The organism is Paenibacillus sp. IHB B 3415, from assembly GCF_000802655.2.
In the GTDB taxonomy this organism is placed as follows: domain Bacteria; phylum Bacillota; class Bacilli; order Paenibacillales; family Paenibacillaceae; genus Paenibacillus_AQ; species Paenibacillus_AQ phytohabitans.
Genome location: NZ_JUEI01000006.1, coordinates 115,343 through 197,204, shown reverse-complemented (window position 1 = coordinate 197,204; position 81,862 = coordinate 115,343). Strand labels below are relative to the sequence as shown.

The window sequence follows — 81,862 nt, the reverse complement described above, 5'->3', positions numbered from 1 at the left end:
AGAAACCCCGCGGAGTACTCCGCGGGGATCACACAAGCAATTTTTTTTTGAGAAGAGGACTGAATATGCAAGAATTAAACACTCATGATTTTGTTATTGAAGAACCCCCATTAATCTAATGTGGTGGGCCTCTTATCATTGTGGTATTGCGTTAGTAAATGTTAAAAAAGGTTTTTGGTCACTTTTTGAGTTAAATGTTCTATTTTCGGCATCAACACTTCATCATCAATTGCTGTCAGCTTTTCGGGCTTAAACAACTGAATCCTCTTTAATTGAAAATAATCATATAAAACTTGTTGAACCGTGAATTGATTGGTCATCAGATATTTAACATCGAACATCCCTCTTAGAATTTCATCCTGCTTTATTAATAGCCTGCCGTTAAGTTGATTGAAAATCCCTTTTTGTTTACCTTCCTCAAAGAAAGCCAGTATCTTCTCTTCTCGCTCCTTCATAGCTTCATTAAAGCGATCAAATAAATCCGGGTAACTGGTTTCGAGGTCCTGAAGGATAATATCCGAGAAATAAACGACTAGAGATATGGTTTGTTCAAATATTTGCAAAAAACGAGTACCGAAACTTTGAACCGAATCCAAAGGGTTGTGAGTCAGTTCCTTCATGTATTCAATAAAACCATCTACGATGAACTCGACAATTTCTTCCTTGGTTGAGAAATACTTATATAAAGTCGCTCGGCTTATCTCCATTACTCTAGAAATTTCGTCCATCCGAACGGACTGAAGGCCATTTTTTCGTAAATAAGGAAGCAGCTTATTCATAAGCTTAACTCGTGTTTCGTTTTTTTTATCTGATATCTGGTTATTCACATAAAGCCCCCCTTACTTTTATTATAACCGGAATTTCGCTTTCGGCACAAACATATTTTGCAGATTATACAGAAATGATCAAAAGTGTTTACTTTGTAAATGTTTTTATGCTAAGATGTAACTCGAAGCTAAAACATATAAAAAGCGAGGTAACTAATATGAAAACGCAAAAGCTCGGTCACAGCGATATCGTCGTTTCTTCTATTGGATTGGGTATGATGGGCATGTCCCCCGGCATGTATGGCACCATTGATGATGAGGAGTCTATTAAAACCATTCATCGGGCGCTTGATCTCGGGGTAACTTTGCTTGATACTGCTGATACATATGGCAACGGCCATAATGAGGAGCTATTAGGAAAAGCGTTGAAGGGACGAAGAGAACAGGCAATTGTCGCTACCAAGTTTTCGTATGGTCCAAATTGGGAATTCATCGGAGGACACCCGGACTATGTAAAGAAAGCTATTGATGAAAGCCTTCGACGTCTTGGTCTCGATTATATCGACCTGTATTATCAACATGCGGTAGACCCTAATGTTCCCATTGAGGAGACAGTTGGTGCTATGGCTGACTTAGTTAAAGCAGGTAAAGTTCGTTATCTTGGTCTTTCTAATGGCCTAAATGGATCAGTTATTAGTGCATCTACACTTCGTAAAGCGCATGAAGTACACCCTATTTCCGCAGTCCAATCGGAATACTCCATTTGGAGCCGGGAAATTGAAGAAGAAGCTCTACCTACCGTAAAAGAATTAGGAATCACCCTTGTAGCTTACAGTCCTCTAAGCAGAGGCTTTATTACGGGGGAACGTCATATGAATGAGAACTTCCAAGCTGATGATATGCGCAATCTTTTTACACGTTACAAAGGTGAGAACTTCCAAAAGAATATTAAAATCGTTGATAAACTAGCGGAAATCGCCAAAGAAAAGAACTGTACGGTACCTCAACTAGCAATTGCATGGACAGTAGAAAGAGGCACATTGCCGATTCCTGGTACGAAACGCCGTAAATATTTGGAGGATAATATCAAGGCACTTGATATTCATCTTACGTCTGATGATTTTGCCCGTATTGATGCTGTTAGTCCAAATGCGTTTGGTGGTCGTTATTAATGTAAGCTCAAACAGCCCTCATCTTGGTGTCAAGGTGTGGGCTGTTTGACGCTTACCGCGTTTACGTCAAGGAGACTACGAGACTTCTCTCAGTTATCTGCACCTTCTATTCCATCCATCCTGACCTTAATCACGTCGATGAGCCCTACAGGTAAGTTCCCTTTGGTAAACCCGCCCACCAATTAAGAATTTCTTTCAAGTGTCGCCAGGGAGACCATTACCCAGGGAGAAAACTTATTGGACAATGCGCCCTTAGGATTGTGTATCCTTAAAAGAAAAGCTTCCCCCGCCTGATTCTTCCATACCATGTAATCTACTATTCCTTTATCACCAGTAGCCTGCAAATACAATTCTGCAAACCCGAGCGGATGTTCAACCAATTCCCCACTATAATCTTTAGCACTACCTGTAGCGGAAAGCTCAGTTTCACCTTGTTGCTTCAGAGCAGTGAGATCGTATTCAGAAGCCAAACTTTCAATTTCCGCATAGTAGGTCAGGTCCTCCGTAAGTGATAAACGGTTAGTCTGTGCATTCAATGTGAAATCCCCAGTGATATATAGGGAGTATCCATCACCTTGCTCCAGTGTAGCCGTTTGCCCGCTAACCCCTCCCTCCTGTTCACTGAATTCCCGGGTCTCTGGCCGTTCAGAGGTCTGAGGATCAGTAGGGTCAGGAGCGGCGGACGCCGCCTCCGTGGCTGAGGGAGTGGCCGAAGGTACAGGAGTGGCTGTAGCTTCAACAACAGGCATAGTCGCTGCACTTGTAGCTGTTGGCTCTGTCTCATTTGTAACTTCATTGTTGCTGCACGCGCCTAAAACTGAGGCGGATATAATAATAGTGGCAGCTGCCGTAAATAATTGTTTGTTCATTGTATACCTCCTCCATCTGTATAATAGTTATTACCCAAAATCTACAATCCCTCCCCCAGAGCCCGCATCCGTCTGCATTCCAAGGATTCCAATTTGCATTTGATCCCCATAGTTGTTTGTTCTCATTAAAAATGCTATATACTGTTGTGAATCTATTTATAGGACATTGCGCCGGAAGGAAAGGGGTGGCATTCATGTATAGAGTAGCGATATGCGATGATGAGGAGAAGCAGCGGGAGCTTGTTAAGAGAACTCTGATTGGCTTATCCATCAAGACAACTATAGAATTCGAGATGGAGTTGTTTCACTCGGGGGAGCAGCTGGCCGCTCATTATGAGCGTGGCGAAGCGCCCTTCCATATTCTAATTCTTGACGTGGAGATGGGTGGAATGAATGGGATTCAGACGGCACGGAGAATCCGGGAGCTGAAGCACTTTGATGAACAGATTATTTTCCTTACCAGCTACCCACAATATATGGTGGAGAGCTTCGATGTCATCACATTCCAGTATTTAATCAAACCCGTAGCGCCTCTCCTCCTGGAAGAGAAGATCACCAAACTGTGCCAATACTTTCAGGCCCAAGATAAGAAATTCATGGTCATTAAATCCGGTTATGATGAAGTTGTATTAAGATATGATGATATCATTGCGATTGAGGTTGCCAAAAGCCTAACGATAAAAAGCAAGCTGCATGTGATCACCAAAGCCCAAATCTATGAGAGCAAGGGTATTATTGCAGATTATGCAACAGCTCTAAAAGACAGTAACTTCCTGCACATCCACCGTTCGATTATTATCAACCTGCTGCATGTGAAGAAGTTCGCCAGCGGCTCCGTTCTCATGTCGAATGGGATGGAGCTTCCTATAGGCCGGTCCAAGATCAAAGAGGTTAAAGATTACTACACCAAATTCATGATCATGAAGGGTAATTCGTATGATTCTATATAACCTGCCTATAGTCCTCTGTGTGCTGCTGGTGATGTGCTTTCAAACCAACTTTTTCTTCACTTCCGTCTTTGACAAGTCCGCCAGGAAGACTAACCGGATCGTTTACTTCATCCTTTACGGATTGCTTTGTTTTATATATTTAGTCATTCCGATGAATTCCTATGCAGCCTCTTGTGTCGCATTGCTGATGATCTTTGGTTTGGCGCAATCCTATGATGTGGAGATCAAGACCAAGGTCATTTTTTCTATCCTGTATGCGGTTTTGATGACGATGGTTAGTTTTATCTCGCTTTATATTTTCTCAACCTTGGATTCCATAGATTTTACTACCCTGGATTCAGGTAACGGGCAGGACCGGCTGACCTTTACGAAGGCATTAATCCTTAGCTGTGTGATTATGTTTGCTGTTATTCAGGTGATCAGATTCATCTCCAAACGCAGAAGCTTCTCTTTGCCTTACCGTTACTATATTTTCTTCTTGATCGTGCCCCTGATCAGTATCTATCAGATCAATGTACTTACTGTCACCAGTGAGAAAAACATCTATTATTTCATGGCGATTATCGGATTCCTGTTCCTGAATGTGATGGTCGTCTATATTTTCGATACGATTATTGATAAATTTCAATTCATGCATGAGAATGCACAGTTGCAGCACCAGATGAATTATCAGGATGCGAACTATGAGAAAACAGTGCACAGCTTCAAATCCATTAAGCGGATTATTCACGACACCCACCAGCAGTTTCTCTACATTGAAGAGTGTATTAAACGAAATGATTCAGCGGCGGCACTGGAGCATATCAGGGTTACCTTAAATAAAGTCGAGGACGCCTATCAGCGGGTAAACACCGGACATCTCGTTATAGATGCGCTTGTCACGAATACCCTTAATATTGGACAGGCCAACGGGATCAGAATGGATACCAGGCTTCAGCTCTATTCGCTGGAAGTGAATATTGACCGTTATGACCTATGTGTCGTTCTTGGCAATATGCTGGATAATGCGATAGAAGCCTCTAAGAAGGTTAAGGTGGCAGAGGACCGGTACATGCTCATCCAGATTCATTCGAATGAATCTGCGCTGTTCATCCACATCCTTAACCACATGGACAAAGAGACTGCCCCCTTGCACAGCCAGAAACCGGACCCGGAGTATCATGGCATCGGCTTAACCAATATAGCCAGAATATGCGATAAGTACGGCGGCAACATGACCATCGAGTCCGGACATAAAGTCTTTAACAATATGGTCGTCCTCCCCTTTCACACGGACAATCCTTAGACAATACTATTGTTTAGGGATTGTTTTTTTCGTTTCAGGGTACTTCGGATCTTCTCCCTCCTTCTTGCTTGTATGATGAATCCAGGATTACATTTCGAGCAGCAACAGGAGGAGGAAATAAGGATGAAGAAATTGATTGCAGCCGTATTGGCTTCGGTGTTAGTGATCCCCATGGCTCAGGCCTCGGCACAGGAGAAGGGGACAACCGTAGAAGAAAAGGCCCGCGCGCTGGCTTCTGAGATCATCTCCAATTATGGGGTAAGCGGACTACAGTATGCCATCAGGGATAAAGGTGCTATCACCCTGTCCGGAGGTGCCGGTGTGTACGATAAAGCCACTCAGGCACCGGTAACGAAGGATACGATGTTTGGGATTGGCTCGGTTAGCAAAATGCATGTCTCTGCCGGGGCGATGATCCTGGCGGATTCCAAGGCCATTGATATCGACAAACCCCTCACTACGTATTTACCGCAGTTTAAAATGGCCGATGCCAGATATAAGGACATTACACCGCGGATGTTAATGAATCATTCGTCAGGTCTTTACGGCAGCCACTATGGCAACAGCATGCTGCTGGATGACAACGATACACAGAATCATGATGAATTACTGTCAAGGCTGGAGTCCGAACATCTGAAATCCAATCCCGGAGAATATTCCGTCTATTGCAACGATGGCTTTCAGCTGCTCGAGCTCATGATTGAGCAGGTGAGCGGATTAAGCTATTCCGAATTCCTGGACCGGTACCTGAGCAGTCCGCTGCAGTTAAGCTCGACCCAAACGCCGCTCGATACGTTTGACAGACAGCAGTTGGCCAAGACCTATTTCCCGGCGCTGGAGCAGGCTCTCCCCGTTGAGAACGCCAACGTAATTGGAGCGGGTGGAATCTATTCCACGGCAGAAGAATTGACCGAGTTTGCTGAAGTGCTGATCGGAAACCGTACGGATATTTTATCCGAAGCCTCCGTCAAGGCTATGCAGGAGCCTGAATATAAGAATGGAATCTGGGTACCGGATGAACGAAACACCTTCAGCTATGGTCTGGGCTGGGATGCTGTGAGCCTGGCCCCGTTCAGCGATTACGGAATCACCGCACTAACCAAAGGCGGGGATACCCTTATGTATCATGCTGCGCTAACTGCAATACCCGAATCCGATATTTCGATTGCTGTGCTCTCCTCGGGCGGGAGCTCGATCTTCAATACGATTTTCGCCTCGAATGTCCTGCTGGAGTACTTGAAGGATACCGGAAAGATTGACAAGCTCCTGCCGGCAAAAACCTTCGAACCCCCGGTAAAAGTGTCCATGCCCGCTGAGTTGAAATCCTATTCGGGATTATACGGCACAGTAGGCGCTACAACAGATATAACGGTTAAGGACGGGGAGCTTGACCTGCCTGCCCTGGAAGGCGGACTGATCCCCGCACAGAAATATATCTATACAGGCAACGGTCAATTTAAGAGCAGCGATGGCCGTTCCGCCGTAAGCTTCGATCCGCAGAAGAACGGCAAAACCTACCTAAAGCTTAATGCCGAGTTGGATTTCCCCGGAGCCGGCCAGATGGTGATGGTAACCTACGAATATCAGAAGCTGGAGTCCAATCCTCTAACCCCCATCACGAAGCAGGCCTGGGAAAAGAGAAACGGGAAAAATTACTATGCTTTGGATGAGAAGATCAATTCATTATTTTATCTGTCCCCTGCGATCCTAATGAAGAATATCGCTGTGGATCAGGGATATGCCTCGGGCACCCGGATTGTGGATGAGCACCAAGCCGTCAATGCGGCTGAAATACCGGTCATGAACGGAAGAGATGCATTTGATTTGAACTTCTATACGAAGAATGAAGCGGAGTATTTAAGCATCGATGGCAATGCTTATATCAGCGAAGATGCGGTTCAGCCTATCTATGGAGGCCGGTCATCAATCAGTACGGTACCGGCTAATGGTCAAGGGATATGGTTCAAGATCGGTGAGAAATCAGCTGGGAAAACAATGACTGTGACTGCTCCGGCAAGCGGCGGCTTCGCTGTCTATGATGCAGACGGGATGATCATAAACTTCTCTGTGGTGACCAAAGACCCTTCGGCAGTCTTGCCGCAAGGCGGTATGGTTGTGTTTGGCGGTCAAGCCGGAGATGTATTTAAGATTAATATCAAATAACAGAACAGTCGCAGGGCACCGGCATGATGACGGTACTCTGCGACTGTTTCATTGTTATCTATTCTTTTCGGCAATCGGAGTATTGTTCATGACTAAGGATTCATAAAGACAACCTCGTAATCGGGAAAGGCTTCCGTCCATTTGGCAATCGTCTTCGGCAATTCCGTTGTATTCGGCACGTTGGTGTAGAACCGGACAATGGCAATATCGAATTGCTCCAGGCTGTTCTCCTCATCCGTGTCGAGTACCGCTGCCCAATAGTGGCCCTGTTTGTCATGCATAATAATCGCTTCTGTCAGTGTAAACAGTCCGCGCACGCCGCCTGAGATTACGCTTGCACCCAGACCATCCAGATCCTTCGGCTTATCCAGCAGCTGCATGCTGTACAGGAACAGATCGTAATCATCGCCTACAACTGTGCGGAAGGCCTTGTCTTCCGCCGCTGTCTTGAATACACCTGTATCCTTCAGCGTGTAGATAGCCTCTTTGTACGGACCTCTGGCATATTCGCCGGTGTAGGTTACATTCGCTCCCGCAGAGTATACTGGCGAAGGGCTGGTTACATACAGCTGGCCGTTCAGCAGGTAGAAAAAGACAACCGAACCGTCCTCTTCCTTGTATACAGCCATCCGTTTGCGGACCACAGCCGACTCCTCATACAGCTGGCCGGAATGGCCGCCATCGAATGCATCGATGGAAAAGGTCAGCTTATCGCTCTTGACGTTGCTGAATTCTACATATCCCCCATAGAAAGGCGATTTGCTCGCCATATACCATTCGCCGTTCCACTCGGCAGCTGCCGGAACCTTGACACTCTTGGCGGCTGTTGCCGTCAACGCCTCTACCGGCAGCTGGCGGGTACCGTCCGGATTGCTCCATACCCCGGCAAAGCCGGTGCCGGCAATCCACCAACCCTCGAAGCGGCCCGTTTCCTTGCCCTTGGCATCATATTCATACATATGGACTATTTTTCCGCTGACATTACCTGTGAGTTTGATCGTCTTTTTGTATTTGTCGTAATAATAACTGCCGGTCAGTTTCCCGCTGCCCTCAATCTTGACCGACATATGAATCGGCAGATTCCCGTTAATTGCGCCGGTCAGCGGCACCAGTCCGTTCGTGGCCGGACTCTGGGTTGTCGCCGCTGCGACCTGAACCGGAGCAGCCTTGTCTTGTACCGGAGCGGCAGCCGCCGCCGGGATAATGAAGAGTGCGGGCAGCAGCAGCGCGGCAGCCAGCAGTGTACCTATTTTACGTATCATAATGAACCCTCCCTTTCACGCCATCTACAACAGATATATTACACTGTATGCCATGAATTACCCTATTGTTGTCAGATAGACCCTCAGATTAACAAGACCCAGGAGGAAATTATCAGCAGGAGGGTACTATAGACTATAGGATATGCCAGGAAAGGGTTTGGGTAATGACAACTAAAGACAAGGAGATGATTAGGGATGCCAGAATCTCATCATGACAGACCGAAGCAGTATGATTCTATAGAAACTTTCGCCTTCAAGGCCGACAAGCTGCTGCCGAATAACCCGGAGCTTCCGGCCGTTCTGTATAGACATGCACTGCAGGACCATCCGGAAAGCGCAGAGCAGATCTTCAATGATAACGGCTGGCGGAACAGCTGGGTGAACGGGGTATTCAGCTATCACCATTACCACAGCAATGCGCATGAGGTGCTCGGTGTGATGTCCGGCAGCGCCAGCCTGCAGCTCGGCGGCGATACCGGCCGCAAGGTTGAAGTGTCGGCCGGAGACGTACTGGTGCTGCCTGCCGGTACAGCCCATAAGCGGCTCGCTTCCTCGCATGACTTCCGCATCGCCGGCGCTTATCCCGGCGGAGCAGCTTACAACACCCGCCGGGCCACGCCGGACGACTTCGCAGCGGCGCTCCCTGAAATCGGCCAAGTGCCGCTGCCGGATAGTGATCCTGTTTATGGTAAGGATGGGCTGTTGTTAAGGGTGTGGGAGGGCATATAAAATATGCTATAGGTACAAATGATTCGAAAGCTATACACCTAATCCTCATAATAATAATCCCGATATTCCTGAGGAGTGACGTCGTTAGCTTTCTTAAATATATATGTGAAGTACGCAGCAGTCTGATACCCTACCTGTTCCGCTACCTCATAAACCTTTATATTAGGGTCCTTCAGCAGCTCCTTCGCTCTTTCCAAACGCTTCTCTAATATAAAATCGGATATCGTTCTTCCCATTTCCTTCTTGAACAAAACGCTTAAATAGCTTGCGTTCAATTGAAAGTGTTCGGCCAATTGTTTGACGGTCAGTTGTGTCTGAAGGCCTTTTTCCAAATAAGCTTCAACGTTACGAATAAGATGATGCTGCTGCGTAGCCTGTTCCTTGCGCTCAAGTTGTGCGAACCTCGTCATGTACTCCAAGACAACCTCACGAACTTCCAACGTACGGACGCATTCAAGCAAGTCATGCCAGACCATCATATAGTGAGTGTTGTCATGGTCGTTCAAACGATTAAACCTTCGCACCAATTCGCTGATCAAACCCATGGCAAAGGCCTTTACATAGGTAATAGAAATGTCATCTTGCATCAACAGCATATCAAAAGCATGATTAAATTGCGCAACAGCCCGCTCCTCTTCGCCTGCTTCTAGAAGCCTGACGATTTCCGGAATTTCCTCATCCCGTAACTGAAATTCGCGGTATTCGGTCGCTTGGATTTGATCGAAATAATGAATTTGTTCACTTCCGGTAGACTTCAATTGAGTGAGCATATGTTTCAATTCCTTATAAAGTCTTGGAACCTCCCCTATACCGATGACTTCTCTACTCACACCTATCGTGATCGTAGCATCGTGTTGCTCACGGATGACTTCCTGCACGAAAGCGAACTGCTTTTCCAACTGGGCCCGTTCACCTGGAGAGGCGTTCAATTGCAAGACAGCCACTTCGTCGGTAGCTGTTCTTCCGATATAAATTTGACCATACCCCGAGATTCCCACTCGAACGGTACGAACTAACGAGTCACTTAGAAGAATTCGCTGCTCGGCATCCTGCATGGGCAATCCGTGTAAATTGTCGTAAGTAAACAGGAACAATCGATTCTCCCGGTCTCCGGGAGGCAAATCAAGAAGATGCCTCCATGAGTTGGCTTGCTCCCCGTTTTGAATTCTTCCTTCTAGCAGTTCATTAACGAATCGATCATGGAGAACGTCAATGCTTCCAATGACTCTCTCCTTCAATGCTGTAGTTTCATTTTCGATCATCCGTTTCTTTTCGATAACTGTTCGGAACGAAATCAACTTTGCTACCAGTTCCTCGATCTTGATCGGTTTCAGCACATATCCCTTTGCGCCTAGATTAATCGCTTCTTGGACGAATTCGAACTCATTGTACCCGCTGATTATCAATGTCTGCATGGATGATAATCTCGGATAATTTGCCGTGATCGTAGCAAGCAGTTCGATCCCTGTCATTCCAGGCATTGATACATCCGTAATCAGAACGTCTACAGGGGTTTCAGCCAAGGTCGCCAAGGCCGCTTCAGCCGATTCTGCAGTTAGCGGCCGCTCATAACCGATATCGTTCCAATCAATATACTTTGTCAATCCTTCGATATGCAGCGGTTCGTCATCCACGATTAACGCTTGAATCATAACCCTCACCTCTCATAATTTGGGGCTTATTCGTGCAGACGGGAATGCGAATGGAGATGCATGTCCACTCGTTTTCGATGCTGTCTATAGCAAAATGTCCTTGCAAACCGAAATACAAACGCAGCCGCTCTCTTATATTGTTAAGCCCAAACCCGTTTCGGGTGCCTTCATATTTCTCCATGCGAACCAGTTCCAATACCTCTGGACGTAAGCCTTTGCCATTATCAAATATTTCAAAGTGGACTTCTCCATCCAATCGAATAATGGATATACGGATCTGCGCACGGATGACCTGCGTAATTCCACTATGTAAATAGCAATTTTCCACTATCGGCTGAAGCAAAAGTTTGATCGTATACAAGTCCAAAACCTCAGGATCTATGTCCCAATCCACCGAAACCCGATCCGGGTAACGCAACTGTTGAATTTCAAGATAGGCCTTTACATGCTCTAGCTCGTCGCGAATTGCGGTCACATTTTCCCGGTTATTCAGAGCAATTCGATAGAAGCTCGTTAACGCATCAATGATTCTAATCTGCTTTTCATCATGCAGATCCAGCGCGCGCCAGCGTAGCAGCCCTAAGGAGTTATAGATGAAATGCGGATTGATTTGGGCCTGTAATGCCTTAAACGATTGTTCTTTCTCCTTTATTCCGACTTGCGCATTCTCTTCGACAAGCTTGCCTAAGCGACCTGTCATATGATTGAACAGCAATTCTAGTTCACCAAGCTCGTCTTGCACCCTGTTTTTTACGCTTACCTCGAAATCACCACGGGAAATGTCATTCATTCGTTTCCCCAGTTTGTGAATCCGCCACACGAAGTTGTTTAAAAAGGCATACAGCAAGAAAATGGATAACATCAAGAAGAAAACGATGCCTGCTCCAACAGAGATGAAAATGAGCCGAGATTGTTCTTCCATTCGGTCCAAATGTACCAGCGCGGCAACGGTCCAACCAGAATCCAGCTTGCTGGTCACAAACAGCTTGCCGTTCATTACGGCATTCATTTCAAATGAATCATTCCAGTACGGCTGTATCGAAGATTCGCTCAACCGGATTCCGATTTGTTCTTGACTCGAGGAAGCGAGGATGTTTCCTCTTTCATCCACGATATACAAATCGCCGGCTCCATCGAATGGACGATGGAGGAATTCCGCAAAGACCTCGTTATAATCCAGTCGCATATAAATAATTCCGTAATACCCGCCGTTATGGTTTGAAATCTTATGAGAGACCACCAACTCGCGTTCGTTATCAACGCCATTGGACCATTTAAGCGCTCCCGGAGTCTCAATTGTTCGCTCAAACCATGCTTCCTCTCTTTCACCGGATATCATCCGGTTCTCCGGTCTCCAAAGGAACCCCCCATCCTGAACGAGCGTACTGTTCGAATGGTAAATACGAAACGACTTAATTCCCGGTAAATACTGATCTGTATATTGAAAAGACCGGTCCACATACAGCACGGTGTCCAGTTGCTCGTAAATATCTTTGTATTCACGGGAAAGTCTGGAGATCAGTTCTCCATCGGTGGCGGCACGGGTAACGATTAAATCGTAACTTTGCTTTTTGAATGCGATGCTTTGGGCATTTTGGCGAACGGCTTCCTGTATCGTAATCAAATAATTCTCACGAACCAGGTGAAGAACAACGTAACCCGCCCCCACTGCAAGCAACGCAGTCGGAATAAATACGATGAACGCGTATAAAATGATGACCTTTTTTCTAATATTCATCGATTGGGTTATTCTGATAACGAAATTTTCAACTCGACGCGGTAGACTCAACAGGACCCCCCATTTCCGACTCCCCGGGCCTTAGCAACAAGAAGGGGAGCACCCCTTGTTCAAGAATGCTCCTTCATTATACTAAAACTCACCATTCACTTGAACTTCAGCCTGATAGGTTTCATGCCATTCGGCTTTCATTTCGTTCCACTGCCCTCGCTTTTCAAGCGCCCCTCGGAACTCATTCCAAACCTTCTCGAAAGCTCCATCGTCCTGTGCCATCAATAACTTTGCCCGGTATTCTTTACGAAGATTCTCAACGGTCGGTGCACTTTTCTCCCAAACTCCGCCTGTCTTCATCTTCACCATATCATAAGAGTGCACGGAGCGCACCGCACCCATTTTGCCGACAGCTTCCGTAAACTCAGTTGTCTTCTTATAACCCACATGCGGATGATTGCCGACATTCCACCACGGGTACCATTCATTACTAAAGGAAGACGTCATGTACAATTCAGGCGTAACTTTGGATTTCAGAGCCACATCCCCCGAGTTACGAGCCTTGTCATATTCCGGATCGGTGAAATTCCATTTGCCGAGTGGTTGGTCAACCCAGTCCCAATACAGTCCGGCTGGTCCTTCATTAACAACATGCTGCTGCTCGGGATTCGGTTGCAAGGTGTAATCGAAGAATTTTAAGACGGCATCCAGATTCTTAGTATCTTTATTGACAAAGACATCATAACCTGGATAAGGATTCACGACTTGATTGATACCGACCTGATCCACATCTGGAACCTTAGGGATCGGAATAACCTGATAATACCACCCGGGAGCCGTAGGTCCATCTAGAGCCTCCCAAGCTGAAGACGGAATATTAAAGAACGATCCAACATTCATCGCTACGCGTCCGGATTGGTTTCTTTCCTGATATTGTTCTTTCTTGCTTGTGACGACTTCGGGATCGATTAACTTTTCCCGGTACATCTTATTCATCCATTGATATGCTTTCTTATAATTTGGGTTGTCATAGGCGAATATAAATTCTTCACCCTTTTTCTCAATACCTGCTCCGCCTGTAGACACGCCAAAGGCATTAAGTACGGCATTCTCGTCGCTATAACCTAAATTATCATTCTGATCCATCAGGAACGAAAGCGGGAGTAAGGGTTTGCCAGAATCATCCTTGATCTTGGCTGCTTCGCGAAGAAACTCCTCCACACCTTCGATTGTGCTTAAATCGTCTAGGGTCATTCCCGCCTTTTCAACAACATCCGTCCGAACCACCCATGAGTTTGAAGACCAGCCTGGCCATGGGTTATCGGGATTTTGGTCGAACCAGGTAGGAATGGACCAAATATGACCATCCTTATCTTTCAACCGGTCAATGTACACCTTGGGAATGGAAGCCAATCCCGGATATTTGTCAGGCATATCGAAATATTGTTCAAGAGGCATCACCATTCCGGACCGGGTCATTGCAGTTAACACCGTATCATTGTGGCTGAAAATGGCTGCGTCTTTAAACCCGCCCGCATTCAGTTTCAAATTGAGCGCAGTCATCGCATCCCCTTGGGTTGCTTCCAACTTCACCGCGACCCCTGGTTCTTTATCCCTCCAATATTGTTGAACCAGACTGTCGTTATTGATCGTTGCCGCCCAACCTAGCCAAAGATCGAACGCGGACGATCCACTATCAGACGTTGATGTCCCGGAATTGGCTGCGCTTTCAGGATTTCCAGAGCTGTTTTTCTCCTTTCCCGTGCTTGAACAGCCGACGAGAGTGACGAGCAGTACTGCCATCACTAAAGCAATCAAACGTCGGTTCCTTTTGTTAATGACCATGAGATGACCCTCCCTATAATTATTAAATATTGTAATTCATTTATCCTTTGACAGAACCAATGAGTACGCCCTTCACGAAATACTTCTGCAGAAAAGGATAGACACATAGAATCGGAAGCGCACTGACCATAACGACAGTCATCTTGATAGACATAAGCGTCGTGCTCTGCGTCATGGAGTTTCTTGCTATTGCCTCTTGATTGATGTTCGAGCCAAAGATGGCAGACAAATCAGAAGCGGATAGTAACTGCTGCAAGAAGGTCTGCACCGGGATGAGCGATTGGTCGGTTACGTAAAAAGCGCCAGAGAACCAATCATTCCAGTGACCTACAGCCGTAAACAAACCAAGGGCAGCAAGCATCGGCTTTGAGAGAGGAATGATGATTTGCAATAGGGTACGTAGCGGACCGGCTCCGTCCAGCTCTGCCGATTCAATGAGTGCTTCGGGTATACCCTGTATAAATTTGAGCATAACGAACATATTCCAGACCGAGAACATACCCGGTAAAATATAGACCCAAAATGTGTTCACCAGCCCCAAATTGTTCAATTGGATATAGAAGGGGACCAGCCCCCCGCTAAACAACATCGTAATTAAAATGTAAGTCATAATGATACGCCTCATCGGAAGTCCTTTATAAGATAAACCGAAGGCAACTAACAACGTTACAATGAGACCGGTTATCGTACCAATGACTGTTCGAGCGATGGTAATCAAATACGAATGGCGGATGACCTCGTTGCCAAGTACGATTTCGTAATTAATTAGTGTAAAAGAGCGCGGGAATAAATATACACCCCCTTTGGCCGCATCCGATCCTTCGTTAAGCGATATAGCCATCATGTATAGAAACGGATAAATAACGGAGACACACAACAAGGCTAGCATTACAACGATGATGATTTGGCCGATTTTTTCGGATTTGGATAATCTCATCTTCACCACAACCCTTCGCCGTTAATTTTTCGCGAAAATTGATTCGATGAGATAACCAGTAACAAACTAATCACCGAAGATAGCAGGCCGACGGCAGTTGCCATTCCAAAGTACCCTTGTTGCAGGCCGCTTCGCAATACATAAGTATCCAACACATCCGCGACTCCCATATTTGCGGAATTCATCAATGGATAAATCTGATCCATGCCTATTGTGATTAATCCGGGTATGCTCAAAATCAAAATAATTGTTATGGTCGGAATCATGCCCGGCAGCGTGATGTGCCGAATTTGCGCCAGTCTGCCTGCCCCCTCTACCTTCGCCGCCTCGTAGAGCTGAGGATCGATCGTGGTAATCGCGGCTAAAAAGAGAATTGTGTTCCACCCCGTCTCTTTCCATAGACCGCTTACGATAACCATAGGTCTAAACCAATCATCCGACCCCAGGAAGAAGATCGGCTCTCCTCCGGTCCGCGTGATGAACTGGTTGATGAGTCCGTCATCCAGCGATAAGAACGAATGAAGAATGTAAGCGACTACAATCCAAGAGAAGAAATGGGGTAAATAACTGACGGATTGCACAAATCGTTTGAACCTTGAACTTCTAATTTCATTAATGAGAAGAGCGAGTAAGATCGGAGCCGGAAAACCAAATATAAATTTCAGAACAGAAATAAAGAGTGTATTTTCTACAATGGTTAAAAACTGCGGATCCTGCAAGAACTCAAAATTACTAAATCCAACCCATGGGCTATTCCATATTGAGCCGCCAATCCGGAAGTCACGAAAAGCAACCTGGATACCCGCCATAGGAATGTAATTAAAAACAAATAATAACACTAAGCCCGGCAAAATCATGAGATACTGCCAACGATACTTATGAAATTTTGAGTACATAAACATCCTCCTCGTAAAGTTATTATAGAACGGCTTGTAAGCAAAGACGAGATAACAACGATTGGATTTCTATCACTTTAATTGGATGTATATTATTTCCATATTTACATTTTTAGGATTTATTGCATCTTTTTTATATCTATAAATATCTAAACCTTTTTAAATTATTTTATGTTCGACGACAAAATAAGCCTTACTTAGACACCGCGTTCGGACTAATATTAGCTTAAGAAACAAAGGAGATTTTCCATACTGTAAAGTATTTATCAGATGAGGAGGGATACGCGAGAGCTAATAAAGTACAGAGTAAATAAAAAACTGCATCTGCCCAGCAGAATGTAAGCGGTTAATTAAATGGCAACCAAAAGGAGATTTGATCAATATGCAGCTGATCCACAAAATGAGGAGCCATAAAATTATTATTCTGACTATTGTATTCGCTTTATTGGCGGTGATCGTAGGCAGCAGCAGTATTTTCGGGGCAGCAGGTTCATCCACTACCTCTAACACCACAAGGGTATCTGTGCATGATCCTTCGATTTCCTATGATGCTTCTACGAATAAGTATTATATATTGGGTTCACACCTGGCGCAGGCATCAAGCACAGATCTTAGGAACTGGTCCTACATGGGGACACAGGGCTACACGAACACCAGCCTGTACGCCCCTTCAACTTTTGAAGGCTATTATTATATTAAGAACAAGAACAGCGGATTATATCTGGACGTAGTGAACGGCTCGGCGACTGACGGCACCAATATTCAGCAATGGTCGTATAATGGCTCGGATGCGCAAAAGTTCAGAATTATGTATTACGGAAGCGGGGATTATTACATCCTTACAGGCAATACCGCTTATGCAAGCGGTATTGACGTCTTCGAAGGATCTTCCGCCGACGGTGCCAACATTGATCAATGGACGTACTGGGGCGGCACTATGCAGCTATTTAGAATCCAGCAAAATGCCGACGGAACGGTCGCGTTCTTAACCAAGGCATCCAACTATACTGCCGCAATGGATGTGGCGGACGGCAGCACAGCGAATGGTGCGAACATCCAGCAATGGAATTACTGGGGCGGCGATATGCAGAAATGGGAGCTGGTCAAGGCAGGGGGAACCGGCAACTCCGCCAGAAGCGCCGGAGCAGCATTAAATTCTGCGCTCGCGGTGCCTTTTGCCTGGGCCGGGTATAATGATCAGGACAGTTCAGGCGGACAATCCGTATGGGCGCCGGGACCGGTATATAATTCTTCATACGAGTGGGCAGACGGATCGACGGGAGCTTATATGCTCTACTATTGCACCTCCTCGACTTATATCCGTTCAGCTATCGCCTACAGTGTATCCAAGTCGGTCTCCGGACCTTATGAATATGTCGATACCATTATCTATTCCGGCTTCACTAGTGGCAGCAACCCGATTACAACAACCTCGTCGTTAGGGACCAAAACGGTGGATATATGGTACAAGAACACCAATATCCCCGAGCTGATCGACAACGGCACCTTATCTGGAACCAGAAGCGGCTGGTTTAACAACAGTGGCGGATTCAACAACAGCAATTTCCCGAATGCGATAGATCCGGCGCTGGTGTATGACAACAGCGGCAAGCTGTGGATGAGTTACGGCTCCTGGTCTGGAGGGATTTATATTCTGCAGATTAACCCAGCCACCGGCAAGCCGTACTACCCAGGCTCCGACAATGGCAATGTCGACCGTTATTTTGGCAAGCGGATTGCCGGAGGGTACGGTAAGACGGGCGAAGCTCCTTACATCGTGTATGATTCCTCATCAGGCTATTACTACCTTTACGTCACTTATGGCGGTTTGGCCAATGCGGGAGGGTATCATATCCGTCTGTACCGCTCGACCACCATCGACGGAACCTACACCGATGCCGCCGGCAATTCGGCTGTCTATTCCTCCGCTTCCGTAGACCAGTCGGGTTACGGCATCAAGCTATTTGGGAATTATAACTTATCGGGAGCTAGTCAGGGGTATAAATCGGGTGGCCACAATTCTGCACTGATCGATACGGACGGCAGGAGATATCTGGTGTACCACACCCGGTTCAATAACGGCACCGAGGCGCATGAGGTTCGCGTGCATCAGCAATTTATGAATCAGGACAAGTGGCCGGTAACTGCGGTGTATGAATTTCTGGGCAGCAGTATCGCCTCCACCGGGTATAGTTCCAGTGAAATGGCGGGGACCTATCAATTCATCAACATGGGATTGGATGCTTCTACGGCTAATGTTGGCATGCTGACCACCCAGAGTGTGACCCTGAACAGCAATGGAACCATTACCGGTTCTGCGACAGGTACATGGTCCAATACGTCAGGAACTTACTACTGTACGATGGTCATTGACGGTATAACTTATAAAGGAGTGTTCTTTAAGCAGCGCAATGAACTGTCCAGCCACAATGAAGTGATGACCTTCTCCTTGATCGGTACCAACAACAAGTCGATTTGGGGTTCGAAGTAAAATGTAACCGGAAGTTTGAAAGAACACAGAAAGCAGGGCCTGAAATCTCATGATTTCAAGCCCTGCTTGTTATTTAATGCAAATACACACGCAGTAACGGAACACCGTGCTTAATTTCCGAAATATCAAACTCTAGAAGCAACTATCCCCTTTTGATTTTGCCGCCTGTCTTAACGCGAGGAGTAAACCCCCGTCCTGAATTTCTATAGTATGTTAGATGAAGATCGTATATATGCTACGACTTCTGGTAGCTGCGGCGGAAGGCGCCGGGTGTGAGCCGTTCCAGCTTCTTGAAGATTGCGCCATAATAGCTGGCAGATTCAAAGCCGACTTGATGAGCAATATCCTGCATCCCGCACTGCACATTGTCGAGCAGCAGTTCCTTGCTCTTATTGATCCTTACCTGATTGATATAACTGATGGGACGAATGCCTGTCGTCTTCTTGAACAAATGGCAGAAGTATTCCGGCGTGACGCACATCAGACCGGCGAGCGTCTGCAAAGTAATCTCTTCAGCATAATGCTGGTCAATGTAGTCCATGACCGGCTTTAACCGCTCATACTGCTGACCGACGGTATCACTGCCCTCGACAGAGACGCGCTGAATAATCTCTGTCAATAAAGTATAGAGGATGGCGGAGCAGGCATAATTGTTTAACGTTTGTGCTTGCGGCGTAAGAGCAGCTTGCAGCAGCTCCCGCAATCGGGATAAAAGATATTCAGGTGATGCGAGCGTGAATACGCATGTGTCTACAATGCCGACTGTTTCAAACAAGCCCGCTGACCCGCTGCCATCGAAGATGATCCAGTCGACTTCCCAGCTCCCTGATAAAGCATAATATTCGTGCTTCTGGCCGGGGAACAACAGCATGCCCATGCCTTGCTTGACGATATGCTCCGTTTCACTCAGCTTGAGCTTGCCCTCGCCACTGCGGCATTGAATCCACTGATAGTCCTGAATGCCCGGGTCTCGGCGTATATGCTCCTGTTCATGATGCAGACCAATACCAAGCAAATAAAAAGGGAGCAGCTTGTCCCGGGCGGATAGTACGGGAAAAGCGCGATTGGGATGAGGCATGCCTCCAACTCTCCTAAATCTTAATATTATTATATCGCATTAATTATTTAAGATATTCACTCCAATTAATATAGCATATAATCGCAATATATTGATGAACAAAGGAGATTACAGGATGACGATTAAGATCGGAATTGATTATTATCCAGAGCAATGGACTCCTGAGCTATGGGAGAAGGATGCAGCGCTTATGCAAGAGACGGGGGTTGCTGTTGTACGCATGGCGGAGTTCGCCTGGAGCCGAATGGAACCGACCGAGGGTGATTATCGCTTTGAATGGTTGGATTCGGCTATAGAAGTATTCGCCGCGCGCGGCATGGAGATTGTGTTATGCACCCCTACCAATACCCCGCCGAATTGGATGACAACCCGTTATCCGGATGTGCTGCCAATGGATGAGCAACGTCAAATCATCCGGCCGGGTGTGCGTGGACATCGTTGCAACAACAGCTATTCCTTGAGAATACTGGGCTCCAAATTTGTGGAAGCGATGTCACAGCGCTATGCGAAGCATCCCGCCGTCATTGGCTGGCAAATCGATAACGAGATGCACTACCAGGAATGCCATTGCGATACGTGCAATCGTGCATTTGTCGCTTGGCTGCAAAAGCGTTATTCCAGTCTGGAAGAGCTGAACCGGGAGTGGGGCACGGTCGTCTGGAGCGGGGAGTACAGCAGCTGGGCCGAGGTAACGACGCCACTTGGTACCAGCAAGCCGATGAATCCTTCCTACCTTCTGGAGTACAAGCGGTTCTGCTCGGACAGCGTAGGCTATCTGCTGGGATGGCAGCTTGAAATTCTACGCAGCAACTGTCCAGGCCAATTCGTGACGCATAACATGTGGCAATACCCGAATAGCCTGGACTATTATGATCTCTACAAAGAGCTGGACTTCGCCTCGGTCGATTATTATCCGAATGAGCTGTATCGTGATTATGGCGACCGGTTTCCGAGGAACGGAGCGCTATCGCTAGACTTGGTTCGCGGCATCAAGCGCCGCAATTTCTGGGTCATGGAGCAGCTGAGCGGAGCGCAGGGCGCCTGGATGCCAATTCAGCGCACCCCTTATCCCGGACTGATCCGCGCCCGATCCTGGCAGACAATCGCCCGCGGCGCCGACATGGTCGTTCATTTCCGCTGGCGGAATGCTGCTGCCGGAGCCGAACAGTTCTGGCATGGGCTTATCGACCATAGCAATGTTCCTGGACGGAGGTTCAGGGAGTTCGCAGAGCTTACTCGTGAGGTGAACCAGCTGGGAGAACTGCTGGCCGGCTCAACAATCGTTACCCAGGTTGCGATTCTGCATTCGCATGATCAGCATACGGCGCTTTCCCTCCAGGCGCAAGCGGAGGGGGGAATGCATTATATGGACAACTTATCCTCTATGCACAATGCATTTTTGAAAATGGGCGTCGGTACGGACGTTATCAACTGGACCGAGGAGCTCGATGGCTACAAGCTGGTCATTGTCCCTTCCCTCTTTCTGTTAAATGAAGCAATAGTGCAGCGGCTGGAGCGCTTCGCAGCCGGGGGCGGCACGGTGGTCCTCACCAATCGGACAGGTGTGAAGAACATGAGGAATGTATGTGAGATGCTGCCTCTCCCGGGGCTGCTGGCGGACGCAGCGGGGGTTGTCGTTAGTGAGTATGATGCGATTGGCAACAGCGAGCATCGGATTCGGAACGCGGAGGGCCAGACATTCGCTGCGAAGCAATGGTGCGATCTGCTGGAACTGCGAGGAGCAGAACCGATTGCCTGGTATGACAACGACTTTTACGAGGGGATACCGGCAGTTACTGTCAATAAGCTTGGTGAAGGTGAAGTGTATTATGTCGGCACTTGGCCGGAGCCATCGTATTTCTATCAGCTGTTCGAAGGAATATTGAAGGAAAAGGACCTTGCGCCCAAGCTCCAGCTGCCGGAAGGTGTCGAGCTGTCGATTCGATCGAAGGGTAAGGATAGCTTCCTGTTCCTGATCAATTTGACGAATGAGCAACGAGAGGTTACGCTTGACGTTCCCTATCGCAGCTTGTTGACGAGCAAGAGATCGGAGCAGAAGGTGATGCTGCCAGCTATGGGAGTAGATATTCTAACTTTATAGGAAACAGCAGCTTACTTCATTGCAAAGAGCTGTCTCACTTTCTATTTTAGAATCTCATCAAGCCTTCCAACGGCCATTACTGGAATATCCAGAGTGATTCATCTTTAGATTTTTTTCAATGCATCATCAATTGGGTCGTTACCAGAAATTATATCAAATGTCCTTCTATAGGTGTTCTTCTCACTTAAAGCCTTCACAATAGCAAGTGCTACATCGTCACGAGGGATACTACCATAGACGATGTTCTCTGCTGCAGCCACTTTGCCAGTACCGGATTCATTCAAAAGAATGCCGGGTCTTATGATTGTGTAGTTCAAACTGCTGCTTTCCAATACTCTATCTGCATAATGCTTCGCTGCATAATAGGGCAGGATATTCTTATGCCAGTTTTTCCGATTATTTGCCTGTATTGCACTTACCATAATAAATCGGTCAATGCCTGCTTGTTCAGCTGCTTCAATTGCTTTTCCGGCTCCATCAAGATCTATTAACAGCGTTTTATCATCTCCCGTTTTACCACCAGAACCGGCAGCAAATACGATAACATCGCATTCCTTTGCGGCATCTGCAATGGAATCTACACTCCCTTCTAAGTCTGCAAGAGCCGTTTCTATGCCTTGTTTTTCATAAGCATCCGCTTGCTCTTGTTTCCGAACCATTGCACGGACTGTGTGCTCACTGCTTTCTTTCAAAAGTCTGATGAGTCTCTGGCCAATTTGACCATTCGAACCTACAACCAAAACCTTCATCTAATCACTCCTCAATCAATTTTTTTCAATTAACTTAATATCACAGCATGTAGCCTGCGCGATTCATTAAGGTATCCACACGAACCAAATGATATACAGTGAATTCCGCCAAAGATTAAATTTTTAACCTAAAAGATGTTTTCTGTCCAGATGTTTCTATGGGTTCAACAAGCTGCTGTTGAAGAAGTACATTTGAATACAAAGAAAGAGCACATCCTTTAGAATGTGCTCTTCTTTGAGTAAAGATTATTTACCCGCTTCGCCGGATTTCTCCGCCAGTCCAGCCACGATCTGATCCATCGGCTTCGTGAACAGGGCATACAGAATGGCAGCATTCTCCTGTTTACTTAGGGCTTCTCTGGACTTGAAGTCAACAGCGCCTTTGGCATCCGCCTTGATGTCCGGTCCGTATAAGCCCAGAGCTACGGCCATCTTTACTGCCGGAGCTGCCCATTTATCCGTATTACCGGCCAGCTTCACATCCTGGAACAGCTTATCCGGGTACTGTGCACTGAGCAGTCTCCATACCATGACCGCCGCCTCCTGGCGGGAGATGACCCGGTCAGGCTGGAATTCTCCGCCCGCTGTTCCCTCCACCATTCCGAGTTCTACAGCCATTTGTATATAGCCGGCATCCGGATGTCCCTGCAGATCAGGGAACGCCAGCTTCGTGGTCTTGCTCTCTTTGACACTGCTGCTCTCCAGCATCAGCCGCACATACTGGGCACGCGTAATTCCCGCCGCAGGCTCGAAGCGGAGCGTCACATCATTCGGCAGATAGCCCAGCGACTGCAGCATCATAACCGGAATCGCATAAGGATGGCTCGCAGAGACATCCGCATAACCAACGCCATCCGGCCCTTTCTGCGCATAGCTGTAAGGATTAAGGTACGGCTCTTTCAGATAAGCTCCTTGTCCGCCCGGCGTCAATTCAAAACCGGTAAATTTCTTGGTAAGCTCATCAATGAACAGATTATCGTCTACCTGGCGCAGCTGGCGGGTGCCCAGCAAGGCATCGCTAATGGTAAGCGCACTCTCATGCACAGCAACTGTAGAGACCAGGCTCTTGAGACGGAGATCCGCATAGTATCCGGTGAACGCATCCAGAGCTTCTGCACTCAACGGCTGGAAGGTGTCCAGCTTCGCCGGTGCGGCGTATTGCGGGAAGAACGCCTGGATGAACGCCGGATAGAACATTTCCCGCAGTGCGCTCTGCTGATTATAGGCAATGAACACCCCGGTGTTCTGCTCCGGGATCAGGAACATATAAGTGCTGAAGCCGATTAAATCGCCTGCTTTGGTGATAATCTTGGGGCTGCTGCCTGCACCGGGAAGCTGAATCGGTGCTTCGAAGCCGTAGGTGGTGTTCGGCAGTAACGGATGGATGGAGGAACGGTATTCTTCCATGGCATCTACGGTACTTGCAGCCAGAATGCGGTTATTCCCGGAAGCGCCCCCATTCAGAAAAGCCGTCATGAACTTGCCGATATCATCCGCAGTAGAGAGCATACCTCCATGCGGCATAACAGTCGGAGTTACTGTATACAGATCAAGCGCCTTGCCGGTGGCATCATAGGCGGTAGCAAGCTCTTCTTTCAGCTTGCCTTCCAGCAGGAAGCCGCTTGAATTCATATTCAGCGGGGCAAACACATGCTTCTCCATGTAATCCTCATAAGGCTCGCCGCTGGCTTTCTCCACCACCAGACCGAGCAGCAATGAAGCGAAGTTGTCATACATGTAGGAAGTCCCCGGCTCACGGACAACCGGCGGCATATTCCGCAGCACATAATCTTCAATCGATACCTTGGTTTCGAAATCATCGTTGATATCTTCCGGCTTCGGGTCCTGAATCCGGAAGCCGGTGGTGTGGGTCAGCAGATCCTCCACCGTTACCGGAACGCCAAAGGGATTGTCGAAGACAATCGGTCCGGTATAGGTCTGAAAATCCGCTTTCAAATCGATTTTGCCTTGCTCTACCAGCTGCATGGCGGCAGCGGCAGTAAAGGTTTTGGATACCGAGGCCATGCGGAAGACCGTTTCATCCGGGTCTACCGCTGTTTTGGCCGCCTTGTCAGCGTAGCCAAAGCCCTCTTCAATCACCGTCTTGCCATCCTTAACCACAATGACAACCGCACCGGCAAGCTGCGCTTTCACATCATCCGAGCTGAAGAATTGCTTGAGGAATGCTGCGGCATTCTCCGTCGTTAGCGGTTTGGCTTGTCCGGTTACAGACGCCGGTGGTGCAGATGCCGGAGGAGCGGCAGACGCTTGTACTGCCGGGGCCGCCAGCGTCAGAATCAGGGCAGCAGCAAGCACTGTCCTCGTCCAAAAGGCAGAACGGTTACGCAATAATGACAACTTCATTCACTTCACTCCATTCCATGAAATAGTAGATATAGTTGTTTCTACGGCATTTCATGGAAATGGGTTCAATTAATTCCGCAGCACCTCTTCCATTTTCTTCAGCTTCCTGTAAATAACCGACCGGTCCACACTTAATTTCTTGGCCGCTTCTGTACCGATATTCCGCAAATTGCATTTTTGCAACAGCGGATTGTTGCGGAAGTACTCCAAATCCAGCCGGGTAAATTTATAATCTGACCTTCTATCTCCAAAAAAAAGAGCGAGACCGGGCGCTTCAAGCGCGCTTGTCTCACTCTTTCCTTTATTCAAGGTTCGTAGCATACGCCTCATTTTAAAAACGTTTCAATGCTAAGCTCTATTCCTCAAGCCTCCGGAAAGCTGCCCCCGGATGTGTATCCGCCAGGCGCATTGCTCCCTTTCCAAACAGCCGCTCACGGAGCGTCGTTTCCTCGTACCGCTCACGGAATATCCCCCGCTGCTGCAGCACAGGCACAACCTGCTCAATGAAGTCGCGGTGTCCTCCGGGCAGCACGTAACGTTCTAAGTTGAAGCCGTCCACTCCCGTCTCCTCCACCCAATACTGCATTTGGTCTGCAATCTCTTCTGCTGTGCCCGCCACAGTAATCCCCCGGAATTCCTTGGCCGAAAAGTTGTCAATGACGTCCTGCACCGTAGGAATGAAGCCGCTGTGCTTCGTGTATCTTTCCGTATGGGTGCGGCCTTGCTCCGTCTGCAAATTGGTGAACAGCGCGTCCGGGTCAAGGGCTGTAAGGTCAATGCCCGTTGAGGTCTCATAGGTGAGCAGTGCCGCTTCCTTGCTGGCATAACTCCGGTAGGATTCCAGCTTCCGCTGCGCTTCCTCCTTCGTCCGTCCGACGACGGCGGACAAGCCGGTGAAGATCTTGATCTGATCCGGGCCTCTCCCATAGGCTGCCGCCCGCCGGCGGATATCCTGCACTTGTGCGCGCAGTGCCTCGACGGTAGGGGCTTTGAGGAAGACGCCTTCCGCATGTTTGGCTGCGAAATCGCGTCCACGGTCCGAGCTCCCCGCCTGGAAGAGAACCGGTGTCCGCTGAACCGACGGTTCGCTTGAGTGGGCTGCGGTCATCTGGAAGTAACGCCCTTCATGCTTGACGATATGCACCTTGGAAGAATCGGCATAGCGGCGGCTGAGCTTGTCAACTGTAACCGCATCGTCTTCCCAGCTGCCTTCCAGCAGCTTGTAGCTGACTTCCATGAACTCCTCCGCCTGCTCATAGCGCTCGTCGTGCGGCAGAATGCCGCTTCGGCCAAAGGCCTCCGCCCCGCTGATCCCTCCTGTGGCAACCACGTTCCAGCCGATCCGGCCATTGGTGAGGTGATCCAGTGTCGAGAACCGGCGGGCGTTCGGGAAAGGCAGCTCATACACGGGAGATGCCGTAGTCACGAAGGCCAGATGTTTAGTCGCCGCAGCCAGCGCGGGGATCAGGAGCATCGGGTCATTGGTTGGCGCATACACCGCCTCCCGGTAGGTGAGCTCCCTCTTATGATTGGGATAGCCGTACGAATCGGCAAAGAACATGAAGTCGAACAACCCCCGCTCCAGAAGCTGGGCCAGCTCAATCCAGAAATTCAGCTCCTTATACCGGTAGGACTGATTATCCGGATGTGCCCACAAGCCCTGAGTCATCTGATTCAGCGTGTTGATATCGAAGATGCCTAGATGGATTTTTTTCACCTGAGAACTCATTCCTTCCTGCTCTATGATTCGTTTGTTAACAGAATATGAATATCTTTAAGTACAGAGGATATCCGATGCCAAGGCGAATGTACAATAGAAAGAAGTGAATCCGGCAATTAGAAATAGTAAAGTCCGCCCCTTTTCGCACAAAAGCCCCCGGCGAATGCAATGATTGCACCCGCCCGGGGCAAAGCTGTTTCAGGCATACATCCGTTTGATCTCCTCTACCAGCCCTTGGCTGATCCGGCTCATGGAAGCCTGATTACGGCGGGTCAGAATTCCAAGGGAAGGCCCCTCCATCAGATCGGCTACATCCTTCACCACTGTACCCGGGATCGGCGGCATTACCGCCACTTCCGGCGCAAGCGCAATGCCCAGCTTCGATTGGACAAAGTATTTGATCACGGTAATGCCCGCTACTTCTATACTGCTCTGGCGAAGCTTGCCTATATGCTTGGTAATCATCTCTTCAATCCGGATGCGGAAAGCGCAGGAGCCGGGGGTGAACAGGAATTTCTCATCCTTCAGGTCTTTAAGATGAAGATCCTCCCGCCCGGCCAGCGGATGATCATCAGGTACGATCAGCTTGAAGGTCTCCTTGAGCAGGGGGTAGAACTCCAGCTCCAGGTGCGGATCGGGCTGGTTGCACAATACCAGGTCAAGCCTGTCCTCCAGCAGCATGCCGGCAAGCTCTTTCGTTGTACCGATCGTCACCTTGGTCTGCACCTTCGTCTTCTGCCGGGTGAAGGATGCCAGGATGTCAGGCAGGCGTTTGCTGGCTGACGGCTCAGAAGCGCCGACACGGATAAGGCCGGTCTCCCCCTGAATGAAATCAACCAGCGCGACGTTCAGATCATCGTATTCCTGCAGCAGCGACCCTGCTCTCTCATGGAACAGGCGGCCCGCCGTCGTCAGTGTAATGGTCTTGCCCCGCTCAAACAGCTTGACACCAAGCTCTTCCTCCAGTTTTTTGATCTGAATCGTAATGGTGGGCTGTGAGTACTGCAGCGCCTCCGCCGCCCGTTGAAAATTGCCAAGCTTCACGATGGTTTGAAAGGTTTTGATAAGTCGAATTTCCAAGCGCGTCACACCTCCCAATCACAACGATTTACTATTTATAAACCGAAGCTTTATATATTTCAATTATACAACTCGTTGCTTTTCCCCTATTATAGCAGACAAGCCATTAAATAATCCAAGCGGATTACAATGAATTAAAAAATACCATAAAAAGTGAGGCTCTATTATGAATAATCCAAGCAGCGCAGTTCCGGAAAGCAACAACAGCCTGTATACCCGCCACACCCCGAGTTTCTCCGCCAAGCTGTTCGCATACTCTCCCGAAGGCTTCAAGGCATTCGGCGAATTCAACAAGCAGGCTCTTGCAGCCGGAGTGCTGACTGTGAAGACTAAGGAGCTGATTGCAGTTGCCGTATCGCATATCACCGGATGCCCTTACTGCATCGAAGCCCACATCGGCAAGTCCAAGTCCGAGCAAACCACCTTCGAGGAAATCTTCGAATCGGTGACTGTTGCCGCTGCCGTCAAAGCCCACTCCGCCTTCTTCAACGCTTCGAATGCGCTGAAGGCGTTCCAAGGCAGCACGGATGCCGATCTCTTCCCGCTCTCCAATATCGAACTCGCTGACAAGCTTGAGGACGTGAACGGGGACCTTTACAACGGATTCCACGAATTCCTGCAGATTTCACTGAGCGGCGGAAGTATCCCGGAAAAAGAGAAGCTGCTGATTGCGGTCGGAGCCGCGCTCGTCGAAGGCAGCGCGTATTCCATCGAAATCTTCACCCGCCGCGCCAAGGAGGCAGGCATTACCCTAGAAGAGCTGGCCGAGACAACCCTTGTGGCCACGGTGCTCAAAGCCGGTTCCGCAATGGCCCACCGCGTAAACGCCCTGCAGGCCTATGAGAGAGAATAGGCAGTATACGCATCAGACAGAGAGGGGTGATTCCTATGACAGGGCAAACGAATAATCGGGAAGACTGGCCGGAGGGTCTGGCGGAGCAGCTCGTTGCCTGGCGGCGGCATCTCCACCGCCATCCCGAGCTCTCCTTCCAGGAGGAGAACACCGCCCGCTTCGTTACTGATACGCTCGCAAGCTTCGGCGGACTTGAGCTCAGCCACCCGACGCCGACCAGCGTTGTCGCACAGCTGACCGGCGCGAAGCCGGGCAAGATTCTTGCTCTGCGTGCAGATATGGACGCCCTGCCGATTCTGGAGGAGAACGAATTCGAGTTCGCTTCGAGCAAACCGGGCGTCATGCACGCGTGTGGCCATGATGGCCATACAGCCATGCTGCTGGCTGCGGCCCGGCTGCTTACAGAGCGGCGGGACAAGCTGCACGGCGAGATCCGCTTCATCTTCCAGCATGCCGAGGAGCTGCCGCCGGGCGGTGCCATTGAGCTGGTCGGGGCGGGGGTGATGGACGGCGTGGATTGGGTCTTCGGCGAACACCTGGCCTCCCAGCTGCCGGTCGGGCAGATTGGTATAGCCTACGGCGACATGGCCGCTTCACCGGACAATTTCACCATTGTAATCAAAGGCTACGGCGGCCATGCCGGCTTCCCCCACCGGGCTGTCGACACCATCGCGGTCGGCGCCCAGATCGTGGCGAACGTGCAGCATATTGTCTCCCGCTACACGAATCCCCTGGACCGGTTAGTTGTCTCTGTGACTCAGTTCACTGCCGGGGCATCCCACAATGTTATACCGGACACAGCTATTCTCAAAGGCACTGTCCGCAGCTTTGGGGAGCAGGTCCGCCGGGATGCGCATGAACAATTACTGCGCATTGTGCAGGGCATTACGGCGGCGCATGGCGCTGAGTTCGAATTCGATTACGTCCTCGGCTATGAGCCCGTCGTTAACGATGAAGCGCTCACCCGTATCCTTGAAGAAGCTGCGGGTGAGCTGGTCGGGCAGAATGCCGTCATCCATACACCTCCAGGCATGAGCGGTGAGGATTTCTCCGCCTATCAGCAGAAGGTGCCCGGTACGTTCGTCAACATCGGCGCCGGCAATCCGGATAAAGGCATTGTATACCCCCATCATCATCCGAAATTCACTTTCGATGAATCCGCACTGGAAACCGGTGTCCGGTTGTTCGTACGGGCGGCGGACAAGCTGCTGGACTGGGATTCCTAGCCGTAATCCTCTCAGACTTTAGTTTTATTGATCGCATCCATTAAAAGGATTCAATATACATCTTTAAAAAAATCATATATATTTAATTTTAATATATTAAATCCGATTATACTAATTGGATTAATAAAGTTTAGACGACAAACTAAGGGGAGAAACCAGATGAATAAGCTATACCGCCATTCCATTTTCGTACTGCTGCTTGTCTCGCTGCTCGCCGTATACGGCTGCTCTTCGGGCAACGGTAATAACAATGCAGCCTCAGGCGCGGATACCAGCGCTCCCGGAACGGCTGAGCCGGCCCCGGAGAACCTGGCGTCAGAGCTGCGCTTCCCGCTCGCCCAGCAGGTGCCGACGCTGGACCCGCACTTGTCGCTTAATACCAATGTGTATGTAACGCTGAATATTTTTGAAGGGCTGTTCGCCTTCGATGCCAACTTCAATCCGGTTCCGATGCTGGCTGAATCCTACGACCTGAGCGAGGACGGCAAGACGTATACCTTCCATCTGCGTCAGGGTGTCAAGTTCCACAACGGCAAAGAGCTGAAGGCGGAGGATGTCACTGCTTCCCTCAACCGCTGGAAGTCACTGACCGGCCGTGCGCAAGCCTCGCTGGGAGAATCTGAGTTTACGATAAAAGATGATTACACCGTCGAGCTTGCGCTGAGCGAGCCGCGCAACGACATTATCTCTCAATTAAGCCATGTGCTTAACAATGCCGCGATCTTGCCCAATGAAGTCGTAGAGGCAGCCGGTCCGGACGGCGTGAAGGAATACATCGGTACCGGCCCGTTCAAGCTCATCGAATGGAAGCAGGACCAGTACGTACATGTTGCAAAGTTCGATGACTATCAATCCGTCGACACCCCCGCTTCCGGTCTCTCCGGCAAGAAGGAGGCCTATCTCCAGGATATCTATTTCGATATCGTCACAGACAGCGCGACACGTTTCTCTTCGTTCCTCGCGGGCACTTACGATTACGTTGATGTCACCCTGGACAATCTGCCGCAGGTTGAAGGCCTTGCAGGTGTGACGGTGAACAAGAACCTCGGATCGGATATCAACCTTGTGTTCAATAAGAAGTCTCCGCTGTTCTCGAACGTCAAATACCGCGAAGCGGTAGCCGCCGTGCTGGACGCCGACGAGATTCTGCTTGGAACAGTGAATTCTCCGGACTTGTACCGCCTCAACCCGAGCTACATGTATCCGGAGAATACGACCTGGTACAGCGAAGCCGGCAAGGAGAACTATAATCAGAAGAATCCGGATAAGGCGAAGCAGCTGCTTCAAGAAGCCGGCTACAGCGGCCAGGAAGTAAACCTGCTTACGACCAAAGAGCTCGGCGGCTCCTTCTATAACGCAACAATCGTCCTCCAGAAGGAACTTGAAGCCATCGGTGTGAAGACCAAGCTGGATATCAACGACTTCGCGACCCTGCTGAAAAAACGCGCTGACCCGAACGCCTGGGACATCTATGTTGGACTGTTCACAATGCCATCCACCCCTTCCCAGCTGCTCTACCTGAATCCGACCTACGGCTTCGCTGAAGATGCTAAGCTCGCTGAGCTGACCAAGCAGCTGACCGCAGCTTCCACACCGGAGGAGATCAAGACAGCCAACGATGCGCTGCAGCAATACGAGTGGGAATATCTCGCCGCCGTCAAGATCGGTGACACCTACTCCCAGAGCGCAACACGTGACAAGCTGACAGGATTGACCACGCTGGCAGGTTATCCAAACCTGGCCAATACGAAACTGTCCAAATAAAGCAAACAGGAGCCGCATGAATCCCCCAGGGATTGCATGCGGCCCTTGTCCTTCATTACCCGCCTGGAAGGAGGCGCCATTCTTGGCATTTTACATCACAAGACGGCTGCTGGCCATGATTCCTGTACTCTTCGTCCTGTCCGTGATCGTCTTCCTCATCATCTATCTGATTCCCGGTGATCCGGCTGCCGTCATGCTTGGCGATGGCGCCAGTCCGGAAACGATTGAGGCGCTGCGGGAGCAAATGGGTCTGAACCTGCCTCTTCTCCCGCAATATCTGCGGTGGATCGGACATACGCTGCAAGGTGAGCTTGGCGACTCCTACTTCATGAGGCAGCCGGTCCACACAGCGCTGGCCGAGCATCTGGGCCCGACCTTCTCGCTTGCCGTGCTGGCAGAGATTATCGCCATTGTCATCGCGGTTCCCTTCGGTGTTCGTGCAGCCTCCAGAAGAGGAGAGCTTGCGGACAAGGCGTTGACAGGATTTTCGCTGTTTGGCATCACGGTTCCCGGGTTCGTACTCAGCATGTTCACGGTGCTGCTTTTTTCCGTACAACTTAAGTGGCTTCCCGTGTCCGGTTACAAGCCGCTCTCTGACGGCCTGATAACACACCTGAAGTATCTGATCCTGCCGGCCCTCTCGCTCGGCATTGTCCAGGCCGCCTTGCTGGCAAGAGTTACCCGCTCCTCGATGCTTGAAGTGTTGAACGAAGGCTTCGTCAAGACGGCGCTTGCCAAAGGCGTCAGCGAGCAGGGCATCGTATACCGTCACGTCCTGCGCAACGCGCTGCTGCCGATATTGACGGTAATTGGCGGATCATTTGGCGCTCTGCTTGCCGGAGCAGCCGTCATTGAATCCATCTTTAATATCCCCGGTATGGGACAATTGCTTGTCAACTCGGTACAGCGAAGGGATTACGCGGTTATCCAAGGGGTTATCCTGTTCGTCGCCTTCGCTTATGTAATGGTCAATCTCGTCGTGGATCTGCTCTGCACGATCGTCGATCCGAGGGTCAGACTCAAATAACGGAGGGAAAGGAGAACTATTGCTAATGCCCCTATTGGACATAAAGGCGGATGAATTGGCTGCCCGCAGGCTCCGCCTGAAGCGGGAGAACCGCAAACTGTTCGTGCGGAGATTCTTGGTCAACAGGGCCGCGGTTACCGGCAGTGTGCTCATTGCACTGGTCGCTGCCGTTTCGCTGTTCGCGCCTTGGATCGCAAGCCGCGATCCCTACGCCATCGACGTCGTCAACCGCCTTAAGGCTCCAAGCGCCGTATATCCGTTCGGTACGGACAACTTTGGCCGCGACCTGTTGACACGGGTCGTATACGGAACGCGGATGTCGGCCGAAGTCGGCTTCGCGGTCGCGCTTGGTTCGTCGGCAATTGGTCTCGTAATTGGCCTGTACGCCGGCTATTTCAAATGGCTGGATCAAATTCTGATGCGCGTGATGGATGGTCTATTCGCTTTTCCGGCCGTGCTGCTGGCGATAGCAATGATGGCCGCACTAGGACCGAGCGTCGGCAATCTGATCCTCTGCCTGATCATTGTCTTCGTCCCTTCCATTGCCCGGATCGTCCGTTCCTCGGTGCTGACTGCCAAGGAGACGACCTATATTGAAGCCATGCATACCTTGGGCGCGTCACACAACCGGATTATCTGGAAGCATATTCTGCCCGGCTCCCTGTCCACGCTTATTGTTCAAGGCTCCTTCATCTTTGCCGAGGCAATTATCGTGGAGGCGGCGCTCAGCTTCCTTGGTGCAGGCATTCCCGCTCCGACGCCAAGTCTCGGAAACCTGCTGTCGGACGGCAAGCTGTATATTTACAACTCGTCATGGATGACCCTCTTTCCCGGCCTTGCCCTTGTCCTCGTCGTGCTCGCGATGAACCTGTTCGGCGACGGGCTGCGGGATCTGCTTGATCCCCATGCCCGCCGTTCGTTGACCAAACGCTTGGTCCAACCGCTGAAACAGCGTCCCGTTCCGTTTCAAGCGGGTTCCGCTGCGGCGGACGAGCCGCTACTGCAGATTAGAGAGCTTAAGACTCAGCTCCATACGGAACGCGGCCGGATACCGGCGGTGGACGGGGTATCATTCGAGGTGGGCAAAGGAGAGGTCGTAGGGATCGTCGGGGAATCCGGGTGCGGCAAAAGTGCCACTGCCCAGTCCGTACTGCGGCTATTCGACGAGAAAAGGCTCGCTGGCTACGAAGGGGAGATTCGCTACAACGGCATTGATCTGCTTAAGCTCACCCCTAAACAGATGCGCAGTGTCCGCGGCAATGAAATTTCTATGATCTTTCAGGACCCGCTCAGCTCTCTGAATCCGGTTCACACCATTGGAGAGCAGATCGTAGAGACGCTGCGGCTGCACCGGCCCATTGGCAAAAAAGAGGCCTGGACTAAGGCCGTCGGGCTGCTGCGGCTAACCGGTATTCCTGCTCCCGAACGGAGAGCACGCGAATATCCCCATCAGCTCTCAGGCGGCATGCGCCAACGCGTTATGATTGCCATCGCTCTTGCCTGCGAGCCGCAGCTGCTCATTGCCGATGAGCCGACGACTGCACTGGACGTAACCATTCAAGCACAGATTCTGGAGCTGATCTTAGACCTTAACCGCAGGATGGGCATGAGCGTCATGCTCATCACACATGACCTTGGCGTCGTGGCCGAAGCATGCAGCCGGGTCGTCGTCATGTACCTTGGCCAGGTGGTCGAGAGCGGCGACGTCCGTACCCTGTTCGAGAAGCCGCTTCATCCTTACACGATCGGGCTGATGCAATCGGTTCCCCGTCTGGACGGAGACCGCTCACAAGAGCTGGCTGCCGTTCCGGGAAGTGTCCCCTCCCTTGATCAGATTCCGCAGGGCTGCCGGTTCGCGCCGCGCTGCTCCTATGCGGACGACAAGTGCCGGACCGCTATGCCTGAGCTTGCCGCGCTGCCGGGCAGCGATAACCTAGTCAGATGCTGGCATGCCGGTAAGCTGAGTGGAATGGAGGCCTGACAGATGATAACGACAACGATAAAACACAGGGAATTAGCGGCCGCGCCGCTTCTGCGGGTCAACGGTCTGAAGAAATATTACTCCGCCGCAAATCAGGCAGGCTTCCGCCAGTCCGTCGTCAAGGCCGTCGACGGTGTCTCCTTTGACCTCCGGGAAGGAGAGACGTACGGACTGGTCGGGGAATCCGGCTGCGGCAAGAGCACGCTGGGCAAGTCGCTGCTCCGATTGACAGAGCCTACAGAGGGAGAAGCGTTCTATCAGGGGGTCGACCTGTTCAAGCAGCCGCGCAAAGCGTTTCAGACCTACCGCCGTGAGCTGCAGATGGTGTTCCAGGACCCCTTCTCCTCTCTGAATCCCCGCCAGATTATCGGTCAGGCGCTGGAGGAGGCACTGGCCATTCACCGCATCGGTACGCCAAAGGAGCGGACCCTGCATGCGATGGAGATGCTCCACACTGTTGGCTTGCAGATGGAACACTATTACCGGCTGCCCCACGAGCTGTCCGGCGGACAGCGGCAGCGGATTGGACTTGCCCGCGCGCTCATCCTTAATCCGCGGATCGTCATCTGCGACGAGCCCGTATCCGCACTCGATGTTATTATCCAATCTCAGATCATTAACTTGATGCGCCGGCTGCAGGCCGAGCTGAAGCTCACTTATCTGTTCATCGCCCACGACATTGCTGTCGTCCGGCACATCTCCGACCGCATCGGGATTATGTATCTTGGCAAGCTGGTTGAGGAGGCGGATACAGACAGCCTGTTCGCGAACCCGCTTCATCCATACACACAAGTCCTGCTCTCGGCTGTTCCCGTACCGGACCCGGCAGCACGGCGCCAGCGCATCATTCTGGAGGGCGACCTTCCTTCACCGCTGGACCCGCCCTCCGGATGTGCCTTCCATACCCGCTGTCCGTACGCCATGGACCGGTGCCGCACCGAGACACCGGTCCAGAGGGAAGCGGCCGCCGGCCATTTTGCCGCATGCCATTTGATTTAGAGCCATCCTCCAACCCAATCACCAAGAAAGGCAGGAATTAACATGAAAAAGATCCATCTCGGCGTATTCGAGGTCAACAGTGTCAACCATCTTACCCAGGGGATCTGGGCACATCCTGACCAACAGCGCGTCCATTACAGCAAGATTGAGTACTGGAAGAACATCGCCCAGCTGCTTGAGAGAGGAAAGTTCGACTTCATGTTCTTCGCCGATACGTACGGCTACCCGAAGCAGCGGACGGAGATGGCCTTCCGGGAAGCAACCGGCTTGCCCGGAAATGACCCGATGATGCTTATTCCCGCGCTCGCCATGGTTACCAAGAATCTGGCATTCACGATGACGACCTCGACCAGCTACGAAGCCCCCTACTCGAATGCGCGGCGCTTCTCCTCGCTTGACCATGTTACAAACGGCCGGATTGGCTGGAATGTCGTGACCACAAGCAACAAGTCTGCTGCTGACCTGTTCGGACGCGAGGATCTGTTCCTGCCCCATGACGAGCGTTATGATATGGCGGACGAATATATGAGTCTCAGCTACAAGCTGTTCGAGGGCAGCTGGGAGGATGATGCCGTGCTTATCGACCGCGAGAACCGCGTATACACTGACCCGGCCAAAGTGCACAAAATCGTTCATGAAGGCAAATACTTTAAGCTTACAGGCTATCACGGGACCGAGCCTTCCCCGCAGCGGACACCGGTTATCTTTCAGGCGGGCAGCTCGAACCGGGGCCGCGCTTTCGCTGCCAAGCATGCCGAGGGCATCTTCCTGAAAGCGCCGACCCTTGAAGTGCTGCGGGATCAGATCAGCGACATCCGCCGCAGAGCTGCCGAATATGGCCGCGACCCTTCGGCCGTTAAAGTATTCACGGGTCTGTCGGTCGTTGTCGGGCGGACCAAGGAGGAAGCCGAGCGCAAGCATGCGGAGTACCTCTCCTATCAGAGTACAGAAGCGACGCTGTCCAGCTATGCCAATGTCACAGGCATCGACCTGACCCAGCTCGATCCCGATTCCTATTTCGAGAATATCCACACCGAGATGGGTCAGACCCATACCGACCGGTTTACCAAGCACAGCAAGACGAAAAAGACTGTCCGTGAGGTAGCGGAGGACTTCCTGCAGAAAGGCTTCCGCGGCTTGACCGTGATTGGCACCCCCGAAGAAGTGGCCGACAAAATGCAATACTGGGTCGAAGAGACAGACCTCGACGGATTCAATCTGGAGCCTTACATTCTGCCTGCTTCCTATGAGGACTTCATCGATCTGGTCGTCCCTGTATTGCAGCGGCGGGGTATTTTTAAAGAGGAATATGAGGAAGGTACCTTCAGGGAGCGTCTATTCGGAAAAGGTGCCTCCCGCCTGCCCGATCACCATCCGGGCGCTGAGTTCCGTGACCCCTCACGGCTGACGCAGGAATAAGCTATAAGATTATTGAGGTATCTCTATGAACATGGTCTTTTTTGATAATTCAGAAACGTCAAGTTCGTGGCATACGCCTCATTTAAAAAAAGTTTCATTTTCCACGTTGAGTTATTTACCATGTGCCTGAAGATATGTATTAACTATACAAGCAGCTTTATAGAGAAAAATACAAAATAAGTAACAGGACTGCAGAGGAAATATAAATTAAGATCTTCCTTTTGGTTGGCTTAAAGTATATATCAATTGAAGCCAACACTAACGCCGCTATAAAGCTAAGAATGAATAATAGCCTGTTAGGAAAGATAATTGTTAAAAAGTTCAAAATATTCACAATTCCTATTAATATTTTGAGTAAGTTCATAATACAACCCCTCCATTCCTTTCCAGTATTTGAAAAGTTATGTTTAGTCATCCTATTTCTATATAGCCATATTACACTAATCCAATGAAATTAGTTTAAATAATATGTAGTTCAAAAGTAAATTTCTACAGAAAAAAGGTCATCCAAATTATATTGGGTGACCTAAATGGTGGGATTAAATAAATGAAGATGAATTAATCAAGGAAAATTAATTAAAACTTCATTCTGGCCTCCATCCGGAGTGTATGTCTCAACATAACCGGTATTATGAAGGATTAATTGATTGCTCAGTATAGCGGAAGTAATCAAAATCTGCATGCTTGCCAGTACCACTTAAATCCTGAACGCATAGACCTATAAAATTCCCTGTAAACCTTATAAAATCCCCGCCCTCATCTGAAAGATGCAGAATATCCAACTTGGGACCGATGGGCGTCCATTCCCCACCATTTATGGCATAATAACAACAGGCTTCCCGGCCTATGATGACGAATTTCAACTTGCAGCTCTCAGCTTGTTCAATAGAAATTTCCGAATCAGAAAACTCTTCCCACTTTCCATTCACAGAGCGGACGATTCCAAGACATTTGCCTAGGAGTTCATCACGGCTGACCCGCAAATATACATAATCTTGAGTGTCGTAGTATAATACCATTCCGGCCATCTGCTGAAAGTGATCCGGCTGAAACTCCAGCATAGTCTCCGCTTCACAGTTCATCCCTTGCTGGCGCCGGGCGACAAGACTCTGACGATGTTTCGAGTTAAAAGATTCTCTACCCCGTAAGCGCAAATAGCCTGGACGCTCCGTCAGAGTAAGCCATGTTTCCTCTGCAGGTAACCTTAGCGTACTCCAATGGATACCCAATTTACTGCTAATGAAATGATCGGTATCCGGCTCGGCTGGAAAAGTATGCTCCGGCAAAGAAAACTCTTGAATCCTATGATTCGGAGCATTGTCCCCTCCTTTAATCCGAAGCCATCCCTCTTCATTCCACTCCATTTTTTGAATAGCTGTTTCACGGCCAAGGATGCAGAAATCATCAGCTACAGGTCTTCCGACCAAATGTACCATAGCCCATTCTCCAGCCTGAGTTTCCACTATACAGCCATGCCCCGCTTTTTGGAGATACAACTCTTTCCGTTTCGAAGAAGTCAAGATCGGGTTTTGCGGGTCTATCTCATAAGGTCCTTCTATACTTTTAGAACGCGCCATCGTTGCTGCGTGTTCATAACCGGTACCGCCTTCAGCGGTCAATAAATAATAGTATCCATTTCGCTTGTACAGATGTGGTGCCTCAGTTGATTTGATTGGAGTTCCCAGAAAAATATTCTTTCGCTCTCCGATCAGTTTCCGCTGCTGCACACTATATTCCTGAAGTACGATGCCTCCAAATGAATTGTGCTTAGTGCGGTGATCCCATAGCATGTTGACTAGCCATTTCCGTCCATCCTCATCATGGAAAAGCGATGGATCAAATCCGCTGCTATTCAGATAGACTGGATCAGACCATGGACCTTCAATAGACGGAGATGTGACCAGATAATTATGTGTATCCTTGAATACACCTAAGCGGCTCTTTACATCCGTATAAATTAAATAGAAAAGACCGTTATCATATGTCAAACAAGGTGCCCAAATTCCACAAGAGTCGGGATCTCCGACCATATTAATCTGTGATTCCTCTGTAAGAACATGAGTAAGTAGCCGCCAGTGCTTCAAATCTCTTGAATGATGAATCTGTACACCTGGAAACCATTCAAATGTTGAGGTCGCGATATAATAGTCCCCGTCAACACGAACTATAGATGGATCCGGGTTAAAACCTGTAAGTATTGGATTTTCAATCATTATAGTGCTCCTTCCACAGAAGTGACAGTATTTAGCTTTCTAGCATTGAGATTTTCTGTATTCAGTCGGCTTACAGCCTACCAAACGTTCAAAGACTTTTGAAAAATGTGTTGGATCGTTATATCCTACCCTTTGAGCAATTTCATAAATTTTCAGATCAGTTCCGGTAAGCAGTTCCTTCGTCCGCTCCATCCGGACTTGTGTCAAATATTCGAGATAGTTCTGTCCGGTTTTTTCTTTGAAGAGTTGGCTTAAATAATTCAGATTCAAATAGAATCGGTTAGATAAATCTGCAAGGCTTATATTCTTGTCGAAATTATTGGCGACATAGTGCTTAATTTCAGTAATAATATCTTTTCTAGTAAATGATTCCTTAGCAGGTGGCGGGTATTCTGTGAGCAATTCACCGCTAATTCGCTCTTGTTCAATTTCATTGATGATCTGTTGCGTGCATTCTTGAAGTTCATCTTCCTCAATGGGCTTATTCAAATAATATCTTACACCCAGATACATCCCTTTGCGTGCATACTCAAACTCAGCATAACCGCTGAGGATAATGAACTTAGAGGCTATACCTTCCTTTTTCAGCTTTTCAATCATCTCCAGTCCGTCAACTTGCAACATCCGGATATCTGTAATTACGATATGGGGCTGCAAACGACGTACAAGCTCAAACCCTTCGTCCCCATCGTAAGCGAAGCCAATAACTTCACACTGGGGTAAGTAACGTCGTATAATGACTTTTAACCCATCAATAATCCCCTTTTCGTCATCAACCAAAACTATAGTATAGTTCAACTCAGTTCCCCCTCGATGTCATCCTGAAGTGGAATTCGCATTTCCACCACTGTTCCGGCCTCTTCATCCGAACGTACCCTTAGAACGTAAGTTTCACCGTACTGTAGCCTGAGACGTTCTGCTATATTGTATAGTCCAATCCCACCGTCAGCATTCCCTTCATCCGTACTCTGATACATTCCACCTGAATCAGACAAGCACAGAAGTTCATTAATTTCTAATGCCTTATCGGCAGTCATGGAGAACCTATCATCCGTAATTCGAATCAAGACATCTCCTGACTCAGTGAATTCTTCCTCTATCGTAATATGCAGTTGACTTTCGTAATTGTGAAAGCCGTGTTTGATGCTGTTCTCAATGATAGGTTGAAAAACAAGTGGAATAATGGAGGTGTCTAATACTCTGTCGCTCAAGCGCACATCTAGAACAAACCGGTTATCATACCGGATATTCTGCAGAAATAAAAAATTCGCGGCATATTCTACCTCATGCCTGACTAGATTGTGCTTATGTTGTTTGCCTAAAGAATGTCTGAACATACGGGCCAAAATCTTGATCATTTCAGCAATGTCATCCTGCTCTTTCACCACAGCCCTCATCCGGATTGATTCTAACGTGTTATAAAGCATATGCGGATTAATTTGCGCTTGTAGAGCAAGAAATTGAGCCTGTTTGCGCTTTAACCCGGCCAAATAAACATCCTCAATAAGCTCCTTGATTTTAACAATCATCTTGTTATAGCTCTTAACCAGATTACTGATTTCATCGTTTGCGAGTGGAGTCTGAATAAGGGATGTATAATTGCCAAGCTCCACCTGCTTCATGCTGCGGCGCAGATTCAGCACCGGTTTGGTAATTTTATAGCTAAACAGGATTGATAATAGAGCAATGAAAAACAGGAAAACCATAATAGACCAGATCGTCACATGTTTGATGTTACTGATGGTAGCCAGAAGATTTTTTAAAGGAATCTCCGTAATTATCCGCAGTCTCCCGTCATCCGCATCTTTTGACAACACAATATTGGCTTTCCCGGTCCCAGAAAGATCAGCAAAGTATTTGTCGGTAATAATGTCCTTCCATGCTGTCTTTCCAGTGGCACCATCAGAATGATATATTAACTCGCCTTCATCATTGGTAATAATCATCTTGATGTTATAGCGGTTGCCTAGCATTAGGAAATCCTCGTTCAGATTTATCAGATGAGCAGGGTCCATATCTAACAAAATCATCCCGGCGTAGGATCCGTTATAGTTACGGAGTATTCTTCCGACCGTAAACGTCGCATCGTCTTTTGATTTTCCGTAATAGCTTTTATCATGCACCGGGGTGATAAAAAGTGCTGTTTCCGATTCCTGAATGCGCTTATACCACACCTGCTCCAGTAATCGGTCTGTATTTACCTTATCGGGATCCTTGGTATAGTGATAAATCGTTCCACCTGCGCTAACGAGCATCACTGTTTCAACCTCTGGGTATTCCATAGACACCCGTCCGAAATACCGTGAGATCATTGTTTGGGTCTCAATCGACTCCTCCATCGTTAACGGATTACGCTTGTTTAGAATATCCATAATATCTGTTTCCAGCAGAACTGAACGCGTTGACCGGTTGTACCGGTCAACGAAATCGTTTAAGTTCGTAGTCGCCTGTGAGATGTACATCGAAGCAAATTCCCTTGAAGCATCCTCCACACTTTTTGCAGATAAATGATAAATAGTTACGCCAATTACAATGGTAGGAATAATTGAAGCAACGAAATAACTGAACATCAACTTGTTTCGCAGCTTCATTTCCCCGATTCGCCGACGTATCGTGCTAATAATCATGCTGTCTCCCGCCTTCAAATTCAAAATGGAAAGTCAGGGCGACAGGATGAGTTTATAGCTTATCCTTTTACGGAACCCAGCATCGCGCCTTTAGTGAAGTACTTCTGTAAGTAAGGGTAAATCAATAGGATCGGAACGATTGCAAAAACGATGGTAACTGCACGAAGCGTTCTGGCGCTGTAGTTCAGTTGCGACATATTGCCCACAATTTGCAGCTCATTGTCACTAGTAATAAACTGTCTTATTTTGATCTGCAGTGGATACCAGTCCGGATTCTGGATGAATATTAGCGGATGCTGGAATTGGTTCCAAATTGTCACTGCATAGAATAAACCAAGTGTAGCGAGTACGGCCTTGGACAACGGGAGCACAATGTTGAACAGCAAACGGAAGTACCCTGCTCCTTCGACAACCGCAGCTTCCTCAAGCTCACTCGGGAATTCCAGAAAAAAGGTACGCATAATAATTAGATTATAGGCAGTGAGTATATGCGGAATAACCAGCACTAACGGATTGTCATACAGTCCAATATTCTTCATTGTCAAAAAGTAAGGAATAAGCGGAGCCTTAAATACCATTGTAATAACTGCGGCAAGCATAACAACTTTCCCAATCGTAAACTCTTTTTTGGTAAGCGGATAGGCTAACAAAGCGGTAATTAACAGACTCAGAACGGTTCCGACAATGGTCGCAATTGCCGTTACTCCGAATGATCTCCATAGGTCAGGCCGGTCAAGCACGTATTTCCATGAGTCCAGTGTAAACCCTTTCGGCCAAATCGTCACCTGATTCAGTTCCACCGGAACCCTTGAGCTGAATGAAACAGACAAAACGGAAAGCAGTGGAATTAGAGCAATTACTGATAATAGAATTAGAAAAGCAACGATGCATTTCTGAATGACTTTCTCACTAAAGGACATCGACATATTACCATAACCCCCCGCCGGTAACTTTTTTGGAAATCCGGTTGAAAACATACACAAGTACAAAACCGATAATGGCTTGGAACAGACCGACTGCTGTCGCAAAGCTGTACCGCGCTTCCTGAATACCTGACCGATACACATAAGTATCAATAATATCCCCGACGGAATAAGTCATTGGCGTAAGCAAAGTGAAGACTTGATCAAAACCTAAATCAAGGAAACTTCCGAGATTAATCAAGAAAAGCACTAAAGCAGTTGGCAGGAGGAGTGGTAATGTAATATGCCGGATTTGCTTCATTCTGGAAGCACCATCAATTGTGGCTGACTCGTAGATTTGGGGATCCATTGCACTTATAGCTGCCAAATAAATGATTGTTCCCCAACCTGCTTCCCTCCATATGGAGGTAAATACATATATCCATCGAAAATAGCGTTCATCCTGCATAATCAAATTAGGTCCATAACCAAACCAATCCCGCACCGTATTGAATATCCCATTTAATGAGAACATGTCGAAGGCAATACCCGCAATTATTACCCAAGACAAGAAATGAGGAATATAAAGTGCCGTTTGAATCCCTTTCTTCAGTAATACAGCCCGAACTTCGTTAATCATAAGAGCCAATATCAGCGGTACCGGAAATATGACAACGACTTTTAAAAAGCCGAGGATCAGCGTATTTGCAAAAATACGGTAAAAATCAGGAGAATCAAATAAAATCTTGAAATGTTTGAATCCTACCCACGGACTATCTGCGATTCCTTTAAATAACGAATAATCTTGAAAAGCGATAATAGATCCTCCGAGAGGAATATAGCGTAAGACTATGAAAAAAACTAAACCCGGCAAAGCCATGAGATACAACGGCCAGCATTTTCGTGCATGCTGATAAAATCGACCAGTAGCTTGCATATGGATTCTCCACTCCATCCTGTTTATTTATTCGTTTTAAGAAAGAAATGGACAATCCGATAGTAATCAAACTGCCCATTCTTCTTAAATTTCTATTTTATGTCCGTTTACTTTTGCAGTTTGGCATACCATTCTCTTGCCCTTTTTGTCACTTCTGCCCCACCAGAACTGTTCCACTTATCCACAAACTCATCAAACTTATCGATGGAATAGGTTCCGATAATAATTTTTGTCGCATATTCATACCAGAGCGTATAATTCTTGATATCCGGATAATCGGTATATACGGTAGAAGGTAAACCGTCACCAGCAATTATTTTTACGTACTGCTGGAGATCCTTCATGTTGCGAATGCTTTGTTCAAATTGCCATTTATCACTTTCTGATGCTGATTCAGTCAGCAATTGCTCTTTGAATTCGATGTTTCCAAATTGATCGTATGCGGTCAGACGATTTTGTTGCGTACTCTTATCATCAGGTAACTTGGTTTTTTTACCATCTGCTACACTATAATGCATGCCTTCCGCTCCCCAGTAAATGTCCATCCATTTAGATTGGTCAGCAATACCATCGAGGAATTTCAAGCTCGCTTTCAGGTGTTCATCATCCTGTTGAGCACTTACAACCCATTCAGGATTTCCCACTTGCTTAGTAGTGATAAACCCTTGCCCCTCATATCCCGGAGCTTCAAGAACCGGAAGTACCGAAAAGTCGGCCTTCACGCCAGAAGATTGTTCAATGAGACCCAGATGTAGATAGGATGTCTCAGCCCATTGGAAATAGCTTCCGACTAAATTCCCATCAACTTTTCCATCCCAAGCCGCCTTGTCATTAAGAAATGTCTCTTGATCCATCAACTGTTCCTTATAAAGTTTGGCAATAAAAGCAAGAGCATCCTTCATATTTGGCGAAACCGCAGAGTATGTTAATTCCCCATTATAAATATCCCAATCCGGATAACCTTCGACCATCGCTACACCATACATGTTGAAGAGGTGATCCATCCACCGGGCATTTTGTCTGCCACCGGTAGGAACTTCATCCGCTGTGCCATTACCGTTAGGATCTTGTTCTTTAAACGCTTTCAAAACATTTACATATTCATCTTGTGTCTTTGGAATTTGCAATCCTAATGTGTCCAGCCAGTCCTTGCGGATCATTCCCGTGGTTCTCTCATACCCTTTAATACCTGGAATCCAGTATATTCTTCCTTTCCCAGTTGGGTCATTCGCCTTGACTACATTCCATACATCCTCTGGGATCAGCTTCCATAGATTGGGTGCATATTCAGGCAACAAGTCAGTCAAATCCGCAATGGCACCATTTTTGGCAAGATCGGTTTCATTTCCGTTCCAGGGAAGAAATACATTGGGCATTTCCCCAGCAGCAATCTTCATATTGAGAGTGTTCAAGTAGTCAGTGCCGCCATTCCATTCTACATATGGGCTGATAACACCAACGCCAAACAAATCAGCGTATTGTTTGTATAACGGACTATCTTTCTCAATTCCCTTATAGCCCGTATTCGCCCACCAAACTTCGAGATCGACAAGTTTACCGTCTGTCGCCCCCTGCGTACTTTCTGTATTCGTCGTTTGAGCAATGTTCGTCTGCCCGGCATTTTCATTATTGTTCGACGAGCAGCCAGCAATAATACCTGGCAGCAATGCCGCAATCATGATAGAGCCAAAAAGTTTCTTTCTGAGCATACTGATGTTCCCCCTCTAATATTAGTTAAGTAGCGCAGAATTTGTGTTTCAGATATTTATGGTTGCGCTTGCATTTAGAATATACTATTGGCATGCTGGCTTAAACGAGGAGATTTAGGATTTTACTAAGGTGTTTTTAGGGTCTCTGAAATCGTTTACTTTATTCAGTCAAACTGAAACAAACCGGAGTATACCGCTACTCCGGCTTGTTGAGAAAAAATTGTATAATTGCGCTAATAATGACTATGACTAGCTGAAATCCAAATTCTTAAGAACTTCTACACCATAAGGTTTCAGTACCAGTTCATCCTTAACTACACTATCTGATAATAAGCTTCGTCCCTCTTCGGTAAGGATTACTGTCTGCTCCAAGCCAGTTGTGTTCACATAAATAGCTGAGTCTCCTATCTGGCGGGCAACAACACCGTCCGGAGTAGTAATTCCCTTACGTATACCCAGATTAAGATAGCAAACCTCAAGCAACGCTTGCAGTATATCTGCTTGTGCAGGAACAGCCAGATAGATCGCTGTTCCCTGACCGTAAGCATTTGCAGTAACAGCTGGTAATTCCTGCTCTAAATCGGTAAATACAGCCCACGTCTCTGCCGTGTTAGGCTCTAGAATCTCATAATAATCAATGGGTGTGTCCATAATTTTCTCACCCATGCGAATTCGTGGCGATTCACGGCGCAGATTCATCCGCTCCTTCTGAAGCCCTCCTTCGTTCGCTTCGGAAGTATGATAAATCGGACGTTCAAACGCACCTGCACGGATGCCGAATACATCGCTGAGCCTGCCGGGCATGGTCGAACTGAAAACCTGATTATTTTCATCCACTTTGGCAGAATATGCAGTCATAATGACCGTACCGCCCTGTTCTACAAATTGACGAACAGACTGGGCAGAAGCTTCGTCCATAATGCAATGACCGGGAATCAATAGAAGCTTGTAATCCTTTTCAATATTCCGCAGATTCACTACATTACAATCTGTGTTGTCAGCCATCAAAGCCTGATAAGTCGTTATAACTTGTTTCAGATAAGGCGTTTTGTAATACGCCTTCTGATTCTCGGAGACTTTGAAAGCTTCATAGGAATAGGCAAGTGCAATTTCGGGATTTGGCAGGTATGGTAAGCCCAGATCAGAAAGTTTATCGAGTTCAGATGTAAACTGCCGGAATTCATCCAGCTTTCTTCCCGGAAGTCCGTCATGATCCAACAAACCGTAAAAGTACTGCTCTTCGCCTCCCAGCATGGATCGCCATGTCCAGGCACATACAGCCTCTGCACGGAATAACAAAGCTAGATAGGCATACATTCTTAGCACACCTTTTGGTGGGGCATATGCCCCAAACGACCCCGTTTGGAATTCCAGACACCAAATCGGTTTGTTGGACTCACCAATCCGGTGATTCAGTGAGAAGCAGGTACCGTGAAGAGCGTTTCTGTCTTCGGGATTGACGCCAGGATAAAAACCAACTCCGGGAATATCAAATAATGTTCCATTAGTCTTCAAATAATCGAATCCATATCCAGGATGTTCACCCCAGTGATTAGTCGACTCTTTTATACCTGGAGCATTTTTACGAACTAAGTCCCTTAGTCCCTGTAGATAATCAATCTGTTCATCCGAGAAAAAACGCCACATGTCCAGCATACGCTCTGGTGCTCCATTCATTGCACCCGCTACCGGGAATTCTGCATCCTCAAAGCTGTTCAACTTGCGTGACCATCGATGCGCAGCCCAGCAATGATTCAACTGTTCAATCGTAAGATATTTATCTCTGAGCCACTGCACATAACGCCGGCGTGCATCCTCTGAGAAGCTTGGTGCCCCACTGCCTATCTCATTGCATAAACCTAAAGCATAGAGCGCTGGAGCATTAGCGTAACGTTTGGTTAGCAACTCAGCAAACCGATAAGCGTACTCTTGAAAGACCGGATTTCCTACATCATCCATATACCGATGGACTGCAGCAAGCCGATGACCACTACGATCGGCCAGGTCGATTTCCGGGTATTTCTTATGCAACCAAGTCGGAGCGGGACGGGTGGCAATATCAAGCACAACCTTGATTCCTGCTTCCGCAAACAGATCCATTACTTCATCAAACCACTCGAATGTGAAATTTCCTTCCGAAGGCTCAAAGCTGTCCCAACACAGATGTCCCAAACGAACGAGATTGAATCCGGATTCCTTCATCAATTGAATATCAACTGGCCAGCGTTCCCGGTGCCAATCATGCGGATGGTAGTTCGTTCCTACAAAAATCAATTGTTTCACCTCATTTTCGTAATTCTAATGTAAAAGTACATTAGCGTCATACAGTATGATAACAGAGCGCTTACATATTTTTAACGGACAAAGTTAGGGACTTTCTAGGGTATTTTCCGGACCTCATCTGAACTCTTCTTTGACTAAGCTTAATGCTGCTGCAATGACTTGATGCATATCGAAATATTTATACATACCCAGTCGTCCCCCGAGCACAATATTGGGCAGCTCCTCCGCTAGCTCACGGTACTTTCTATATTTCTCATTATTACCGTCATCATTTAAAGGGTAATACGGCTCGTCACCCTTTTTCCAGGTTTGTGGGTATTCTTTAGTTATAATAGTCTTTGGCTGTTCGCCAAATTCAAAATGTTTATGCTCAATAATCCGCGTATATGGGGTTTCTGCATCCGTATAATTAACCACTGCATTTCCTTGATAGTTTTGCCGGTCCAAAATAACGGATTCAAATCTTAAACTCCGGTACTCTAATTCACCGTACCTGTAATCAAACAATTGATCGATCATTCCTGTATAAACAATCTTGGGGTATTCTTCTAAGTAAGCCGCTTTATTTGCAAATAAGTCTTGATTCAACTCTAGGTCAATCAATTCACTAGACAGCATTTTTTCAATGATTTGCGTATAGCCTCCGATAGGAATTCCCTGATACCGGTCATTGAAATAATTATTATCATAGGTGAAACGGACAGGGATCCGTTTGATGATGAAGGCAGGCAGCTCTGCTGCTTTACGCCCCCATTGTTTTTCCGTATAACCCTTTACCAGTTTCTCATAGATATCGAGTCCAACTAATGAAATAGCTTGTTCTTCCAGGTTATTCGGATCCCCAATTCCAGCGGCTGATCTTTGTTCAGCGATCCTTGACTGTGCTTCGTCAGGCGTAATCGTCCCCCATAATTGATTAAATGTATTCATATTAAAAGGCAAGCTATATATTTCACCTTTATAGTTGGCAATGGGACTGTTGGTATAGCGGTTAAATTCGGCAAACTGATTAATGTAGTCCCAAATCCCTTTGTTATTCGTATGGAAAATATGTGCCCCGTATTGATGAACCTGGATACCTTCAATATTTTTTGTGTATACATTACCGCCCAGATGATCCCGCTTATCGATCACCTTTATCCGTCTTCCCCGCTTGGCTGCTTCATAGGCAAAGATACTGCCGAATAGTCCGGAGCCCACAACCAGATAGTCGTATTTCATATAGGTTCACCCTGCCTTTTATCAAAATTTGCGACGTAAAAAATAAACCTGCAGATGAAGGGTCACATCCACAGGTTTGCAGCTTTCAATTGAATCCCACAATCTTCTGTGAGACTTTATAGGCAGATACCGTTATACTGCGGCCCAAATACCCCGGAATATTCATCATTCTTCCCATGACTCCGTATCTGATCGTATTGTATAACTCAATATCTTTTTCATTCATATACTTCCACAGCTCTTTTTTCTTCTGCAGATTTTCTTTCTTACGTGAACGGATTAACAGGATTGTAGAAATGATTGTGATAATCTCAAGGTAATTGAGCATATATTGGCGAAGCTTCGGACTTTTAATCTGTTCAATGTTCATTCCGTCGATCATGAGCTTATTCACTTTAAGCTGCTGGTCTATTCTTTCAATCATCACTTTCTCATTAACCGACTGATCTTCTCGTCCAATGAAATACCGGTAGAAATCGACGTTCACATAATAAATCCGCTTCACTTTTTCAAGCGGTTTAAACACAAACAGATTGTCCACGTAGAAGGTATGCTCGGGAAGTGTGAAGCGGCATTCTTTTAACAAATTCGTGCGATAGATAATGGAATGCATTAAAATATACTGGCCTTTACGGAAGGATTTAATTTCATCCCAGGTGAACACCCGTCCCTCAGGAAGGTTCCGGTCATACTTCATTACCTTCCGGTGCCGTTTACCTGTTTTCTCATATACGAAATTGCTGACAACCATATCGACGGCCTTGCCCTCAGCGACCAGCGCTTTTAGCTTCATCCGGATTTGTTGATATGCCTCCCGGTCCACCCAGTCATCACTGTCCACCACTTTAACGAACAAGCCGGCAGCAACCTTAATCCCCGTATTCACCGCACCGCCATGGCCTTTGTTTTCTTGATGCACCACTTTGACCATCGATGGATACATGCTCTCGTAGCTGTCTGCAATCATTCTAGTGCCGTCGTTGGAGCCATCATTAACAATAATGATTTCAATTTCTTCGTCATTAACTAGCAGGCTGCTAATACAGCGGTCCATATAATCCTGTGAGTTATAGCAGGGTACAATGAATGACAATAATTTCATTATTACTAACCTCTTTTTATTCTTTTTTAGGCCACCTTTTGCTGTTTATCTTCTTTGAAAATGATCTTCAGGATCGGGAAATACACCCAGAACGAGATGGCAGCATTAATAATCATCGTAATCAAATCTGCTGCTATTTCACCGGTTCCTCCAAATCTATCAATAAAGAACTGGTAGATCGGGTCCTTGTACCACCCCTGAAGGGCACCCGCGCAAATGGTTATCAGGATGTACGCGATAAGATACCAGACAGCCGCTTTGTAAATATTGCCTTTGGATCGAAAGGTAATATTCCGTTGAGCAAAGAAGTTAATCACCTGGGCGATCCCCAGCGTCAGCTGAACAGCAAGGAAGTAGGATAGTCCACCGCCTCCACCAGAGGCGATTGAACCTGAAGGATAGTTGAAAATATAGTAGGGAGATCCGTCAGTATTATGTCCAACCGGTAAAATCTGAAAATCATGAGCTTCCAAAGCAGAACCGCTAAAAACTGCCTTCAAAACCGGCATAAGGATCATCTGAAACACCGTAATGCCATTGCTTAATAACAAAAACATAATAAATTGCGCGATTTGGGGATGTTTAAGACTGTAGTTACTCCAGAACGCTTTAATACCGCTCACTAATACCACTTCCTTCTATTTTCACACTAAAGCGTAACTGGACAGGTTCGGTCTGATTGGAAGTAATCGTCAATATCCCTTCTCCAGCTATCCCTGTTGTTTTAACATAGGTGCCGCACATGCCCCCTTCGGCAGTGACACAATCCGGACCTACGATTTCTATTGCACCTACTGCTTTTAAGAAGACCGGCAGATGTGAGTACGTGGCATTGTTGTTATTCGCATCTACAACCCGAATACGGATAGATGACACATCAAAGGTATCGGCTTCAATTAACTCCGTTCCACTAACGGTCGTTTCTAAATGAATACTCGCATTAGAGGCTTTCACTACCTCTGCAACCACCCGGCCATTCTTAATCGCTTCAAAGCGGTAGACCGGTGCAGACACACCCCAGTTCTCAATATATTTGAAGAATAGCTTGTAGAAAGTTACCGGTGACACCAGATGACGGAGCATCACCCACAGTGCTTTAAAAATGTACCTTGGAGGTAAGGCAGTACCAAACCGCTGAATAGCCAAGAGACATTCTTTAATCGCTTCGGCTTTTTGGTGTGAATACTTTTCTCCTTCTTCAATCACATTGCCCACGGTGTCGTAGAATTCGATTGGCGGATGCGGTAAATAGCGGTATTTTTTGTTGACCGGCTTAAATTCCCGGATCATCCGTTCATTCTTGTATAGACGAACCGAATCGGCATTAGTGAAAATATAATTTTCACCGACAGCACCTCCCGGGTAATCGCCGATATGCATATCTGAACCGACTTCCAGAACCGGGGTTTCCTCTGAGAAGCTGGCATAGACTTTCGTAGCCAGTTTATGATTACGGTACATGTCCATGATGCCGTGATAGCATATCCGGTCACCTGATCCGAAATCACCATGAGTTTGATAATCGAACATACACCACCCGAAGGCTCCTGCAATATCTTCTCTTTTATATACCTCATTTAGCACATTGGCATGGCGCATAGCGTGGGACAGCCGGTGGGTTGGCGTATCCGTTGCCTTGGTCGGAAACATGTGACCATTGAACTCGGCAATGAGATAGGCTTTATTCTTATTAGGCGATATCAGCCACCTTGGCAGCAACCCGCCATTCTTCCCTGTATGAGAAAAATCGTTGAAGGCATAAACATCTTCTAATAAACTGCTTCTCCATAGAAAGCGGACTCCGCTTGTCTGTCTGCTATGATCCAGGCGGCGGGCAATTTCATTGGTCTTGGAGTACAAGACATCATCATCCTGTGACTCGTTCACACGGACTCCCCAGAGAATAATCGAAGGATGGTTACGATACTGCAGGATCATTTCTTCAACATTATCACAGACGATCCGCTTCCATTCTTCATCGTTCTTGATATGCTGCCAGCCCGGTGTTTCTGTGAACACAAGCAATCCCAGGCGGTCACACGCATTCAGAAAATGCTTGGACTGGGGATAATGGGAGGTGCGGACCGCATTCACATGAAGCTCTTCTTTCAATATTCTTACATCTTCCACCTGCATGGATGCCGGCATAGCATAGCCTACATGAGGATAGCTCTGATGGCGGTTGACTCCACGAATCTTATATTTCCTGCCGTTTAAATAGAATCCGTCTTTGCGGAAAACGGCTTGGCGGAATCCAACAGATACATTGTACTCATCAATAATGTTTTCTTTATGGTCCTTTAACATAGCTACTAAGGTGTAGAGATAAGGAGTTTCCGGACTCCAAGCCTGAATGTTTACAACGGCAATACTGCAATTAGTAATTAATGCCCCTGACGCCTTTACACTCTTTTGGCCAACTACATTCTTTTGTTCGTCCAGCAGGTATAATTCCAGCGTGTGGTTTGCATCCGGCTGACTGATGGCAACATCAATAAGTGCCTGATTCATGTCCGGTGTCCGTACAAACACATCTTCCACATAGCTCTGCTCTGCAAGCAATAACCATGCTTCACGGTATAAGCCGCCATAAGTCATATAGTCAATTACGTGGCCGAATGGCGGTACATTGGCATCTTCCCGTGTATTTAGACGAACGACAATTCTGTTCTCTTGCCCGTATACCAGCTTATCTGTTACTTCTACCCGAAATGCAGTATAACCACCGTTATGAGTCATTAACTGCTCGCCATTGACAAATACCTCTGCCACATGAGCAGCACCATCGAACTGCAGGAACAGACGCCGACCTTTCCACTCCCCCGGAACCTGCAGATGACGTCTATATCCGCATATCATCTGACAGGAGCTTTCCTCCATATAGTGCACAGGTACTTCTTTACAAGTGTGGGGCAGCCTTACGGCTGTCCCCTCTCCTGTGAAGTTAAAGAATTCATCAGTTATATTCTCTATAAAACTCCATCCATCACAGATACTAATTTTTCTCATTTACTTTTCTCCATGTTTTCATTTTGAAGTATTAATGGTATAGATTAGACCTTCTGACTTGGATTGATTCATAAAGCAAGAGACTAGTGAAGCAACGGTTCCGATCAGGAAGGCAACCCCAAAAATAATGACAGCTTGAGGGTTTCCGCCTATGAAGTTAACCCCGTTCACAACATCCGACAAGGTTGGAAAGCCCAAATACAGATGCATCGACAGTGCTACGCCAAAACATACCGATGATAACAACGGTGCCCAATAATAGCTTTTAGCTACAACCAATAATTCTGCTGCAACTCCAGCTATGATCAAACCAAAGGTCACAAAGGAAAAGGTCCGGTCTCCGTGGTCAAAAATGATAAATGCAATGTCCGCTATAAGCATCAAGCAGGCTGCCATAAAGCCAATCCAAAAACCAGGTGTCCTGTCTTTAAATAAGACCATTCTTTATCCCTCCCTTTGCGTTCTTCTAAGGCTGGTTCGGATGAAGAAGAACAAACTTAACAGTAATAACGCGCCTAGCGTGTAATTAATAACTTTCAGCAGTGTTTGCCACCATGGTGTAAACCCTTCAACTTCTGTTTCATCTGTCAAACCATTTAGCAAGCTGGATTTAGCTAGTGAGTAATAGAAATGTTTATTGGCTCTTCTTAACTCCTGAAGAACATATCCGTCTTTCTTGCTTGCAAGATATTTGTGAATTTCACTGGCACGGTTGGTATCCGCATTAAATGTGTCTGTTCCGGCAACAAGTGATTCGACTGTTGGAATATTCGGATTTCCCTTAACAGAGTCTGTAATCGTTACGCCTTTGAAGCCCCATTCATTTCTAAGGACCTGCTTTAGCGTTGCAGAATCTGCATAGGCCAGGCGGGCACCAATCCGGGAGAAAGACATCATTGTCCCGAGTGCTCCCCCTTCTGTAAACGCACCCTCAAAGGCTTTTAACGGTCCTTGGCGGTATGCCTGCTCCGTCATAAATGTAGCCAATTCTGATCTGTTCGTTTCCTGATCATTGGATACAAAATGTTTAATCGCAGCCGTTAATCCCTTAGCCTGCATTGCCTTAGCTTGGTTAGCACCCATTAGGTAAGACAAAATACTGTCCTCGGAATAGTATTCAAAGTTACGTCCGCTAAACGGAGTCCGGTGCATATTAGCCCCTGGTGACCACAGTTGTGTGGTGCCACTGAACAGGCAATCCTCTGCAATAAAATTACCGCGCTCCGCCAACAATTCCTGATTCCATGTGGAAGCAGCGACTATTTGGCTAACATGAGCTGTTGCCGGCTGATTACCGCCATACAAATAACTGGATTGTGAGCCTGAAGGACCATCTGTATTTTTGTTGGCCGGTTTATTGATCGATTTGACAGCGGGTTGACCGAAGTTCTCACCAATCGTTGCGCTTAATTCACTGATTGTTAACTGATCAAGGAATTTATTCCAGGTCTCATCATCTTCAAAAGGAACGTCTTTCATATCAAGCAATTTGAGGGTAACCTCTGCACCTTGAGTAAAGCTGTCATATGCAGGTGCATCTGCCGGCTTCTCATATTTATGATCGTACATCACTGCTTTCAGTTCATCCGATGCTGTGAGATCACTATACGGATCTGGATAAGTGTTCCAATCGTTGCGTGTTAAATAAGTAACTGTATCTCCGGCAAAGTAGTTAAGATCAACATCATCGAACTGGTTGGAAACTACTTCGTCCGTATACTCTGACTTCGCATAAGTTACATTATCCAAAGACTCAAGTGGAACAGGGATTGCTTTGTCTGGATCTCCTTCTACACTGGAACCATCTGCAGTTATTAGTTTTCCTTGTACATTAGTGCCTGCTTTTTTAGCCAAGACATTATTTAAAGCATCATGACTGTCATCCCCAATGGCAAAGTAATAATCACCCGGGTCAAAGACATAACTGCCTTTCTTACTTGTATCAGCCCCATTGCCAGCGTTAACGTCATAAGTAGCGAACAGATACTCATCAATTGTAACTGTCACTTCTTCAGATTCGCCTGCGCCCAATTCACCTGTTTTCCCGAAGCCAATCAATTGGATCGCTGATTTCTCGGCTTGCCCTTCTTCATACGGGAGCTGGGCATACACCTGTACTACTGACTTCGATTTTCCCGTATAGGTTGACTCTGCCGGGTAACCTTCATTGGTCACCTTTACGGTTGCCGTAACTGTTTTTGCTTGTCTATCCCAATCCACATCTACTAATTCCTGGGAGAAATTAGCAAAAGAGCGGCCGTATCCAAACGAATACACCATTTCATCTGCATAGTTCCAGCTGTCTTTGTTAACAAAAGCTCCGGCATTGCTGTCCGCATTATGAAGACCTAAAACAGCATCCTGATATCTGGTCTCATAGTATTTATATCCCTGGTAGATCCCTTCCGCTTCAACAATATAATGCCCATCGTCGTTCGCGTATTGAAAATCACCTGCGTTTCTGACCGCTGGTGCAGACAATGAATCTGCAGCAAAAGTGTCCACCAGTCTGCCTGAAGGATCCGCTGCCCCTGTTATTACATTGGCAACACCTGTGAATCCTTTCAAACCGGGATTTCCTATCCAGAGAGCGGCATCGACTCCATATTCCTCTTCTTCAAGCCAGCCTAACTCCATGGCATAAGCACTGTTTATTAGAACAATAGTCTTTGAGAATTTACCGCTATCCTTAATCATCTTTAATAAATCTTTCTCTGTATCATGAAGGGCAAGATAGGAAATTCCATCCCGGTCAGAGGTTGCGAGGTCTTTGCCCTCACCACCATCACGGGATAACATTACGATAGCCGCATCATTGAAATCATTCTGGTATGTGGCTTGTAAATCGGCAGTATATAAGCTTTTTTCAACTTCTCCAATAAACCAATCCGGTGCAGCCTTCACTCTGGCAACTTCGCTGTTTTTATAGGCATCAAATAACTTATCATTGATTTTGAATCCAGCCTCAGCAAGTGCACTATGCAGACTGACCTGCCGTTTCTCATCCATTCCCGGACCGCCGGAATTCCCGCTGTACACAGGGTCGGCTGTTGATCGGCCAAACAATGTCACACTGCGTTCTTCAGAACTCAATGGCAGAACCGCTTGCTCATTTTTTAATAAAACTGTGCCTTCCTCCATTGTTTGTACATCATGCTTATCGGAATCTGCCAGCATCGCCTGCAAACCCGTATCGGATAACTCGTAATTGCTCTTATAATGCATAGTACTGGCATCCGCTTCAATTACTGGTGCCGTCACATTTAAAAAGACATTCACTTGTCCGCTCCAGCTTATTAGCAGCTGTGTCATCAGAATACTAAATGTCAGAAGGATCGCTGTAACAGATGTAAGCCCACGCCAAATATTTGATTTTCTTCTCAATTATGTTACCTCCTAGCACAAGGTGCTGTTTAGCTTAATGGGATGCTTCTGCTTCTCCGGTCAACACAATGTAATCAAAGCTGGCTTTTGAAGCATCAACGATAACAGATGTTTCCGGGAAAGCAACGGATTCCAGATATTTTTCAGCGGATAATGCTGGCCCTTCGCCGCCAACGGCCGTGCCCATCTCGTCGGTCCATTCTTTCGTGTTTACGTAACCAATTGGATTCGCACCGGCTGAGTAAGAACTATTAGTAATGACTGCAGTAGGTTTTGATAATTCCAGTGTAATCAGCCCTTCTTCATCAACTTCAGTAAAGGTACCATAGAACTTCATGATGCTTGCTCCTCTGGGAACAACATCATATTTCCCGTTATCATTAAATTCCAAGGCCCCGGAATAAAAGGTGTCGGTGTTTGTTAAAACATATGTGTTGTCTGCGAATGTCTCAATATTTTGTACGCCGAAGGTAGCCTGTTTGAAAGTATGCTCAGGATAAGCACTTAAAAATGAAACATTTGATGTAGATGCATAGTACCCTGTCATTTCACTTGCTCCAGCTGACTTCTCTCCATCCGCTCCTCCACATGCGGTTAAACCAATTAGCATTACCATCGCACAAATTACTGCAAATGATTTCTTTACTGTTTTTCTTCTCATGATTATTCCCCTTTAACTTGGTTATTGTATGCGCTTTCTGTTGAGCACAATCATTGTATGATATAGTCCTTAATCTTTGGGTTTCTCGGCATAATCTCGAAAAATTCAGGATAATCTGGCATTCGCTCTTTAGTTTAGGCGGTTTTTTTTTAGTCTATGATAGGCAGTAGGGTATCTTATTGACAAACGAGAAAGCGCTTCATATAGTGAAATTGATTAAGTGATATACCAGAGAGGTGAAAAATGATTATTAACATAGCTATTGTGGAAGATGATATCAATCAGGCCCGTTTATTAGAGAATCATTTGACAAGCTACGGTTCTGAAAAAAGGCTTTCTTTCAACATCGTGCATTTTCCGCAAGCAGTCGCTCTACTGGAAAATTACACAGCAAATTTTGATATTATATTTATGGATATTCAACTGCCCTATATGAACGGTATGGATGCTGCCCGTAGTATAAGGGCCCTCGACAAAAGTGTTATTCTCATCTTCATCACAAATCTTACCCAGTACGCTATTCATGGTTATGAAGTGGAAGCGCTTGATTATATTGTAAAGCCGGTAGAGTATTATGATTTTGCTCTGAAAATGTCCCGTGCCATCCGGAGGATTAATGAGGAATCGCGAAATGATATTTTGATCAATGCCGATAATGGAATCCGTAAAGTTTCGCCTAAAAGTATCCGCTATGTGGAAAGCGAAGGACATTACGTCGTGTATCACACATCTGATGGTGATTTCCGGCAATATGCAACAATCTCATCCATCGAAAAAACACTGCAGGCTCATGATTTTTTCAGATGTAATAATTGTTATCTTGTGAATCTGGCGTATGTTCAGAGGATACAGGGGTACACCGTTATATTAGATGGCGAAGAGCTACGGATCAGCCAACCGAGGAAAAGAGCTTTTGTGGAAAAACTAATGGAATATGTAAGAAAGAAAGACCTATGAGTGGGATATTGTATGATGTATTAGGAGACTATTCCAAGCAGTTTATTATTCGCTCAGCCAGTCTAATTGAGTTTGTATTTTGCGTATTTTTGCTGACACTGCCCTTTCAAAAAAAGAACGGCTTTGGAATGAAATTAGGTGTTCTCACTCCATTCGCACTTCCACTTGTTTTTATAATGTCGGTAATTAATACGCACTATCCCCAACTATTTTCCGGTATGACGAATATTCTCATGTATTTATTTATTTTGGCCGCTTTATACTTGCTTTTCCGGGAAACCCTTTCTGAGCTGTTGTTGTGTCTTTGCGGCGCAGTTGCCATCCAGGTAATAGTAGGACGATTGTACGAAATCTTAATTATAACTTTAGACAAAAACCCTTATGAGACTCTTTCACTTTTCAAGGAAATGGTCCCATTTCGGGATTGGACACTTTACTATTTGATACATTTTATGCTTTGTTCCCTGCTTGCTTTTCTATTTCGCCGAAACAGAGTGTATGAACATGATAAAGCTAACAAGAGATTGATCATTACTTTTTCCTTCGTATTTATTCTTATAACCATGGTCCTTACCTCTGTCAGCCGCTACTTTGAAGGCGAGAATAATATCCTGGATTTTATTATCCGGATCTTTGCAATTCTATATGCATTACTTACTTTATTGCTGCGTACAAGAATTCTGGAGACCAGCAAGCTCAAGCAGGACTTGTTAATTATGGATGAATTGCTGTATGCGGAGAAAAAACAGTTTGAGAGTATGCGAAGTGAGATTGAGGTTATTAATATGAAAGCTCATGACCTACGCCAACAATTATCCACTATTAGTTACAAGCTGACAGAACAAGAGCTTGAAGCTTTACATGCTGCCGTTGAAGTGTATGACACAACTATAAAGACAGGCAGCGATATTCTTGATGCAATTCTATATAAGAAGCAGCTATACTGTGAAAAAAATGGGATCCGTATGAGCTGTATGGCTGATGGCCGTTGTTTATCTTTTATCTCATCTACTCATTTATATTCTCTTTTAAGTAATGCCATAGAAAATGCCCTTGAGGCCGTAAAAACGGTCTGCAATGACAACAAACGGACCGTTTCTATATCTATAGGCAAAGAGAACGGTGTTATTGCTATTCATGTCACCAACTATTTTGAGAGTGAGTTCACGATTAATAATCAACTACCCCAAACGCTTAAACAAGATAAGAACCGTCACGGTTTTGGTATAAAAAGCATGCGGCACATTGCGGAGCAGTATAACGGGACATTATCTTTTCATACTGAAGAGGACATTTTTTATCTTCATATTTATTTTCCGAATTCCTGAATGAATCAAATGAAAAAATCGATTATAACTGACGCTTGGTCTAATGAATGTAGTAATTCTGCTCGATGAGCACCTTCGTTTAAGGCTTTCCTTTTGCATGCTCTACCTTCAACGATGGACCGGCTGTGTCTGCGGCACCATCTGATTGCGTTCCATCAGCGCCCACACTTGTTCTGCCAGCTCTGCTGCTGAATACGGGGTAGCCCGGGTAACCAGCTGTTCAATCATACCGGTCATCGCCACCGCCAGAAATTGCACCAGTATTCCCTTATTCATCTTCCGGTTAATCCCGCTCATATCCATCTGTTTGTCGAACCCCCGCAGCAGTACGGCCTGCAGACGGTTTCTGAACGCAGGAACCCCTTTGTTGGCCAGTGCCGCGGCATAGAAGGATGCATGCTGATCCAGGTACTGGAACGTGTAGAGCAGAGCTGCCTCCGTAGGAAAAAGCGCCTGCTCGCCGCACGGCAGACAGCTGTCAATCAACTGGACAAAATGGGTCCTGATGCACTGATCCAGCAGATCGTACTTGTCGGTATAATGCAAATAAACGGTGCCCCGGCTTACATTGGCCCGCTCAGCAATTTCGTTTATCGTGATTTGTTCAAAGTTCTTCTCTGCAATCAGCAGGATAAAAGCCTCGATAATAGCTTCCCGCGATTTACCTATCCGTCTGTCCATAAGCAGCTCCTTCTTGGCCCTGTTCTCTTGAGTTGAACACTTCTCCCGATTCTGTACAGTACTGAACGGATTCCGGAATTTTAGCAATTGATGCAGCCATACTGCACTGGTACGATCATTATATTGAACGTTTATTCGTAAATCAACAGATGTTCAAATATAGGAATCGGAGGTTCTATCATGAATGCAGTTGTTATCCAAAATTACGGAAATCCCGGGGTGTTCACAGAACTAGCTCTCACTCCTCCCGCCATCACCGATACCCAGGTGCTTATTGAAATGTACGCCACAACTGCAAGCTCCGCAGACCAGCTGGTCCGCTCAGGCGCATTCAAGCAGGTGATGCAGGTCCGCTTCCCGCATGTACTGGGCGTTGAAGTAGCCGGAGTAGTGCGGGAAACGGGAAGGAATGTATCACAGCTGAAGGTTGGTGACCGCGTCATGGGACTCTCCCGATTTGGCGGCGGTTACGCAGACTTCGTAGCCCTGGAGGAGAACTCAGCCGTTGTCATTCCGCCCGAGCTTTCCTTCCAGGAAGCTGCCGCCCTGCCGGCCTCTGCTCTGTCGGCCTGGCAATCCTTATTCCAGTATGGCAAGCTGGAATCCGGCCAGCGGATTCTGATTCATGCAGGCGCAGGCGGCGTGGGCCATCTGGCCGTTCAAATGGCCAAACAACACGGCGCCTATGTCATTGCCACAGCCCGTGCGTATAATCATGAATTCGTACGGCACCTTGGAGCAGATGAAGTCATTGACTATACGACGGCTGATTTTGCAGAAGCAGCCGGTACAGTAGATATCGTGCTGGATATGGTGAGAGACGCAGCTGTTGATGCGAATACAGGAATAGGAGTAACCGAACAGAAGAACACCCGAATTCTGCGGGACAACGGCAGGCTAGTCTCCCTCGTAGACCCGTCGATCGCTACTCACCCTAAGATCCGCGGCATCGAAGCACAGTTTGCCTATATCGAGCCGAGCCGAAGTGATCTGGCCTCCATTATCCGGCAAGTCCGTGAGGATAAGCTTAAAGTACATGTGGATGAAATTTTCCCGTTTACCGCACAGGGAATATCTGAAGCACATGATCATTATAAAACCAGGAAGTACCGGGGGAAGTTAGTGATCGTTAGACAGCGGGGATAGAATATTTCTGTAGATTCCGTTTGCTGGAAAATTCAACTCGATCTGAAAAACATTCAGACCGCTGTGAACATTCCGTCCTGACGCCATATTTTGCCACGGGGGTTCAGGCGCGTTTTTATTTTAGCAATGTCTTCCAAAATAAATTGCGCATCTTCTGTAGACATTCCTAGGAAACTGCCAAAGCGAGATTGTAGAGTTGAATATTATTTGCTGTCGTAAATATCGTTCCTCCCTTCACTATGGGATTGTGCTGTTGTCCCTACTACTGCATGGTATTGCACACGGTGGGGACTCCTTTTTATGGATGGTCACAGTACCATCCAGTACCATTCAAACCCAAAGTCACTGCATTTGATTGGACACCCATACTGTTCAAAATACTTCTGTGAATATCAAGCGAACCCAGTACCTTAACCTTTTATCTTGTGTTTGGAACAGATGTCTCAGGACCGAACAAGAGGTGAGATAATTCAAAATTGTTCAAAATACACAAGCCAATTCATTTTATTTTTGTGCATTTTGTACAATTTACTTTTCAGGAATAATAGAAAGGAGTAAATGTATCTTCATGAAATTTGCTTGTTTCACGTTATAAGATAAACGCTCTAGCTTCTCATTAGTGGAGTAAGTAAACTGAGTATCTATACCTCAATAAATTCCTGAATGTGTTCTTCCATAAATCGCTTTTCGAGTTTTCTTAAAGCTTGAATCTCAATTTGGTTTATGCGTTGTCTGGAAAACCCATACGTCATTGCAATCTCCTTAAGAGTACGAATTTCCCCATCCTCTAGCCCATAACGTAACCTAAGTATGTTTTTTTTCCGCTCACTCAAAGTATTAAGAGCCCTATCTACTTTTCTTTTCAAAAAATTACGTTCTGTCACTTCATCCGGTTTGCTTTCGTTCATATCCTCAATGATATCTTTGAGTTTGTTCATTTTGACTTCTCCCACCTCAAAATCTAAAGATAAAACTTGTCTTTCAGCTAGATTTTTAACTTGAAGAATTTTGGTTGCACACATGTTCATAAGATTCATCATTTCTTCAGGTTCACGACCATTTTCAGTCAAAAACAAATGTGAAGTCTGCTTCCATCTTCTCAACGACTTCACAACATGTGTTGGAAGTCTAATTAATCTTTCTTTATCAGTGATAGCTTGCTCTATAGCATGTCTAACCCACCAAATAGCATAAGTGCTAAACTTGAATCCCTTTTGAAAATCAAATTTCTCTACCGCCTTTATCAGGCCCAGATTTCCCTCCTGAATTAAATCAAGAATAGGCATTTGAGTCCTTTTGTATTTATTTGCAACACTTACAACAAGGCGTAAGTTAGACAATATAAATTTTAGTTTAGCTTCCTTATCACCCTGTTTGCACAGATATTCTAATGAACGTTATTTTTAGTGAATCTTCTATCGCTGTATATACGCATGTTTACAGAGTCATTATTCGTCTCGGAATAGCAGACACAACTTCAAAAGGGAAGCCGCAGATATAATTAATCGTGTAACTCCAGATAAATACAAACAACATGCTCACGAATGGCTCATTCAACACGGCATGAAAATTTGTTTGTTTTGCCCGGAAACCAAATTGCGCTACCTGTAGTTTGAGTGAGTTGTGCAATTTTCCACATAAAATAAATAAAAAAACTGACTCAAATGATTCTAAGTCAGTTTTTTTATATCATTGCAAGTCCATTAAGAAATCATCATCCACACTTCTAAAAATCGACAGTATTTATTACTTTCATTAATTCTTGTAAGTAAATTACCGAAAATGGGTCCATTTATTTGGAAATGATTGTTTCTCGCATAGTTTTTCATAAAATCAAAATGTCCGTAATTAAAACCCCATCTATCCCCTACATCTACAATAGAATAAATCGCTTTTTGGTTAGAAAGATGTAGCATTTTTTCAGTTTTTAGTTCCAGCAAATTCATCCATTCTCTACTGACTGAAAACCCCCACATGAAAGTACCGGTATTATCCCTGTGATCCTCAAATGGTATTAGTACAGCATTATCTACAAAAGCATAGTTATCCATTATTTGCGGAATGTAATTCAACGTGTTTTCTGAGAAAATCAACTCGAGATTTTTACTTCCTGGCAAATAGAAACACTCCTCAAATTCTCTAATCTCACAATGGTTAAGTTTATGAGGAATTGATTTCAAAGTTTCAATATACCTTTCATTCTTTAAGGACAAATTGGTATAGAATTTAACTTTATTCTCAAAAATGCTCTGCTTCAATTCTACTTTCGCAATAAATTCCTCTAAATTATCTTTTTTAAATACTTCATCAACTTCCTTGATTGTAAACTCTAAAGATTGGTATTTTTTACATTCACCAATAAAATTGATCTGCCAGTCATCATAATATCTGTAGTGATTAAATTCACTGATTTCAGGATTAATTAAACCTATTTTTTCGTAATACCTTAATGTTTCACGATTAACATCTAGAATTTTACACACATCTTTTGCAGTATATTTCATACTAATCACCTGATTCATTGCACAATTTAGTGCATTACTATTTTCCTATATACACCTTATTAAGTCTATTCTGATTATACTTAACCTGATTTTAATTAAATATGATTCTTATCCTTTATATAGATTAATTAGACAAAATAAAAAATCGCATGGGGTATTGACCTCGTACTTCGAACGAAGTTTATAATTCTTTACGAAAGAAGAATTTCACCCTTTCAGGAGGAGTGTATGTGAATTTTTTAACATGATTCTTCCAAAAACAAAATTAAAATATGCACGATTCGAAAGGAACATGACAAATGAAACTGGACAAACTTTATGAACCGATGAAAATTGGAAATTGCGAAATCCCTAATCGTCTTGTAGTGCCGGCAATGAATACAAATTTTTCAAATGAAGACGGAACTGCGACTGAGAGATACATTAGATATCATGAAACAAAGGCTAAAGGCGGCTGGGGATTAATCATAACTGAAGATTATAGCATCAGCCAGCTTGCTAAAGGCTACCAGTTTGTCTCAGGTTTATATAATGATGAACAAATTGAAAGTCACAAAAAATTGACTGAAACTGTTCATAATTATGAAAGCAAGGTTTTTTGTCAAATTTACCATGCAGGCAGACAAAGCAAAAGTGCTGTGAATGGTGGTCTTCAGCCCATTGCACCAAGTGCCATTCCTGATCCATGGAACCGGGATTTACCTCGAGAAGCAACTATAAACGATATTCATGAAATTATTAGTGATTTCGGAGATACTGCCTTAAGAGCTAAAAAGGCCGGATTTGACGGAATCGAGCTTCATGCAGGGCATGGTTATCTGTTGGCTGAGTTCCTTTCCCCATACGCTAATAAACGTAGTGATGAGTATGGTGGCAGCTTTGAAAATAGAATTAGAATCATTCGTGAAATTATGACGGACATAAGAAGTAAGGTAGGAAATGATTTCCCTGTAATTATTAGATTCTCTGCTGTAGAAGCAATGGAAGGCGGAAGAGACATTGCCGAATCAAGAGTACTGGCATTAGAATTTGAAGAAATGGGATTTGATGCATTGCATGTATCCAGCGGTGTGTATTCAAGTTATTGCAAGGGAATCGTTTCTTCCATGTATGTTGAGCACGCCTGGACTGTAGACTATGCTGCTGAAATTAAGAAGCTGGTTACTATCCCTGTAATTACTGCGAACAGAATTAACGAGCCTAAAATGGCTAACACCATTTTGAAGATGGATAAGGCTGATTTCATTGCTATGGGCCGCGGTTCTCTCGCAGACCCTGACCTGCCGAATAAAGCTAAAGCAGAAAAGTATGAAGATATTCGTTATTGTATCGGATGTTTACAGGGCTGCATTTTCAACCCAAAAGTTGAAGTTTCCTGTTTGGTTAACCCTTCAGTTGGCTTGGAGTATCAGCAAGATTTATCAAAAGTAGAACATCCCAAAGATATTATGATCATTGGAGCCGGCCCTGCAGGTTTACAGACGGCTGTAACCGCAGCTACACGCGGGCATAATGTTACTATATATGATAAGAGAAATGACTTGGGCGGACAGTTTAAATCTGCTGCTTATCCACCAAACAAAGGTGAACTTGCAACTTATACTGCTTGGTGCCGAAACAAATTAAAACAACTCGGTGTTCAAATCAGGCTGGAGACTGAAGTTACCGAAGAATTAATTAAAGCCAATAAGCCAGATGCTATTGTTGTGGCCACCGGAGGAACTCCGCTCATTCCCAATATCCCCGGAATTGACTTACCACATGTCGTTACCGCTGAAGATGTGTTATTAGGTAAGGTAGCTACAAATGACTTAATTGTTGTATGTGGTGGCGGAGAAGTCGGTGGTGAGACAGCAGCTACGCTAGCTATGCAGGAAAGAGCTGTTTCCGTTGTTGAAATGACTGGAACAATCCTGAGAGAGCTGGATCCCATTCAAACAGTACAACTTACCGGCATTCTGAACAAGTATGGGGTTACACGTCACACCAACACAAAAGTTGTAGAAATCACCGAAAACGCAGTTGCCTGTGAAGGTCCGAACGGTCGGATCGAACTGCCTGCTTTTACTGTAGTCCTTGCCTTTGGATACAAGCCAGTCCGAGATGTAGAAGATTTCGCTAAGGCTCATTGCCCAGAAGTCTACAGTATCGGTGGAGCAGTACGAACCGGAAATGCTCTATCAGCAATTCAAGAAGGATATCAGATGGGACTGAAGATTTAGTTAATGATTTAAGTTCAAAGACAGAGAGCCTCCCTTTTAAGTTCAAGGAAGGCTCTTTGTCTTTACCCATCACAATTGAGCACGATTACTTACCCGTTGTATGTGTGGACACATACATGATGATTATCGGATTGATTATTTTAGCGAGCACATTATACAAATGAAAGAAGCTATTAAAGATGGTGTAGATCTGATTGGATACACAACATGGAGCGCCATTGATATTAGAAGCTCGTCCACATCAGAAATGTCTAAAAGATATGGATTTATCTATGTAGATCAAAATGATGACGGCAGCGGAACATTAAAAAGAATTAAAAAGGATTCATTCTATTGGTATAAAAAAGTCATTCAAAGTAATGGCGAAGAATTGTAATTAATCCTCAAATGGACAAACCCCATTAACCATTCTGAAACAACCAATCATTTGTAATTCCAATGACTGGTTGTTTCTTTTTGTATAATCAAGTTTGTAGGTAAGGGATGTAGTTTTGAAAGACTTGTTGAACCCGCATCTCCACGGCTATCCGCAATGCCTTTAACCCATCCACCACTTGAGGGCTTATGCGGCCATCTCTCGTGCCTCTCATCTCCTTAGGTTAATGTATTTCCTTTAGAGAACTAATCCTGATTACTTATTAATCCCTGTCTTACGAATTTCTTGAATATTAACAAAGAAAGCAATCCTGAAACAACACATACGGCAAATAACATCTGGTATCCCATGTACTGAGAGACGAATCCAAGCAAGATCGCCCCAAGCCCAATCCCTAAATCAAATGCAGTAAAGTAAGAAGCATTCGCGACTCCTTTTTTATTGGAAGGAAGGAGACTAATTGTAACGGTTTGAAGAATCGGTTGCGCGGCTCCGAATCCAATTCCATAAAAACAGCAGCTAAGATAACCCCAGTTAGTCCACCGGATATACTTAAAATCAACAGAGCTACGGATGAAATGATTAGTGAAGGTATAATAATTGTACCGCCGCTATAGCGATCCGCTAGTTTGCCCGCAATCGGACGAGTAACGGTCAAAGCAATGGCATAAGCTAAAAAGAACGTGGCGGAGTTAACTTGAATGGATTCTGCAAAAAATGGCAAAAATGTTGTAACCCCACCATAAGTAAAGGAGAGAAAGAAAGTATCCAGACTTACCGACAAAACTCTTCTATCAAAGAATTCAATGGACCCAGATATTTCTCTTCGCTTAAATGGTACGTTAATGCTTGAGTTTCGGGATCCCCTTTAACGACCAAGCCTTGTTCTTGCATTGTTTTTAAATATTCAATGACCACTTTAATAAACTTAGCAACGTTATTGTGTAAATTCGAATGAATTTCAGGAATGGTGTTACGTTCCATTATGGAAATTAAATAAACCTCTTTGTTTCTTTTAACCATGTCTTGATAAAACGTGCTAAGCATCAGTAAATCCGGTTTTAAATCATAAACTTACAGAAGCTGCTGCGGCAATTTCTTTAATCGTTACAGACTTAAAGCCTTTCTCGGACATTAACTTCACTGTAACTGACACGATTTTATCTTACGTACTTTCGATTTTTTCATTCAATATATACTTCCCTTTCTCTGTTAGTTATCGATAACTAACATAACGTTTTCTACTGATTACTATTGATTATTATCAATGTCAACCTTCTTCTATACTTTGATGCCCTAAGATGTTACTTATTTATCTGTACCATCTCTTTACCACCTAACCCAAGCTGCATAATCATTTGATTCAATGTCACTTTATTCAAGTTTAGTTGTTTTGCGATCTCCCTGCGCGGTATTACTCCATATTGATTTCGAATATACTCTTCGTATTTTTCAGGAATCAAGACCTCAATCCCTTTCTTAGACTTAAACAATTGCTCGCTATTGTCATTAATTTCATATGCGTCCAAGAGTACTTTGCACTCTCCCCTCCCGAATTCCGATCTCTGGATAGCTGAGCGCTCTACCAACCTTGAAACGATGTTATCTACCTCATAGATACTTATCACGAGTTTGCGGGCAATATCTTTTCGGGTCAGACGTTTGCGAATCATTTCAATTACTACTGCTTCTTTCTTGGTAAGAATCATACTTTTCCCTGCTTTCAGTTTGATATCTATATTTCAATTTAATTTGTATAATGCGACAAGAGTATTCTATTCTGCAAGCCTCAAATCTATATCTTTTTTAATAAGAACTTGGGCCTCATTCATTGAAATATCGGCAGCATACATGAGTTCATGTGCCAACATGTCACAGGCCGTTGTAAGCATATGTTTATCATGTCCGTTTAGTCTTAAGTTATATTTTGGAGAGCAGATTAGATCCCGAATGATTGTGACTACATCTGTGACCTCGCCGCTTTCAATTCTCTCTTGTAAGATGACATGACGCTCAGATGTCATAACAGGTAGTCTTGTAAATTCTTTAAAAAACATTTTTCTTGTTTCTTGCAAATATTCTAAGGTGGAAAGAGGCCGTATCCCTTTTTTCTGCTCTTTGTCTTTTGGAATGAACATGGTCATTTTTTGTAACGGGAAATATACTTTGTAATAGGCTTTTGTATCGTCCATGAAAATTCGTTTAACTTCTGAATCAAATATCCCTACGCCATTAAGTGGATAAAAGACCGGTTCTCCTGGTTTCATTACGAAATGCCTCCAAAATTTTAATTTAATTCTTTATATTTTTAGTATATCATACGCATGTCAAGCCCCCTTTTCAGCAATTTTTCAGTTAAGGAATGATTGTGAAACTATAGTCAGCAAATGAATGAAAAAACAAAAAAACCCTTATAGAATAAAGGTTTTTTTGTTTTTCATTTTATTCAAGTATTGCAAAGAAATACCCCAAATACCCCTTAAAGCTTTCAGAAAAAAATAAAAATCTCAAAAATTCAGACTTACACCAAAAAAATTTTTTGTGCTAAAATACGGAAATATCAACGAGGAGGTAATTACCTATGAAACGTATTAAATATGCTTGTTTGGAACAAACGATCCATTTTCATCTGAAAGATGATGTTACTAGCACTGCAGGTATTGCGGAACTTAAAGAGGAATTAAATGCCTATAAAGCGACGCTTGAACGTAAGCGTATCAAATACCAGGTGGTAGAGGAATCGTCTCAGCCCGACGGCTCTATCATCCTCAAAATCAAAAAACAATACAACACTTATGATTGCGGCGATTATCTAGTCGTATAAATATTATTTTTGGTACATCAAAACACACAGAATCCTCCACTGGAGGATTTTTGCTCTATTATAGATAAGATGTTTATTTAAGTTCTGTATCATAGATTGAGGAGGATAACAGATATGGGTATTGAACTAACAGCAACATCACAGAATGAAAAGAAAAAGTCCCTGGAGAAGGCCTTGACAGAGATCGAAAGAACATTCGGAAAAGGCTCCATCATGCGTATGGGAAAACACTCTATTAATAGAACGATCGAGACAATCTCTACAGGTTCGATAGGTCTAGATTTAGCGTTGGGTATCGGAGGTATTCCAAAAGGTAGAGTGATCGAAATCTATGGTCCAGAAGCATCCGGCAAGACCACAGTAGCCCTTCATATCATTGCAGAAGTTCAAAAACTAGGTGGAACAGGAGCATTTATAGATGCTGAACATGCATTGGACCCAACCTATGCAAAAGCCTTAGGGGTTGATATTGATTCGTTGCTTATATCCCAACCTGATACAGGTGAACAAGCATTGGAAATTACTGAAGCATTAGTCAGATCCAACGCTGTAAATGTGATTGTAGTTGATTCAGTGGCCGCTCTTGTACCTAAAGCAGAAATTGAAGGGGAAATGGGCGCTGTTCATATGGGACTCCAAGCACGACTAATGAGTCAAGCTTTAAGGAAATTGACAGGTGCAATTTCTAAAACACAATGTGTAATTATATTTATAAATCAGCTAAGAGAAAAAATCGGTGTTATGTTCGGAAGTCCAGAAGTAACTTCAGGAGGTCGTGCATTGAAATTTTTTTCATCTATCCGACTAGACATTCGCCGCATAGAATCTATAAAATCTGAGAATAAAATAGTTGGTAATCACATTCGTGTTAAGGTTGTTAAGAACAAACTCGCTCCACCATTTCGCACAACAGAGTTTGACATCATGTACGGTGAAGGTATTTCGAAAATGGGGGAACTTATTGATTTGGGCATCGAATGTGAATTAGTAAACAAATCCGGGTCTTGGTTTTTCAAGGGTGAAAAAAGGCTAGGGCAAGGTAAAGAATTGGCTAAGAAATATTTTATGGATCATCCGGATGATGCCAGCAACTTAGAAAGAGAAATTCGCATTCATGGGCACAAATCGGTTTCTAGTAGTTGAATATTTGAGCTCCAAATTCTTTTTTACCCAATAATTACCAATGTTTAAATATGCTGTTTCTAATTTTTCTTTTAAATCTTCAATGACATTCAATATAAATTGGTATTTCTGAACATTTTTTGTTATTTCATCATGTTTAGCAGTAACTTTCAGACAGAGAAAATTGAGATCCTCCTTTTTCATCATAAGTTCAATTTCTTTCATTGAAAAATTCATATTTCTATATCGAATACATTCCATCAAATCAAATATATCCCATACTTCATAATTTCTATAGGTATTATTCATTTTTCGCAAGGGGTTTACTATATTTTGCTGCTCATAAAAACGAATCGTTTCAGTTGATAGACCTAATAATTGTGAAACTTCGCTTATTTTCATAAACATCTTCCTTTCCCAAACACTAAAGTTACTTTAATGTCCTAATTGGTTGTACAAACTTTTCATCCATTGATTATTAAACAAGTCTATTATTCAATAATATTTGTTTGAGCAACCGATTGCGATACTTCTTGTTACTCCTATTATGGTAGTTACGCTTGCTCCTAATAAAAAAACAGTCCAGATGTGGGAATCTCATCAGGACTGTTTTTCAAATTTTATATTTCCGTAATTCCTTGTTTTTGAACTTTTTAATATTATAGATTTTATTCAGCATGTTTAGATTACTTGTTAATTTCCCTTGATCTGTCGCTGTTTTTACCATCGTCCGCAGTCCTAACCAGGCATTCATCAGATAATGAGAAATGGCCTCCGGCTCCAGTGGAGCTTAAGTGCCTTCATATACAAAGCGTGCTTATCGCCAAAACTATCATAGATACTTCTTCTGTGGATTCCCATAAAATTTACTAAATCCTGCATGGAGGTTTTCTCATAACCTTGCATCCAAAATAACTGTACCGCTTTATCTAACACTTCATTAATTTCAAATTCTTTGGTTCTTCCCAATGTAATCACCTCAAGCAGTCATTATACCTGTAAGTAAATGATCCGCAAATGCTTAACGAAGGATTCTTCGCTTGTCTGCCTGTAACCAACCTGGAGTCCATCCTTTTTCCATTGCATCCAGAGTAACTCCGGGTGGGACAATTGCATCGATTGCGTCCAGGATATCGTTGCTTAATCTTATGTCATTCCCCTTTAGGGTTTCCCGGAGTTGCCCGATTGTTCTAGCCCCAACAATTGCTGAAGTAATGGAAGAATGAGCTTGCGTGAATGCCATGGCAAGATGTGGCAAAGTTAATCCCGCTTCATCTGCCAGCGTTTGGAGTTTGGCTATGGCTTCAAACTTGCTGCGGTTTTCTTCCCGGTTAGGATCAACAATCGATTGCAAACTTCCCCCAAAGGTGGCTGCTCTTGAATCGGCGGAGACAGCTTCTCCAAAACGGTATTTACCAGTTAATAGACCTCCCGAAAGTGGGCTCCAAACCAAAACACCCATTCCGTATTTCGCTGTGGCAGCTAGCAAATCAAATTCAATACTGCGGTTCAGAATGGAATATGGAGATTGCTCAGAAACAAATCGTGCTACATTTCTGCGTTCGCTTGTCCATTGAGCCTCTGCAACTTGCCAGGCCTGAAAATTGGATGTGCCAATGTAGCGAATCTTCCCTTCTTGCACCAGATCTGTAAGGATGTCAAGCGTTTCTTCTATACCGGTATTTAGATCAGGCTGATGTAGTTGATACAGATCGATATAATCGGTTTTAAGTCTTCTCAAACTATCCTCCACTGCCCGTTTAATCCACCATTTCGAATTCCCGGATTGATTCTGTCCACCCCCCATGGGCATACCGCCCTTAGTGGCCAGAATGACATCTTGTCTGCGTCCTTTTAGTAATTCACCTAAAATTTCTTCTGCTTGACCCTTTGAATATACATCCGCCGTATCAATTAGGTTAATGCCTCCCGCTAGTGCTTCATCTAGAATGGGGGCACAGTCCTTTTGAGTATTGTTCCCCCAATAACCAAATGTACCTGTACCCAATACAAAACTGCTTACTTTAAGACCCGTATGACCTAATACACGATATTCCACGTACACCATTCCCATCTTAGTTCATTTATTAGAATGATCATTCTACTTTAGTTAATAAATTGCATGATCCCCTTTGGAAAAGTATCCTCTGCCTCTGTTCTTTTCTCATAGAGATTGTACCAAGCTTCCGCGACTTGATCTGGATCAAATCCTGTTCCTTTTTTGATCAAAGGACTAATAGACAGATGTCCAACAAATACTCCTAAGGGATGCAAACGATCATGTAAATTAAGAATATAGTTTCTTAACCCTGACATAGCTATACCTGAATTTCCAAACATGGGGCTCGGACTCATGGCTGAAAGATCGCTTGTGAAAAGAAGAGCCCCTTCGCCTCGTTCAGTCATTTCCGGAATGACTTGTATTGCTGAATTAATGGCTCCAATTACAACATTGTTAAAAATTTGAAGTGCACTCTCATCCGTCGTATCCAGTACAGAAGTCGTAGGAACACTACCACTATGCGGGCTAAACTCCATGACATCTATTGTACCGAATGTACTTTTAATTTCTTGAAAAGCCCTGGTAAGCTGTATTTTGTCTGTAATGTCGGCAGCAAAACCCTGAGCTTTAATGCCCATCCCGTCCAACTGCTCAGCATATTGATCCAGCTTCTCCTGTGTTCTTGAAACCATAGCGATACGGAATCCATGACTTCCAAAAATTTTGGCCAATGAGAAGCCCAGACCTGGTCCAACACCGATGATAACCATTGTTTTCAATTCATATTCACCCTTTAAAAGTAATCAATGGCGCACAATTTTAAATTGCACGCCATTTTTTCTTATAATCTATACTTAGCCCTTCTTAGCTTCCAATTCTTTCAACGTAGGATAGTCCGTATAACCCTTGCTTCCACTACCATAAAATGTTGCAGGATCTGCTTCATTTAATGGAGCGCCTGCTTTAAGTCGTTCCACAAAATCCGGATTAGCCAATGACCATACCCCAATCGGTGCCAGATCAGCAAGACCACTCTCGATATCAACACCAATATTATCCAGTCCCCGTCCAGCCCGATTGACTAACAACGGATTCGTCCATAAGAAACGAATATCTTGAAGCAATTCATCGTTTCCGAGGTGCATCACATGAAGATACGCTAAATTCAGTTTCGCTAATTCTTGCGTTAAGTAACGATAAAGATCAGGACCTTGTTCACCATCTTGAATCCCACCAAGAGGGGTCCCTGGCGAAATGCGGAAGCCAGTTCTCTCTGCCCCGATCTCGTCAATGATGGCTTTGGCTACTTCAATCGCGAAGCGAGCTCGATTTTCTATAGATCCACCATATTCATCCGTACGTTTATTGGAATTTTCACCGATAAATTGATTAATCAGATATCCATTTGCTCCATGAATTTCAACGCCGTCAGCGCCTGCTTCAATAGCGGCGGCCGCAGCTTTACGATAATCTGCAATGGTTATTTGAATCTCTTCTTTACTCAACTCACGTGGTACGGGGATATCCTGCATGCCTGTAGCCGTAAACGTTTCTACTCCTGGTGCAATTGCAGAGGGTGCAACTGGCTGCCGATGATGAGGAGTATTGTCAGGGTGCGATACACGACCGACATGCATTAATTGAATATAAATATACCCGCCTGCTTCATGCACTGCATCCGTAACTTTCTTCCACCCTTCAATATGCTTCTCCGTATAGATCCCAGGTGTTCTTAAGTAACCTTGACCGTCATCGGATGGTTGTGCACCTTCCGTAATAAGGAGTCCCATCGATGCTCTTTGAGCATAATACAGGGAGCTTAATTCTCCCGGTGTACCATCTTCTTCCGCTCTGCTGCGTGTCATTGGTGCCATCGCCAAGCGATGCGGTAATTCCAGATTGCCAACTTTTGTTTTAGTCCATAGTTTTTCCATTATTAACACTCCTCTTTAAATTTGTTTAACAAGAAATTAAGATTAAGAAAGATGTGGGTATATTGCAGCAACGCCACCTGCAAGTCCACCTTGTATCATTCGGCTGTTATCATCAGCAAGAATTTCAAAGCTGCCAGATTCGATGCCATCAATAGCTATTTTTGCGATATCTGAAGGGTTGGATTTGGGAGCATCTATACCGGTTGTCATATCTGTCTCCATAAAGCCTACATGTAATCCAGCTACTCTAATATTACGAGGATACAAGTTTAAACGTAAATCGTTCGTCAATGCCCATGCTGCAGCCTTCGCAGCTGTATACGCACCGGAAGCTCCCATACTAAACCAAGATAGTACGGAAAGAATATTCAAAATCGATCCTCCCCCGTTTTTTTCAATGATCGGTGTAAAAGCACGAGCCATGGATAGCGTACCGAAGAAATGCGTATCAAATTCCAACTGTATTTTTTCCACATCCCCTTCCAGCAAAGAAGCGCCTGTAGATGATCCTGCATTGTTGATTAAAAGCGTAACATCTTTAGCAAGGATTGCTGCTGCTGCAACCTCATCTGGTTTTGTAACATCAAGCTTTACAGGTGTAACTCCAGGAATATCAATAGTCTCCGGATTTCTTGCACCAGCGTATACTTTAGCCCCTCTGGATAGAAGTTCAAGAGTGAGCTGACGGCCAAGACCTCGGTTTGCTCCAGTGACAAATGCTACTTGTTCAGAAATGTTCATTGTATTAGCTCCTTTTTTGTTTTGGATTACAATTCTTCATAAAATTCAGTAAACTGTGACTCATTTTAAAAAGTTCTAGGGATAGAAAGGAATTCTCATTCAAGAACGATCATACTAGAATAAACACAGGCAATTAAACTAATATCTTTCTAGGCTGAATCTTCAAATTAGCTCAAGTATGCTTATTTGGGAACGAGCTTTACAAGTATATATACATTAATTACTTAGATAAAAGTTTAATCGATAAATTGGCTATCTTGTGTAATTTTTCTTTACGTATGGAGGTCCTTGTCATTACCCTTAACCCTACATAAACTGCATGCAGGTGTTCCGCTAGATCGTTGGCATTATAATCTGAGCTAAACTCTCCATCCTGCTGTCCCCACAGAATAATATCTTTAAACAATTGTTCTGATAATGCAAACAATTCTGTGGTCTTTACATCCACCTCAGCATCACGCATTGCCAATTCCACCGCTGAATTCACCATCAAACAACCTGAGGGTGAATCTTCTTCACCACATATCACGAAACTAAAAATAAGCTGAAGTGCCTCAGTTGCAGTCTTAGAGCGTTTTACTTCTCCTTCAAGCTCAGCACTTACTTTATCGCGAAATCGGTCCATTGCTTTCAAAAACAGTGTATGCTTGTCGCCAAAAGTGTCATATAAACTTCTCCGATGGATTCCCATCTGCTTGACCAGATCCGTCATAGATGTCTTCTCGTAACCCTGTTCCCAAAAAAGCTTCATCGCCTTTTCTAATACCACGTTCTCTTCGAATTCTTTGCTTCTTGCCATTCTATTCCCTCCCTGTTAATCAATATAACATATTGAGAACGATCGGTAAAGAATTTTATGAATGGTAAAAACCATTAAGGATCCCTACTAAATTCACACTATTCTCGTTTAATTTGATTTAAGAAGCATTTGACCCCAAGTATGCGTAATGAAATCCGGAGCGAACTTCATGGAAAAGCGCATAACCTTAGTAAAACCTGCATTTACGCGTATTTTGTTTTTGTCCATCCCTTTAATACCGACTTTAACAAGCTTCGCTAATGGCAAAGAGATCACCTTATTCATGAATCCTTCGTCAAAAGTGTCTGTGAGATTAGTTTCAGAAATAACAGGTGGACAAAGTTCCATCACATGAATGTTTTTTCCTTTGGCCCGGATTTGCTCACGTAATGCATCACTGAACATGTGGATGCCAGCCTTCGTTGCTGAATAAGTCGGTGCGTTGGCAACTGTAATATTAGCAAGTAGTGAACTAACGTTAACAATCATTGCCTCCTGTTGTTTGGCTAACAGTGGCAACAAGGCCTTGGTGATATAGATTGTCCCATTCAAGTTTGTGGCGATTTCTGCGGTTATGTGCTCGAAGGTAATAGTTTCATCAAACAAGTCAAATTCGTGTATAATACCAGCGTTATTGAAAATAATATCCAGTTTCGGATAGTGAATCGTGAGTTCTTTAGCAAGCTGCTCAACGCTTTTGGGATCACTGACATCTGCCGCCATCCCAATAAGTCCGGGATTATTCTTTACTATCTGGTCGATGCGTTGTTGTGAACGCCCCGTGATAATTACAGTATTCCCCATGTCATGAAAACGTTTAGCAAAAGCAAATCCAATCCCGGAGGTCCCACCTGTCACCAATATTGTTCTATTTTTTAATTTCATTCTGCATCATCTACTTTCAATATGACTTTCCCTTGACTATGGCCCGTCGCAATCTTAGCAATCGCGGCATTCACTTGGTCAAAGGGGTACTCGGAATCAATCACCGGCTTAATGTTTGTTTTTTCAAGATACTGTGTGAAAGCTGCTAATTGCCGGCCATTCGGCTGCACGTATAAGAAGTCATACCTTTTCTTTTGCCATTTGGCAATTCCATCAAAAGGTGCTCCCAGTAAACTGAAGAGAAACTTCTTCGCCGTTGCCAAGTCTGTGCTTTGATTCGCGAATCGGGCATTGGGACCAGCATTTAACGACAGTAATTTGCCGCCAGGCTTCAGTATCTTAATTTGTTTACTAAATTCGCCGGCGCCCCGCGTATCAATAACATAATCATAGCCTGTCAGTATGTCAGTATAGTCCTGCGTTGCATAGTCGATAAACTCATCTGCCCCGAGTCGCTCCGCCAAGGCACGTGCTGATCCACTACCACTAACGGTCACAAACAGCCCTTGTGACTTCGCGTAAGGAACGGCCATCTGACCAAAGCCTCCCGTACCGCCGGGGATAAATAATTTACCGCCTTGACGAGTATCTAAAATAGCTAGCGCCTGAACGATCGTCAAAGCAGACAATGGCACGGCCGCTGCTTCCTTAAAGGAAAGATTAGCTGGCATCTTAGCCACAATCGCCGCATCTACTGCGACATATTCGGCAAACGCCCCCATCTTATCTAACGGTGGCATGGTGTACACGTGATCCCCTACCTTAAAATCCATGACACCGGCGCCGACTTCGATCACTACTCCGGCTAGCTCGTTGCCCAGAGTCAATGGAAAGTCGTAATGATCAAACAACTTAACTTTGCCTGTAATCGCCAAGACAAGGTGTGGATCGACACCAGCTGCCTTGGTCTTGATTAAAACCTGCGTAGGTGTAATCAATGGAACAGGAATACTATTGATTTGTGCTGCCAGTATTTTGGAATACCGCGAAATTTGTGCAGCCTTCATGGGTGCTCTCCTTAAAATCGGATAACGACTTTTCCTTTAGGATGACCTGTAGCAACAAAATTCAGTGCCTCGTTAATATCTTCAATATGGAATTCTGTCGGGTCCACCGCTGGCACAATCCCGTTATCTTCAATAATCTTCGTGATTTTCTTTAATTGTTCGCCATCACTGCGAACAAAAATGAAATGATATTGAATCTTCTTTTTTTTCGCTTTGTGATCATACTTGGCCCCGGCAATGGTGAAGAGCTTTTGTTTCCAACCTGGCAAGCCCATAGCTTCGGCGAAACGTTTGTTAGGACCGGTCCGCAGAGAAAGAAGGCGGCCGCCTGCTTTAATAATTGAAAGTTCATGATCAAATTCGCCTGGTCCCAAGGTATCAATCACATAATCGACATCACGAAGTTGTTCCCAATAGTTCTCCGTCGTGTAATCAATGTATTGGTCTGCTCCGGCCGCCATTGTCCGTTCACGTGCTTGCGGATTTCCACTGACGATGACCCTCAGCCCCATGCTTTTGGCGATAGGAATGGCCATTTGGCCAAATGAACCAGAACCCCCGGGTATAAACACGCTTTCGCCAGCTTTAGCAGCTAATTCTTCATGTAATCCTTGGTAGGCAGTCAATCCTGTTAATGGCGCAGCAGCACCGGTCACAAAATCGAGATTAGCGGGTAAGTGCCCGATGGCGTCCGCATGAATCGCCGCGTATTCCGCAAAGGCACCGATTTTTTGTAATGGCAGGCGTGAATAAATGGCATCGCCAACTTTAAAATTCTGGACCCTCTTACCCACCTTTTCAATAACACCCGTCAGCTCGTTACCGAGTACCAATGGGAACTCATAATCCTGGATCAGTTTCACGCTCCCGGTAGCGATGAGCAATTCCAAATGATTGACCGCCGCTGCTTTCACCTTGACTAAGACTTCGTTATCACTTATTTCCGGGACTGGAATATCATTGACTACTACTTTGAACTTTTTTGAATATTTCGTAATCTGGGCTGCTTTCATAATTAATAGCCTCCTATGCGCTGAATAATAAGTAACATTTTATTGTTTTTGTAACTTATGCATCAAGCATAATATCAAAGGTTACAAAAGTCAACAATTGTTACCTGATATTTTATATGATAAAATAGACACAGGTGTATAAACGATTGATAAGGAATTTATCGAAGAAAGAAGGGTTGGAAGCGCGGTGGCTAAAATCACAAAAGAGCTCATTATTGAAACAGCAGAAGCGTTAATTGAACGCACGGAAAAATCCGAAGTGACCCTTTCACAAATTGCGGATGAATTAAGTATCACCCACGCCGCGCTTTATAAACACTTTAAGAATAAGCAAGAGCTCTGGGCAGCCGTGTCAAAAAACTGGTTCAACCGGATGATTTCAGAACAAATTAAATTAGATATGACAAATTTGATGAATGCACAGGACCTGCTCCATGATTGGCTCTGGGCATTTGCCAACGCCAAAAAACGCGCCTATAACGAAAATCCGAAAATGTTCGCTTTGAATACACAATACGTGGATAGCAATCCATTGGTGTTACGCGATGTTCTATGGGATTCCTACCAAATTATTGACGGCTTCATGGACTATCACGATCCTCACTTCGAACGGGCAGAGGCGATTCTATCCGCGTTTGCGGTGTTTAGCCTCCCGTCCTTCAAAGAATCCTGGAATTTACCAGACTACCAGGACAGGTTTGAACGTATCTGGAGTTTAATCAAAAAGGGGGATTCTATCCGCGTTTGCGGTGTTTAGCCTCCCGTCCTTCAAAGAATCCTGGAATTTACCAGACTACCAGGACAGGTTTGAACGTATCTGGAGTTTAATCAAAAAGGGTCTTTGAATCCTCTAGTTGGATTCAAAGACCCTGTTCACCGTGAACCCCTGGCTTTAATTTTACAGTCTCTCTTTTCTGTGAACTAGAATATAGCTTGCTGTGAAGCATAATCCTATTCTAGACTGCTAACGTAGAGCCTGCCACAATGCCGTTATGCTAGTAATGAGAGTAACACGTTCATCTTTCAGGTCAATTGTCGTATGCAGAGGTCATTTCCCATATCTCAAGCGACTTGACTACTGTCGACGCACCACCTAGAAGTTTTAGGCCCTGTGCATCATGTCGGAACGGGAATATGCGTGTTGTCAGACTTTTCGTTCCATTAATGTAAGACTCGATCATGGATTTATCCAAATATATATGCAGTTGAAGATTACCGTCCGCCAAATCTACCTGACCGCCTTCAATACCTTTCTCCACGTCCGGTTCCACGCTCGACTTGTTTCGATCCGCCATGAAGCTTGTACTTTCCTTGTCATAGAACAGCAATGTCTCCTCCATCTCGTCAGGTGACATGCGTACCTTGATCCCGCAACGTTCGGCCTCGCCGGGTTCAAGCTCAAGCTTGATCTCCAGCATATCGCCTTCAATTTCGCTCAGCCGTTCATTCGCCATATCGAGCGAGAAATCTGACAATTCGATCAATTTAGCACCTCGTAAAGTCTCAAGCTCCACAATGGGCTTGACCCCTGGCCGACCGTCCGGCCGCATACTGATTTCCACCGGAAGGCCTGCATTGCCGAACCAACCGAGATCATTACTGATCCTCGGGCTCATTGCGAAAATGACGCTGAACAGAATGATTCTTCCGCTTGGATCCACAAAGCCGCTCGGCCCGATCCAGTGCTCTCCAACATCGAACACCTGGGGCTCCTCATCGTCAGGAGTAAAGATCAGGCGATCCCGGTCCCATGTGCCAAGCCAATAAAAAATATATTTACAGTAGTGAGGACTTGCGTGCAGGAACCACGGATTAACGATGAAGATGTGCTTTTGTTCACCTTTATCGGTCTTATAAAAAGGGAACAGGAGTGGAAGTTCCCAGGCATCGCCTGTTTTTGGATATTTTTCTGAATCACCAACATAAAGCGGATTACGATAGACCCAGTCGATCATATTCTCCGACGTATACAACAATGCCGTGCCGCCTTTTCCTGGTATGCCGGAAGTCACAATCATATACCATGTCCCCTCTTCCTTCCATACAAAAGGGTCACGGAAATTCCCGGGAAGACCGACTCCTTCAGGCAGAACTGCAACATACTCCGGGTGCTTGATCCATTCGACCAGATCATTGTCCCCATCCTTTCCGAACGTGCTCCTGGCCATGGCTATAGATTGGTCCGGATCCTTTCGTTTATCGCCGGCAGCGTAGAAGATAACCGGAACGCCTTCATCATCGACTGCCGTTCCGCCTGACCAACATCCATCAGGGTCGATATTGCCTTTTTCCGGAGACAAGGCAAACGGTACATCACGCCAGCGGAGCATATCCGGGCTAACCGAATGTCCCCAATGGATCTGGTTCCAGTAGGGGCCCTGAGGGTTATGCTGGTAAAAAATATGATACTGTCCATTGAAGTACATCGGGCCATGCGGCTCATTCATCCAATGCTCTGGCGGAATAAAGTGAAATTGCGGCCTATGTCTGTCGCCATCATATCTGCTTCTGCGCTGAACCGTATCCGGCTGATCGTTGGGTAGTTGCTCAAAGCTGGCTTCGATCTCTTCCACTGATAAAGGCGCATCGTACAATTGAAGCTCATCGATAATGCCATTAAACATATTAGTTGTAAAAACACCATGCAATATACTCGGTTTATTGTTTTTGCCGATGAGTAGTTCCACAGGCGGAAGCTTGATTTCCAAGTTCTTCGGAATACTTTGCAAAGCAACCTGTTTTCCGTTCAAATAGAGTGCTAATTTGCCATCAGCCCCATTAAATACGGCAGTGACATGTGACCATGTATCTCTTGGAATTGGATCTGACACTGACCAGACCTCATACCACATATCGCCAGTCCCAATCTGGAAGGACCATGAACTATGACGAAACAACCCTAGCACAAATCCACTCTTCGTCTCCCTGTCATGTTGGTTAACAATTGCGGATAGTCTTCCTCCGTCCCCATGCTCAAACGAACGAGGTGCAATCCAGCATTCAATCGTCATTGATTTAAATGCGCGGGTATCGGTCGGTGCGGAAATCCAAGTCGAATATCCATCGAACAGAAGGGCATTTCCTTTTAACCCCTTTACCCAAAGTGGGTCACTAGAAGGTTTATACTTCGCTTCATTGAAAATGTAGTGAATATTGTCCACCCTT

The 81,862-nt window shown here is 45.5% G+C and carries 68 protein-coding genes and 4 pseudogenes (1 of these 72 only partly in view); 24 read left to right on the top strand and 48 right to left on the bottom strand.

The window, feature by feature from the left end:
* Positions 1 to 161: 161 nt before the first annotated feature.
* The gene (locus QW71_RS04040; RefSeq protein WP_039293537.1) at positions 162 to 827 is read right to left on the bottom strand and encodes a TetR/AcrR family transcriptional regulator; all 666 of its coding nucleotides are present in this window, start codon (positions 825 to 827) and stop codon (positions 162 to 164) included.
* A 158-nt stretch (positions 828 to 985) separates the two neighbouring features.
* Between QW71_RS04040 and QW71_RS04035 the strand changes: the two genes are divergently transcribed.
* Positions 986 to 1,939 (top strand): aldo/keto reductase, encoded by a 954-nt coding sequence (locus QW71_RS04035; RefSeq protein WP_039293648.1) that lies wholly within the window; start codon positions 986 to 988, stop codon positions 1,937 to 1,939.
* 182 nt (positions 1,940 to 2,121) lie between these two features.
* Here the strand turns inward: QW71_RS04035 and QW71_RS36890 are convergent, their stop codons facing one another.
* Positions 2,122 to 2,808 (bottom strand): hypothetical protein, encoded by a 687-nt coding sequence (locus QW71_RS36890; protein ID WP_047013606.1) that lies wholly within the window; start codon positions 2,806 to 2,808, stop codon positions 2,122 to 2,124.
* 194 nt (positions 2,809 to 3,002) lie between these two features.
* On the opposite strand from QW71_RS36890, the gene QW71_RS04025 reads away from it, so the two are divergent.
* The 3 genes from QW71_RS04025 to QW71_RS04015 all read left to right on the top strand — a co-directional run bounded on the left by QW71_RS04025 (position 3,003) and on the right by QW71_RS04015 (position 7,206).
* Positions 3,003 to 3,758, top strand: coding sequence for a LytTR family DNA-binding domain-containing protein (locus QW71_RS04025; protein WP_039293534.1), 756 nt, complete (start codon positions 3,003 to 3,005; stop codon positions 3,756 to 3,758).
* Positions 3,745 to 5,043, top strand: a complete 1,299-nt coding sequence (locus tag QW71_RS04020) for an ATP-binding protein (RefSeq protein WP_039293530.1) — start codon at positions 3,745 to 3,747, stop codon at positions 5,041 to 5,043. Before QW71_RS04025 ends, QW71_RS04020 begins: the two co-directional genes overlap by 14 nt.
* A gap of 123 nt (positions 5,044 to 5,166) precedes the next feature.
* Entirely contained in the window at positions 5,167 to 7,206 is a 2,040-nt protein-coding gene (locus QW71_RS04015) for a serine hydrolase (RefSeq protein ID WP_039293528.1), read from the top strand.
* A 92-nt stretch (positions 7,207 to 7,298) separates the two neighbouring features.
* Here the strand turns inward: QW71_RS04015 and QW71_RS04010 are convergent, their stop codons facing one another.
* Positions 7,299 to 8,468: a hypothetical protein gene (locus QW71_RS04010; protein WP_039293525.1), complete on the bottom strand. Its 1,170-nt coding sequence runs from the start codon at positions 8,466 to 8,468 to the stop codon at positions 7,299 to 7,301.
* A 195-nt stretch (positions 8,469 to 8,663) separates the two neighbouring features.
* On the opposite strand from QW71_RS04010, the gene QW71_RS04005 reads away from it, so the two are divergent.
* A complete protein-coding gene (locus QW71_RS04005; RefSeq protein ID WP_047013605.1) occupies positions 8,664 to 9,197 on the top strand; it encodes a cupin domain-containing protein in 534 nt (177 codons plus the stop codon).
* Between the two features lie 38 nt (positions 9,198 to 9,235).
* Here the strand turns inward: QW71_RS04005 and QW71_RS04000 are convergent, their stop codons facing one another.
* The 5 genes from QW71_RS04000 to QW71_RS03980 all read right to left on the bottom strand — a co-directional run bounded on the left by QW71_RS04000 (position 9,236) and on the right by QW71_RS03980 (position 16,256).
* On the bottom strand, positions 9,236 to 10,849 hold the full coding sequence (locus QW71_RS04000) for a response regulator (protein ID WP_039293522.1): 1,614 nt from the start codon (positions 10,847 to 10,849) through the stop codon (positions 9,236 to 9,238).
* Positions 10,824 to 12,587: a sensor histidine kinase gene (locus tag QW71_RS03995; protein WP_047013615.1), complete on the bottom strand. Its 1,764-nt coding sequence runs from the start codon at positions 12,585 to 12,587 to the stop codon at positions 10,824 to 10,826. The genes QW71_RS04000 and QW71_RS03995 overlap by 26 nt, the downstream gene beginning before the upstream one ends.
* 132 nt (positions 12,588 to 12,719) lie before the next feature.
* Positions 12,720 to 14,423: an extracellular solute-binding protein gene (locus QW71_RS03990; RefSeq protein ID WP_039293519.1), complete on the bottom strand. Its 1,704-nt coding sequence runs from the start codon at positions 14,421 to 14,423 to the stop codon at positions 12,720 to 12,722.
* 40 nt (positions 14,424 to 14,463) lie between these two features.
* On the bottom strand, positions 14,464 to 15,360 hold the full coding sequence (locus QW71_RS03985) for a carbohydrate ABC transporter permease (RefSeq protein WP_039293516.1): 897 nt from the start codon (positions 15,358 to 15,360) through the stop codon (positions 14,464 to 14,466).
* Positions 15,361 to 15,362: 2 nt separating this feature from the next.
* On the bottom strand, positions 15,363 to 16,256 hold the full coding sequence (locus tag QW71_RS03980; RefSeq protein ID WP_039293512.1) for a sugar ABC transporter permease: 894 nt from the start codon (positions 16,254 to 16,256) through the stop codon (positions 15,363 to 15,365).
* 382 nt (positions 16,257 to 16,638) lie between these two features.
* Between QW71_RS03980 and QW71_RS36885 the strand changes: the two genes are divergently transcribed.
* On the top strand, positions 16,639 to 18,747 hold the full coding sequence (locus tag QW71_RS36885) for an RICIN domain-containing protein (protein ID WP_047013604.1): 2,109 nt from the start codon (positions 16,639 to 16,641) through the stop codon (positions 18,745 to 18,747).
* Between the two features lie 235 nt (positions 18,748 to 18,982).
* Here QW71_RS36885 and QW71_RS03970 read toward each other — a convergent pair whose 3' ends face one another.
* Complete coding sequence (locus tag QW71_RS03970) at positions 18,983 to 19,825, bottom strand: AraC family transcriptional regulator (RefSeq protein ID WP_039293509.1); 843 nt, start codon at positions 19,823 to 19,825, stop codon at positions 18,983 to 18,985.
* A 115-nt stretch (positions 19,826 to 19,940) separates the two neighbouring features.
* Between QW71_RS03970 and QW71_RS03965 the strand changes: the two genes are divergently transcribed.
* Positions 19,941 to 21,926: a beta-galactosidase gene (locus tag QW71_RS03965; protein ID WP_083442418.1), complete on the top strand. Its 1,986-nt coding sequence runs from the start codon at positions 19,941 to 19,943 to the stop codon at positions 21,924 to 21,926.
* Positions 21,927 to 22,030: 104 nt separating this feature from the next.
* Here the strand turns inward: QW71_RS03965 and QW71_RS03960 are convergent, their stop codons facing one another.
* From QW71_RS03960 to QW71_RS03940, 5 genes are all read right to left on the bottom strand, one after another.
* Positions 22,031 to 22,675, bottom strand: a complete 645-nt coding sequence (locus QW71_RS03960) for an SDR family oxidoreductase (protein WP_039293508.1) — start codon at positions 22,673 to 22,675, stop codon at positions 22,031 to 22,033.
* A gap of 246 nt (positions 22,676 to 22,921) precedes the next feature.
* Positions 22,922 to 25,039 carry a serine hydrolase gene (locus tag QW71_RS03955; protein WP_039293505.1) on the bottom strand — a complete coding sequence of 706 codons (2,118 nt, stop codon included), beginning with the start codon at positions 25,037 to 25,039 and terminating at the stop codon, positions 22,922 to 22,924.
* A gap of 69 nt (positions 25,040 to 25,108) precedes the next feature.
* Positions 25,109 to 25,348, bottom strand: coding sequence for a hypothetical protein (locus QW71_RS03950; protein WP_039293502.1), 240 nt, complete (start codon positions 25,346 to 25,348; stop codon positions 25,109 to 25,111).
* A gap of 46 nt (positions 25,349 to 25,394) precedes the next feature.
* The gene (locus QW71_RS03945) at positions 25,395 to 26,768 is read right to left on the bottom strand and encodes an LLM class flavin-dependent oxidoreductase (RefSeq protein WP_039293500.1); all 1,374 of its coding nucleotides are present in this window, start codon (positions 26,766 to 26,768) and stop codon (positions 25,395 to 25,397) included.
* 189 nt (positions 26,769 to 26,957) lie between these two features.
* Positions 26,958 to 27,839 carry a LysR family transcriptional regulator gene (locus QW71_RS03940; RefSeq protein ID WP_039293497.1) on the bottom strand — a complete coding sequence of 294 codons (882 nt, stop codon included), beginning with the start codon at positions 27,837 to 27,839 and terminating at the stop codon, positions 26,958 to 26,960.
* Between the two features lie 166 nt (positions 27,840 to 28,005).
* Here QW71_RS03940 and QW71_RS03935 point away from each other — a divergent pair, with 166 nt between their 5' ends.
* From QW71_RS03935 to QW71_RS03905, 8 genes and pseudogenes are all read left to right on the top strand, one after another.
* Positions 28,006 to 28,692 (top strand): carboxymuconolactone decarboxylase family protein, encoded by a 687-nt coding sequence (locus QW71_RS03935; RefSeq protein WP_052769880.1) that lies wholly within the window; start codon positions 28,006 to 28,008, stop codon positions 28,690 to 28,692.
* Between the two features lie 35 nt (positions 28,693 to 28,727).
* Complete coding sequence (locus QW71_RS03930) at positions 28,728 to 29,918, top strand: amidohydrolase (protein ID WP_039293494.1); 1,191 nt, start codon at positions 28,728 to 28,730, stop codon at positions 29,916 to 29,918.
* Positions 29,919 to 30,077: 159 nt separating this feature from the next.
* Entirely contained in the window at positions 30,078 to 31,682 is a 1,605-nt protein-coding gene (locus QW71_RS03925; RefSeq protein ID WP_039293492.1) for an ABC transporter substrate-binding protein, read from the top strand.
* Positions 31,683 to 31,764: 82 nt separating this feature from the next.
* Complete coding sequence (locus QW71_RS03920) at positions 31,765 to 32,709, top strand: ABC transporter permease (RefSeq protein WP_152679689.1); 945 nt, start codon at positions 31,765 to 31,767, stop codon at positions 32,707 to 32,709.
* A 25-nt stretch (positions 32,710 to 32,734) separates the two neighbouring features.
* A pseudogene (locus QW71_RS41195) lies at positions 32,735 to 33,610 on the top strand (ABC transporter permease); the annotation flags it as partial.
* Between the two features lie 42 nt (positions 33,611 to 33,652).
* On the top strand, positions 33,653 to 34,690 hold the full coding sequence (locus tag QW71_RS41190; protein ID WP_235441383.1) for an ABC transporter ATP-binding protein: 1,038 nt from the start codon (positions 33,653 to 33,655) through the stop codon (positions 34,688 to 34,690).
* Between the two features lie 3 nt (positions 34,691 to 34,693).
* On the top strand, positions 34,694 to 35,689 hold the full coding sequence (locus tag QW71_RS03910) for an ABC transporter ATP-binding protein (protein ID WP_047013603.1): 996 nt from the start codon (positions 34,694 to 34,696) through the stop codon (positions 35,687 to 35,689).
* 42 nt (positions 35,690 to 35,731) lie between these two features.
* A complete protein-coding gene (locus QW71_RS03905) occupies positions 35,732 to 37,108 on the top strand; it encodes an LLM class flavin-dependent oxidoreductase (RefSeq protein WP_039293488.1) in 1,377 nt (458 codons plus the stop codon).
* A gap of 629 nt (positions 37,109 to 37,737) precedes the next feature.
* Here QW71_RS03905 and QW71_RS03895 read toward each other — a convergent pair.
* The 14 genes from QW71_RS03895 to QW71_RS03830 form a co-directional block, all read right to left on the bottom strand.
* The gene (locus QW71_RS03895; RefSeq protein ID WP_039293483.1) at positions 37,738 to 39,321 is read right to left on the bottom strand and encodes a glycoside hydrolase family 43 protein; all 1,584 of its coding nucleotides are present in this window, start codon (positions 39,319 to 39,321) and stop codon (positions 37,738 to 37,740) included.
* 39 nt (positions 39,322 to 39,360) lie between these two features.
* The gene (locus tag QW71_RS03890) at positions 39,361 to 40,119 is read right to left on the bottom strand and encodes a helix-turn-helix domain-containing protein (RefSeq protein WP_039293481.1); all 759 of its coding nucleotides are present in this window, start codon (positions 40,117 to 40,119) and stop codon (positions 39,361 to 39,363) included.
* Entirely contained in the window at positions 40,116 to 41,948 is a 1,833-nt protein-coding gene (locus QW71_RS03885) for a sensor histidine kinase (protein WP_039293480.1), read from the bottom strand. The genes QW71_RS03890 and QW71_RS03885 overlap by 4 nt, the downstream gene beginning before the upstream one ends.
* A 59-nt stretch (positions 41,949 to 42,007) precedes the next feature.
* Complete coding sequence (locus tag QW71_RS03880; protein ID WP_039293479.1) at positions 42,008 to 42,874, bottom strand: carbohydrate ABC transporter permease; 867 nt, start codon at positions 42,872 to 42,874, stop codon at positions 42,008 to 42,010.
* Position 42,875: 1 nt separating this feature from the next.
* The gene (locus QW71_RS03875) at positions 42,876 to 43,787 is read right to left on the bottom strand and encodes a sugar ABC transporter permease (RefSeq protein WP_039293478.1); all 912 of its coding nucleotides are present in this window, start codon (positions 43,785 to 43,787) and stop codon (positions 42,876 to 42,878) included.
* A gap of 107 nt (positions 43,788 to 43,894) precedes the next feature.
* A complete protein-coding gene (locus QW71_RS03870) occupies positions 43,895 to 45,496 on the bottom strand; it encodes an extracellular solute-binding protein (RefSeq protein WP_039293473.1) in 1,602 nt (533 codons plus the stop codon).
* Between the two features lie 249 nt (positions 45,497 to 45,745).
* Positions 45,746 to 47,770 (bottom strand): beta-galactosidase, encoded by a 2,025-nt coding sequence (locus QW71_RS03865; protein ID WP_052769878.1) that lies wholly within the window; start codon positions 47,768 to 47,770, stop codon positions 45,746 to 45,748.
* Positions 47,771 to 47,893: 123 nt separating this feature from the next.
* Entirely contained in the window at positions 47,894 to 49,000 is a 1,107-nt protein-coding gene (gene glf, locus QW71_RS03860) for a UDP-galactopyranose mutase (RefSeq protein WP_039293462.1), read from the bottom strand.
* A gap of 85 nt (positions 49,001 to 49,085) precedes the next feature.
* Positions 49,086 to 50,102, bottom strand: a complete 1,017-nt coding sequence (locus QW71_RS03855) for a glycosyltransferase family 2 protein (protein ID WP_039293460.1) — start codon at positions 50,100 to 50,102, stop codon at positions 49,086 to 49,088.
* A 26-nt stretch (positions 50,103 to 50,128) separates the two neighbouring features.
* Positions 50,129 to 50,725: a hypothetical protein gene (locus QW71_RS03850; RefSeq protein ID WP_039293457.1), complete on the bottom strand. Its 597-nt coding sequence runs from the start codon at positions 50,723 to 50,725 to the stop codon at positions 50,129 to 50,131.
* Positions 50,712 to 53,111: a glycoside hydrolase family 2 TIM barrel-domain containing protein gene (locus QW71_RS03845; protein ID WP_039293456.1), complete on the bottom strand. Its 2,400-nt coding sequence runs from the start codon at positions 53,109 to 53,111 to the stop codon at positions 50,712 to 50,714. The genes QW71_RS03850 and QW71_RS03845 overlap by 14 nt, the downstream gene beginning before the upstream one ends.
* A gap of 18 nt (positions 53,112 to 53,129) precedes the next feature.
* Complete coding sequence (locus tag QW71_RS03840; RefSeq protein WP_039293454.1) at positions 53,130 to 53,552, bottom strand: hypothetical protein; 423 nt, start codon at positions 53,550 to 53,552, stop codon at positions 53,130 to 53,132.
* Between the two features lie 3 nt (positions 53,553 to 53,555).
* Positions 53,556 to 56,495, bottom strand: coding sequence for a glycoside hydrolase family 3 protein (locus QW71_RS03835; protein WP_052769876.1), 2,940 nt, complete (start codon positions 56,493 to 56,495; stop codon positions 53,556 to 53,558).
* A 34-nt stretch (positions 56,496 to 56,529) separates the two neighbouring features.
* Positions 56,530 to 57,156 (bottom strand): hypothetical protein, encoded by a 627-nt coding sequence (locus QW71_RS03830; protein ID WP_152679688.1) that lies wholly within the window; start codon positions 57,154 to 57,156, stop codon positions 56,530 to 56,532.
* 243 nt (positions 57,157 to 57,399) lie between these two features.
* Here QW71_RS03830 and QW71_RS03825 point away from each other — a divergent pair, with 243 nt between their 5' ends.
* The gene (locus tag QW71_RS03825; RefSeq protein WP_039293449.1) at positions 57,400 to 58,113 is read left to right on the top strand and encodes a LytTR family DNA-binding domain-containing protein; all 714 of its coding nucleotides are present in this window, start codon (positions 57,400 to 57,402) and stop codon (positions 58,111 to 58,113) included.
* The gene (locus tag QW71_RS37740) at positions 58,110 to 59,441 is read left to right on the top strand and encodes an ATP-binding protein (protein ID WP_052769875.1); all 1,332 of its coding nucleotides are present in this window, start codon (positions 58,110 to 58,112) and stop codon (positions 59,439 to 59,441) included. Before QW71_RS03825 ends, QW71_RS37740 begins: the two co-directional genes overlap by 4 nt.
* Positions 59,442 to 59,549: 108 nt before the next feature.
* Here QW71_RS37740 and QW71_RS03815 read toward each other — a convergent pair whose 3' ends face one another.
* Positions 59,550 to 60,122, bottom strand: a complete 573-nt coding sequence (locus tag QW71_RS03815) for a TetR/AcrR family transcriptional regulator (protein WP_039293446.1) — start codon at positions 60,120 to 60,122, stop codon at positions 59,550 to 59,552.
* 180 nt (positions 60,123 to 60,302) lie between these two features.
* On the opposite strand from QW71_RS03815, the gene QW71_RS03810 reads away from it, so the two are divergent.
* The gene (locus QW71_RS03810; protein ID WP_039293443.1) at positions 60,303 to 61,268 is read left to right on the top strand and encodes an NADP-dependent oxidoreductase; all 966 of its coding nucleotides are present in this window, start codon (positions 60,303 to 60,305) and stop codon (positions 61,266 to 61,268) included.
* 641 nt (positions 61,269 to 61,909) lie between these two features.
* On the opposite strand, the gene QW71_RS03805 is transcribed toward QW71_RS03810, so the two are convergent.
* A complete protein-coding gene (locus tag QW71_RS03805) occupies positions 61,910 to 62,608 on the bottom strand; it encodes an RNA polymerase sigma factor RpoD/SigA (protein ID WP_160311770.1) in 699 nt (232 codons plus the stop codon).
* A 236-nt stretch (positions 62,609 to 62,844) separates the two neighbouring features.
* Between QW71_RS03805 and QW71_RS42165 the strand changes: the two are divergent.
* A pseudogene (locus QW71_RS42165) lies at positions 62,845 to 63,027 on the top strand (hypothetical protein); the annotation flags it as partial.
* On the opposite strand, the gene QW71_RS03800 reads toward QW71_RS42165, so the two are convergent.
* Positions 62,972 to 63,772, bottom strand: a complete 801-nt coding sequence (locus QW71_RS03800; RefSeq protein WP_039293440.1) for a MerR family transcriptional regulator — start codon at positions 63,770 to 63,772, stop codon at positions 62,972 to 62,974. The pseudogene QW71_RS42165 and the gene QW71_RS03800 overlap by 56 nt on opposite strands.
* Positions 63,773 to 64,071: 299 nt before the next feature.
* Here QW71_RS03800 and QW71_RS03795 point away from each other — a divergent pair, with 299 nt between their 5' ends.
* Both QW71_RS03795 and QW71_RS38820 read left to right on the top strand, forming a co-directional pair.
* Entirely contained in the window at positions 64,072 to 65,994 is a 1,923-nt protein-coding gene (locus QW71_RS03795; protein ID WP_039293437.1) for an FAD-dependent oxidoreductase, read from the top strand.
* A gap of 106 nt (positions 65,995 to 66,100) precedes the next feature.
* Positions 66,101 to 66,370: pseudogene (locus tag QW71_RS38820) on the top strand (family 1 glycosylhydrolase); the annotation flags it as partial.
* Positions 66,371 to 66,615: 245 nt separating this feature from the next.
* Here QW71_RS38820 and QW71_RS41185 read toward each other — a convergent pair.
* The 6 genes from QW71_RS41185 to QW71_RS03780 all read right to left on the bottom strand — a co-directional run bounded on the left by QW71_RS41185 (position 66,616) and on the right by QW71_RS03780 (position 68,637).
* Complete coding sequence (locus tag QW71_RS41185) at positions 66,616 to 66,849, bottom strand: hypothetical protein (RefSeq protein ID WP_235441381.1); 234 nt, start codon at positions 66,847 to 66,849, stop codon at positions 66,616 to 66,618.
* Entirely contained in the window at positions 66,765 to 67,154 is a 390-nt protein-coding gene (locus QW71_RS41180; RefSeq protein WP_235441376.1) for a hypothetical protein, read from the bottom strand. The genes QW71_RS41185 and QW71_RS41180 overlap by 85 nt, the downstream gene beginning before the upstream one ends.
* Entirely contained in the window at positions 67,145 to 67,417 is a 273-nt protein-coding gene (locus QW71_RS03790; protein ID WP_152679687.1) for a hypothetical protein, read from the bottom strand. Before QW71_RS03790 ends, QW71_RS41180 begins: the two co-directional genes overlap by 10 nt.
* Positions 67,418 to 67,436: 19 nt before the next feature.
* Complete coding sequence (locus QW71_RS42160; RefSeq protein WP_083442411.1) at positions 67,437 to 67,526, bottom strand: TetR family transcriptional regulator; 90 nt, start codon at positions 67,524 to 67,526, stop codon at positions 67,437 to 67,439.
* 148 nt (positions 67,527 to 67,674) lie between these two features.
* The gene (locus QW71_RS03785) at positions 67,675 to 68,079 is read right to left on the bottom strand and encodes a hypothetical protein (protein WP_039293433.1); all 405 of its coding nucleotides are present in this window, start codon (positions 68,077 to 68,079) and stop codon (positions 67,675 to 67,677) included.
* 66 nt (positions 68,080 to 68,145) lie between these two features.
* A complete protein-coding gene (locus QW71_RS03780; RefSeq protein ID WP_039293427.1) occupies positions 68,146 to 68,637 on the bottom strand; it encodes a CarD family transcriptional regulator in 492 nt (163 codons plus the stop codon).
* Between the two features lie 314 nt (positions 68,638 to 68,951).
* On the opposite strand from QW71_RS03780, the gene QW71_RS03775 reads away from it, so the two are divergent.
* Entirely contained in the window at positions 68,952 to 69,194 is a 243-nt protein-coding gene (locus QW71_RS03775; RefSeq protein ID WP_039293424.1) for a hypothetical protein, read from the top strand.
* A 114-nt stretch (positions 69,195 to 69,308) separates the two neighbouring features.
* Complete coding sequence (recA, locus tag QW71_RS03770; protein WP_039293421.1) at positions 69,309 to 70,337, top strand: recombinase RecA; 1,029 nt, start codon at positions 69,309 to 69,311, stop codon at positions 70,335 to 70,337.
* On the opposite strand, the gene QW71_RS38805 is transcribed toward recA, so the two are convergent.
* The 10 genes and pseudogenes from QW71_RS38805 to QW71_RS03720 form a co-directional block, all read right to left on the bottom strand.
* Entirely contained in the window at positions 70,287 to 70,718 is a 432-nt protein-coding gene (locus QW71_RS38805) for a MerR family transcriptional regulator (protein WP_039293418.1), read from the bottom strand. The two genes, recA and QW71_RS38805, sit on opposite strands and share 51 nt — an antisense overlap.
* 390 nt (positions 70,719 to 71,108) lie before the next feature.
* A pseudogene (locus QW71_RS03760) lies at positions 71,109 to 71,285 on the bottom strand (TetR/AcrR family transcriptional regulator); the annotation flags it as partial.
* A gap of 52 nt (positions 71,286 to 71,337) precedes the next feature.
* On the bottom strand, positions 71,338 to 72,384 hold the full coding sequence (locus tag QW71_RS03755) for an aldo/keto reductase (RefSeq protein ID WP_235441375.1): 1,047 nt from the start codon (positions 72,382 to 72,384) through the stop codon (positions 71,338 to 71,340).
* Between the two features lie 38 nt (positions 72,385 to 72,422).
* Complete coding sequence (locus tag QW71_RS03750; RefSeq protein ID WP_200905885.1) at positions 72,423 to 73,088, bottom strand: SDR family oxidoreductase; 666 nt, start codon at positions 73,086 to 73,088, stop codon at positions 72,423 to 72,425.
* An 84-nt stretch (positions 73,089 to 73,172) separates the two neighbouring features.
* The gene (locus QW71_RS03745) at positions 73,173 to 74,252 is read right to left on the bottom strand and encodes an alkene reductase (protein WP_039293412.1); all 1,080 of its coding nucleotides are present in this window, start codon (positions 74,250 to 74,252) and stop codon (positions 73,173 to 73,175) included.
* A 42-nt stretch (positions 74,253 to 74,294) separates the two neighbouring features.
* Positions 74,295 to 74,993, bottom strand: coding sequence for an SDR family oxidoreductase (locus QW71_RS03740; RefSeq protein ID WP_039293411.1), 699 nt, complete (start codon positions 74,991 to 74,993; stop codon positions 74,295 to 74,297).
* 220 nt (positions 74,994 to 75,213) lie between these two features.
* Positions 75,214 to 75,792 carry a TetR/AcrR family transcriptional regulator gene (locus QW71_RS03735; protein ID WP_039293409.1) on the bottom strand — a complete coding sequence of 193 codons (579 nt, stop codon included), beginning with the start codon at positions 75,790 to 75,792 and terminating at the stop codon, positions 75,214 to 75,216.
* A gap of 108 nt (positions 75,793 to 75,900) precedes the next feature.
* Complete coding sequence (locus QW71_RS03730; RefSeq protein ID WP_039293406.1) at positions 75,901 to 76,677, bottom strand: SDR family oxidoreductase; 777 nt, start codon at positions 76,675 to 76,677, stop codon at positions 75,901 to 75,903.
* The gene (locus tag QW71_RS03725; protein WP_039293402.1) at positions 76,674 to 77,684 is read right to left on the bottom strand and encodes an NADP-dependent oxidoreductase; all 1,011 of its coding nucleotides are present in this window, start codon (positions 77,682 to 77,684) and stop codon (positions 76,674 to 76,676) included. The genes QW71_RS03730 and QW71_RS03725 overlap by 4 nt, the downstream gene beginning before the upstream one ends.
* 11 nt (positions 77,685 to 77,695) lie before the next feature.
* Positions 77,696 to 78,697, bottom strand: a complete 1,002-nt coding sequence (locus tag QW71_RS03720; protein WP_039293399.1) for an NADP-dependent oxidoreductase — start codon at positions 78,695 to 78,697, stop codon at positions 77,696 to 77,698.
* Positions 78,698 to 78,884: 187 nt separating this feature from the next.
* On the opposite strand from QW71_RS03720, the gene QW71_RS03715 reads away from it, so the two are divergent.
* The gene (locus QW71_RS03715) at positions 78,885 to 79,454 is read left to right on the top strand and encodes a TetR/AcrR family transcriptional regulator (protein WP_039293398.1); all 570 of its coding nucleotides are present in this window, start codon (positions 78,885 to 78,887) and stop codon (positions 79,452 to 79,454) included.
* 271 nt (positions 79,455 to 79,725) lie between these two features.
* Here the strand turns inward: QW71_RS03715 and QW71_RS03710 are convergent, their stop codons facing one another.
* Positions 79,726 to 81,862, bottom strand: the 3' portion of a protein-coding gene (locus QW71_RS03710) for a GH32 C-terminal domain-containing protein (protein WP_039293396.1). 74 nt of this gene lie beyond the right edge of the window; only the last 2,137 of its 2,211 coding nucleotides appear in the window; its start codon lies beyond the right edge, outside the window — the gene reads right to left on this strand; the stop codon is at positions 79,726 to 79,728.

Coding starts and splice junctions, on each gene's coding strand:
- QW71_RS04035 (WP_039293648.1), top strand. CDS start 986: ATGAAAACGCAAAAGCTCGGTCACAGCGATATCGTCGTTTCTTCTATT.
- QW71_RS36890 (WP_047013606.1), bottom strand. CDS start 2,808: ATGAACAAACAATTATTTACGGCAGCTGCCACTATTATTATATCCGCC.
- QW71_RS04025 (WP_039293534.1), top strand. CDS start 3,003: ATGTATAGAGTAGCGATATGCGATGATGAGGAGAAGCAGCGGGAGCTT.
- QW71_RS04020 (WP_039293530.1), top strand. CDS start 3,745: ATGATTCTATATAACCTGCCTATAGTCCTCTGTGTGCTGCTGGTGATG.
- QW71_RS04015 (WP_039293528.1), top strand. CDS start 5,167: ATGAAGAAATTGATTGCAGCCGTATTGGCTTCGGTGTTAGTGATCCCC.
- QW71_RS04010 (WP_039293525.1), bottom strand. CDS start 8,468: ATGATACGTAAAATAGGTACACTGCTGGCTGCCGCGCTGCTGCTGCCC.
- QW71_RS04005 (WP_047013605.1), top strand. CDS start 8,664: ATGCCAGAATCTCATCATGACAGACCGAAGCAGTATGATTCTATAGAA.
- QW71_RS04000 (WP_039293522.1), bottom strand. CDS start 10,849: ATGATTCAAGCGTTAATCGTGGATGACGAACCGCTGCATATCGAAGGA.
- QW71_RS03995 (WP_047013615.1), bottom strand. CDS start 12,587: ATGAATATTAGAAAAAAGGTCATCATTTTATACGCGTTCATCGTATTT.
- QW71_RS03990 (WP_039293519.1), bottom strand. CDS start 14,423: ATGGTCATTAACAAAAGGAACCGACGTTTGATTGCTTTAGTGATGGCA.
- QW71_RS03985 (WP_039293516.1), bottom strand. CDS start 15,360: ATGAGATTATCCAAATCCGAAAAAATCGGCCAAATCATCATCGTTGTA.
- QW71_RS03980 (WP_039293512.1), bottom strand. CDS start 16,256: ATGTACTCAAAATTTCATAAGTATCGTTGGCAGTATCTCATGATTTTG.
- QW71_RS36885 (WP_047013604.1), top strand. CDS start 16,639: ATGCAGCTGATCCACAAAATGAGGAGCCATAAAATTATTATTCTGACT.
- QW71_RS03970 (WP_039293509.1), bottom strand. CDS start 19,825: ATGCCTCATCCCAATCGCGCTTTTCCCGTACTATCCGCCCGGGACAAG.
- QW71_RS03965 (WP_083442418.1), top strand. CDS start 19,941: ATGACGATTAAGATCGGAATTGATTATTATCCAGAGCAATGGACTCCT.
- QW71_RS03960 (WP_039293508.1), bottom strand. CDS start 22,675: ATGAAGGTTTTGGTTGTAGGTTCGAATGGTCAAATTGGCCAGAGACTC.
- QW71_RS03955 (WP_039293505.1), bottom strand. CDS start 25,039: ATGAAGTTGTCATTATTGCGTAACCGTTCTGCCTTTTGGACGAGGACA.
- QW71_RS03945 (WP_039293500.1), bottom strand. CDS start 26,768: ATGAGTTCTCAGGTGAAAAAAATCCATCTAGGCATCTTCGATATCAAC.
- QW71_RS03935 (WP_052769880.1), top strand. CDS start 28,006: ATGAATAATCCAAGCAGCGCAGTTCCGGAAAGCAACAACAGCCTGTAT.
- QW71_RS03930 (WP_039293494.1), top strand. CDS start 28,728: ATGACAGGGCAAACGAATAATCGGGAAGACTGGCCGGAGGGTCTGGCG.
- QW71_RS03925 (WP_039293492.1), top strand. CDS start 30,078: ATGAATAAGCTATACCGCCATTCCATTTTCGTACTGCTGCTTGTCTCG.
- QW71_RS03910 (WP_047013603.1), top strand. CDS start 34,694: ATGATAACGACAACGATAAAACACAGGGAATTAGCGGCCGCGCCGCTT.
- QW71_RS03905 (WP_039293488.1), top strand. CDS start 35,732: ATGAAAAAGATCCATCTCGGCGTATTCGAGGTCAACAGTGTCAACCAT.
- QW71_RS03895 (WP_039293483.1), bottom strand. CDS start 39,321: ATGATTGAAAATCCAATACTTACAGGTTTTAACCCGGATCCATCTATA.
- QW71_RS03885 (WP_039293480.1), bottom strand. CDS start 41,948: ATGATTATTAGCACGATACGTCGGCGAATCGGGGAAATGAAGCTGCGA.
- QW71_RS03880 (WP_039293479.1), bottom strand. CDS start 42,874: ATGTCGATGTCCTTTAGTGAGAAAGTCATTCAGAAATGCATCGTTGCT.
- QW71_RS03875 (WP_039293478.1), bottom strand. CDS start 43,787: ATGCAAGCTACTGGTCGATTTTATCAGCATGCACGAAAATGCTGGCCG.
- QW71_RS03870 (WP_039293473.1), bottom strand. CDS start 45,496: ATGCTCAGAAAGAAACTTTTTGGCTCTATCATGATTGCGGCATTGCTG.
- glf (WP_039293462.1), bottom strand. CDS start 49,000: ATGAAATACGACTATCTGGTTGTGGGCTCCGGACTATTCGGCAGTATC.
- QW71_RS03855 (WP_039293460.1), bottom strand. CDS start 50,102: ATGAAATTATTGTCATTCATTGTACCCTGCTATAACTCACAGGATTAT.
- QW71_RS03845 (WP_039293456.1), bottom strand. CDS start 53,111: ATGAGAAAAATTAGTATCTGTGATGGATGGAGTTTTATAGAGAATATA.
- QW71_RS03840 (WP_039293454.1), bottom strand. CDS start 53,552: ATGGTCTTATTTAAAGACAGGACACCTGGTTTTTGGATTGGCTTTATG.
- QW71_RS03830 (WP_152679688.1), bottom strand. CDS start 57,156: ATGAGAAGAAAAACAGTAAAGAAATCATTTGCAGTAATTTGTGCGATG.
- QW71_RS03825 (WP_039293449.1), top strand. CDS start 57,400: ATGATTATTAACATAGCTATTGTGGAAGATGATATCAATCAGGCCCGT.
- QW71_RS37740 (WP_052769875.1), top strand. CDS start 58,110: ATGAGTGGGATATTGTATGATGTATTAGGAGACTATTCCAAGCAGTTT.
- QW71_RS03815 (WP_039293446.1), bottom strand. CDS start 60,122: ATGGACAGACGGATAGGTAAATCGCGGGAAGCTATTATCGAGGCTTTT.
- QW71_RS03810 (WP_039293443.1), top strand. CDS start 60,303: ATGAATGCAGTTGTTATCCAAAATTACGGAAATCCCGGGGTGTTCACA.
- QW71_RS03800 (WP_039293440.1), bottom strand. CDS start 63,772: ATGAAATATACTGCAAAAGATGTGTGTAAAATTCTAGATGTTAATCGT.
- QW71_RS03795 (WP_039293437.1), top strand. CDS start 64,072: ATGAAACTGGACAAACTTTATGAACCGATGAAAATTGGAAATTGCGAA.
- QW71_RS03790 (WP_152679687.1), bottom strand. CDS start 67,417: ATGCTTAGCACGTTTTATCAAGACATGGTTAAAAGAAACAAAGAGGTT.
- QW71_RS03785 (WP_039293433.1), bottom strand. CDS start 68,079: ATGATTCTTACCAAGAAAGAAGCAGTAGTAATTGAAATGATTCGCAAA.
- QW71_RS03780 (WP_039293427.1), bottom strand. CDS start 68,637: ATGAAACCAGGAGAACCGGTCTTTTATCCACTTAATGGCGTAGGGATA.
- QW71_RS03775 (WP_039293424.1), top strand. CDS start 68,952: ATGAAACGTATTAAATATGCTTGTTTGGAACAAACGATCCATTTTCAT.
- recA (WP_039293421.1), top strand. CDS start 69,309: ATGGGTATTGAACTAACAGCAACATCACAGAATGAAAAGAAAAAGTCC.
- QW71_RS38805 (WP_039293418.1), bottom strand. CDS start 70,718: ATGAAAATAAGCGAAGTTTCACAATTATTAGGTCTATCAACTGAAACG.
- QW71_RS03755 (WP_235441375.1), bottom strand. CDS start 72,384: ATGGTGTACGTGGAATATCGTGTATTAGGTCATACGGGTCTTAAAGTA.
- QW71_RS03750 (WP_200905885.1), bottom strand. CDS start 73,088: ATGGTTATCATCGGTGTTGGACCAGGTCTGGGCTTCTCATTGGCCAAA.
- QW71_RS03745 (WP_039293412.1), bottom strand. CDS start 74,252: ATGGAAAAACTATGGACTAAAACAAAAGTTGGCAATCTGGAATTACCG.
- QW71_RS03740 (WP_039293411.1), bottom strand. CDS start 74,993: ATGAACATTTCTGAACAAGTAGCATTTGTCACTGGAGCAAACCGAGGT.
- QW71_RS03735 (WP_039293409.1), bottom strand. CDS start 75,792: ATGGCAAGAAGCAAAGAATTCGAAGAGAACGTGGTATTAGAAAAGGCG.
- QW71_RS03730 (WP_039293406.1), bottom strand. CDS start 76,677: ATGAAATTAAAAAATAGAACAATATTGGTGACAGGTGGGACCTCCGGG.
- QW71_RS03725 (WP_039293402.1), bottom strand. CDS start 77,684: ATGAAGGCTGCACAAATTTCGCGGTATTCCAAAATACTGGCAGCACAA.
- QW71_RS03720 (WP_039293399.1), bottom strand. CDS start 78,697: ATGAAAGCAGCCCAGATTACGAAATATTCAAAAAAGTTCAAAGTAGTA.